Below are 115,343 nucleotides of genomic sequence, written 5' to 3' on the forward strand. Positions count from 1 at the left end.
TACCGTGGTCAACGTGGCCGATGGTGCCGACGTTAACGTGCGGTTTTGTACGCGCGAATTTTTCCTTGGCCATTGCCCTCAGATCCTAATCCGAACCAAAAAAACACGTAAGAACCCACCGCACAAGCCGACGGGTAACTAAAATACTGGAGCGGGTGAAGGGAATCGAACCCTCGTCGTAAGCTTGGAAGGCTTCTGCTCTACCATTGAGCTACACCCGCATATTTTTAATAGCGAGCTCTCGCGAGGGCGAGAGAATGGTGGAGGGGGCAGGATTCGAACCTGCGTAGACTAAGTCGGCGGATTTACAGTCCGCTGCATTTGACCGCTCTGCCACCCCTCCATCCGGGTCGAAACGTTGCCGGGTGTGACCCCGTCTTCGCTGCGGCGAGGGAGGGAATACGTTGCAGGTGCCCTTCTTGTCAACAGCAAAAAAAGCACGAATTCGTATTTCCTTTCCTATATGTTGGTTTGGCCCCATAAACCGGGCGAAACAAAGTGCATTCAAGTTGTTATGAGTTGGAGGTTTCCGCCACAATGCCGCGCCGCAGCAAAAACCGTTCATTTTCCCGCCCAGCCAATGCTGGCGCCGGGGACAATTCCACGCCGGACGCGGAAAACGACGACAACAATTCCCGTCGCAGCCGCGGTCGGGGCCGGGATTCTGGCAGTGGGCGCGACGCGTCGCGTCTGATTCTTTTTGGTCGCCACCCCGTGATCATGGCGATTCACAACCCGCAGCGAACGATTCATCGCATCTGGTCCACCGAAAATGCCCGCGAAGAAGTCAACTATGCGCTGCAAGAAGCTGGCCGGACCGATGTTTTGGTCGACAATGCCGGGCGGATCGATATTGATCAGATGTTACCGCCCGGTGCGGTTCATCAGGGCATTGCCATGCATTGCGCGCCCCTGCCCCAGCCCGGGGTCGAGGATCTGGTCGCGGAATATCGCGATCAGGAATCGGCAACCGTTCTGATTCTCGATCAGGTTACCGATCCGCATAATGTCGGCGCGATTTTACGGAGCGCCGCTGCGTTTGGCGCCTGTGCCGTGATTGTACCAGACCGCCACGCCCCGCAAGAATCGGGTGTGCTGGCCAAATCGGCCAGTGGGGCGCTTGAAGTGGTGCCCTATATCCATGCAGGCAACCTTGCCCGCGCGCTTGAAACCCTGAAAGGGGCCAATTTCTGGCTGGCAGGGATGGATGGCAGTGCAGATCAGACCCTGGCCGAAGCCAAGCTGAAGGGAAAAGTCGGCATTGTGATGGGGTCCGAAGGAGATGGCTTGCGCCGCTTGACCCGTGACAATTGCGATTTTCTGGTCAAACTGCCAATGACCGACCGCATCGAAAGCCTGAATGTTTCAAACGCGGCTGCCGTTGCCCTGTACGAACTGTTCCGCTAACAGGGCAAACCGGATTAAAACTTCGGCGAATCGTTTGAAAATACTGAAAAACCACCCCTGCGGACGGCGATACAAAATGGGCAAATCAGGGGCTTGCAATCCTGCCCGTCCCGGACTATGTTCTCGCCGCTCGCGCCGGCATAGCTTTAATTGGTAGAGCAGCGGATTTGTAATCCGAAGGTTGGGAGTTCGAGTCTCTCTGCCGGCACCACAAAAACCCCGCAGACATTATGGTTCTGCGGGGTTTTGTTGTTTTGGTATTACTGTTTATTCCGGCGCGATTCAAATCGCCCGCACGACCAGCAAACGACCAGCACGGCAAAATGCTACAGGCACTTGAAACTGCTGCCGACACCTCTAATCCTGCCCCGGATGCCCAACCATCTCAATCGGGTAGCCATCGCGCACCCATGACATAAAACCACCCTTGAGCGTCATCACCTTGCAATCAAGATGTTGAAGGGCCGCATTGGCCACAGCAAAAGATCGCTGCCCGACAGCACAGATAAACACGACATCAAGCCCGGTATCGTCAGTGCGGTCGATCAGGTCGGCCATATCGAGCATGCCCAACGGCGTATTGATCGCACCGGCCACGGTGCCACTGGTAAATTCATCGGCTTCGCGCACATCTATCATCAGGACACTTTTTTGGCGCAACAACAGATCAAGCGCGGCGCTGTCAATAAAATATACAGAATTATCTGACATTGTTTCCTTTCATGACCTGCCTGCATCAGGCACACTATTGTTTGTCAGCATATTGCAGGTGCGACCAAAGCAGAGTGACGATGTTACGTCACTAATTTGTGAACGGTAAACCCGTTTAAACCGATAAAAACACACTAAACTTTTTGAAGTCTAACATTGCGGTGTCGCAATGCAGTAACCACGTTCAAGAGTAGTGAAGTTACGTTTCATCCCGTCGCCCTGGCCTTGCCGGGGGCATGATTTAAACGGAAAATTTCCTTTCCGTTGCCCCGCAAGCATATCGCGGACATTGCGGATGAACAATTTGGCAAACTGGCGCGCATTGCGGTTTGCCCATCGGGTCTGATTGACGCCAATTTTCGTTTCGAAACCTGTTTTGACACCCAGGCTGTCTGTTTTTTCTCGTTTCTGTATCGGGGACATGTGCGCCCGCAGCCCCCGCAAGAACCGTAACAATAAAACAATAAAGGGTGCGCGCGCCAAAAAGCCGTGCCCGAAACACCAACCGGGAGGATCGCGACCAAAACCGGCCCCTTGTCTGTAAAGACCAACGACGTGCGATAATTTTGGAAAGGAGACCGCGCCATGGCTGAAGACCAGGATATCTTCGAGCTATATGCGGAAGGCTATGACGGAAAACGTGAAACCGAACTGACCATTCGCGACTATCTTAATTTGTGCCGCGATGATCCATCTGCCTATTCGTCGGCGGCCGAACGCATGATCAAGGCCATTGGCGAGCCTGAATTGATCGATACATCGACCGATTCCCGCCTGGGCCGCATCTTCCTTAACCGCACAATCAAGCGATATCCGGCCTTTGCCGACTTTTATGGCATGGAAGAAACCATCGAACGAATTGTCGGCTTCTTTAAATATGCGGCACAGGGCCTGGAAGAACGCAAACAGGTTCTTTATCTGCTTGGCCCGGTTGGCGGCGGCAAAAGCTCGCTTGCCGAACGCCTGAAAGAACTGATGGAACATGAACCCATTTATGTTCTTAAAGCTGGCGACGACATAAGCCCCGTATTTGAAAGCCCGCTGGGCCTGTTTAATCCGGCCAAAATGGGCGATGCCATTAACGACAAATACGGCATTCCCAAACGACGGCTAACCGGCCTGATGTCGCCCTGGGCGGTTAAGCGACTGGACGAATTTGAAGGCGATTTGTCGAAATTTTCGGTGGTGAAACTGTTGCCGTCGCGCCTGCGCCAGATCGGCATTGCCAAAACCGAGCCGGGCGACGAAAACAATCAGGATATTTCCTCGCTGGTCGGCAAGGTCGATATTCGCAAGCTGGAATATTACAGCCAGAACGACCCCGACGCCTATTCCTATTCCGGCGGGTTGAACCGCGCCAATCAGGGCATGCTTGAATTTGTTGAAATGTTCAAGGCCCCGATCAAGATGTTGCATCCGTTGCTGACAGCAACACAGGAAAGCAACTATATCGGCACGGAAAACCTGGGGTCGATCCCTTTTCAGGGCATGATTTTGGCCCATTCCAACGAAGCCGAATGGCAGACCTTCAAGGCCAATAAAAACAACGAAGCCTTTATCGACCGGATCAGCGTCATCAAGGTGCCCTATTGCCTGCGCGTTACCGAAGAAACCAGCATTTACGATAAATTGTTGCAGGGATCGGAACTTGAACAAGGGTGCTGTGCACCCGGCACCCTGAAAATGCTGGCACAGTTTTCGATTCTGTCACGCTTGCAGGAACATGAAAATTCCAATCTGTATTCCAAGATGCGGGTTTATGACGGCGAAACATTGAAAGATGTCGACCCCAAAGCCAAGTCGATGCAGGAATATCGCGATTCGGCCAGTGTCGATGAAGGCATGGACGGCATTTCAACCCGGTTTGCCTTTAAGGTTCTGTCTGAAACCTTCAACCACGATACCCACGAAGTGGCCGCCGACCCGGTGCATCTGATGTATGTATTGGAACAAGCGATCCGCCGTGAACAATACCCCGAAGAACGCGAAAAGGAATATATGGAGTTCATCAAGGCTGAGCTGGGTCCACGCTATGCCGAGTTTATCGGCGCAGAAATCCAGAAAGCCTATCTTGAAAGCTATTCCGACTACGGACAAAACCTGTTTGACCGTTATGTGGCCTATGCCGATGCCTGGATTGAAGACCAGGATTTCAAAGACCCTGATACCGGGCAGTTGCTGGATCGCAAGATTATCGACCAGGAGCTTTCCAAGGTCGAAAAACCGGCAGGGATCGCCAACCCCAAGGATTTCCGCAACGAAGTCGTCAAATTTGCCCTGCGCGCACGTGCCAATAACAAGGGCAAAAACCCGTCCTGGACATCGTATGAAAAACTGCGTGAAGTGATTGAAAAGCGCATGTTCAGCCAGGTTGAAGACCTGTTACCGGTCATTTCATTCGGGTCGAAAAAAGACGGCGACAGCGAAAAGAAACATAACGAATTCGTCAAACGCATGATTGATCGTGGCTATACCGAACGTCAGACCCGCCGCCTGGTCGAATGGTATATGCGCGTCAACAAGGCGGGCTGATATGCCCCGCATGGCCCCGCCGGGTGGTGACTTTCCCCTTTCATCACCCGGCGCCGGTTTTTGCCCTGCCCCTGCGTTTTTAGGATATACCGCCCATGTTTCATATCATCGACCGCCGCAAAAACCCCAAAGGCAAAAGTCTGGGCAATCGCCAACGGTTTATGCGCCGGGCCAAGGCGCAAATCAAAAAAGCGGTTGAAGAATCGATCAAAACCCGTGGCATCACCGATATCGATAATGGCGACCAGATCACCATTCCTGGCAAAACCCTGCGCGAACCCGGTTTTCACCATGCCGGGCGCGGCGGTGACCGCAATTATGTTTTACCGGGCAACAAAAAATTTATCCCCGGCGACCGCATTGCCCGCCCCAATGGCGGCGATGGCGGTGCCGGTGGGTCGCAAGCCAGCCCGGATGGCGACGGCGAAGACCAGTTTCAGTTTGTGCTGACCCGTGACGAGTTTCTCGACATTTTTTTCGAGGATCTGGAACTTCCTGACCTTTTGAAAAAAAGCCTGAAACAAACCACCGCCTTTCGCACCGCACGGGCAGGATATTCATCCGACGGATCGCCCGCCAACCTCAACCTTGTGCGGACCATGCGCAATTCGCTGGCCCGGCGCATTGGCCTTCGTCGCCCAAAAAACAGCGAGATTCGCGAACTGGAAGAAAAAATTGCCCGCCTGATCCAAGATGCGGAAACAGTGCCCGATGCCGATAAAGCGCAACAGGCCGAAGCCCTGCGGGTTTTGCAAGCCGAACTGGACGAAGCCAAACGCCGCAGCCGGGCCATTGCCTTTATCGACCCGATAGATACCCGATATAACCAGTTTCGCCAGATCCCCGATCCCAACACACAGGCCGTCATGTTTTGCCTGATGGATGTTTCCGGGTCGATGTCCGAGCAGATGAAGGAACTGGCGAAACGCTTTTTCATGCTGTTGCACATGTTTTTGCACCGCCGCTATGAACATGTCGATGTGGTGTTTATTCGCCATACATCGCGCGCCTCCGAGGTGGACGAAGAAACCTTTTTCTATTCGCGTGAAACCGGCGGCACCATTGTTTCGACCGCCCTTGAGGAAATGAAACGGGTGCTAAAGGACCGTTACCCGACCGATCAATGGAACATCTATGCGGCACAGGCATCGGACGGCGATAACTATTCCAATGACGGAGCCAAATGCACCGCCCTTCTGGCCGAAGACCTGCTGCCAAAATGCCAGTATTACGCCTATATCGAAATCACCGACGAGCGCGAAGCCGAGATTTTTTCGACCGCTGAAGGCGAAACCGCGTTGTGGAAGGCCTATGCCCCGCTGGCACAAACCCGAAATGCGCGATTTGCCTTAAAACGGGTAACCAGGGCGGCGGATATTTTCCCGGTTTTTCGCGAACTGTTTGCCAAAAACAAGTCGGAGGCCCGGACATGAGCAAAAGACCGGAAAATCGTCTGCTGTTTGAAGGTGCTGATTGGGATTTCAACAGCCTGAAAGCCACCTATGACGCGATTGAAGACATCGCGATCAATGAAATGCATCTCGATGTTTATACCAACCAGATTGAAGTGATCACATCTGAACAGATGCTGGATGCCTATTCATCGATTGGCATGCCGTTGATGTATCATCACTGGTCGTTTGGGAAACGCTTTGTGCGCGACGATGTGATGTATCGCAAGGGATACCAGGGGCTGGCTTATGAGATCGTCATTAATTCCAACCCGTGCATTTCCTATGTGATGGAGGAAAACACCATTGGCATGCAGGCATTGGTCATGGCCCATGCGGCCTTTGGTCATAACCATTTTTTCAAAAATAATTATCTGTTCAAACAATGGACCGATGCCGACGGCATTCTTGATTATTTGCAATTTGCCAAACGCTATATCGCCAAATGCGAAGACCGGTTTGGCTTTGACGCGGTTGAACGCATTCTTGATGCGGCCCACGCCTTGATGGATCACGGGGTCAATCGCTATTCCCACCCCGAAAAACCCAATTTGGCGGTTGAACTGGAACGCGAACGCGAACGCGCCAAATACGAAGACGAAACCTATAACGATTTATGGCGCACCCTGCCCCAGGCCGAAGAAGACACCGAAACCCGGGACGAACAACACAGCCGCCTGCGTCGCGAACAGCGCCGGGCCCAATTTGGCCTGCCCGAAGAAAATCTGCTGTATTTTTTAGAAAAGAACGCACCGGGCCTGCAATCGTGGGAGCGCGAACTGTTGCGGATTGTGCGCAATATCGGCCAGTATTTTTACCCGCAAAAACAAACCAAGGTCATGAATGAAGGCTGTGCCTGCTATGTGCATTACCACATCATGAACCGGCTTTATGACAAGGGCCTGATTTCCGAAGGTACGATCATGGAATTTATCGATTCGCATTCAAAGGTGGTGTTTCAGCCCGACTATGACGACCCGCGTTATTCCGGCTTTAACCCCTATGCGCTGGGTTTTGCCATGATGCAGGATATTCACCGTATCTGCGTTGACCCCACCGACGAAGACAAAAAATGGTTCCCCGACATTGCCGGTAACAATGCCCCCATCCCCACCTTGTGCGATGCCTGGGCACAATATCGCGACGAAAGTTTTATTCTGCAATTTCTGTCGCCCAAACTGATGCGCGACATGAAAATGTTCATGATCAAGGATCAGGCGTCGAGCCCGCATTTGGAAGTTGGTGCCATTCATAACGACAAGGGCTATCGTAATGTGCGCCGGGCGCTGGCACGGATGCATGACCTCTCGGTGCGCGAACCCGATTTACAAGTGGTTGATGTTGACTTGCGCGGCAACCGCCAGCTCTATATCGCCCATACCCAGCATGACGGCATTCGCCTTGATAAATCAGAAGCCGAACTGACACTGGGCTATATTGGTCAGCTTTGGGGATACGGCGTTACCTTGCAGGCCGTTGATAATGACAGCGGCGAAATCCTGCATGAAGCGCATTACACCCCCGACGATCTGGCTCCGGCGTAAAGCAATCAGGCTTTCGGGATCGATCTGAGGATTGATCCTTTAAAGCATTTTTCCATCAGGAACGCGGCCTTTTTAATTTATGGTTGACCATAACATTTGGCCAGAAGCCCGCACGCCAGGAACATTTTTAAACCGAAACAAATTTTCCAGACGTTTTACAAACAGCCAAAATCCCAGCATATCTGCCGAATCTGACGAACTGCATGTGAAGTTTTTCTATTTCTTATTCGAAACATTCATTTTAGGTAGTTATGAAATTCCCTGTTTCCATCAAATTACAAATCTTAACAGACTCATTCGCCTTTCGCCTGGTGCAAAGCGCCCTTCGGGCAAAACAATCGTGTTCAACCCTGGGAAACCAGCACGTTCAGGCCGCGCACCAGCGTTTTATCGCAATATGAGTCCAAACCGATCTCGCAACGCGCCTGAATTTTCTGCCCCTGCCCTTGCCCCAAAAACGTCGATTAATCCAACCCCAATTGCCGGAAGTTTGGCGATCTGGTTTGCAGCGGTGTTTTTTCTCTTTGACAAAGGAGAAACGTTATAACATAACAAATCAACTTTTCCTCCTCTGCCAAAATGGAAATCCCATGTTGAAATCACGCTTGCTCTTTACCGGTGCCCTGTTTGTTGCCGCCCAGTTTGCCCTGCCCACCGGTGCGCAGGCATCAGATGTGCCACGGGTTGTGGCCTCGCTCAAACCAATCCATTCGATTGCGGCGGCCATCATGCAAGGTGTTGGTGAACCGGAATTGCTGGTGAAAGGGGCGGCATCGCCGCACACCTATTCGCTGCGCCCCAGCGAAGCCAGCGCCCTGCAAAATGCCGATCTGGTTATTTATGTCTCGCCGGAGCTGGAAGCGTTTTTAACCAAACCGCTGGCGTCACTTTCATCGCATGCCAAAATTCTGGAACTGGCCGAAGCCGATGGCATTTCGATCCTTGCCATGCGTGAGGGCGGTGCATGGGAAGCCCACGATCATGACGACGAAGCCGACCACGATGCCGATGAAGAGCATGATCACGCGGCACATGCAGAGGAAGCGCATGATCATGACGGGCATGACCATGATCACGACGTGCACGAAAATGATCATGACCACGACCATCATCCTGACGAAGGCGACCCCCATATCTGGATGAGCCCGGAAAACGGCAAGGCCATTGCACGCGACATTACGGTCGAACTTGCCGAAATTGATCCGACCCATGCCGATTTTTATCGTGCCAATTTAAAAAGCCTGCTTGGCAAAATTGACGCAACAAAGGATGATCTGACCCAACGCATCAGCGCGGTTCAGGACAAGCCCTTTATTGTTTTTCATGATGCCTATCAATATCTGGAACACAGTTTTAAGTTAAAGGCCGTTGGCTCGATCACGATTTCACCGGACCGTAAACCGGGTGCCAAACGCCTGCATGACATTGAAAACAAGATCACATCCAGCGGTGCTGCCTGTGTCTTTGCCGAACCGCAATTCAAACCTGCTTTGGTTCAGTCCATCGTTGCCGATACCGGGGCGCGAATCGGAACACTGGACCCGCTAGGAGCCGATATTGACGCCGGACCGAATGCCTATACCGACATTTTGTCGCAAAATATTGACGCGTTGGCGAGCTGCCTTAAAGGTTAAACCCCTAACCTTTGTGGCTGAGGCGTCGCGCCCCGATTTTCGGGGCGCGCGCTTTTTTTGGTGCGCACGCCCCGCAATTGCCGCCATCTGCCTCAGCCTTGTGGCCCTTACCGCATCCCCTCCCCTGGCACAGGCACATCCCCATGTCTGGCTTGATACCCAGGCAACCATGATTTTCACCGGCAAAAAAATCTCGGCCATTCGCATGGTTTGGGTGTTTGACGATATGTTCAGCCTGACAGTGATGGACCAGTTTGATCACAACCATGATCGCCGTTTTTTCGACGCCGAAAACGACGAAGTCCGCGACAATGCCTTTGTTGCACTGGCCGATATCGGTTTTCTGACCTATCTGCGCCGCAATGAAAAGGTCGTCAAAGTTGCAGGATTCCAGAATTTCATTGCCGACATTACCGATGAAGGCCGGGTAAAATACAGCTTTACCCTTAACCTTGCCAAGCCGGTTGATCCGATTGCTGATCAAATCGGACTGTCGGTTTATGATTCGGAATATTTCATTGATGTCGGCTTTGCCAAAGACAACCCGATTTCGTTTTCAGGCAATGATGGCATAACTTGCAGCTATAAAATGGGCGAAGATGACAAACACCGCATCTATTTCGACATGGTATCACCGCAGCGCGCCGACATCACCTGCCACTAAACCGATGAAAAACTGGCACCGCCGCATTTTAATGCTGGCTGTGCTGATATGCGCGGGTTTTACCCTGCTGGTAACAGCCCCCCATGCCAACGCCCAAACGGCGGAATTGTTAGGCCGGCGCAGTGCCATAGACCCGGCAGCGGATTCGTCGGCAATTGCCCTGCCCGACTGGCTGGCTGGCATTGTCGGCGGGGCGATGAAAATACAAACACAGCTTAACCGCCAAATGACCCAAACCCTGCGCGATGCCAAACAGGGAAACAGCTGGTGGCCCGCACTAAGCATTATTGCCCTGTCATTTGCCTATGGCGTGTTTCACGCCGCCGGGCCGGGCCATGGCAAAATGGTGACCAGCACCTATTTCCTGTCGCGCGATGCCGGGTGGAAACAGGGCGTTGCCATGGGCGGACTGATCGCAGCAACCCAGGCCATCAGCGCAATTGTGTTGGTGGGCACACTTGGCCTGATATTTAATCTTGGCCCGGCGGCCATTACCAAAAACGGCTTGCTGCTGGAACTGGCATCCTATGCGTTGATTGTGGTGATGGGCCTTTATATGTGCCTGCGCATCGCCCAGGGGCGCGATGATTGCTGTGACCATGGCCATGTGCACGAACACGACCATCATGCACATGAACATGTAACCGCCACGCACGATGATCCCACGGCTCCGACTTTCGCACACGCACACGCAGCCAACACCCGCGCAAGATCCCCGGCAATCATCAGCGCCATTATTGTTGGGTTGCGGCCCTGCACCGGGTCCATTCTTATGTTGCTGTTTACCCTGGCAAATGGCCTGTTTTTAATTGGCATTGCCGCGGCCTTCGCCATGGCATTTGGCGTTGCCTTAACAGTCAGTGCCATTGGCCTTGCTGCTATTGGCATTCGCTTTGGCAGCCAAAAGCTGTTTTCGGTGCCGCCAGCCGTTTCGCAATGGGTGCGACGCATTGTCGGCTTTGGCGGTGCGGCCCTGATTACCCTTTTTGGTGTGGTGCTGTTTTTATCTGCCAGTCATCAACTCGGCTGGATTTGATCTAAAGCACACCTTGCCGGGCTGCCACCATCGCCCGTTTCATCCTTTGCGGTGCGTGCGTAATTTGCTAATCGGTGCGCCATATTGCGCCCGAAAGGCCCGGCTTAGGGTGGCTGATGATGCAAAACCGGTTTGCAGGGCAATTTGCGCCACCGAAAGGGCTGTTTGCGTCGCCAGGTCGCGTGCGCGGGCCAAGCGGATCATCTGGTAATATTTCCCCGGCGACAGCGCCAGTTCACGCTGAAACATCCGGTCCAGCGACCGCACCGATAATGATGCGCGCTTTGCGATCAACGCAAGGGAAACCGGATCTTCGATGTGATCCATCATCACATCGATGGCGGCCAACAAACCAGGCGTGTCAGAACGATGTTTTAAAATATTGGCCCCGCGCCCGCTACCATGCTGGCGTTCGGCGTCATAGACAAACAGATTGGCAACGTCAAAGGCCATGGCCGGGCCAAATTTTTCGGCCAGCACATGCAACATCAGATCCAGCACCGTCGAGGCCCCGCCGCAGGTGATGTATTTTCCCGCCACCACAAATCTTTGTTTCCCCGGTATGATATCGGGAAATGTCTCGGCAAAATCGGCGGCTTCCTGCCAATGGATGGTCGCCTGTGCCCCGTTTAACAACCCGGCCGAGGCCAACAGCCACGCACCGGTGTCTAACCCCGCAACATAAGATGCCCGATTTGCCAATTGCCGCAACTGCGCCATACAGCGCGGCGACACATGCCCGCGCACATCATACCCGGCAATGACCACCAGATAATCCACCGCGCCAGCCTGTTTGATCGTGCCATCGGGTTTGATCTGAATACCGCTGGAACTTTGCACGATATTGTTATCCAGCGAGGTGATTTGCCAGCGAATATGATGCGCCTGCGCCATATCACGCGCCGCCCGCAAAGGTTCCAGCGCACTGGCCAGAACCATGTTTGAAAAACCGTCAAACAGCAAAAACTGAAAAGACATATCATTTGGCATAATCAGCAAAATAACCGACGATATTGGCAAATAACACCCCGCAATTTCGCGCTAGGCTGGGGCCAGCATAAAACAGAAATTTCTCAGACACAGGAATGCCCCATGCCCTTAGCCATGAACCGCGATGTTTTTATCACCGCCGCCGTTACCGGGTCGGGCGCGACCCAGGATAAATCCGCACATGTGCCGCGCTCGCCGCAGGAAATTGCCGATTCTGCCATCGATGCCGCTCGTGCCGGTGCCGCAATTGTGCATTGCCATGTTCGCGATCCCGAAACCGGCGCGCCATCACGCGACTTACGCTATTACCGCGACGTCACCGAACGTATCCGGGCCGCCGATGTCGATGTGGTGTTAAACCTGACCGCCGGCATGGGCGGCGACATTGTTTTTGGGTCCAGCGAACGCCCCCTGCCCCTGAACCCGGCCGGGACCGACATGGCAGGTGCGAGCGAACGCATGGCCCATATCGCCGATTGCCTGCCCGAAATTTGCACCCTTGACTGTGGCACCATGAATTTCGCCGAGGCCGATTATGTCATGACCAACACCCCGGGTATGTTGCGTGCCATGGGCCAGATGATGACCGATCTTGACGTGAAACCCGAAATTGAAGCCTTTGATACCGGCCATTTATGGTTTGCCAAACAACTGGTGGCCGAGGGCATTTTAACCAGCCCCGCCCTGGTGCAGCTTTGCATGGGCGTTCCGTGGGGCGCACCCAATGATTTGAACACCTTTATGGCGATGGTCAATAATGTGCCCGATGACTGGAACTGGTCGGCATTTTCGCTGGGCCGCGACCAGATGCCGTTTGTTGCCGCATCGGTGCTGGCGGGTGGCAATGTGCGTGTCGGGCTGGAAGATAACCTGTTTTTAAAAAAGGGTGTTTTGGCGACCAACGCGCAGTTGGTGGAACGTGCCGTTGGCATCATCGACGCGATGGGGGCCAATATTATCGGGCCGGATGCCGTGCGCAAAAAACTGGGACTGACCAAGCGGGAGCCGAAATAATGACAGCAGCACACACCCCCAACAAAGCCGCCATTATCGGCGGCGGCGTTATTGGCGGCGGCTGGGTCGCCCGGTTTTTGTTAAATGGCTGGGATGTTGCCGTTTACGACCCCGACCCGCAAGCCGAACGTAAAATAGCGGCTGTTTTGGAAAATGCCCGACGCAGCCTGCCCGCCCTTTACGATATCGCCCTTCCCGCCGAAGGAAAGCTGCACTTTTGTGGCTCTGTCGCCGATGCGCTAGACGGGGCAAGCTGGGTGCAGGAAAGTGCGCCCGAACAATTGGCGATCAAACATCGCATTCTGGCGGAAATCCAGCAACATGCCGCTGAAAATGCCGTGATCGGATCTTCCACATCGGGGTTCAAACCATCCGAATTGCAAGAAGGTGCTACGCGCCCCGGCCAAATCGTTGTCGCCCACCCGTTTAACCCGGTTTATTTGCTGCCATTGATCGAAATTGTCGCATCAAAACAATCCGACAAAGCCTTTATTGACCGCGCCTGCGCCATTTTGCGCGAGGTGGGCCTGAAACCGCTGGTGATTGGCAAGGAAATTGATGCCCATATTGCCGACCGGTTGTTGGAAGCCGTCTGGCGCGAGGGCTTGTGGCTGGTCAATGACGGCATCGCCACCACCGAAGAAATCGACGATGCCATTCGCTTCGGGTTTGGCTTGCGCTGGGCACAAATGGGGCTTTTTGAAACCTATCGCATTGCCGGGGGCGAAGCAGGCATGGGGCATTTCATTGCCCAGTTTGGCCCGGCCCTGAAATGGCCCTGGACCAAATTAATGAATGTGCCCGACCTGACCCCCGAACTGATTGCCAAAATTGCCGCCCAGTCTGATGCGCAATCAGGCGCGTTATCAATCCGCGAACTGGAACGCCTGCGCGATGATAATCTGGTTGGGATGATGCGTGCCCTTAAAAAATCGAACAGTGGGGCTGGCGGCACCATCAATGACCATGAAAAATCCCTAAGCCAACAAAAACCTGCCCGAAAAAGCCCGGCATTACCGCAAACCGTTTGCCGCCAGGTGCCGCAAAGCTGGACCGATTATAACGGCCATATGAACGAAGCCCATTATCTGGAGGCATTTGCCCAGGCCAGCGACGCGTTTATGGTCCTGATTGGCGCGGATGATGCCTATATCGCCAGTGGCAAAAGTTTCTTTACCGCCGAAACCCATTTGCGACATCTGGCCGAAGCCAAAGCAGGCGATACAATAACCATCACCACCCGCGTGCTGTTGGCACAGGGCAAAAAGATGCATTTGTTTCACACGATGTATGGTGATGGCGGCATTGAAATTGCCACCTGCGAAACCCTGTTGATCCATGTTGATCTGGGTACACGACGGGCCTGCAACCCGGCGAATGATGTTACCCGCCGCCTGGATGAATTTGGCACAGCCCATGCCAACCTGCCAAAGCCCGACGGCGCAGGTCGCCATGTCGGACAAAAAATCGGCTGATCCGTTACGTCGGACACATCAAAAAACACGGCCCGAAACTGCTGTTTCGGGCCGTGTGGTATCTAACGCGCGTATTAAAAGCTGGCCTGGTTTAGCCAAAACGCCCGGTAATATAATCACGGGTGCGGGCTTCGCGCGGGTTGGTAAAAAATTCGCGCGTCGGGCTGATTTCAACCAGATCCCCCAAATACATAAACGCCGTGTAATCCGACGTGCGGGCGGCCTGCTGCATATTATGGGTAACAATGATGATGGTGTAATCGGCGCGCAATTCCGAAATCAGTTCCTCGATCTTCATGGTGGAAATCGGATCAAGGGCCGATGCCGGTTCATCAAGCAGCAAGACTTCGGGGTTCAGCACCACAGAACGCGCAATGCACAAACGTTGTTGCTGCCCGCCGGAAAGACCATTGCCGCTGGCATGAAGTTTGTCTTTGACCTCGTCCCACAGGGCAACCTTGCGCAGGCCCCATTCCACCCGTTCATCCATTTCGGATTTGGACAGTTTTTCATACATGCGCACAGCAAAGGCGATGTTTTCATAAATCGACATCGGAAACGGTGTTGGTTTTTGAAACACCATACCAACACGGGCGCGCAGATTGTTCAAATCCTTGCCCGATGCCAGAATATTTTCACCATCCAGCAAAATTTCGCCCGTCGCCGTCTGATTGGGATACAGCGAATAGATGCGGTTAAGCGTGCGCAGCAAGGTCGACTTACCACAGCCCGACGGACCAATGAGTGCCGTCACACTGCGATCATGAAAATCAAGCGAGATGGAATTCAGGGTTTTGTTTTTACCATAGTAAAAATCAAGCCCCCTTACGCTTACCTTGATCGGGGTTGGTTCCCCAAGAGGAGCGTGCGCAACGATATCATCGGGAAGAGCCTGAAACATGCTCATGATTAACCTTTCATCCTGCTTTTCGCAGCCAGCAACGTCCGTGCAGCAATGGTCAGCCCCAGCACGGCAAGAGTAATAAGCAATGCCCCGGCCCACGCCAGCGACCGCCAGTCGTCATAGGGGCTCATGGCGAAGTTGAAAATCACCACTGGCAGGTTTGCCATTGGCTGATTCATGTTGGTGCTCCAGAACTGGTTATTCAGCGATGTGAACAACAAAGGTGCTGTCTCACCGCTGATCCGGGCCACCGCAAGCAAGGCCCCGGTCATAAGCCCCGGCCCCGCCGAGCGATAAGACACCTGCAAAATCACCCGCCACCGCGGAATACCAAGGGCAGCTGCGGCTTCGCGCAAGGTATCGGGCACCAGCAACAACATGTCTTCCGAGGTTCGTACGACAACGGGCAAGGCAATAATGGCCAGGGCAATCGCCCCGGCATAGCCAGAGAAATGGCCCATCGGCACGACAACCAGTTCGTAAACAAACAAACCGATCAGGATCGAGGGGGCCGACAGCAAAATATCGTTGATAAAGCGCACTACCGCCGAAATTTTGGTATAACGCCCGTATTCCGCCAGATATGTCCCGACCAGCAAGCCCACGGGAATGCCGACAATGGTGGCGATACCCACCATCATCAGCGAGCCGAAAATGGCATTTAACAAGCCGCCATCCGAACCCGGCGGCGGTGTCATTTCGGTAAACAGTTTCAGCGACAGGGCCGAAAAACCCTGCCCGAACAGCGACCATAAAATCCACGCCAAGACAGCAATGCCCAGCACGGTAACCGCATGGGACATTGTCATATGAAACATCGAAATCAAACGACGGCGCATATACATGCGACGCTGATAAGGCGACGAAACCTGACGTTCGGTCGTTGGTTTGACCGGTGTTTGAACTGACATAATATCGTGTCCTTTCCCGGCCTAACGGCCTGATTGCTTTTTCAGGCGCAACAAAAACAGCCGCGCCACCGCCAGCACAATGAACGTAATGACAAACAGGGTCAGACCCAGTGTCACCAATGCCGATGTGTGCAGTTTGGAATCAGCTTCGACAAATTCATTGGCAATTGAGGATGAAATGGTCGCCCCCGGCCCCATAATGGAGGCCGACAAGCGATGCGAATTACCAATCACAAAGGTAACCGCCATGGTTTCGCCCAATGCCCGGCCCAGCCCCAGCATTACAGCCCCAACCGTCCCTGCCCGGCAATAAGGCAAAACAACCCGGTAAACCACTTCCCAGCGCGTACATCCCAGCCCATAGGCCGATTCTTTAAGCACAGCGGGAACAGTGGTAAACACATCGCGCATCATGGCCGTGATAAACGGAACAATCATGATCGCCAGAATGATACCGGCGGTAAAAATGCCAATGCCCATGGGTGGGCTGGCAAATAACGGGCCAATAACCGGGATCGGTGCCAGGTTTGCCATCGTCCAGCGTTGCAGGGCGGCCCCGAATGTAGGGGCAAACACAAACAGGCCCCACATGCCGTAAATAATACTGGGAATAGCCGCAAGCAGCTCAATCGCCATGCCCACCGGGCGCGCGATCCATGCCGGAGACAGTTCGGTTAAAAAAACCGCAATGCCAAAACTGACCGGAACCCCGATAACAAGGGCAATAACCGCTGTAATCAATGTCTGGATAATGGCCGGAAGGGCCCCATAAACATCGGTAACCGGGTTCCAGTCGGAACTGATGAAAAACGACAATCCCTGATTTTTCAAAACCGGGATACTGCCCAAAACCAGAAATGCCAGAATGGCCACCAGCAAGAGCAGAACGAACATTGACAGCCCGAATGTCAGGTTATGAAAACCGCGATCGAATGCCGGTCGGAACTGTTTTACGGACACCGCAATAAACCTGCTTTTTGGGAAAAGTGAGAACAACCTTAAAACACCAAAGCCCGCCGCCGAGATCGTTCGGCGGCGGGTTGGTCAGGTAAGTTATGCAGCAAACTTACCAGATCTTTTTGCCATCGCTGGCTTTGACGTCGGCGGTCCAGGTTTTTTCAACCATCCCGACAACGTTTTTCGGCATCGAGACGTAATCAAGTTTGTCAGCGATATCGCTGCCGTTTTTGAAGGACCAGTCAAAGAAGTTCAGGACTTCCTTGGCAGTTTTGGCATTGTCCTGGGATTTGTGAACCAGGATGAAAGAAGCCGCGGTGATCGGCCAGCTTTTGGCGCCCGGCTGGTTGCCGAGGATCAGGTAATAACCCGGTGCATTGGCCCAATCTGCATTTGCAGCCGCAGCAGCAAACGAAGCGGCGGTCGGTGCAACAAATTCACCGTCCTTGTTTTTCATCTGGGTGTAAGCAAGGTTGTTCTGCAGGGCGTAAGCATATTCAACATAGCCGATCGAACCGTCGATCTGCTTGGTGTAGGATGCAACACCTTCATTGCCCTTGCCGCCAACACCAACCGGCCACTGAACCGATTTGTTAACGCCAATGCTGTCTTTCCAGGCCGGGCTGACAGCGGCAAGATAGTTGGTGAAGTTAAAGGTGGTGCCTGAACCATCCGAACGTTCAACAACAGAAATGGCTTCTGACGGCAGTTTCAAACCCGGGTTCAGGTCGGTAATCTGCTTGTCGTCCCATTTGGTGATTTTGCCAAGATAGATGTCGGCAAGAACCGGACCGCTGAGCTTGACCTCGCCCCCCTTGATGCCTTTGATGTTCACAACCGGAACAACACCACCCATGATCATCGGCCACTGAACCAGACCAGCTTCATCAAGCTCTTTCTTGGTCAGCGGGGCGTCAGATGCGCCAAAATCAACGGTGCTGGCTTTAATCTGCTTGATGCCGCCGCCCGAGCCGATCGACTGGTAGTTCATTTTTACACCGGTTTTTGCTTCATAGGCTTCGGCCCATTTCGCATATACCGGATAAGGGAAGGTGGCACCGGCGCCCGAAATTTCGGTCGCCTGAGCCGAGGCAAATACACCGGCAGCCATCAAAAGAGCAGCACCACCAAGGATGCCTTTCTTAAAAGTCGTCAGCATGAAGTTCTCCCAATCACCGTATCGGCAAAATCAAAAAATCAGGAAGATTTGACTGTCGGCGTTGTGCCGCCACACCAAACTTCTGGAATGAATTGTCGCCTCGACAGCATGTTGCCGTTGCGATGCCGCAGAACCTACACCCGGATTTTTCGATTTTTTCCTACAGTTTTGTGAATTCGTTCACACTGTCATATTTCTGTCCGTGAAACATTGAAACCTGTGGTTCAATTTTAATTAAGCAACAAAAACAAAGCCTAGGCTAAAATTTTGGCAAAAACTCATAAAAACAGCCACTTGTTACAGGACGTTTCCTGGCGCGATCAAAACCAAAAGAAAGGCCCGTCACTGTGAAACAGATCACATTGACGGGCCGGGTTGCAATTTTCGGGAATGAAATTTGCGTGGTTAAAACGCCATCGCTGCCATCTTTTGACGGTGCCTGTCGTTATTCAGGCTGAAACTGCGATGGAATCCGGTACAGATCGGCACCGGGAACAGCATGCAAAAAACCGTTGGCGATAGAAATATCACCTGCCACATCCAGGATACGCTGCCGGGCCTGTTGCGGTGCAATTTGCCCGGTCAGTAACTGGCGGTAAATGTCAGCAATCGCCACCATGTCGCAACGATGCGGCGATAACCGAAACAGCCCCACGCCCATATCCTGCAAACCGGCAATTTCGTCCGATAACTCCAGATATGTGCCCGAAAGGGTTTGCAAGCCATTCACCGCCAAAAACGGTGCCCCGTCCAGGGTATCCACATCCATGCCATCGGCGGCTTCGCCACAAACAAAGCGGCAGCCATCCTTGTGCAAGCCATGGGCGCGCGCGGAATAACAGCGTGCGGAAATTGCCAGGGGGACGCGGCCAAACACCTGCATTTCGATTTCAGCCTGCCCGCGCGCCTGACAAAGAACAGCGATAGAGGATTGCGGCAATTCCCAAGGCATGGCCACACGCACCGCACCACGCTCCACCATGTATTGCAACGTGCCTTCGTTATAGATGTTTACATAAGGCCCCACCATGTGCGGCCTGCCCCCCAATATCCCCACAGCAGACAAATCATTGGCTTCGATCAGCAAATCGGGCATTTGTGCCAGATCGCGGATCAAGGCAACTTCGCGGTCCCCCATCACCAGCGCCAAAGTGGACATAACCACCTGCTTGCCCGCACGTTGCAGCCGTTCAATCACGTCGGGCCAGTCATGATCAAAAAACGGCATGCGTTTGGCGCACACAACTTCGCCAACATGAACCACATCCACGTCGGCCTCGTCAGCGATGCGGGCATAAAAATCACGCAGGATTTCCGGGGTCCAATGAAACAGAACCGGGCCCATCACCAGCCGGGCCGGGTTTGCGGTCGCTGGCGGTACCATGTCGATGGAAACGCTCATTGCCAGTTCCTTCTATATGCGCCGGTGGTGTCGCTTTGGCCCTCGGTCATGTTCGACAATTTGCTGTCGGTCATCACCTGCCCGGCGGAAATACGGTCAAGGGCGCGCCGAAAACTGCCCACCACCTGGGTGATATAGGCCTTGCCGCGCTGGCGGCCTTCTATTTTCAAGGCCGTAACACCGGCGGCTGCCAGTTCGGGCAACATGCTGGTAACATCCAGGCTGGTGGGTTCTTCGAACAAATACCCCACCTTGCCCATGGCGCGAAACCGCCCTTTGCACAGGGTCGGATAGCCGACTTTTTCCGAGGCACCATAAACATTGATGGTAAAATCCCCCAGGCGCGACACAGTGGCATCATCGCGTTCTTCGTAATGCACATGATGGGCCGGCGAACACACCCCGTTCATGTTGGGGCTTTCACCGGTTGCATAGGATGATAATGAACAGCGCCCTTCGGCCATCACACACATGCCGCCAAAGGCGAAAACCTCGGTTTCAACACCGATCTGGCGGTTCAGGCTGGCGATTTCATCTAGCGATAACACACGCGGTAAAACCACACGTCGCACGGCAAATTCGCGGTGATAAAACCGGATCGCTTCGACATTCGATGCCGATGCCTGCACCGATAAATGCAACCGCGTCTGCGGGTGACGGTCCCGGGCATAACGAAGCAACCCGATATCGGCCAGAATAATCGCATCAACACCGATCATAACGGCATCGTCAATCGCCCGGTGCCACAGGGTTTCGTTTTCTGCCGCCGGGTACGTATTGCACGCCAGATACACATGGGTACCACGGGAATGAGCAAAGGCCGTTTCGGCTTCCAGTTCGGCACGTGAAAAATTCAACCCGGGAAAATTCCGCGCATTTGTTTCATCCCGAAACCCGCAATAAACCACATCAGCCCCGGCTTCGACAGCGGCGCGTAAACTGGCCGGTGTTCCGGCCGGACATACAAGTTCCATTATACTGTTCCGTCCTGTTTGGGGGTGTTGGCATCACGCGCGGGGGTGGCAAAATCATCGACGGTTGAATTGGCATAACCGCCACTATTGACCCCCTTCAAAATGGCGTCTGCCTTTGCCAGCGTTGACGACGGCGCCTTTGCCCGGCTGGGTTGACGGCGCCGTATTTGCCCTTCGGCGGCGGCAAGGCGGTGCGAAAGATCATCAATCTGGCGCACCAGCCCAGCCTCGCGTTTATCGGATGGCCCGGCAAAAGCATGGGCAAAACGTGCCATATCGCGGTCCAGCCGGTGATATCCGCGTTCGGCAATGGCCAGTGCACGTCGTGCTAACGGCCCCATCATCCCGAAACTTTCGACAATCGCGGCACGTACATCAATCGTTTCGCCATCAAGCGCATTGCGCAACGCGACCACCACATCGGTGCGGCCTTCGATTTTCAAGGTCCGGGAAAAAAACAGGGCATCGCCATCCGACGTGCCTTCAAGCAATTGCAACAAAGCCGGAAGCGGCCCCACAATGGTTGCCTGTGCCGATGCCCGATCACACCCCGTGGCACGGCGCAAAACCGGTTTTACCGGATCAAGCTGCATGTAAAGATCCATGCCAAGATCAACCGGGGAAACGATAATGCCCGCAGCACCCTGTTGTGAATCGTCCTTGCCGATATATGACTCCAATCGGTCAAATACGGCCCCATGCCGCGCCTGCATGGTGGCGATGGCATGGGCCAAAACCCGATCAATCAACCAGCCTGGCAAACCTGCCGTGATGGGCCCTAACAACAAAAATGGCGTAAAAGCCGGACGCGCAACGGGCAACGGATTCTCTCCGGTTACTGTGAAATCCGGTCCATCCTAAAACCGGGGGGCTCCGTTACGTTGACTTCTGTCAAATAGTTGAAAAATATGATTTTTTGTTACTTTAATTCCAACCATACCATGTTGAAATTGCATCAAAGCTGAAATTCCTGGGCAATTTCGCGCGATGCTTCGATCAAGGCATTCATCACCAGCCGCACCCGGGGCGACCGGCGCATGTCGGGATGTACCACAATCCAGATCGGTTCACGGCTTTCGCCTTTTTCATCTTCGCGGATCAGGGTCAGACGTTGATCTGTATCGCCCAGATAGCGCGGCAACACAGCAACCCCCAGCCCGGCGGCGACAAAAGCCTGCACCGATGCGGTATCATTGGCGCGCAGGCGGCACAAAATATCGCGCCCCAACAAGCGACGCACCCAATCGGCCTTCGCCAGACCATAGGATGTATCGTCGTATCCGCACAGTTCCCAGTTTTCTTCTGGAATATTCGCAACATAATCATGTGCGCCATACAGGCCAACGCCAAGTTCAGCCAGTTTTTGTGCAATCAGGCCCGGCTCGGTCGGGGTGACCATGCGGACCGCGATATCAGCCTCGCGCCGGGCCAGATTGGCCACATGCGACGAGCCAATCAATTCAAATTCCAGCCCCTTATGCTCTGCCAGCAAAGCTGCCAAACGCGGGGCAAACAAAATGCGCCCTGCCACCGGTGGCACCGAAATACGCACAACACCCCGGGCGATTTCGCTGCTATTGGCCATGCGTTCAAAGGCCAGGGCATCAACCTCTACCCGCTCGGCCAAAGGCACCAGTTGCTGCCCGTCAGGGGTTAATCGCCACCCGCCCGGCATCCGGTCAAACAGCTTGGTCCCAACAGATTGTTCAAGTGCCTCGACCCGGCGGGCAACGGTTGTATGTTCCTTGCGCAGTCGCCGGGCCGCCCCCGACAGGGTTCCTTCCTGTGCCAGAACCAGAAAAAACCTTAAATCGTCCCAATTCATGGTGCTGCCTCCTACCGTTATTCTGTGCAATTTTGCACATGATATATGCAAAACATACAAATTTTCGGGTTATTTTGCATATGCCACTATGCGCACGATTCGAATGGTTGTTCCACCCCCTGCTTTTGCCGCAAGAGGCCCCCGATGGCACATTTTAACAGCCCCACACTCGCCCCCGGCTTTATCAAGCCTGTACCGCTGCGCATTTTTGCACATTTGCGCAAATTTGGCATAAGGGCACAACAATTGGCCGCAACCCTGCTGCGCTGGCATCAGGGGCGGGTTTTAAGAGCCGATCTGAACGACCGGTTGCTGCGCGATGGCGGGCTGGAACGTGATCATAGTGGCGCCAGCCGCGATATTCATCGCCGCCTGCCCGAAACCGGGCATTTTCTGATGCGCACGCCGCGTTCATAAATCCCGGTAACGACAAACTGTTACACAGTCAGACTACCGCCTTCTGGTGATCACAACGGATCACCAGAAGGTTGTGACAACGATGGATCAAACACACATATCGTCTTGTCTTTTGCCAATCAAATCAATACCGCACGACATTAAAACCCTCATCGGGTTGCGGCGGCACAAAATGCGCTGTGATCTGATCAAACTGGGCATCAGATGCGGAAAATTCGTGCATTTCTGCACGATTGCGCGCACGTAGCCGTTCTTTGCAGCGATCATTTGCCACATCAAGAAAATGCAATTCGTGTGCGGCACCAGCACGGGTAAATATATCCCGCATCCATTGGCGTGTTTCCGGTGTATTGGCGGGAAAATCCAGAACAACCGAAAGTCCCTGCTCCAATATACGCACCACATGGGGCGCCATCACGTTGCGCAAGCGACCCGAATAGCGCACATAATCGGCAACAGACGCCATTTCCGCCCCAAACAAGCCCGCCAGCCAAAAATCTTCGCTGATCAAAACCGTTGCGGGGGACTGCGACAATGTGCCAGCCAATGTCGATTTACCCGAAGCAATCTTGCCACACACCATATGCAGGCTCGGCACAGCTGGCGTTTGAGGATGATGCAAATCTTCAGATGAATTCATAAGGTGTCTCCTTATCGGGTGTGGATCACACCGGGAGACAGCCCTGTAAAACCCGCCTCACCGGCGGGTTTCTGGCACTGGAAATATCTTTCCTACCCCGCCACAATAAAAATGGCGGGAATAATGGTTACGACAAAATGGTGCGGCTTTTTTTCCATTTCGACAAGATAGCACTGTGCCAAAACATTGTCGATATGGGACGCCTGTGCGAAAATAAACATAAAACATGCAAAAACGGGTAATTTTCGGGTTATTTTGCATATGGCATTGTAGGGGCATCGCAAGCAACCAACGACAGGAGGATGCAATGTCCACGCTACCAACCACCCATCTTGACCGTCTGGTCATGAACACAACGCCAGCATCACATGCGGTTACGTTTCAAAAGCTGCGCCAGCTTTTTGTAAAACAGCTGGTAAATGCCCGACTGGCCCGCAGCCAGCGTCAACTGGCCGATCAGTTAAGCGACAACCAGCTGCGTGATGTTGGCCTTGAACGTGTTTTTGATGGTCAAAACTGGAAACTTCAACTGATCCATACTGAAAACACAGCGCCACAGCGGACGACATTTGCCAGAACGACACAGGATTGCCGTTAATGGCAACATCATACAACCGACGCTAAAACGGCCCCGAACATTTCTGTTTCGGGGCCGTTTTTATAAATCAGAGAATTGCATCAAAGCCCTCAGGCCTGCATCACACCAGAGCGCAAGGCAGCAACCCTATCAGTGGCTTCCTGTGCCAGTTTGGTGATTTTGGCCCAGTCACCGGCCTTAACCGCGTCTTTCGGGGCAACCCATGAACCACCAACGGTAATGATGTTGGGCAAAGCAATATAATCGGCCAGATTGGCCAGCGACACACCGCCGGTCGGGCAGAATTTAACCTGTGGCAACGGCCCGCCCAGGGCTTTCAGCATCGAAACACCGCCCTGCTGTTCAGCGGGGAAGAATTTCAAAACATCATAGCCATGATCGATCAGGTTCATAATTTCAGACGGTGTTCCGGCACCGGGCAAAAATGGCAGACCGGTTTCCTTGGCCGCCGCCAGCAACCCGGCACTGTGGCCCGGCGACACGGCAAAGGCACAATTGATTTCGGCCATGCGCTCCATCTGCCTGGCATTAATCACGGTGCCTGCACCGGTAATGGCATCGGGAACGTCGGCAATAATGCGCTGAATGCTTTCTTCGGCCGCGGCAGAGCGCAGGGTAATTTCAAGGACGCGCAAACCACCGGCCACCAGTGCCTTTGCCAGCGGCACGGCATCGTTGACATCTTCGATCACCAGCACCGGTACAACCGGGGCCTGCAACAGAATTTCGCGTGAAGACAAAGCCATTTTATTCCTCCTGTTTGCGGGTTATGCCGTTAAAATTTTGGCACAGCCCAACAAGGCCGGGTATTGCGCCGTCATCAGGCGCACCGGCACATCATTCATCAAATCACGAAAACGCCCTTTGGCGATCATGCGTTCTTTCAGGCCACTTTGTTTCATAAAACCGGCAATGCGCGGACCAATGCCGCCGCCAATAAAAACCCCGTCAAACGCGCCCAGCGTTAATACCAGGTCACCGGCAACGCCGCCCATAAACAGGCAAAAACGATCCAGCACTTTTTGGCATAACGGGTCTTTGGCAGTCATCGCACCGTCAACCACCTCGGCCGCTGTCTTCGGGGCAACATCAAGCCCGTCAATCGCGGCCAGGGCGCGATACAGGTTTTCAATGCCCATACCCGATAAAATCCGCTCGGCCGAGACACGGCCCAGTTCGGTGCTCAGGAACTTGATAATTTCATAATCAAGATCATCGACCGCAGGCAAAGACACATGGCCGCCTTCGCCCTGCACCGGAATCCAGTGCCCGTTATGGGGTAACAAGCCCGAAACACCCAGCCCAGTGCCCGCCCCGATAATTGCCACGGGCTGGCCCGGTCGCCCCGGCCCGTCAAACAACGTAATCAGGTCGTCATCGCCCAGATAAGGCACGGACATGGCCAGGCCGGTAAAATCGTTTACGACAACCAGCCGTTCCAGACCAAATTCAGCGCTGAGGGCTGTTTTGGAAAACACCCACGGATTGTTGGTAAAGCTGATCTGATCGGCCATCGCCGGGCACGCCACCGCAACGGCAAATTGCCTTGGGGCATAACCGCCTGTTCGCGATACAAAATCACTAATGGCGCCGCCAATATCAGGATAATCGCGCACGGCCAATGTTAATGGCGCGTGCGGATTACCCATATCATCGAGCCAGGCAAAACGGGCGTTTGTGCCGCCAATATCCCCGACCAGCTGCATTATTTTGCTCCTCCGGGAAGGATGGCGCTGGCCCCCATTTCGGCCAGGCCAACATTGTCGCGAAATACGCCAAACAATTCGCGGCCAAAACCGGTCTGATGTTCTGCCTTGTCGGTAAACAGGGCGAAATCACGTTTTGCCAGTTCGTCATCAGACACAAACAGCTTAAGATCGCCGGTTTCCGCATCGAGACGCACCACATCGCCATCCTGAATTTTGGCGATAATGCCGTTCATCATGCCTTCCGGTGTCACATGAATGGCGGCAGGCACCTTGCCCGATGCGCCCGACATGCGGCCATCGGTTACCAGCGCCACCTTATAGCCCAGATCCTGTAACACGCCCAAAGGCGGGGTCAGTTTGTGCAATTCTGGCATGCCATTGGCGCGCGCGCCCTGAAAACGCACCACACACACAACATCGCGGTGCAGTTTGCCATCCTTAAAGGCCTGCATCATGTCATCTTGCGATGTAAAGACCGCCGCCGGGGCCTCGATAATACGGTTGGCAGGCTTTACCGCCGATACCTTGATCACGGCCCGGCCGATATTGCCGGTCAGCATCCGCAAACCACCATCGGCACTAAATGCTTTTTCCGCCGGGCGCAGAATATCTTCGTCATGGCTGTCCGTGGGGGCGTCGCGCCATGCCAGTTTGCCATCGTCAAGGTGCGGTTCGGTGCCAAATGCCGCCATACCGCCCGACACAATCGTATCGACCTCATGATGTAAAAGGCCGTTGCCTAGCAGGTTACGAATGACAAACCCCATTCCCCCCGCCGCGTGAAAATGGTTCACATCGGCCTGGCCATTGGGATAAACGCGGCACAAAAGCGGAATAATACGCGACAGATCGTCAAAATCTTCCCAGCGAAGCTCGATCCCGGCGGCACGGGCCATGGCGGGCAAATGCAGAGTATGGTTGGTGGACCCCCCGGTTGCCAGCAGGCCAATAATGCCGTTCACAAAGGCTTTTTCGTCAAGAATTTTGCCAATCGGGCGGTAATCATTGCCAAGACGGGTGATTTGCAAGGCGCGGCGGGCCGATTCCTCGGTCAGGGCATCGCGCAATTCCGTCCCCGGATTAACAAATGCCGCACCGGGCAAATGCAACCCCATGATTTCCATCAGCATCTGGTTGGAATTGGCCGTGCCGTAAAATGTACAGGTTCCCGGGCTGTGATAGGATGCCACCTCGGCTTCGAGCAGTTCCTTGCGGCCTACTTTGCCTTGGGCATAAAGCTGGCGGACACGGGCCTTTTCATCATTGGGCAAGCCCGACGGCATGGGACCGGCAGGCACAAACACCGCCGGAATATGCCCATAGGCCAACGCCCCCATCACCAGACCGGGGACAATTTTGTCGCACACGCCCAGATACAATGCCGCATCGAACGTATCGTGCGACAGCGAAACCGCCGTCGACATGGCAATCACATCGCGCGAAAACAGGCTCAGTTCCATGCCGGGGCGGCCCTGGGTTACGCCATCACACATGGCAGGCACACCGCCGGCAACCTGGGCGGTTGCCCCGGCTTCAAACGCGGCCTTTTTAATACGGTCAGGATAAGTGCCCAACGGCTGATGGGCTGACAGCATATCGTTATAGGCGGTCACGATACCCAGATTGGCGGCATCTTCGTGATTGATGCGGTCTTTTTCGGTGCCAAGGCACCCGGCCGATGCATGGGCCAGATTGCCACAGGACAGTTTGGAACGATGCGTGCTGTCGCTCGCTGCGGCATCGATGCGCGCCAGATAGGCTTCGCGCGTCGGTTTTGACCGTTCAACAATCCGTTGGGTAACGATTTCAATTTCACGTTTCATGGGGTTCAGCCTTTCGGGTTCTCGGCGCTCCACCACAGATCGACAGGAACGTCGTTCTGCTGCAATAACCCGCGCACCGGCATGTCTTCGATCACGCTGCCGTTTTTCGCGGTTTCATAGGTCGACCATTTTGCAGAACCGGTAATGTGAATGCCGATATAGCGGGCATTTAACAGTGCCGGTAATGTCATGCTGATACGCGGAACTGGCGAAACGGTGGGCCGCGCGGCCGCAACCAGTTCGCCATTTTCGGGATAAAGCCCGCGTTTCAGATCTTTGGGGCTTGAGGATGGAAAAAGCGACGCCGTGTGCCCGTCATCGCCCATACCCAGATAAACAATATCCATCGGCCAGGACAGGTGGGTTTTCAAACGGTCCGTCACGGTTGATATGGCGTCTTCCGGGTTTTGATCAGCGGTTTTTAGCGATACAAAAGTCGCGGTTGCCGCTTCATTAATGAGCAAATTGTCCTTGACCAGTTTTTCGTTTGACTGGTCATCATCAAGCCCGACCCAGCGATCATCGCCAAGAGTAATGGTGACTTTGGACCAGTCGAGTTTGGCCTGTGACAAAGCCTGAAAGAAAGGTTTCGGAAAACGGCCACCAGCCACCGACATGGTTGCCCGCCCGCGTTCGGCAATGGCAAATTCCAGCCGTTCAACGGTTTGTGCGACCATGCTGGCAAGCATGTCGTCGCCGCTTTTGAAAATGCGTTCGTTTATCATTTTATCGTCCATTGAAATGGGAAACAGAGATCACGTCCGCAAGGGGCACGGCGGCAAACACCACCCTGCCCCCGCATTCATTAAAACACCGCTTCTTCATTCCAGGTGCGGCCATCGCGTTCGATAAGGGCAATGGCCGCCGACGGGCCCCAGGTGCCCGACGTATAGCCCTTGGGGGCAACATGGTTATTTTCCCAGGCTTCCTGAATGGCATCAACCCACTGCCAGGCAATATCCTGTTCGTCACGGCGCACAAACAAGGTGTTGTTGCCATCAATCGCATCAAGCAGCAAACGTTCATAGGCATCGGGGCTGCGTGCGCCAAAGGCCTCGGCAAAGGAAAGGTTCAGCGCCGTTGGCCGCAAGCGAACCAGGCCCGGCCCCGGGCTTTTATTGTTCAAAACCAGATGAATGCCGTCATCGGGCTGCAACCGCAAAACCAGCCGGTTGGCCTGATAATTGGTCATGGATTTGGCCAGCGGGAACATCTGGTGCGGCACATCGCGGAACTGAATAACAATTTCCGAATGCCGCTTGGGCAGGCGTTTGCCCGTGCGCAAATAAAACGGCACCCCGGCCCAACGCCAGTTGCTGATTTCACAGCGCAGCGCGACAAAAGTTTCGGTGACACTGTCGATATTGGCACCGTCTTCTTCCAGATAACCCGGCACTTCCTTGCCACCCACGGCCCCGGCGCGATACTGACCGCGCACGGTATTCTGGGTGATATTGGTATCATTGATCGGTTTTAAGGCCTTAAGGACTTTTACCTTTTCATCGCGCACCGCATCCTGATCAAGGATATAGGGCGGTTCCATCGCCACCAGGCACAAAAGCTGCAACATATGGTTTTGCACCATATCGCGCATCGCACCGGCATCGTCGTAATAGGACCAACGCCCTTCCACACCAACTTCCTCGCCCACGGTAATCTGGACGTGGTCGATATGGGCGCTGTTCCATAACGGTTCAAACATGGCATTGGCAAAGCGCAGGATCAAAAGGTTCTGCACCGTTTCCTTACCCAGATAATGGTCGATACGGAATATCTGGTGTTCTTTGAACACTTCCCCGATCTGACCATTAATTTCGCGGCAGCTTTCCAGGTCATGGCCCAGCGGCTTTTCCAGAACAACGCGCGAATTGGGCGTTACCAGACCGGCCTTTTGCAGGTTAAAGGCCATATCGGCAAACAAGGCGGGGCTGGTAGAAAAATAAAAAACCCGGTCCCGGTCCGGTGCGTCGCTCAGACGGTCATGCAATGTGACGAACCCTTCCGGGGCGCCTGCCGAGACCTGAATATAAGTCACACGGGCCGCAAATTTATCCCAGATTTCCTGGTCAAATTCGCCATCGGGAATGTGTGTTTTACCGGCTTCGAGCAATTTGGCCCGGAAATCTTCGTCGCTATGCGCGCTGCGCGATGCGCCGAAAACACGGGTGGCATCGTCAAAACGTCCGGTCCGCTCCATTTCATATAAAGCGGGAAATAATTTGCGTAGCGCCAAATCTCCGGTCCCACCGAAAATCACAATGTCGGCTATGCGATGTTTAAGCCTTTGTTTCTTCATATTGACTTGCGCCTTCCAAGCGAACTGTTCTCACTCGTTATCCTCCCCGCTGCCAAGGTGGGACCCGAAACCGTTTTGCGGTCTCGGCTGGCAAACGGTGCACGAAAGTTTCGTGCACAGGGCATGTCACTCCCTGCTAGTTCAGTGCCATTTGGGCTTTCAATGGTGCATTGTCCACTGCCAGCCGCCTTTTGGTCTTACCCGCGGTATCGAACACATAACAATCCTGTTTTGCGGCCTGTATGCCAACCGTTTCCCCGGTCTTGATTGCGGTATCCCCCGCAACCCTGGCAACAAACAATTCATCCGACCCGGTGCGAACATAAACCAAACCTGCTTCGCCCAAATGTTCGACCACTTCAACCGTCCCGGTAAACAGCGCCGTGTCCTGATCGGCAATGCTGCAATGTTCCGGTCGAATGCCAAGTGTTACACGATCTGCGGTGGCAAGACCACTGCCATCAACCGGTAACGACACTTCTTTACCCGATTCCAGTTTAAGCGTAACAGAATGTTGCGAAACCTGTGTCATTTCAGCCGGAATAAAGTTCATTTTGGGCGATCCGATAAAACCGGCCACAAAAATATTTGCCGGGTAGTGATAGAGTTCCAGCGGTGTTCCCACCTGTTCCACCGTACCGGCGCGCAACACCACAATCTTGTCGGCCATGGTCATGGCTTCAACTTGATCATGCGTCACATAGATCATTGTTGTGTTCAATTTTTCATGAAGTTTTGCCAGTTCGATCCGCATTTGTACCCGCAAGGCGGCATCCAGGTTCGATAATGGTTCATCAAACAAAAACACACGCGGTTTGCGCACAATCGCACGCCCGATGGCGACGCGCTGGCGCTGCCCGCCCGACAATTCCTTGGGTTTACGGTCCAGAAATTCTTCCAGTTGCAGGGTTTTGGCCGCAGCCATCACCCGCGCATTTTGTTCGTCCTTGCTGTGTTTCGCCAGATCCAGCCCGAAGGCCATATTTTCAAACACCGACATATGCGGATAAAGCGCATAGGATTGAAAAACCATGGCAACGCCGCGATCCTTGGGCACGGTATCATTCACAACCTCGCCACCGATGCGCAGTTCACCGCTGCTAATATCTTCCAGCCCGGCAATCAGGCGCAGCAATGTTGATTTGCCACAGCCCGACGGCCCGACAAAAACGCAAAATTCGCCATCACGAATATTCAAATCGACCCCGTGAATGGTTTCGATTGGTCCAAAGCGTTTACGTACCTGTTTTAAAACCACATCTGCCATCGGGTATCCTCCCAGTTTTTGGTTATCAGGATCGTCAGATCGTACCGAAATAAAAACCCCAGCCCGGCAGCGACAGCTGATCACCCGATACCGAACCGCTATTAAGCGAGCAATTACCAGCTGATGGAGCAGGTAAAGCGAGGGTGACGGCATCGGGTGTTACGTTAAACACGCAAATGGTGCGGACAATGCCGGTTATGCGGACAAAGCCGATGATGGCATCGTTGCTATGTTCCAACATTTCGATATCGCCCTGAATGATTTCCGGATGATTCTTGCGCCATGCCAGCAGGCTTTTGTAAAAATTGCGCAAGGAATCAGGGTCGCCTGTCTGGCTGGCAACCGACAGCGCACTATGGTCCTGTGGCACGGGCAACCACGGTTGGTCCGATGTGGTAAAACCGCCATGGGCGACATTGGCATTGTGCCACGGCATCGGTGTACGGCAGCCATCACGGCCTTTAAATTCGGGCCACATTTCAATGCCATAAGGGTCCTGTAGCATCTCAAAGGGCACAATGGCTTCTTCAAGTCCCAGTTCTTCGCCCTGATAAATACACGGGGTGCCGCGAAGCGATGTGTAAAGGGCGGGGATCATACGCAGGCGGGCATCGTTATCGCCGCCTTTATCCTTGCCCCAGCGCGATGCCACACGCATAAAATCATGATTACTCACCGCCCAACACGGCCAGCCATCACCCAGTTTACGAAAGACATCCACCAGCATACCGCGCACCAGTCCGGCTTCCAGCGGGCTTTCCAACAGGTTGATGGTATAGGCCATGTGCAGTTTATCGCCCCCGGCAGTATATTCGGCCATCGTTGCCAACGAATCATCCGACCCGATTTCACCCACCGTGGTGCTGCCAGGATATTTATCAAGAACGGCGCGTAATTTTTTCAAAAATGCCAGATTTTCGGGCTGGGTTTTGTCATGCACATGCATTTGCCGCGTATAGGGGTTTTCCTTTGGCGCGCCTTCGGGGCGATGGGTGCCCGGAATCCAGGGCGGATTATCGCGCAATTGTTTGTCATGAACATAAAAATTGGCAGTATCAAGCCGAAAACCATCCACCCCGCGCCGCAACCAGAATTCAACATCATCTAACAATTGTTGCTGCACATCGGGATTGTGAAAATTTAAATCCGGCTGGCTGGCAAGGAAATTGTGCATGTAATATTGCTGGCGGGTGGTATCAAATTTCCACGCTGATCCGCCAAAAATCGACAACCAGTTATTGGGCGGTGTGCCATCGGGTTTGGGGTCGGCCCAGACATACCAGTCCGCTTTTGGATTATCGATTGAAGACCGGCTTTCGCGAAACCACGGATGTGCATCCGAACTATGCGACAAAACCTGGTCAATCGTCACCCGCAAGCCCAGCGCATGGGCCTTTTCCAGCAAATGATCAAAATCTTCCAACGTGCCGAACATCGGATCAACGTCACGGTAATTGGCCACATCATAGCCAAAATCTTTCATTGGCGAGGTGAAAAACGGCGACAGCCAAATACCATCCACGCCCAGATCGGCGATATAGTCCAGCTTTTGGGTAATGCCGGGCAAATCGCCAATACCATCACCGTTGGAATCAAAAAAACTGCGCGGGTAAACCTGATAAAGAACACCGCCACGCCACCAGTTAACATCACCGTTCAAAGCCATTCTCAAACATCCTGGAATTTGTTGCTTGTCAGATCTTGCCGGTCAGACCGGGTTCGGTCCCCCGCCCGACCGGGCCTTATCATTTTTATAAAAGGCAATTTTTGCCTGTGACATGCTTGTGTCAGATCATCCCTTAACCGCCCCGGCTGTCAGGCCTGAAACAATCCGTCGCTGAAAAATCAGCACCAGCACAATCAGCGGCAAGGTTACAATCACCGATGCCGCCATGATATTGCCCCACGGCATTTCATGCTGGCTGGCCCCCGATATCAGGGCGATGGCAACGGGAACGGTGCGTTTGTCGTCGGTCAGGGTGAAGGTCAGGGCGAATAAAAATTCGTTCCATGCCGCAATGAAGGCCAATAGCCCGGTGGTCACCATCGCAGGCCACATCACAGGTAAAAACACACGGCGAATGACAATCCACGGCGTTGCCCCGTCCATCACAGCGGCTTCTTCCAGTTCGCGGGGTAAATCACGCATGAAGGCGGTTAACACCCACACCGTAAAGGGCAAGGTTAACATCATGTAGGAAATTGCCAGCCCGAACATGCTGTTATACAGGCCAAGACCACGGATCAGTTCAAACATGCCCGACAAAACCGCCACCTGCGGAAACATCGACACCGATAAAATAGTGACCAATAACAATCCCCGCCCGGCAAATTTCACCCGCGCCAGCGCATAGGAGGCCGTTACCCCCAACAACAGTGACAGGGCAACAACCAGAAAGCTGACAAAGACGGAATTGAAAATGTTGTGTCCAAACGGTTGCCCTTTAAATACCGACACATAATTGATCAGGCTGAAACTTTCGGGCAGATAGTTCACCTTGAACAAAGCCGATCCGGTTTCAAACGAGGTTAAAATCGCATAGTAAAACGGGAACACGGCGAACAGCACAATCACCGCGACCAGCAGCCAGAAGGCCGCTTTACGAATATATTTCCGGGCTTTCGCATTCATATCAATGCCCCCCTTCATCAAGGCGAACACGTCCGAGCATAATATAAGCCATGATACAAAACGCGATGACGACAAACAGCAATGTTGATGCCGCCGAGCCATAACCGACTTCCTGAAAATCGACCAGTTGCTGGCGGGCATAAACCGACATGGTGGTGGTTTGCGGGTTGTTGGGGGTTAAAACGTAAATCACGTCAAACACCCGCAAGGCATCAAGCGCGCGAAAGATCACGGCCACCATCACGGCAGGTTTGATCAACGGCAACGTCACCTTGAAAAACACCCGCACCGGATGAATGCCATCAACCTTGGCCGCCTCGTAACAATCGCCGGGCAGCATTTGCAAGGCGGCCAAAATCAGCAAAGCCATAAAAGGTGTGGTTTTCCAGACATCAACCAGAATAACCGCACTCATGGCCCAGTCGGGGCTGGCCGTCCAGGCGATGGGCGCTGAAAGAATGCCCAGTTTCATCAGCATGTCGTTAATGATGCCAAACTGGTCATGCAGCATCCAGTTCCACATCCGGGCCGAAACAATGGTGGGAATGGCCCAGGGAATAAGGACGGCGGCCCGCACCAGCCCGCGCCCGCGAAAATTCTGGTTTAAAACCAGCGCAACAACCATGCCCAGTGCTGTTTCCAAAGATACGGAAATCACACTAAAAAACAGCGTATTCCAAACCGCTTGCCACCATTCAGGATCGGTCAGCAGGCCATATGTCTCGCCATCATAAACGGCGTAAAAATTTTCGATGCCGACGAACTTGTAATGCGACAGATCCGACAGATTGGCATCGGTAAACCCGAAATAAAACGTCCGCAGAAGAGGCCATCCGGCCACCGCAGCCAGAATAGCCAGCATGGGAACAAGAAATATCCATGCCGACCGCCGTCTGGAACGCGTCAGGGAAGAAGCATGCGTCATAACAGATGCTCTTGCTTTGCAAGGAAGGATGCCCGGGTGCCCCGGCGATCCGTACCACGCCATTGTCAAATGGCCCGAAGATCATTGAAAAAGCTGGCTGGCGGCCATACAGATCGACATGTTGCGCCCGAAACGACCACCAGAACACAATTGTTACCAGCCCGAACGTTTCGTTCGTTTCAACTTGCTTTCAAGGGCAGGCAAAGCCTGATCTGCGGTTTGGGTGCCTGAAAGAGTGGCATGAGCAGCCTGCCAGAAATCGGCAGAAACCTTGTTGTAATTGGTCCCGGTTGCTGTGGACGGGCGTGGTACGGCATGGGTAAAGGTTTCATAAAGATCACCAAAGAACGGATTGGCTGCCAGCACATCCTTGTCCTTGTAAAGTGCGGCCACTGTCGGGTTATAGGCGCCCTTGATCGCCCGGCGTTTCTGTTCGTCGTAAGACGTCAGATATTTAACCAGATCTGCCGCCAGCGCCGGGTTTTTGGAATATTTGGAAACCGATAACTGCCACCCCCCCAAAGCAGCGGCAGATTGCCCGCCCTCGCCGCCTTTGGGCAAAGGAGCAACCCCGACCTTGCCCTTGACCGGGCTATCCTCGGAATTTGCCAGCGCCCAGGCATAGGGCCAGTTACGCATAAACACCGAATTGCCCGACTGGAATACACCACGTGCCCCTTCTTCGTCATAGCCCAGCACACCATCGGGCGAAATGGTCCCAATCCAGCCCGCTGCGGTGGCAAGGGCCTGTTTGGCCTTATCGTTATTAATCGATATGTCGCCATTGGCTTCCACAATGGTGCCACCACCATAGGACGCGACCCACTCCAGGGCATTACAGGTCAAACCTTCATAAGCGCGTCCCTGAAAAACATACCCCCACATTTTGCTGTTGCCGCCCTGACGTTCGGCTTCCTCAATTTTCTGAGCCGTTTGGGTCATTTCCGCCCAGGTTTGTGGGACTTTTTCGCCATATTTATCCAGCAAATCCTTGCGGTAATACAAAACACCAGCATCGGTAAACCATGGCATCGCCACCAGACGGCCCTCGACCGTGTTGTTTTGGATAATCGGCTTGAAATGCTCGCTGGCCTCGTCTGCCATATAGTCATTCAGATCTATAAAATGATTACCCAAAATCCCGGGCCAGATCACATCAATCTGAAAAATATCAACATCTGACGACCCCGACGCCAGCATTTGCTGATAGACAGCCAGCCGTTCGGTCGAGGAATTGGGCGTGGAAATCACATCCACTTCGTTGCCGGTTTTTTGCGACCAGGCCGTGACACCTTCCTTGCAAAGGGTCAATTCCTGACCAACGGCACCGCAGGAAATCGCCAGTTTGGCGGCCTGTGCCGGGCCAGCCAAGGCAAATACCATGCCCGCAACGCCAACGCCTGCAAGCAACTTCTGGATCAAGGTCATTTTCGACCTCCCTATGATGTTTCTGGTTTTCCCGTGCATCCTCCCGATATATCGGGGGCTGCCGATTTTTATGGAGCCCGATATTTCTATGTTATCCGGCATGTATTCTGTCCCCGTTTTCGGGGATTTTTGGCGCGCATTCAAACAACGCGCAATGGAAAAAGGATACGCCCCTTCACGCCTTTTCAAAGTGTCATATCCTTTAAAGGATGATACTATTCTGCAAAAGTCGGCAAAAATGAATGGCAGGAGGGTAAGGTGCGGATCGTTCAGGAACGTATTACCAACCCCGCAGGATATTCCTGGGGGTACTTCCATTATGTATGGGACGATTTTCGCTGCAACTGGCACCAGCACCCGGAATATGAACTGACGCTGACGTTAAATGCACGGGGCAGTCGCCTGATTGGCGACCACCGGCAAGAATTTGACGGCATTGATTTTGCCATGGTTGGCCCCAACCTGCCGCATTTGTGGGAATGCCAACGCTTAGGCACGACCAGGCAAATTGAAGTTTACGTCTTGTGGCTATCCCGGGAATGGGTCGAAAACCTGACCCGCGATTTTGTCGAATTTGCCGATTTATACAGCCTGTTTGAGCAGGCCCGGCGCGGATTATCGTTCACCCCAAAAACCATTGCCAAAATCGAGGCCATCGCCCCCAAACTGGACGATGCCAGCCCGCGCCAGCGCTTTATGTTGATCATTGAAATTCTTGAAACCCTGCTGGGCGGCATTGACGGCCCTTTGGCATCGGCATCATTTGGCAATGACACAGATGGCAGCAGTGATTCAATACGTATTGATCGCGCCATTGCCTTTATTCATGCCCACCACGCCGAAGCGTTGCGCGTTGCCACCCTTGCCAATGTCGCCGGGGTCAGTGAAAGCAGCTTTTACCGCCTGTTTAAACGCTATACCGGGCGCAGTGTGGTCGAATATTTAAACGAATACCGCATTTCACGCGCCTGTGTGCAGCTATCGCGCACCGACTGGCCGATTTACCGCATTGCAGAGCATAACGGGTTTAGCAACCTGTCGAACTTTAACCGGCGTTTTCGCCAGTATCGCGGCAAATCGGCCCGCGATTACCGCGATAATATCCGCATTCACGGCCAGTTCCCCGACCATCCACCCATGCCCGACGCCAAAATCGGGGCGGTTCCCGCACGCCCTTTGCCCAGTGAAACCGATGGTGTTTCGTCGGGGAAATGTCTCGCGGTTAAGGGAATACCGGCAGAAACCATTTAAAGCACTTGCAAACATTCGCCCCGATTCGCCCGATTAAACGGCAGACAATATGAATGGGGGCCTTTGGGAAATAGTTAAACGCTGGCAAAGGACAATTCGTCTGGCATTTCGTCAGACGTAGGGCGTGCCTGCCATTGCGGCTGTCACACCACGGGCACCTTTATCGATAATGGCCAAAAAAATGGCTGTCGATTGCCCGGCATCGCGGGTTTCGTGGAAGGTTCGATGTGCCTGAATGAAGGCCACGGTCCAGCTTGCCATAAGCAAGCCCGCCGCCAGGTGCGCATCCGGGTCGTTCTGATCGCGTCCGACACATTCAGACAACACCCCCGCGACCAGTTGTTCAAGCTCGCCGCGTATTGCGCGCGCACGCGCCTTAAGGGTTTCACTGCCCTTGACCGTCTCGATGAAACTCTCACTTCTGACCGAAAATTCGACGTAAGGCTTCTGCTCGCGCACCAGCTGATGCGCAAGCAGGCGTAGGGCCTCTAGCGGTGCAACAGACGGATCACGCTGGCGCAAGGCGTCGCGCAGGGTTTCGCGCCCTTCTTCATCGCGATCAAAGAACATGTCCTCCTTTCGCGGGAAATGATTAAACACAGTCATCCGGCCGACATCGGCAGCGGCGGCAATCTCGTCAATTGTCACATTATCAAACCCGCGCTCGAAAAACAGGCGGTCGGCAACGGCCGAAATGGCGCGTCGCGTGGCGAAACGTTTGCGAGAACGGCGATCTGGTTGCGCGGAGGCGGATGGCACTGTCATGTCGGTCTTGATAAATCAATTTATGTACTGAGTACATATTTAATATTGACACATAGCGACATAACGGACTACCTCCATAAATGTACTCAGTACATATTGGAATTCAGTATGGATTTTCGACAAGGATCGCCTGAGGTAATTTACCGCCCCCACCATCCCCGGCCATCCCCGGTCATCCGCTCGAAGGCCTCTTTCTCAACGGAACGTTAGCAAGTGTAGCCCGATTATGAACAAACCCCTTGCCGTTATCTTTGCCACAATCAGTCTTGATGCCGTGGGCATCGGCCTTATTTTCCCTATTCTTCCCCGCCTTCTTGAGGATGTAACCCATCGTTCGAATATTGCGGCCTATATCGGGATCCTGACCGCACTTTATGGGCTTATGCAGTTTATTTTCGCACCTGTGCTGGGGGCTTTAAGCGACAATCTTGGCAGACGCCCGGTACTTTTGATGTCGCTGGCGGGCACGGTGATCAATTATGTCATCATGGCGTTTGCACCGCAGCTTTGGATGCTGTTCCTTGGCCGTGCCATTGCAGGTTTAACCAGCGCCAATGCCGCTGTCGCCGCGGCCTATATCACCGACATATCGTCCGAGGATAAACGCGCCCGTCGCTTTGGTTTGCTCAACGCGGTGTTTGGCAGTGGCTTTATCATCGGGCCTGTTCTTGGCGGCCTGCTGGGTGATTACGGCCTGCGGCTTCCCTTTATCGCCGCGGCCATCCTGAATGCCTGCAACCTGCTGCTGGCTTTATTCATCCTGCCAGAATCTCGCACCCCAACCCGCGACAAAATCAATCTGGCGGTACTTAACCCGCTGCGACCGCTACGCTGGCTCTTTTCGATGAAGGGGCTGTTGCCTGTCTTTCTGGTGTTCTTCATCTTTAGCGCCAGTGGCGAGGTTTACGGAACCTGCTGGGCATTGTGGGGCTTTGATGCCTTTCAGTGGAACGGACTTTGGATCGGCCTTTCCCTTGGCATGTACGGTGTCTGTCAAATGCTGGTGCAAATATTTTTGCCCGGCCCGGCAACCCGATTGCTTGGCGAACGCGGGGCTGTTTTTGCCGGAATTTCGTGCGCCTGCAGCGCCCTTGTCGTGATGGCCTTTGCCACCCACGGCTGGATCGTGTTTGCCATCATGCCCGTTTTTGCCCTTGGCAGCATCGGCACACCCGCCCTTCAGGCCCTGGGCACCCGGCAGGTTGACGCCGCCAGCCAAGGCCGGTTTCAAGGTGTGCTGACGTCAGCGGTCAGTCTGGCATCCGTCATTGGCCCGCTGGCATTCTCGACGATTTATTTTATCGTTCAAAAGGACTGGCCCGGCGCCATATGGCTCTCGGTGGTTGCCATTTATGCAATTGCAATCCCGCTGGTTTTTCTCGGCACCCGACCGACCCCTCAGGGCCCGGCACAGGTTTAAGGCCGGGCATTTGTGATCCAGGTCTGTTTTGCAACGATTTTTCATCCGGTTTGAATCCGGTTTCAGCCGAGTCTTTCGCAAATTTCGTTGTTTTCTACCCATTCGCGACGAGAACAAACAAAAAACATCCGGGCATAAATCGTTTAAAATCAACAAGATCACAAAAAACACCTTGTTTGTTCCGATTTTGTTCTTGCGAGAACAAAATCGGAACAATACAGTGACTTCAGACAGATCAAGGAGGTCACAGCCATGATGAAACTACTTCAGAATCCCCGTCGCCTTAACGATGTATGCAGCACCGTTGCCGTTGTTGGCAGCACCGGGTTTTTCCTGTTCGTTATCGCGCTGGGCATGGCGCAGACACTCCGGGGTCTGATCTAACCAAGCGTCTTCAAAGTTTTGAACGGGACGGCTTCCCATACCCGACGGCGGGCACCCCGCACCCATACCCCGTCCGCTGTCGTTCCGCCCGTCCCGTTCAAATCCGTTACAACCGCGCAACTGGCACCGCTGTTCGTTCCCCACGGCAGCGGTGTTTTTTTATCTCGCGGTTATGAACAACGGCTTATGTGCCGCAGCACCTGCCATGACCAAAACCAGGTCGGGCAAAATTGCCCAATTGCTTTATCCCCCCAGAACCGAACCGCCATAAACCCTCTGCTCTTCTGACCGAGTCAGATTTTTTGTCGCCCCGTCGCCGCATATCCGTAAATCGCCCAAAAACCGGATCGGAACTATTATTGCATTGCAACAACTTACGCTGCACTGCAAAATTTCACTCGACATCCTGGCTATTCTCCGTTTGAATCAGTGACAACAGTCACAAATTCATCATACGTTAGGGCGATAGCGCCTAGAATTGACGCAATCCAAAACAAACCAATTGAATTGTGGCACCGACAGCCACACCTAACATGCAGGGATTAAACGGCCAGAGCCTCCCGTAATTTTCAATAACAGCCTGGCCGGGGAGTGAGATTGAATGCTCTATCACATCTACGAATTGCAACATGCAACCATAAGCCCTTTGCGCGTTGCCGCTGACATGGGCAAAAAATGGATGCGCAATCCGGTCAATCCCTGGTCCTATACCCAGCCTGGCCGCACATCTGCCGCCGTTCTCGATGTGTTCACCCACATCACCAACCGCTATGGCAAACCCGAATTTGGCCTTGATACCACCGTCATTGACGGCGAAAGCGTGCCGATCACGGAAGAAGTGGTGTATGCCGAGCCTTTCTGTCGCCTGTTGCATTTCAAACGCGAAACCGCCCATTTGAAACAACAGCCAGATGACCCGCGCGTGCTGATTGTGGCACCGTTATCGGGCCATTTTTCAACCCTTTTGCGCGGCACGGTCGAAACCATGCTGCCCGATCACGATGTGTATATCACCGACTGGATCGACGCCCGCCAAGTCCCGGTGCATCTGGGCCATTTTGACCTCGACAGCTATGTCGATTACATCATGCGGTTTTTACGCCATCTGGGGCCGAACACCCACTTGATTGCCGTTTGCCAACCATCGGTTCCGGTTCTGGCGGCTGTATCGCTAATGGCAACGGGCGACGAACCCTGCCAGCCCGCATCGATGACATTGATGGGCGGCCCGGTCGATACCCGCGAAAACCCGACCGAGGTCAACAAATTTGCCCTGCAACATGATCTGGAATGGTTTGAACGCAACGTTATTTCGCATGTTCCGTTGCCCCATGCCGGGGTCATGCGCCGGGTTTATCCGGGTTTTATGCAGTTGGCAGGCTTCATGAGCATGAACTGGGATCGCCATGTAGCCGCCCACCATGACATGTTCACACATCTGGTCGAAGGCGACGGCGAAAGTGCCGATGCCAAACGCAACTTCTATCAGGAATATCTGGCTGTTATGGATATGAGTGCGGAATTTTACCTTCAGACCTTGAAGGTGGTTTTCCTTGAACATGAATTGCCCGCAGGTACCATGCGCTGGCAGGGCATTCCGGTTGATCCCTCGGCGATCACCAAAACCGCGCTGTTAACGGTTGAAGGTGAACGCGACGACATTACCGGCATGGGCCAAACCCGCGCAGCCCACAAACTGTGCAGCAATTTGCCCGACAATATGCGTATGCACCACCTGCAATCGGGTGTTGGCCATTATGGCGTGTTTAACGGTCGCCGCTGGCGCGAACAGATCAGCCCGCGCGTCAAGGATTTCATCCGCCGCCAGGATCATGAAGGCAAAGGTGTGAACAGCGCCCCGGCCAAACCAAAAACCGAAACCGAAGCCGCAGAATAAACCACGCAATAGCCGCCACCTGAAAAACAAAAAGCCGCCCCATGATCCGGGCGGCTTTTTTCGGGCGGTAAAATCACGGAGCGGTTAAAATTCTAACGTTGCCGTTCTCGTTTGCCCCCCCATAGGTGCCATCATCGCGGGCGTATTGGGCAACAGGGTGCAACGTATCAAGCAAATGCTGGTAAACACCGGGCACCGTATCTTCCCACATTTCGATTTGCCCGATAACGACCGGATTTGCCGCCCCGTCAAGCAAAGTGACCGCCTCATCGATATTGGCATTGGTGACCCATTCATCTTCAGTGCCCATCAAGGTCAAATGAACACCAATAACCTTGCCATCCTTGATCCCCATAATTCCGATGCATGAAGTAAACGCCGTAAACATGACGGGATCGGCCTTGCCCCACTGGCGTTCGGCAATCTTCATGGGATTTTGCGCCTCGGTAAATACATATGCCATAATCATGGCCTTTCACTGTTTTGGTTAAATCGTTTGGTGTCGACGCCACCGTCGCAAATCAGCAACAGCAAACCGGCAAGACATTTGCACCGTATCTGGAAGGACAAACCGTGCGCATTTGCAAAGCAGGAACCCAATGATTGAACAAACACCGTCCATCACCTCCGCGCTATCATCTGTTCAAATGAACAGTTTTGAACAAGGGGGCATTGCCGTCGTGATTGGTGCCAGTGGCGGCATCGGCCAGGCTTTTGCCCAACATCTGGCCGACACAAAGCAGTTCTCGCAGATTATTGGCCTGTCGCGCAGCAGCACCCCGCCCCTTGACCTGCTAGACGAAGCCAGCATTGAACACTGTGCGGGCCATATTGCCCAACAACAGGGCGATGTCCGGCTGGTTATTGATGCCACCGGCTTTTTACATAACGATGATTTTCAACCCGAAAAAACCTGGCGGCAGATCGACCCGGCCAGTATGGCCCATAACTTTGCCATCAACGCCATTGGCCCGGCCCTGCTGATGAAACATTTTTTGCCGTTACTACCAGCACAGGGCAAATCGGCATTTGTCACCCTGTCGGCGCGGGTCGGCAGCATTGGCGACAACCATATTGGCGGCTGGTACGGGTACCGGGCGGCCAAGGCCGCCTTAAACCAGCTGGTTAAAACCATGGCGGTAGAACTGGCCCGCAAAAAGCGCGACGCCATTTGCATTGCCCTGCATCCGGGCACCGTCGATACACGCCTGTCCGCGCCGTTTGCCAAAAGTGGCCTGCCGGTGCAAACACCAATGCAGGCCACCGCCAATATGCTGGGCGTAATCAACCAGCTTTCCATCGATCAAAATGGTGGTTTTTTCGCCTATGACGGCAGCACCATTCAATGGTGACAGCGCAGAACAGTCTGCCCCTAATCAAAGAGCCCGTTTAGCTGCGCATATTGAACCAGCATAATTGTTTTGGCATCGCGGATACGGCCGTCGGCGATCATGGCAATGACATCGGCAAACGGGGTTTCCAAAACGCTAATATCTTCGCCTTCGTCGTATTTTCCGCCGCCTTCACCCTGCAAATGATCGGTACTAATTTCGGCAACAAACAGATGCAAACGTTCAGTCACCGAACCCGGGCTCATGAACACGTCAAAAACCTGGCGGGGTTTGCCAATTTTATAGCCGGTTTCTTCTTCAACCTCGGCAATGACGGCGGCGTTCGGGGCGCGGTCATCTAACAAACCGGCGGGAACCTCGATCAACATGCCGGTTTCGTTGCCATTGACAAAGGTGGGCATGCGAAATTGCCGGGTCAGAATGATCGTGCGGTTTGCCCGGTTAAACAGCAAAATGCCTGCGCCATTACCCCGATCATAGGCTTCGCGGTTTTGGTCCTGCCATTCGCCATCCCGGCGTTTTAGCGCAAACCGCACGCGGTACAAATGATACCAGTTATCCGACAGACAATCGACGCCATCCAGACGGATATTGTCACTGTCAAACCGGGTCCAGGCGGTGGGGAAATCCGTCATGTCAAAGCCTTTGCAGAAATTGGTATTTAGCGATTTAAAAACGCCGATAATGTCAGCAAAACGGCCTCGGGTTTTTCGGCATGGACCCAGTGCCCGGCATTTTTGATGCTGGTAAAACTGGCACGCGGAAACAGCGATTTGATATAATCGCGTTTTTCCATATCAACATAATGCGAATTGGCACCGGCGATAAACAAAGTATCGCGGTCAAAATGGGCACCATCGGCATTTTTCCAGCCGGTAATATCGTCAAGGTGATTTGCCATCGCGTCGATATTGACCTGCCAGGCCATTTTGCCGGTTTCCTTGTCGGTCGCAACGTTTTGCGCCAGAAACTGGCGGACACCCTTTTCCGAGACCCCGCTGGCCAGGGCTTCTTCCACTTCGGTCCGGCGCGAAATCGCATCAAAATCCACCGCCCGCATGGCGGTTATATAACCAGTATAATCATGGTCATAGGCAAGCGGGGCAATATCCACCACCACCAGATCCGCAACCAGAGCAGATTGGTCTGACAAGGCCAGTGTCATTGCCGCCTTGCCGCCCATGGAATGCCCGATCAGATGCACCGGCCCATTATCAATATCGCCGATCAATTCAGCAATATCGGCCGCCATCGCATCATAGGTCATGACATCATCCCAACCAGAGCGGCCATGATTGCGCAAATCGGCGGTAACAACATGATATTTTTCGGCCAGGCGTCGGGCAATTGCCGTCCAGTTTCGGGCCTGACCAAACAGGCCATGCAAAATCACCAGCGTGCCGTTATTACGGTTTTCATCGCCAAAGGCGTAATGCGCCAGTTTCATCGGGCCTCCTTGCCGGAATAGAATGCGAAAAATTTTGCGCAGAATGGCCCGCCATTACCGCAAAGGCAAGCACAGGACAGCCGAAATACAAAACACCCCTGCATCGTGAAATGCAGGGGTGTTTAAAATCGGTCCTCAGGGTCGTTCGTTTCTCTGGTGTGCTGCGTCATATTATACGCCAGCGTGGTGACCACCATGAGGAACGCCCTTGCTGCCAAACAAGCCAGCAATCATGCGGACCAGTGCCAGGAAGCCCTTGCGCATGGTCTGTGCGCGGAGTTTTTCGGCTTCACGGTGCAACGCTACGAGATCAAAACCTTCGTTACGACGCATGGCTTTATCCTTTCCAAGACTGGGGCGAAAAGCGCCCCGATTGCGATATCGTTATGTTCTGATCCCCATGTAGTTGAGATATTGCCAAACGACGAGATTTCTTTTTTCAGGCCACCCATGTACTGGATGCATAGGTTGACTTACATCAAACACAATTGGCCCATGCAGTTTGGTCAATTTTGTCTCATGACAAATAAGATATTCATCTTGTTCAATATTTTTGGCCCTCGGATGCCTCAATAGACACGGCCCTGCCATAACATTATGACAGGTGCGCTGTACCCCTTGAAACAAAAGGGACACAGTAGGTTTTCATCCCGGAAATTTGCGGTGATTTCGCGCCTGAAACACGATTTTTTTGTCAATTTACCAACAAAACGATCACGAATCGCAAGACCAGAGTCGCAAAGGCAACCCTGGTCAATTTTGCATGACTAAATAACCTCAGGTAAGGGCAATGTTAAGGTATTTCACCTCAAGGTATTCATCAAGCCCCCAATGCCCGCCTTCGCGGCCATGCCCGCTTTCCTTGACCCCGCCAAAGGGCGCACCTTCGTGGGATGTTGTGCCATCATTAATGCCGACCACACCTGTTTGCAGGGCATCGGCAATACGATGAATGCGACCAATATCGCGACTGTATAAATAAGAAGACAACCCGCCTTTTACCCTGTTGGCCAAGGTGATGGCCTCGGCCTCGGTGTCGAAACGGTATATCGGGGCAATCGGCGCAAACAGTTCTTCTTCAAAACAGTCGGCATCAATGGGCAAATCCGTAATCACCGTTGGGCGAACGAAATAGCCCGCACCGGGTTTTTCGGCCCCTTCGTGGAAAACACCTCCACGACGTTTGGCATCCGCCATTAACCGTTCAACCTTGGCAACCGCGCGGCTGTTAATCAGCGGGCCGATTTCGCTGTGCGCATCAAACCCGTCGCCCATGCGCAAGGCACGGGTTGCGGCAATGAATTTTTCAACAAATGCGTCATAAACCCCGGACTGCACCAGAATGCGGTTGGCACAAACGCAGGTCTGGCCGCTATTGCGGTATTTGGAAATCATCGCCCCCGTAACGGCATCGTCGATCCGGGCATCATCCATCACAATAAACGGGGCATTGCCGCCCAGTTCCATGGCTGTCTTTTTAACCGTGTCGGCACATTGCACGATCAGGCGTTTACCAACCGGGGTCGACCCGGTGAACGATAACATGCGGACCCGAAAATCGTCGGTCAATGCCTGGGCAATCGGCACGGGGGTGCCTGTTACAACGTTAAACACCCCCTTGGGGAAACCGGCCATTTCCGCAAGTTTTGCCACTGCCAGCGCGCAAAGAGGCGTATCTTCGGCGGGTTTAACCACCACACTGCACCCGGCGGCCAAGGCAGGCGCACATTTACGTACCACCATGGTCAATGGAAAGTTCCACGGTGTTATGGCCGCAACCACACCAACGGCCTGTTTTTGCACCCACACCCGACGATCCGCCTGCGTGCCGGGCATGGTTTGCCCATAGGCGCGACGGGCTTCCTCGCCATACCATTCGGCATAGGCAATAGCGCCAACGACTTCGCGCCGGGCCTGATCAATGGGTTTGCCTTGCTCGGCAGTGATCAGGCAGGCCAGGTCTTCAAGGTAAAGTTCCATCAGGTCGCGCCAGCGCCGCAAAACCGCCGCACGGTCCTTTGCCAATGCGCCCGACCATGCAAGAAAGGCATCGGCAGCAGCATCAATCGCGCGCCGGGCTTCGCTGGTCCGCATAAAGGCAACATCCGCCAGCAATTTACCGGTCGACGGGTTTAAAACCTCGATGGTTTCGCCAGAATCGGCACGTTGCCATTCCCCGTTAATATAAGCCTTATGCAGACTCCAGTCGTGAATTAAGGCACACGCGCGATCAAGACCGGAAAGATGTGGGGCATTTCCCCGGAGTGGCGCAGAATTATGGTCGGCGGACGACATACAGGGCGTTTCCTTATCGCCAGATTTAGAACAATGCGGATGACCTCACGGTGTTGTGATTCCATTATTTGTTCCGCTGCTGGGACACTAAGCCCTCAGAGGACGTTCAGGCAACAACACATACATAACGATTACCATTTCCCGGTTCTTCGAGAGAGATTGAGAGTAATGAAACACTTTATTAAAACCGCCCTTCTGACAGCATCCCTTGGCATGACCATCGCCGCCATGCCCGCACAGGCCGACGAAACCAGCGACAATGCAGCCGTTCAAACCCGCGAACATATGATGGCGGGCATTGGCGGTGCCATGGGCACGCTGGGTTGCTATATGAAAGGCCAGTGCGATCTGCCCAAGGAAGTCCTTGGTCTTCTAGCCGAAGGGATTGCATATTCGGCATCAACCGGCCCGGATGTTTTCAAGGCTGAAACACCCGACGCAACCGAAAAAACAACTGCCAGTGCTGATATCTGGACCAATTGGGACGATTTTTCCGGTCACTTCCCGAAATTGCAAGAAAACGCCCTGAAATTGGCCGAAGTTGCCGGTGACAAGGCCGCAATGGGCCCGATCATGGGGGAAATGGGCAAGTCCTGCAAAAGCTGCCACGACGATTACCGCACGAAATAATCCGGCATTGCGGCAAACATTTGCCGCTTGCGCACCATAAAAAAAGGCGGGCTGCCCCCATGCAACCCGCCTTTCTTTTATTTACCCTGTACCGGACCCTGTATAGCGGGCGCAAACACAGCTTTAACCCGCACGGGCCAGCGTTATGAGCGCCGCAACAACCCCGCCACAAATAACCAGAAGCACCACCCCGAACCATGCCGGTTTAAACGAAATGGCATTAAAACGTGCCGCGATGCTGACAGGCACCTTGCGTGTGCCAGTGATCATGGCACCGATAAGGTTTTCGTTTTTCAAGAACAGATAGCCGATGGCCGCCACAACATGCAGCCCCACGGCGATGTAAATCAGATTGATATTGGCATGGTGAACGAAATTCATGGCCTCAGCAAAGCTGGACGGCACATATTTCACCAAGGGTCCGTCAAAAAACAGGAAGGTATTTTCGCTGGCAAACAGCCCGGTAAAAGCCTGCACCGCCACCAGAACCAGCAACACCACAGTCATCAACCCGCCCGCAGGGTTATGCCCGGCATAGGCCAGTTCTTCTTCGCTGCCCTTTGGCAATTTGCGTAAATAGGACAAAGCCGCAAACGGGCTTTTGACAAACGATTTGAATCGCGCATTCGAACTGCCGACAAAGCCCCAGACGACACGAAACAATACCAGGGCCAACACCGAATACCCGGCCAGTTCGTGGATATTGATGATGGCTTCCTGGTTGGTCCACCACGCCGTCGCGATGGCAACAACCAGTGCCCAATGAAACAGACGAACGGGAAAATCCCATAACCGGATACGCGTTTTTTGTGTGTTTTCGCTGTGCATTTATGCCTCTAGCCATGCATTTCTTCAAATAGTGACACGACGTTGATCACGCCGTAATTGCATCATTCTGCCGCACCTGCACCATACAACACACAGCCTTATTGCGCTGCACACATTCCGGTGACCAAATAAATTGCATTCGATTGTGAGTTGCAAACGCAATTGATTAGTTGAAAATCATTCTCACAAGCAGTATCAATAATCGGGCGAGACGCTTGATCTACCAACAGGGACGGATAGATAATCCAATGAAATTTGCAAAAATTCTCGGCACAGCTGCCATGATGGGTGTGCTTGGCGCGCCGTTGGCCCATGCGGCCCCCGATGCCACTGCCGTAATGAAAAACTACGCCGATATCGCGCAGGCCGGTTACAGCGATGCTGTATCAACCGCCAGGACGCTTGAAGCAGCCGTAGACAGCCTGATTGACAATCCGTCGGAAGATGCTTTGAAAAAAGCCCGTTCTGCCTGGATTGCCGCCCGTCCGTCCTATCAGCAAACCGAAGTGTTTCGCTTTGGCAACCCGATTGTTGATGACTGGGAAGGCAAGGTAAACGCATGGCCGCTTGACGAAGGCCTGATCGACTATGTCGATGGCGACCTTTACGGCAGCGAAAACGAAGAAAACCCGGCTTATACCGCCAATGTCATTGCCAATCCTGAACTGAAAATTGGCAGCGAAACCATTGATGCCTCAACCATCAATGCCGATCTGCTTGAAAAGCTTCATGAAATTGACGGCGTTGAAGCCAATGTTGCCACCGGTTACCATGCCATCGAATTTCTGCTGTGGGGGCAGGATTTGAACGGAACGGGCCCCGGTGCTGGCAACCGCTCCTGGACCGATTACGCCAAAGGCGATGCGTGCACCAATGGCAATTGTGACCGCCGTGGCGATTATTTAAAAGCCGCAACCGGCCTTTTGATTTCGGATCTGAGCTGGATGGCAGACCAGTGGGCCGATGATGGCGACGCGCGCAAAAACGTGATGCAGGAAAATGGTGCGGTTGGCCTGACCGCCGAAATCACCGGCATGGGATCGCTTTCCTATGGTGAACTGGGCGGCGAACGCACCAAACTCGGCCTCTTGCTGCACGACCCGGAAGAAAGCCATGATTGCTTTTCCGATAACACCCACAATTCGCATTTCTACGATGCGCTGGGCATTCAGAACGTTTATCTCGGCAAATACACCCGCACCGATGGCAGTGTTGTTGAAGGCCCGTCGCTGTCGGATTTGGTCGCGGCAAACAATGCCGACCTTGATGGCGAAATCAAAACCAAACTGGCGGCATCGGTTGCGGCGGGCCAGGCATTGGTTGACCGCGCCAACAATGGCGAGCATTTCGACCAGATGATTGCCGCTGGCAATGATGAAGGCAATGCCGCTGTTCAGAAGTTTGTTGATACCCTGGTCGACCAGACCAAATCAATCGAACAGATCGTTGGTGCCATCGGCCTTGAGGGCATCAGCTTTGAAGGTTCAGACAGCCTTGACAATCCGAGTGCCGTCAACTGATCCTGATCGATCAGCATCGTGCCTGATCTGATAAAATCGTGGCGCGGCAAAGGATTATTCCTTTGCCGCGTTCGCTGTTCCTGCCCTGCCTGCATTTATCGTTGGCCTGTTCCTTACATCAAGATTGTCCTGCCATGTCCCTTCCCGGTTTTCTCATCCGTTTGACGTCGCGCCTTTGGCTTTTGCCTGGATGTATCACAACCGGTGCGGTTGCGATTTCCCCGACATTGCTTCATGCGCAGCAAATATCCGACACGGTGCAAAACAACCTGCCCGCCGATGCTTTTCCCGGGGGGGCGACCACCTGGGTTAAAAAAACCGGACGCTCGGCTTTTACGCATTATTCCGCCAATATGGCGTTTGAAAAGCGCATGGATTTCAAACTGGGCGAAGCCCTGTTTCAGCGCATGTGGGTTGCCGCCCCCACGCGCACCAAAACAACCGATGGCCTGGGGCCGCTTTATAATTCGCGGTCCTGCATTGGCTGCCATGTGCGCAATGGCCGCGGCCATGCCCTGGACCCAAAGAACGACCCGGACCGCACCGCTGTTGCCATGTTGCTGCGCCTTTCGATCGCGCCGCAAAACGATGTCGACCGGGAATTGCTGGCAAGCGGCAAGGCAAATTCCATTGCCGATCCGGTCTATGGTAACCAGTTTCAGGAATTATCAGTTCCGGGCATCCCCGCCGAAGGGCGGGCAATGGTGACCTATCACGATCAGATTGTGACGATGGCAGATGGCGAAAACATAACCCTGCACCAGCCCGATTACCAGTTACAAGACCTGGCCTATGGCCCGTTGCATGACGGTTTGATGATCTCGCCGCGCATTGCGCCGCAAATGATCGGCCTGGGGTTGCTCGAAGCGATTCCCGAACACATGATTACCGATCAGGCTGACCCGGATGATGCAAATGGCGATGGTATTTCCGGCCGTGCCAACCGTGTCTGGAGCATCGCCGATCAGAATGTTACGCTGGGCCGGTTTGGCTGGAAAGCCGGGATGCCGACACTGGACCAGCAAAACAAAAACGCCATGCAGTTTGATGTTGGCCTGTCCAATTCGTTTTACCCCGATGGTGCGGGCGATTGTACCGATGCCCAAACCCTGTGCCGCGAAGCCCCCAATGGCAACAGCCCCGAATTTGAAGACCTGGAAGCGCACAGCGTTATTACCGATCTGATCCTGTATTACACCCGCAATCTGGCACCGCCCATGCGCCCGAATGCCAATGACGCCGATGTGCTGGCGGGCAAAAAGATTTTCACCGATCTTGGCTGTGTCGCCTGCCACCGCCCCAGCTATCAATTGCCAGTCAATAATCAGCACCCGGAACAGTCCGGCCAGCTGATCTGGCCCTATAGCGACCTTTTGTTGCATGACATGGGCGACGGCCTTGCCGATCATCGGCCCGAGGCACAGGCAAGCGGCACCGAATGGCGCACACCGCCCCTTTGGGGCCTGGGTCGCACAAAGGAAATTGATTCTCGCGCCGGTTTCCTGCATGACGGGCGGGCCAATACCATTCTTGAAGCCGTATTGTGGCATGGCGGCGAAGCGCAGCAGGCGCGTGAGGCTGTCATAAACTTGCCACGATCGGATCGCAGCAAACTGATCGCGTTTTTGAAATCGCTTTAGGGGGAGACATGCCGTTGTTTGATACCGGCTGCCGCCGGGCCATGGCCGGGCTGATTATCACCGTCGCTGCCGGGCTGTCTGCGCCGCCAGCCGCCCATGCCGACCTTCCCGATGGGCAATATCACGACGTGATTGTTCATTTACTGTCAAAGGTTTTGCCACCGCAACTTGATGCCCTGCACACCGGCACGGCCGATCTTGCGACGGGGATGAACAATTTTTGCAAAAATCCCGACAAAGCCGGGCTGGCAAAAATGCGCGACGGCTTTAACACCGCCATGGACCGCTGGCAGGAAGTGCAACCCTGGCGCATGGGCCCGATGATGGCCGAAGGCCGCGACCAGTTGATTGAATACTGGCCCGACAAACACGGTACCGCCACCCGGCAGTTCCGCATGTTATTGCGCAACAAACCGCCGCTTTACACCGACCCCGCCAAAATTGCCGATGCCAGTGCCGCCCTTCAGGGCTTCCCCGCCCTTGAGGAAGTTCTGTTTAACCCCAAGCTGGCCGGGCAGATTATCGCCAAGGACAAGGACAAGGACGGTGTGTATTTGTGCCAGTATGGCGTCACAATTGCCGGCAACCTTGAAAAACTGACCGGCGATCTGGTGGCAGAATGGCCCGCCTTTGCCGATGGCATGATGAATGCCGGCCCCGATAGTCTGGATTACCCGACATCGAAATTCGCCGCCACCGACCTTTACCGCGCCCTGCATGAAGGCATGCTGATCATTATCAGCCAGAAACTGGCCCGCCCGTTAGGCGAAGGACCAGATGATGCCAACGCCAAACGGGCAGAAAGCTGGCGATCAGAACGGTCCCTTCGCAATATTTCGCACAATCTGAAATCGCTGTTTGCGATTTACGATGGCGAACTGAACGGTGCGGGTGAAAGCGGCAAAGGCATGGTGGCCCTTTTGGGGGCCGATAGCCTACTGGATCGGTCCTTTCGCCTGAACTGGCAAAAAATTCGCGATGCCAGCGATGCCCTGCCCGCCTCAATGGTCGCCGTTTTGGCCCAACCGGGCGGATTTGACAAAGTTCAGGACCTGCAAACCCAGGTCGCCTATGGCGTGACGCTGGTGGAAAATGACGTCGGTGGTCACACCGAACTTGGAGGTGGTTTCAATGCCCTTGATGGAGACTGATTTTAAGTTAAACCGCCGGGGCGTTTTACGCCTGATCGGTTTGGGCGGGGCCATGACCTTTTTGCCCGCCGGTTTTGCCAAGGCAGCCGCCACGGTAACCGCGCCAGAAGACCGCGCGGTTTATATTAGCGCCAGCGCAGGCAACAATGACACCTTTTATGTCAGCGCCTTTAACGCACAGGGCAAAATCCTTTATGAACAGCCCCTGCCGGGCCGGGGCCATGATGTGGGGTTACGCCCCAACCATGTGGATGTTGCCGCCGTTGAACGCCGCCCGGGTATCTATGCCCTGATTTTGAACCGTCATACCGGTGATGTGCGTGCCACCCTTAAAAGCCCGGAAGACCGACGCTTTTATGGTCATTCGGTTTATTCCAATGACGGACGTTTTTTGTATATCACCGAAAATGACTTTGAAAATGCACGCGGTGTTATTTCGGTTTGGGATGCACAAAACGGTTATAAGCGGGTTGCCGAATTTGACAGCTATGGCATGGGCCCGCACGAATTGCATTTGCTGCCCGATGGCGAAGGCATGGCCATTGCCAATGGCGGCCTTAAAACCCATCCCGATTTTGACGGCAGAACGCCCCTTAACATCGAAACGATGGAACCAAACCTGACGGTGATTAGCCGTAAAACCGGCGAAAAGCTCTATCAAACCCGGTTAAAGGATGATTGGCACAAACTGTCGATCCGCCATATTGACATTACTGGCGATGGCACGATTGCCACGGGCTTTCAGTATCATGGGGGCTTGAATGACGACGTGCCCCTGGTGGGCCTGTGGAAACCGGGTGGCCCCGACCTGCACGCCATGGAGGCCCCTGACAACGTTCAATACCGGATGCGCCAATATTGCGGTAGTGTGCGATTTGATGCTTCTGGTTCCGTATTTGCCGTTTCCTGCCCGCGTGGCGGGGTTGTAACCTTTTGGGATGCACAGAATGGCAAATTCCTGACCAACATCGCCGCCCCTGATGGCTGTGGCCTGGCGGCAACCGCACGCAAAGGCGAATTTGTCGGCACCAGCGGCCTTGGCGCTGGCTGGCGGATGGATGCCCTCAACCGTAAACGCGTGGAACTTCCCGACGATTCGCTTAAATCGCTAAAATGGGATAACCATTTACAACGCATCGCGGTCTAACATCGCGGCGAACAGAAAAAACATCATAGGCCGCACATCACGTTGCGGCCTTTTTATCTGATGTGAATCTAATAATATCAGTTACTTACTCAACAACTATCTCTTAGCGACAACACCGCACACGCCCCTTGATCATCGCGAGTGAATTTTTTCTGCAATTGATAACGATTTTCACTTGCGTCCAATCCGGTGCTTGCGTATAACAACTCCAGACACAGCCCGCGAATGAAACCCATTCGCATTTGTCCCCAAAAAGGCTTGTCCTGTCCTGCGGGTCCTCTCTCCTCGCAGGCCTCTCAAGGTGGAATAGTGGCGGTAACCGATGCGGGAAACGGTTACCGTCACTTCCCTCTGATCCCTTCTTCTCACCGGCCAAATTCCAAAAACAATGCAGGCACCGGTCATGACCGATGCCTGCATTGTTTTTGGTATTGCCCCCTGCCTTACGGCAGGCTGGTGGGGATTAAAGCTGCACAAAGTGCCCCTTGCTGACTTCGCGATATTCCCGAACCGGCGGCACAAAATCCAGTCCGCGCACCGGGCTTTTGATCTCGTCAACCGATACGCTGCGTTTAATGTTGCGGCGCGCCGGATCTGGCACAGGCACCGCAGCCATCAGTTTTTTGGTATAGTCATGCTGCGGATTATCAAAAACAGACTCACGCGGGCCAATTTCAACAATTTCGCCGAGATACATCACCGCAACCCGATGGCTAACCCGTTCAACCACCGCCATATCATGCGAGATAAACAGATAAGCCAAATTCATGCTTTGCTGTAAATCCATCAGCAAATTGCACACCTGCGCCTTGATAGACACATCAAGGGCCGAAACCGATTCGTCGGCAACAATCACTTTCGGGTCCAGCATCAGCGCACGGGCAATACAAATACGCTGGCGTTGCCCGCCGGAAAATTCATGCGGCAGGCGCTTCATCATTTCCGCCCCCAAACCAACCCGGTCAAGCAGGTCAGCGGCCTTGTCACGGGCCTGCTTGCGCGTGCCCAAACCATTTTCAACAAAGGGCTCGGCCACAGCAGAACCGATGGTCATGCGCGGATTAAGGCTGGCAAACGGGTCCTGAAATACCATCTGGATGCTGCGCCGCATTTGCCGCAAACCCGGTGCGCGCAAAGTCATAACGTCAAACCCGTCGAGGGTAACCTCGCCGCTGGTCGGCTCTACCAGGCGCGAAATAGAACGACCCGTGGTCGATTTGCCACAGCCCGATTCCCCGACCAGCGATAATGTTTCACCCTGAAACAAATCAAACGACACATTTTCAACCGCATGGACCGCACCGGTTTTGCGGCCAAAAATACCCGATGTAATATCAAACCGCGTGGTCAGGTTTTTAACCGACAAAACCGGCGTCATATGATGATCAACCGTATCGGAAATTTGGGTATCCCCCGATGCAATACCGGTTTTCGTATCGACAATGGCAAAACGACGGGGCAACTGACTGCCCTTCATCGAGCCCAAAGCAGGTACCGCTGCCAAAAGGGCGCGGGTATAGGGATGCTTGCCATGATGGAAAATATCGGCTGTTTTGCCTGTTTCCACAACATCGCCGCGAAACATGACAATGGTCCGGTCCGCAATTTCGGCAACCACACCCATATCGTGGGTAATGAACAGAACCGCCATCCCTTCTTCTTCCTGAAGGGATTTGATCAGATCCAGGATTTGTCCCTGAATGGTAACATCAAGCGCGGTTGTCGGTTCATCGGCGATCAACAGTTTGGGTTTGCTGGCCAATGCCATCGCAATCATGACACGCTGGCGCATCCCGCCTGAAAACTGATGCGGATATTCGTCAAACCGCGCAGCGGCATTGGGAATACGCACTTTTTCAAGCAAACGGATGGTTTCGGCACGGGCATCCTTTTGGGAAATATCGCGATGACACAACATGGCTTCGGCAATTTGTCGGCCAATGGTGAAAATCGGGTTCAGGCTGGTCATCGGCTCCTGAAAGATCATTGATATTTCATTGCCGCGAATATGGCGCATCGGTTCGGGTGCCAGGGACAGTAAATTCTGCCCGCCAAACATGATCTGACCGTCGGTTTTGGCATTATGTTTGTGCAACAAGCCCATGATCGACAGCGACGTTACACTTTTACCCGACCCGGACTCGCCAACAATGGCAACGGTTTCACCAGGTGAAATATCAAAACTGATATTGCGGATCACTTTTTTCCATTCGTGCCCGACACGAAAGGAGGTTGAAAGATTTTCAACACTGAGAACTGGCCCCAACAAACCGCTGGCAACGTGTGGCGCGGCAGTAACTGTCGGCATGGAATACCCCCTGATGTGGTATATTAAATTTAACTGCCCACATTTTTGCGGGTCATTTTAAACGCAAATGCAAAATGGGCCCCGAAGGGCCCACTGCACGGTCAGGCGGCCAGTTTACCTTCTACCAGCGACACCCAATAGCTGATGCCGAACGGCAAAAGATCATCGTTAAAGTCATATTCGGGATGATGCAGGTTGGCACTGTCACCATTGCCTACAAATACAAAGGCGCCCGGACGCGCTTCTAGCATATAGGAAAAATCCTCGGCCCCCATGACCGGGGGCGGGCTGGTATTCACCGCCGCATCGCCCGAAACCGACTGGGCAACCGAGGTTACAAAATCGGTTTGTTCATCATGATTGCGGGTAATCGGATAGCCGCGATGATAGTCAACCCTGGCAGAACCACCCAAAAGTTTGGCAGTGCCCTCGACAATTTCGATAAACCGTTTTTCGGCCATATCGCGAATTTCCGGCAACAGGGTGCGAACCGTCCCCTTCAGGGTGACATCGGCCGGGATCACGTTATGGGCTTCGCCGCCATGAATGGCGGTAATTGAAACCACCAGAGACTCTAGCGGGTCAGTTTCGCGCGCAACAATATTTTGAACTGACATAATGATTTGCGCGGCAATAACCACCGGGTCAACCCCAAGATGCGGCGTCGATGCATGACCGCCCTTGCCCGTTACCGTCACCTCGAAATGATCGGCTGCCGCCATGACCGGCCCTTTGCGGATGGCAAAATGCCCCACCGGCAAGCCCGGCGAATTGTGCATGCCATAAACTTCCTCGATGGCGAACTTTTCCATCAAACCATCCTGGACCATGGCAAGCCCCCCGCCGCCGCCCTCTTCGGCAGGCTGAAAAATCAGCGCAACGGACCCTTTGAAGTTTCGCGTCTGCGACAGATATTTGGCCGCACCCAGCAACATTGCCGTATGGCCATCATGGCCGCAGGCATGCATTTTACCAGGTGTTTTTGATGCCCATTCAACCGGGCCAGCTTCCATGATCGGCAAGGCGTCCATATCTGCGCGCAGACCGATGACGGGGCCATCACCGCCCTTGCCCTTGATAACACCGACAACACCGGTTTTTCCCAATCCGTAGTCTACGCTGTCGCAGCCAAACTCTTTCAGCTTGGCTTCAACAAACTTTGACGTTTCAAAAACGTCAAACAGCAATTCGGGGTGTTCGTGCAAGTAACGTCGCCATGCAGCAACTTCCGCATAGATTTCATTGGACTGATTTAAAACAGGCATAGGTGGTGGCCTCACTGATTTTAAATGTTGTGTGATTTTTTTCCGTGACAAGACAATGTTACGCAGCACAAACTTGGATCAGCAAGAAGAAATGTTTCTTTCTTGAATAAAAAATGTGCATATGATTTCATCAGCTTACCAATACAGCATTTCAATCAAAAAAGGATGACCCCGCAAAATAAACACCAGATTAACCGCTGGTGGTTTTCCTTTTTTGCAGTGCAAACAAGAAGTTCCGCAAACGGAACCGGATTTCGCAGCGATTGGGAAGAGACAAGGCCGAGCCGGATTAACCGGCCAATTCAATCAGGGATTAAAACAATGACCAAACTTCGCCTCCTGCTGACAGCATCAGCAGTCGCTTTGACACTTGGCACCGCTGCCAGCGCCCAGGCCGCCCGAGGATCTGACGGGGAACTCAAGATCCTGTACTGGCAGGCCGTTTCCGTTCTTAACCCGTATCTTTCGGGGGGCACCAAAGACCTGCACGGGTCATCCATGGTGATCGAGCCTTTGGCCCGGTACGACGAAAAAGGCAACATGGTTCCCAAACTTGTCGACGAAATTCCGACCATTGAAAATGGCGGTGTCTCCAAAGACCTTAAATCGATTACCTGGAAACTCAGCAAAGGCATCAAATGGTCTGACGGCACCGATTTTACGGCCGACGACGTTGTTTTTACAGCCGATTACTGCCTCGCACCCGATGGCGGCTGCCAGCAGCGGGCCTATTTTTCCGATGTTACCAAGGTTGAAGCCCTTGATCCGCTGACGGTCAAAATTACCTTTGGCGTCCCCAAACCGTTCCCGTATGGTCCGTTTGTCGGCAGCCAGTCGCCCATTTTGCAAAAGGCGCAATTCAAGGATTGCATGGGTGCCAAGGCGCCAGAATGCACCGATGCCAACTTTCATCCGCATGGCACCGGCCCGTTCCGGGTGACCGAATTCAAACCAAATGACGTTATTTCATTTGAGGCCAATCCGTATTACCGCGTTGCCGACGAACCCCATTTTGCCACGGCGGTTCTTAAAGGGGGCGGCGATGCCGCATCGGCAGCCCGTGCTGTTCTTGAAACCGGCGAATATGACTATGCCTGGAACCTTCAGGTCGAACCCGAAATTCTGGCGCAAATGGCACAGGCTGGCAAAGGTGTGATCGTTTCATCGTTTGGCACCCAGGTTGAACGCCTTGAAGTTAACCCCTACGATGCCAGTGCCGCTGCCGGTGATGCCCGATCCACCAAACAGGCAGGCCCCAACCCGGCCCTGTCAGACCCGGCGGTGCGCAAGGCGCTGTCAATCGCCATTGACCGTGACCTGCTTGTCGAAGCCGGATACGGCGAAGCAGGCCGCCCGACCTGTAATTTCGTGCCCGCCCCTGATATTTATGCGTCCACGGCAAATGACTGGTGCCTGAAGCAGGATGTTGCCGGTGCCAACAAACTGCTCGACGATGCCGGTTGGGTGATGGGATCAGACGGGGTGCGAACCAAGGGCGATGCCCGCCTGTCGCTGATTTTCCAAACCTCGACCAACTCTGTCCGACAAGGCAGCCAGGCCCTGATCAAACAGATGTGGCAGCAGATTGGCGTTGAAACCGAACTGCGCAACACCGATCCGTCGGTCTTTTTTGGCGGCGATCCGGCAAGCCCGGATACCTTCCAGAAATTTTATTCCGACATTGAAATGTACACCAACAACTTTGACGGCACCGACCCGGAAAAATATCTGGCAGGCCGCATGTGCGACAAAATCCCCAGCCCGGAAAATGGCTGGCTGGGTGAAAACGTTTCACGATATTGCGACCCGGCATATGACAAGCTGGCGGCCAAACTAGCTGGCACAGGCAAACTGGCCGACCGTGCCGAGATTGCCAAAGAAATGAATGACATGCTGATCGAAGCTGGCACCATGATCCCGCTGATCCATCGCGGTGACGTTTCTGCACATTCTGCAACTCTTGAAGGCGTTCGCATGAACTCCTGGGATTCGCAGTTGTGGAACGTCGCTTCCTGGTACCGCAAGAAATAATCCCCAGACTGGCCGGGCCTGTAGCACTACAGGCCCGCGCTGCTTTTATTCTCCCCTCCAGTCTGGAGCGCGCCCCAATGTTAAACTATACCCTGCGCAGGTTGATGTTTGCGATCCCGACCCTGCTGGTGATCAGTTTCATCATCTTTGCCCTGCTTGACCTTGCCCCGAACGACCCGACGGGCAACCTTCCCCTGACCATCCCGCCAGAAGTACGCGAACAAATCCGTCAGTCTCTTGGCCTCGGCGATCCTTTTCTGATCCGCTATGCCAAATGGCTGCACCAGTTTTTTATCAATGAACCCCTTAATATTCTGTCGCAGATCACCGGAGCAGAGATTTTTGAATCCGCCGACCGGCTGCGCATTCGATCATGGGCAACCCGCAGCCCGGTCGTTGACCTGATTGTGCAACGCATGCCCCAAACCCTGTGGGTTGTGGGTATGTCCTATCTTGTCGGTATTCTCATCGCCATTCCGATCGGGATTATTTCGGCCTACAAGCAATATTCAATCTTTGATCAGCTTGGCACATTCATTTCGATGGTTGGCTTTTCCGTCCCGACCTTCTTTACCGGCGTTCTGCTGATTGTGGTTTTCAGCGTCAACCTGCACTGGTTCCCCTCGATCTATGATACCAATCACGAGGTCACGGACTGGTCGAGTTTCCTGTTTCAAATCAAGCAGATGTTCCTGCCTGTTATGGTCCTGGCACTATATAACACCTCGCAAATCAGCCGGTTTGTGCGGGCATCGATGCTTGAAAACCTGAACCAGGATTATGTCCGTACCGCGCGCGCCAAAGGGGTAAAGGAACGCACCATCCTTTTGGTCCATGTCTTGCGCAACAGCCTGATCCCGGTGGTCACCGTGATTGCCCTTGGGGTTCCCACTGTGTTTTCCGGTGCCATCATTACCGAACAGATTTTTCGGGTGAACGGGCTGGGGCAGTTGCTGATTACGTCCATTCAGGGCGGCGATATACCGGTTGTACAAACCCTGACCTTTATTTTCGCGGTCCTGATTGTGCTGTTCAACCTGATTGCCGACGTGCTTTACGGCGTACTAGATCCGAGGATTCGCTATGACTGATGTCCCGCAACCCGATATCGGGCCAGACACCCTGCCACAGGAACGGTCGCGCGCCATGCAGTTATGGGGGCGTTTTCGCGATCATAAAGGCGGCATCATTGGTGCGGCGGTGTTTCTCATCATCATCGTCGCCGTTACCATTGGCCCCTATATCCACACCATCGATCCACAATTTCTAGATATCCGGTCTAAAAATCAGGGTCCCAGCCTGATCCATCCCTTTGGCACCGATAATCTTGGTCGCGACATGCTGGCACAGGTGCTGGCAGGCGGGCGGCTGTCATTATCGGTTGGCATGGTGGCGATGGCCTTGTCGCTGTTTCTGGGCACCGTGGTTGGCTTGTTCTCTGGCTATATCAAATGGCTGGATGGCCCGCTTATGCGGCTGACCGACCTTTTCCTGGCACTGCCGCTTTTGCCGCTGCTGCTGGTGATTATCATGCTGTTTCGCGAAACCTTACGGGCGATATTCGGCCCGGAAACCGGGATATTTATCCTGATTGTTTTCGTGATTGGCATTACCAGCTGGATGCACACCGCCCGCATTGTGCGCGGCGATGTTCTGGCCATTAAAAACCAGGAATTCATTCTGGCGGCCAAAAGTGGTGGCACGCGGGAATTCAACATTATCCTGCGTCACCTTCTGCCCAATGTGATGAGTTCGATCATGGTCTCGGCAACCCTTGGGATTGCGACCGCCATTATCACGGAATCAGCGCTCAGTTTTCTTGGGCTTGGTTTTCCGTCAGACTTTCCGACCTGGGGCCGCTTGCTTTATGACGGGGCGAATTTCCTGCAAATCACGCCCTCGCGGGTCTTGTGGCCCGGCCTTGCCATTTCGCTTACCGTGTTAAGTGTGAATTACATGGGCGATGCCTTCCGCGATGCCCTGGACCCGCACAAGGTCAAACATTAAGGCGATTTCCACCGATGCCTGAAACAAAAAGCAGCGATTTTGCCTTAACCGACAAAACCGCTGCTTTTTATTCTAAATGTAAACCACGTTAACCATCTTTGCGGCCCCACAACAAACGCAGGGAATTTAACGTCACCAGCACTGTCGCCCCGGTATCGGCAAGCACGGCGACCCACAGGCCGGTAATGCCGAAAATACTGGTCACCAGGAATATCCCCTTTAGCCCCAGTGCCAGGCCGATATTTTCGCGAATAACCCGACGCGCCCGACGCGAAAGTTTCACCAGCACCGCCACATCGGTCAGCCGTGATTTAACGATCACCGCATCGGCGGCCTCAAGGGCAATATCGGTGCCACCACCAATAGCAATGCCCACATCAGCGGCCTTCAGGGCCGGGGCATCATTAATGCCATCGCCAACCATCGCGACAATATCGCGTGATTTGTGGCTGTTATCGTTGCCCGTCACGCCCTGCAACGCGGCAAGGGCGTTCAGTTTATCCTCGGGCAACAATTCTGCGCGCCAGGATATGCCCAATTCACCTGCCATGCTTTGCGCAACCCGTTTGGCATCGCCGGTCAGCATCACCGGTTCGATCCCCATGGCTTTCAGCATTTTCAGGGCATCATGCGCGTCCTTGCGCAGCCTGTCGCGCAGGGCAAGTGCGCCCACAATTTGGCCGTCGCGCAACACCACAATAGCGGTACAGCCGCTGTCTTCCTGTTGCACCATCCAGTCGGCAACCGTACCGGAACAGGCAACATCCAGCCGTTTGGGCGCCCCCACCCGATAAAGAACATTATCAATGCGCCCTTCCACACCAGCACCGGCAATGGTGCGGCCATCGGTGAGTTCGGGCAGGGAAAGCCCGCGTTGTTCGGCGGCATCGACAATCGCGCGCGCCAGCGGGTGTGATGTGACATTTTCCAAGGCGGCAGCATGAGCCAGCACGGCATTTTCATCCATGTCGCCCGTGGTCATGATGCCAACCAGCCCCGGTTTGCCTTCGGTTAAGGTGCCGGTTTTATCAAAGGCAATTTTGCGCACCGCCCCGATAATCTCCAGCGCCGCCCCGCCCTTGATCAACAAGCCGATCCTTGCGGCCCGGGCCAATGCCGATGTGACCGCCGCCGGTGTTGAAATCACCAGCGCACAGGGGCACCCGATCAGCAACAACGCCAAGCCACGATAAATCCATTCCTGCCATGCCTGACCAAACAAAAGCGGCGGCACCAGCACCGTTAACAGGGCCAGCCCCATAATGATCGGGGTATAGATACGGGCAAATTTGGCCACAAACCGTTCAACCGGTGCCTTGTGCTTTTCGCTGTCTTCGACCAGGGCAATAACCCGGTCCAGCATGGTTTGCCCGGCGGCACGGGTAACTTTCACCTGAACCGGGCGGTCGGTCACAATGGCACCGGCAAAGACATCGCTGCCTTCGACACTGGCAACCGGCACCGATTCCCCGGTTAAGTGGCTGTTGTCAATTTCGGCCTGGCCTTTTACCAGCACCCCGTCGGCCGGGATGCGTTCGCCCGGGCGCACTTCAACAATGTCATCCATCGATAATTGCGATGGATGCACATTCCGGCTGCCATCGGCCGCAACAAGGCGGGCATTTTCGGGCGACAGTTTTAACAGCGATTTCACCCCGCTGCGTGCTTGCCCGGCGGCGACCCCTTCCAGGCTTTCGCCTATGGCAAACAGCAACACAACCATGCCGGCCTCTAACGGGTCGCCAATAGCAACCGCACCAATAACGGCAACCGACATTAAAAACTCAATCGAAAACAAGGCCCCGTTCAGGGCCAACTGCCCCGCCCGTTTCATCACCGGCAGGGCCGCCAATATGGCCCCGGCCGATAAGGCATAAGGTTCGGCCACCGGCACAAACGCGCCAATGCCCCACCCCACCAGCAGGCACATCACCGCCCAGGCAATTTCATCCCCCGCCTTGGGCCACGGGGCGAAACGCCACATCAGCGGCAAACCGTGGCCGTGATCATGGTCGTGTGCATGATTATGATCATGTACACGGTCGTGCCTGGCATCGTCACCATGTTCACCGCCACAGCAGGACGTTTTTTCAACCCGGTCGCCTTTGGCCGTACGTTCCTGCGCACGATAGCCCAGCTTACCAAGCGTTTTTGCAATATCATCGCGGGTTTGGCGGCCATCCTCATGCAGGCCAAGGGTCACTGTTTCGCGCATCATGGATACGTCAACACAGTCCACTTCCGTGCGACGCTGCAGTGCGGTTTCAATTTTGGCAACGCAGGAGCCGCAATCCATGCCGCTTACCGCCCAATGATGATGATGGACGGCCTGATTGCGCTGGTTCAGGGCATCCTCAACCGTTTTTTGTACATGATCGTCTGTTTGCCCGGCAACCGTGACACCCTCTGCGCTGGCATTGATGTCATTTTCAATCAATGTCTTTCGCAGACTTTCCAGAACATACTCACGGCACTGCGCGCAATTTTCCAGCTCGGCGTAATCTCGCCACTTAAGGGTCAGGGACATTTCAGCCTCACAAACATTCAAATTATTATTCATACATAATATACAAATAACAATTCATGTGTTTATGTCAAGTAATATTCAAATCTGCATTTGAATATCATCGTGCGCGCACAAAAGTGCAGCCTGCTCCTGTTGAGTGAGATTGAAGGCGGGACAAACTGGAAGTGAGACGGAAAATAAAAACGACTGAAAGAAGTTCTGCTACGCCAAGCGCCTGTTAATCGTGCGTAACGTGGGCAAAAACATCCTGTACCACACCGGAAATATGAGCATCATCAATGGTGTAATAGATATGCCGCCCGTGCCGTTCGGATGCCAGAATGCGCTGATCGCGCAAATGGCGCAAATGATGGCTGGTCAGCGATTGCGACATGCCCGATGCCTCGGCAAGTTCGCTGACTGTTTGCGGGCGTTCCATACAGCGCAACACCAGTTGCAACCGCCCGCCATCCCCCAGCAAGGCAAAAATGCGCGCGGCGGCTTCGATATCGGGCAGCGAAAGTTCCTGACCAATCGCGCTGGAGGCATCACGCAACACAGCCTCGCCTTGCGACGGACTCAGCCCCAGACGTTTCGCTACATCGGGGTCATCGGCATGTTTATGCCCATGGCCTTGCGGTGTTTGTGTGTCTGTTGCGGTGCGCCCGTCACGCACGGCATTATCGTCCTGTAACTGCCCGGTCATATGCCTGTGTGCATTTTTGCTGTTTGCCATGGGCATTATTTTCCACGTATGACGCCGCAAAACAAGGCATGTTATAAAATTCGTTTTCCAGCCGTCGCAATAACGTGATCATCCCGGATGACGCACCGCCACAGTTTTGGCGTACCAAACATAACAAAACATACACCCCGCCTGTTGCAAAGGATGCCGAAATTGCCCCAACGCATCACAAAATTAACCTGCATAATGCTTGTGATGATAACCGTCATACCCATGCTGGCAGGCTGTAGCGGCATTGACTGGCGCGCCAGCATCAAACAAAGCCTGTCAAATGCCTGTGAAGCATCGCGCCATTGCGGCAGCAATGGTATTCCGCAGGCGGATTAACCCTCGCCAGATGTTTAGTTTAGTCCCGGCATTTGATGGTGTATTTTTATTGCATCAAAGGAGCAAAGCCTGTTGGTTTGGGGATATTGTTTATAATTCAAACACATAAGGCGTGCCTGGCAGGTTACCGTCACGGTGCCTTTGGCATCTCAAGCGGGCGCAGATATTCGCTCAGATAATACAGCAGGCCCAGGGCAGGAAACACCATGCCAATGGCCGTGGCCCACATCCAGCCGCCATGGGCATAAGCCCAGCCCCCAACGGCCGAGCCAACCGCCCCGGCGGCAAAAAACGTTGCCATGTAAACGCCGTTAATGCGGTTGCGATAGGCCGCGCCCAACGAGAAAATCGCCCGCTGGCCCAGCACCATGTTACAGGTCAGGCCAAAATCAAGCATCACCGCCCCGGCCACCAGAACAACCAGCGAAAACAAACTGCCCATGGTGCCGAGATGGGTCAGCATCAGGGCAATGGGCACCGATGCCATCGCAATGGCGGTTGCCGGGCGCATCCAGCCCCGGTCCGCCATACGGCCGCCAATCGGGGCGGCAATGGCCCCGGCCGCCCCGGCCAGCGCAAACAGGGCAATGCCCGCCTGTGACATGTTAAAATCCGGCCCGGCCAACAATAACGGCACTGTGGTCCAGAACAGGCTGAAAGTGGCAAATAATGACGCCTGATATAACGCGCGACGGCGCAATACCCGGCTGGTGATCATCAGGCGCGCCATGCTGCCCAGCAGTTCAAAATAGCGCGGCTTGGTTTTCGGGCGGCTGACCGGCAAAACCAGCCGCACCGCAACCATCAAAACAACCATGATCCCGGTTGAAACAAAGAAAATAACCCGCCAGTTGGTAAGCTCGGTCAGAAAACTTGAAACCGGACGTGACAACATAATGCCAAACATCAGGCCACTCATGACATTGCCAACCACCCGGCCCCGATTTTCGTCGCTTGCCAGATGGGCGGCATAGGGCACCAGAATTTGCACCGAAACCGAGCCAATCCCAATGAACAGGGCTGCGGCAAGAAACAGTCCCGGCGTTGCGGCAAAGCCCGATGCCAGCATTGCCAAAGCACCAAGGGCGATCACGGAAATCACCAGTTTGCGGTTTTCAAACAAATCGCCCAGCGGCACAATCAACAGCAGGCCAATGCCGTATCCAACCTGTGTCATGGTCACAATCACCCCCGCCGCCCGCGGCGACAGGCCCAAATCGGCACTGATCGGCCCGACCAGTGGCTGTGAATAATACAGATTGGCAACAATCAACCCGCAGGCCGTTGCCAGAAACAGAATTAACCAGCCCGAAACCGGTGTCGCTTTTGGATGGGACGCAGGTTGGGGCGACGCATCACGCGCACCGCCATTTGCTGGCATTCTGGGCATATGGAAGGCGCCGCTCGGAACAGGAAACGTGCGACAGGCACCGATGACAGCCGCATTTTGTATCGGCGATGTCGCGATTTTGAAAGCACATTTCAGCTAAAGAAATGAAGGTTCACCCCCTGTGAACCCAACCAAGATAGTCCGCGATCACGGATCATCAACCGCGCCACATAACATTTTTTAAATAATTCGTTTTTTCCCGGGAACCAACTGCAACCAAATGCGTTTGTTTTTCAGAACATAAGCTCAATAACACTGATATCGGACCGCGCATTGATGGAACAGACCGCACGAGAACCCAAAAAATAGCAGCGCTTTAAAGCGACCGCAGAAGTCACGGGACAAAATGATAAATCAATAGCCAGTCCCGGTTGTCCAAAACTGCTTTTTTCCTGCGTCCCCCACGCAGTTTTCGGCACCCTTCCCCTGGGGTGCCGTTTCTTTTTGGGGCCTGCAAAATTGATGTTTTGTCATCGCCCCAACACACGAAACCACACACCACAGCAAGGAGCCAGAAATGACCCGGCACATTCCCGAACATGCCAAAATTCAGCGCACCTTTCAGGATTGGGAATTTGGCCTGACCGGCTATTGCACCGACAACAAAACCGGCATCGAAGCCCTGCCCAGTGCGGTTGTTCAGGCATGGGATGACATGAATGTCGCCTGGAACGATATCAAGGATAGCCAGGGCAACGTTAGCGACGAAAAACGCCAGCGCTTTCGCGCCGCAAATGACCGGCTGCAAAAAGCATGGGATGCCATGACACACCAGAAAACAGGTTGATCTGCCAACGTGTCATCTTCGCCCCTGCCCAACATCAAAACGGCGTGGCTTTTGGGTATGAAGTTTATTTTTCATATGCATGATAAACTCTGATCCTTCTGCAACGTTATGTCATCGGGTAAAAACGTCATCCCGTATAGTAAGCTATCAGACGTCAGGCTGTTGACCCAACACCACCGGCAGGCCTGTCATCCCTTCATCCGAAAGGACATATTGTGACGGTTGAATTATGGATTTTGGTTCTTTGCGCCCTGCTTTGCCTGCTGTTTCCGATTTTCTATAACTGGCATTACGGCCAGCAAGTGGGTGGGAAAAGCCTGATCGGCAACCGCGAAAACCTGCCCGAACGCCGCGGGGCGGCTTTGCGGGGTTTGCGCGCGCATCACAACCTGCTTGAAAATCTGCTGCCTTTTGCAATTGTGATACTGGTCGCCAAATTCACCGGAATTTCCAATTTCGTCACGATTTTTGGTGCCGTTTTATTCCTGATTGCCCGTCTGGTTCATGCCATCACCTATTGCGCAGGCATTACAGCGGGCGGCATCCGCCCCCTTGCCTATTTCGCGGGCCTTATTGCCACCCTGTGCGTGGCGTCGCAATTGCTGCATTTTGTGAATTAGGATCACATCCCGGCAGCGGGGCTTTGGCGGCGATGAAATATCATCTGCACATCATCGCCCGGTGCAAAAACAGCAATCCCGACCTATATTGGGCAAAACCCGTTTTGATTGCCATTTGATTGCCACAGGAGCCCCAATGCCCCGCTATCGCAAAAACCCCGATGCCATTGCCAAGCTGACGCCAGAACAATATCACGTCACCCAGCAAAACGGCACCGAACGCCCCGGCACCGGCGAATATCTCGATCACCGCGAGCCAGGCATTTATGTGGATATCGTTTCGGGCGAACCGCTTTTTGCCTCCAGCGACAAGTTCGATAGCCATTGCGGCTGGCCCAGCTTCACCAAACCGATTGACCCGGTACATGTCAGCGAATTGCGCGATGTATCGCACGGCATGGTCCGCACCGAAATCCGCTCGGCCAATGGCGACAGCCATCTGGGCCACGTCTTCCCCGACGGCCCGCAAGACCGTGGCGGATTACGCTATTGCATCAATTCCGCCTCCCTGCGCTTTGTGCATCGCGACGATATGGCAGCCGAAGGATATGGGGACTATCTCGATCAGGTGGAAGATCCGGCATAGCGCCGCCCCAAACACGGCACATCTCAAGCACATATCTGCGCCCCTCGCAAAAGCCCCGCGTAAAACCGGGGCTTTTGCATTTAAGGCCCACATGCAAACACCGCAAATTGGTCCGCCCTTATCTTTAAAAGTGGTCCTTTGGCAAAAGGCTTCCGTCCTTTATCAGCAACAACATAACGCACCGCTTTGCCGCAAGGGGACACACCATGACAAACACCAAAATCCGCGACATTCGCCCGCAAGACGAAGCCCAGTGGCAAATGCTGTGGCAGGCATATCTGGAATTTTATCAATCAACGGTCCCGGCGGAGGTTTACATCACCACATTTAACCGCCTGTGTGACCCCGCCCGCCCGCACCAGCGCGCACTGGTGGCCGAACAAGCCGACGGCACCCTGATCGGCCTTGTTCATATCATCTTCCATGCCCATAACTGGCGCATTGAAGATGTGTGCTACCTTCAGGATCTTTATGTTGCCCCCGCCGCACGCGGGCTTGGCATCGGTCGCGCCCTGATCGAAGCCACCTATGCCCTGGCCGACGAAACAGGCACGCCGTCCGTTTACTGGATGACGCAGGAATTTAACCATAATGCCCGCCTGCTTTATGATCGCATCGGCACGCTAACGCCATTTATCAAATATCAGCGCTAACACCAAACCAGCCCCATTGATGCAATCACACCAACAGGGGCAAAGGCGGCCAAATAGCCGCCTGAATGCCCCATCCAAAAAAACAGATTACCCCTAAAATCAGGCCGTGCTGAATGTCAAAAAACGCTGTTGTCATAATGCTGTCAGCAACGATCTGCGACAAAGGGGACGCAACAAAGAGGATGCAACACCGCATTCCCCGGCCAGCCCTTACAGACCTTACCCCGGCTGGCCCAGCACGAGAAACCCGACATGAAATTCGCATCAACCCGCCTGATCGCCCGGGATATCAAAACCATGGTGGCCTTTTACGAAAGGGTGATGGGGCAGACGGCCGACTGGCTCGCCCCGCAATTCGCCGAAATCGTCACCCCGGCGGCAACCCTTGCCATTGGCAGCATCGAAACCGTCGCCATCTTCCAGCCCGGCAGCTGCGAACCCGGCGCCAATCGCACCGCCATCATCGAACTGATGGTGGATGATGTGGATGCCCTGTTTGATCAAATCAAAGACAGCGTCACCATCGTCCACGAACCCAAAATGATGCCCTGGGGCAACCGTGCGGCCATGATCCGCGACCCGGAAGGCACCGTTGTTGCCCTGTTTAAACCTGTTACAGAAGCCGCGATTGCGCGGTTTGGCGCACGCTAGGCGCTCTCGCAAACAATCTGGTTTGCACATTCGAGAAAGGCCCTCCACCGCCACACTGGCCCCATCTTCAACAACGGCGCATCAACACACCGTTGTTCGCTTCGCCATACTCAATCACGAAGCAACGGCCACTGGCGCGACGCATGAACCAGCGCCAATATCCACACAGCATCACCGCTAACTTCATAGACCAGACGATAGCTGTCATGCGGTATCAGCTCACGCGTTCCCGGAATTATTCCCGCCTGCCCCAGTTCAGGATGATCGGCAAGCCGCGCCGCAGCATCGCTAAAAAGCGCATCCATGCGAACCGCCGCTTGTGGATTACTATTGGCGATATAATCCCAAATATCAACGCGATCCCGAGACGCTTGCGGCGTCTAAATAACCCTCACCCGTTATGCGCCACACTTGCACGCAGCACAGCAAACTCGGCTTCAATCTCATCGTTAGAACGACCAATACCCGCCCGCATCGACGCACGACCAGCTTCAACCTTGTGGCCCAGATACAGCTCATATTCCCGCGCCTCCTGCTGACGCTGAACATAATCGCGCATCAACTCACGCAGAACCTGCGACGCGGGCCTGTGCGCCGCTTTCGCCTCCGCCATAAACTCGGCGCGCAATTCCGGCTCCAGTTTCATCGTAAAAACGGCTTCCTTGGACATGATCAACGCTCCTCAAAATACATACGAAGTATATACTTTATTAATACCAGCAGCAATGACGCACGTATCAAAACAGGCCGCAACAACGCGCAATGATGATCGAGCAAGCCGACAGCACCCAGATCGGCCTTGTCCATATCATCTTCCATAGCCATATCTGGCGCATCGAGAATGTGTGCGGCCTTCAGGATCATTATGTCGCCCCAAATTACGCGGCCTGATTGAAGCCACCTATGCGCGAGCCCATGAAACCGGCACCCGATCCGTCTATTGGACGACGCAAGAGTATAATCATCATGCGTAAAAGCTATCTAAACGAAATAGGCACATTAACACCGCTCATTAAGTGTACTCGGAGAAAAATCCAAACACGCTTCAATATTTAGAGACAGGCAAGAATCCGTATACTGAGAATTCACAAAACATACAAAATTAAATATATTAAAAAATATAAATGTACAGTTATAAAAAATCATATAAGAAGATCATTTAATTCTTGAGATGTAAAAATTTGGTTACAAAACTCCAAAAGCATAGGCTCCGCAAAATCGATAACAAACTGTTGATCTTGATCCTCAAGTATATATTCGCCAATTCGGCTATGAGCTATTGAGCAACGAACCCTATAAATCCAATATGAAGCCAACTTCGCCACCATAAGGCTGTAATTATCTTTAGCTCCCAAAAACTTTACTGCTCTCCATTCACCCTCGGTAAAATTATCTGCTTTAAGTGCATCAATCAGATTTCTCCATTTTTTTGCATCGCCATCCGGAGGAATCGGATTTCCTTTTTTTGAATGATTCTGAAATATTTTTTCAGCCATAACTTCGTGAGAACTTAGCGCACGAAATGAAGAGGCGAGGCCTTCGCTATTATAGATAAATTTTTTAGAAATTGTAAGGAGTCTACCCATCTCTGTTGTTTCATGATCACTTAATATTTCTGACAACTCACGTATGTCATTTGAGAGTTTTTTTATCCTAAGAACCGTTATTGCGTCGAACAGAAGCTCGATGCAATGATAGAGGCGCAAGTATCGTTCCAGAGGATTTAATGCGTGTATATAGCGAGAGAAAGCTTCGACGTGATAATCTGACGGGGTAACGATGCCTTCAATCGCGGTTACAACACGTACTTTAGCTTCGATAATTTCTGGAGCAGCGTAATGTGTATAACCACCCCAAATAGGAGCCGACTTATAGAAGCATTTAATATATTTATCCGCTAAATTAGGTGACGTAATGAAATAATCTTTTGAAATTGTGTATTCTTCTTTTGCGAATTCGCTAGAGGGAACGTCCACTAAATAAGCAAAAAACTCTTGCAGAGATAATAGCGAAAATTCTCCTACAATTCGGCCTTTGGTAAAAATTAAACTACCAAGATCACACCCATCCGACATGGACACATCAATTAATACATCGCCTCTATCAATTGAGGACTTGACGCCAAAAACGGGAAACACACCACAATCCCCAATGACTATGTAGTTATCAACCTTATCTAATAGACTCGTATCCAAGTCTTCTTGAGTGTTAAATAACTGATGCCGATTAGGGGCCGAAAATAGATCTAGAATTTCATCGTAGGTCATCAGTCGACCGCCAGGTTCCAAGCATTAAGCAATGGAATTTCCCCTTCTTCTCGGTAAAATTCTTTGAAACCGTTAGCAAGAAGACGCCGAGTATAAGTTCCAATATTCACTTTTCTTGCATTTTTACCACGACGAATTGCTTCAAAGGCCTCAAGATCTAAGGGGTCTGCTCCCACTTCTGTTTCACGAAGTTTTTCTACAAGTTTCGAGAGACCTGCAGCAATCCTCTTACGCTTAATCTCAGAGATACTTGTCCCATCATATGGGGCAAATTGTGCAATGGAAGCGAAAAACGAAATACAGGTGTTTTCATTGGTCATCCAATGCTGAGCAACTGTTGTAGACCGTTCCTCTTGCCCCTCTCTTTCTTGATTTAAATCCGGGTACACCCGAAACACTTCCTTATCCAATTCCTTGTAAAACTTCAAATATTCTACAAAGTCATCAAATTGCAAATTAATATATTCTTCATCTTGATCCAAAGATGAGTCTACCTGCAACTGTTGTGATATCAGATTATCTTTATTTAATTCCGTTGATCCGGACACAAATGCTTGATAACCAGAGACAATTACCTCAAACGAGAAGATGCCCGCACGCCTACGCCGCCTAAGATCTTTCTCCTTGACCAGTTCGATTTCGCCAACCTTGTCTTCAATTGGCTTTTGTAAAGACGAGAATAGAAGTTCCACTTGATGGCGAACAGACATAGGCTTCTGCCCCGCATTTAACACAATTATGCGATAAATTAGCTTATCAAGATCACCCTCGAGCCATATTTCGAGAAGGAGTTCTTGCTTTTCTTTGAACTCCACCCCTTCGTCACTAATATCTTTTAAAATATATGTTCTTTGCAAGCCGTCTAATATATTAAAGCGGTTGTTTTGGGAGAGAAATGCAGACAGCCTGTCACTGTCATCAATGATTTTTCTGGCCTCTGCAACAAATTGAGGCTTAAGCGCTAACGTAATCGGCGGCAGCAGAGCCCCATCGGTGATATCCTGCTTTAGTCGACCGTATGCTTTATGATTTTCTCGTTTTCTCTGTATCTCAAATTGTCCAAAATCCTCCCCAACAATATCGAGATATTCTTTAGGTCTGATCTGCGCGTAAAAAACGGATGTGCCAGACTTATGATCCCACGATTTTCCAATTATCCTCATTTATCACGCTCTCTTTCTATATTTTCTTTTTCTAACCAATAGCATTTAGCAGTACACAAAAATTCTCTTCGATATTCCATCTGAAAAATAACCTTATATGAGATAGCGAAGTTTCCAGAAATTACAGCTAGGCCATTTAGCTGCACAAGAACAGTGTTACAAATTCGAAAACGAGGTAATCAAATATCTCCAAGCACTCATAGTGCCACCAAATCATTCAAAATTCATCAAAATTCATCCCAAGCCCAACAAAAAAGCCCGCAAAAATGCGGGCTTTTCAGTATTATCAAAGATATTTAGACCTCACTCCCACTCAATCGTTCCCGGTGGTTTTGAGGTGTAGTCGTAGGTGACGCGGTTAATACCATTAACCTCGTTAATGATCCGGTTGGCGATGCGGCCGAGGATTTCCGGCGGGAAAGCGAAGTAGTCTGCCGTCATGCCGTCGGTGGAGGTAACCGCGCGCAGCGCGCAGGCATAGTCATAGGTGCGGCCATCGCCCATCACGCCGACGGTGCGGACCGGCAGCAGCACGGCGAAGGCCTGCCAGATGGCGTCATACAGCCCGGCATTGCGGATTTCTTCGAGATAGATTGCATCGGCCTTGCGCAGGATGTCGAGTTTTTCATGCGTGATCGGCTGGCCGGGGATGCGAATAGCAAGGCCCGGTCCGGGGAACGGGTGGCGGCCGACAAAGCTGTCGGGCAGGCCCAGTTCGCGGCCCAGATCGCGGACTTCGTCCTTGAACAGTTCGCGCAGCGGTTCAACCAGTTGCATATTCATGCGTTCTGGCAAACCACCGACATTGTGGTGCGATTTGATGGTGACGGACGGGCCGCCGGTGAACGAAACGCTTTCGATCACGTCAGGATAGAGCGTGCCCTGGGCGAGGAAATCGGCCCCGCCAATTTTTTTGGCTTCCTGTTCGAACACTTCGATAAACAGGCGGCCAATGGTTTTGCGTTTTACTTCGGGGTCTATCTCGCCTTCGATGGCGTCGATAAAGGTATTGGCGGCATCCACATGGACCAGCGGAATATTGTAATGATCACGAAACAGGGTGACGACCTGATCGGCCTCGCCCGAGCGCATAAAGCCATGATCGACAAACACGCAGGTTAGCTGGTCGCCAATCGCTTCGTGGATCAGAACGGCGGTAACCGAGCTGTCAACACCGCCAGAAAGACCACAAATCACCTTGCCATCGCCCACCTGTTTGCGGATTTTGGCAATCGCGTCGTCTTTATAGGCATCCATCGTCCAGTCGCCACTGCACCCCGCCACATCATGGGTGAAGTTGCGCAAAAGCTGTGCGCCATGCGGGGTATGCATGACTTCGGGGTGGAACTGAACGGCGTAGAATTTTTTGGCGTCATTGGCAATCGCGGCACAGGGGGCGCCGTCGGATTTGCCAACAATGCGGAAACCTTCGGGCAGGCTGTCAACCCGGTCGCCGTGGCTCATCCAGACCTGTTCGCGCGCGCCAACCGCCCATACACCGCTAAACAGGGCGCAATCTTCGACCACATCGACAAAGGCGCGGCCAAATTCGCGATGTTCCGAGGTTTCAACCTTGCCGCCCAGCTGGTTGACCATGGTTTGCTGGCCATAACAAATGCCCAGCACCGGAATGCCCATGTCAAACACCCGAACCGGGGCGGCAGGAGATTTTTCCCAATGCACGGAAGCCGGGCCACCCGAAAGAATGATTGCCTTGGGGGCGAACTCATCGAGCAGGCTGTCCGAGATATTGTTAAAAGGGTGAATTTCGCAGTAAACGCCGCTTTCACGCACACGACGTGCGATCAACTGGGTTACTTGCGATCCGAAATCAATAATCAGCACGCGATCTGTCATCGGGCCGTTTCTCCATCGCTCAAGGGGGTGCGCCGTACATACGCTAAACCAGCCGTTTCGGCAACCCGGCGCAATGGCTGCCTGGCGGTCAAAATGCTGCGCTTTGAACATTGCGTGATCAAACGGCCTGCCGCAGGCACAAAGGCGCAAACGGCCCGGGCGGCTTGATCACGCAATGCCCCAAGGGGGGCAGCAGCCCCATCAGCGACGCAAACCGGCCAATTTGGCCGTATTTTATCGCCAAATTCGCACATTTGGTCCGTTTTTTGTGCGCAATGCGCGTTTATCTTACCATTTGACGGCGCGCAGAACCAACCGCGCCCGGTGCGTAAACCAAAAAGGGACCACGAGCTATGACAAACAATAAAGGCAGTAAAATCGCGCTTGCCGTTGCTGGCCTTCTGTTGATTGCCGGTGCTGCAGCTGCCATTGCCATGACCCGGGATAAAGCCGATGCCCCCAAGGATGGCATGATGCCATTGACCAACAATTCGGCACCGCAAGGCGAAACCGATAATCCGCCTGCCGCCGAAAGCGGTGAAGCGCCGATGCCAAACGCGCCAGATGACACAGGCAAAGCCCCCGGCGGCATGAGCAATACGCCCATGAGCCCCGATAGCGGCGATGCACGCACCGATGAGGGCAGCGCCCCTGTCCCGCTGACCCCGCCAGCGGAAGGCAAAACCGATGACGACAGCACATTGATGAAAACAGAATAACAATAAAAACAAAACGCTGGTGAAAACACCGGCCGAGCAGACCGCGGGATAAAAAATACCCGCACGGCCCCGTCCAGGGCCGAAAAAACGGCGCCCTGCCCCTTTCCGGGACAGGGCGTTTTTATGTGTTCGCCAAAATGCAGCGCAAACAGACTGGCAGGCAATATCAGCCCCGGCAGATGCCAGAACCAACCGCCCGCCCGCCATTATTTATTGCCCTTGGCAGTGCGTTCAAACACCGCCACAAAGAAACCATCCGTACCATGCATATTGGGCGACAAACGCAACCAGGGTTTATCCTTCCCCCCCGGAACCGGCACCGACGCCGGGGCATCGGCCCAAATTTCCTTGACCGGAACCGGTTTGAAATCTTTGCGATCACGCATGAAGGTTTCGATCAGGCGTTCGTTTTCTTCGCCAAGAATGGAACAGGTCGCATAAATCAGCCGCCCGCCCTTGGTCACACGGGCCGCACCGGCCTTAAGGATTTTGGCCTGCTGCATCGACAAAACGCGAATATCGCGCTGACCAATGCGCCAGCGCAAAGCCGGGTTACGGCGCAGCGTGCCAAGGCCCGAACAGGGTACATCAAGCAACACACGGTCAAAAAAGCCCGATTTGCTGCGCAACCAGCTATCACGTTCATCGGCAATTTTGCGCAACTGAATGCAATCGCCGGCACCGGCACGCTTGGCACGTTTGCGCGCATTATCCAGCCGCACCCCATGGGTATCACAGGCCAGGATACGGCCCCGGCAGCGCATATCGGCCGCCATGCCAAGTGTTTTGCCCCCGCCGCCTGCGCACAGGTCCAACACCGTCATGCCCGGCTGGGCATCGGCCAAACGCACACAAATTTGCGATGCTTCATCCTGAATTTCGATCAGCCCGTCTTTATAGGCTGCCGTCACCAGCATGTTCACACCCAACGGCAACCGCAGACCATTGGGGGCATAAGGCGTTTTTTCAATGTTATGAATGCCGTCCTGTTCAAGCGAGCGAATGGCACTGTCAACACTGCCGCGCAGGGTATTCACACGCAAATCAAGCTTGGCAGGCTGATTATAGGCCGCCATTTCGGCTTGCAGGTTTTCGTGATGCAATTTTAACAGTTCGGCATACAGCCATTTCGGCAATTCGGTTTTAACCGCACCGGGCTGGGCGGCATGATCAATCGTTTGACCCGCAAGTTTGTTGATCAGGTGGCGTTCGGCGGGATGCAAAACATCGGGGCAAAACTCTTCCGCATTAAACATATCGGAAATATCGCTTTCAGAGCGACCATTTTGCAAAACCAGCTGCGCGATCATGCGCGCGCGACCATCCTGATATTCATAACCACATTCGGCCAGCCACCAGCCCAGACGCGCCTGATGACGGATCAGGTTATAAAACCGTTCGCCAATGTCACGGCGATCGCTGCCGCCAATGTAACGACGGTTGCCGAAATAACTGGAAATAACACGATCCGCGTCATCGCGGGTATGTGTCCAGCTATCATAAAGTTCAATAACGGCAGCTATACGTGCACCGGGTTTCAAAACGTAATTCCAGACCTGGTTGAATGGCCTGCGCGCCACCTTAGTGCGTCACTGCCATTGGATATAAAAAGGCGATGACGGCGGGAAAAAACATCCGCCGTCATCTTCAGGCTGCTGATAACATGCCAGCACGGCCACGCCAACCATTTCGGACGCAAGGCAGGCCAGCACTTCTATCAGGCGTCGTTCAGGGCGTTAAGTACCGGGGCGATAATTGGGTGCTTCGCGGGTAATCGTCACATCATGAGCATGGCTTTCGCGCAGGCCCGCATTGGTAATGCGCACAAAGGTTGCACGTTCGCGGAAATCAGCCAGAGTTGCCGAACCGGTATAGCCCATTGCTGCTTTCAAACCACCCACCAGCTGATGCACAATCTGGCTGGCCGGGCCTTTATAGGGCACGCGCCCTTCAATGCCTTCGGGAACCAGTTTAAGGTTGTCTTTGACATCTTCCTGGAAGTAACGGTCGGCAGAACCGCGCGCCATCGCCCCGACAGACCCCATGCCGCGATAGGATTTGTAAGACCGGCCCTGATACAAAATAACTTCGCCCGGGGCTTCATCCGTGCCCGCCAGAAGGGAGCCAACCATGCAGGTGCTGGCACCGGCCGCCATGGCCTTGGCAATATCACCCGAAAACTTGATGCCACCATCGGCAATGATCGGCACATCGTGCCTGACACCTTCGGCCGCACATTCCAGAATGGCGGTTAGCTGCGGCACACCAACACCGGCAACAATACGGGTGGTACAAATTGATCCCGGGCCAATACCCACCTTCACCGCATCGGCACCCGCTTCGATCAGGGCGCGGACGGCTTCGGGGGTGGCAACGTTACCGGCAATAATCTGGGTGCGACCGGCAAGGGCCTTGATCCGTTCCACCGCGGCAATCACACCGGCACTGTGTCCATGCGCGGTATCGATCACCAGCACATCCACTTCGGCCTCGATCAGCGCCATCGAACGACGGAACCCGTCTTCGCCCACACCGGTTGCGGCAGCGGCACGTAACCGGCCACTGGCATCTTTGCAGGCATTGGGGTGAAGTTTGGCTTTTTCGATGTCCTTGACCGTAATCAGGCCGGTACACCGATAGGCATCATCCACCACCAGCAATTTTTCGATGCGGTGTTGATGCAGCAATTTCTTGGCTTCATCGGTATTAACATTTTCCGTCACCGTGATGAGGTTTTCATACGTCATCAGTTCGGAAACCGGCTGGGCACGGTTAGAGGCAAAACGCACATCGCGGTTGGTCAGGATACCGACCAGCTTTTTGGTTTCGCGTTCAACAACCGGAATACCGGAAATACGATTGGAGTCCATAAGGCCAAGGGCATCGGCCAAAGTCTGGTCCGGGTGAATGGTGATCGGGTTAACGACCATACCGGATTCAAACTTTTTTACCCGGCGCACTTCTTCGGCCTGCTGGGCAATGTCCAGGTTCTTGTGGATAACGCCCATACCGCCGTTTTGCGCCATAACGATGGCCATCGGGCTTTCGGTTACGGTATCCATTGCCGAAGACAGCAAGGGCACACGCAATTCGATTTCACGGGTAAGACGGGTGTTGGTCTGGACCTGGGCTGGCAGGACCGAACTGGCCGCGGGCTTGATCAGGACGTCGTCGAAAGTCAGGGCTTCTTCGATACGGGTCATCTACACCACCTCGTTAATCTGAGTTGGCGCGGAACTTATACATGTTATGGCGCTCATGCCAAGGTTTTGCGTCACAATACAGCCCTGAAATTTTATTGCTGCATTGTTTCGCCGTTTCCGATAGATACTGGTCGATGGGGCTGCTATCTGGCAAAGCCCCTTTTTTTATGTCGATTCCGACCCGCATTGCACCCTCACGCCGCCGTCAGCACCTTGCCAATAAACTGACGCACATCGCCATCAAGCAAACGCGATTGGCGTTGCAAATCTTCGGCCGCACCGTTGATTTGCAAAACCTCACCGCCAGCATGCACGGTACCATCGACAATATCGGCAACGATATTGGCGATTTTGCGCATCTGGGCCACCGCCCCCTCGACCCGGCGGCCAATTTCAGCGATCATCTGATATTGCTGGCTGACCGTATCGGAAACATGACGGGCATTTTCGTCAATCTCGGCAATATTGGCGTGAATGCCATGCATCGATCCGACCACAGCACGGGTCGCATTTTGCATATCGGCAATTTCGCGTGCCACATCTTCGGCGGCACGCGACGTTTGCCGGGCCAGATTCTTAACCTCGGTCGCCACCACTGAAAATCCTTTGCCCGCCTCGCCTGCACGGGCGGCCTCGATGGTTGCATTTAGCGCCAAAAGGTTGGTTTGTTCGGCAATGTCGGTAATCAGTTCAATCACATTGGCAATACGGCCTGCCATATTATCAAGATCACTCACATGGCGGTTGGCCTGATCCGCATTATCCACCGCATGGCCCGCCAAACCAACAGCCCCGGTCATTTGCGCACCAATATCGCGAATGGACGAAATAAAGCCGTCCGTCGCCTCGGCAATACCATCAAGCGACGCCGTGCTTTGCGTGGCGGCTTCATCCACGTCGCGGGCCTGGCGGGCAATGTTTTCAACCCGTTGCGAAAGGGCGCCGGAATTTTGCGACAATTGACTGGCCGCAACCGAAACAGACGTGACAACACACTGAATATTATCGCCAATGGCCCCGGCACTATGGGTAAAGGTTCGGGTTTTATCGTCCATCGCCATCAGGGCGGCATTGACCTTGGCTGCATAGTCGATCAAATCACCCTGCAACCCTTTGGGCAGGATTTTGCGATAATAGGCCCCGCTCGCGGCATGGGTCATGGCCCCGGCGGCTTCCTTGGTAAAGGCTTCGGTCAAATCCAGCAGATTGTTAATCGCTGTCATCAGGGGGCGCAAATTCCCGGTCGATGCCCGGTTGTTAATGCGCACATCCATTTTACCGCTGGCCGCCGCATTGATGGTGTCAATGGCGCGTCGCAGCAATTTTTCATGGCGCAACACCATCACATACACAGCCACAAAGATGCCAGCGCCCAAAACCGCAGGTGCCAGCTCTATCCACGCCTGAGCGCCCGAATGTGCCTGCGCAAGCAAAATGGCAACCAGCCCCAGTTGCACCACCGCCCCCATCGCCAACCCGATGCAGATTTTACAAAGTGAAAACGAACTGGTCATAATCCACCCCCCGGGATTTAAGCAACTCGACCAGGGTGGCCGTGCCGCGTGCCATACCGTCGCGGCGATTTTGCAGTTTGGCTTCTTCGGCGCATAATAGTTTGTAAAGGTCTGCAGCCGCATTTACAGCGTCACGGCGGGGCTTGCGACGGTTGGAATGATACCCGCGAATGGACCCATCAGGGTTAAATGTGGGTGTAACATTGGCCAGCACCCAATAATGATCGCCATTTAGCGCCCGGTTAATAACATAGGCGAAAATCTCGCGACCCTGGCCGATAATGTCCCACATCAGGGCGAAAACGCATCGTGGCATTTCAGGATGCCGAATGACACTGTGAGGCTGCCCCAGCAATGTCTTTTCGCTATAGCCCGACAATCGCAAAAAGACATCATTGGCATATGTAATCCGCCCCTTGGGGTCGGTTTTGCTCACGATGATTTCGTCATCATCAAAATGGCGCTCGACGCCGGTCAGGCGCAAATTTTCCTGCTTCATCAGAAACCCCCAATTTCCGACATGCAGGGCTCTTACGGCCCGCTCCCATGTCTGGCTTTACAGGCCACCCCTGCACAATCAGGACCAACCCCCATCGCATCGGGCACATTTCACCCAAACCTCATACGATGGTCTAGTGCCTTGTATAGCTCTGCTTTTCGCTGGCGGGTTTGACCTAGCGCAAAAAAAGATCGCCTGTTTTGAATTTTGCCAACACCAAAACAACCTTACGCAAAAAATGCGCCGGAACTTTTGTTCCAGCGCATTTGTCATCGTGTTCGTCAACAAGGGTCGGCAACGTCATGGCCGTTTGCCACCGGTTGTTCGCATCCCCTTATTGCACAGGCGACCAATCCTGGTCTTCAATCAGTTCTGCCGTGGCAATTTCTTCCTGGGCGTTGTTCTGCCCCCGGAACCCTGTGGCGATCAAATAGGTTTCCGGGCTTTCGGCACGTGATGACGGCGGCTTGGCATGTTTGGAAATACGGAAATGCTGTTTAACCCGGTTCAAAAGGTCGGTTTCCGTGCCGCCTTTAAACACCTTGGCAATGAAAATGCCGTTCGGGGCCAAAACTTCTTCGGCAAACAGCAGCGCATGTTCAACCAGATCGATAATACGAATATGGTCGGTCTGGCGATGACCGGTGGTTTCGGGCGACATGTCTGAAATCACGGCATCAACCGGGCCTTGCAGGGCATGTTTAATCATGGCTGGCGCGGCCGGGTCCAGGAAATCGGCCTGCAAACAGGTGGCCCCTGGCACACCTTCCCATTCCAGAATATCCAGCCCCACAACCTGCCCACGGCCCTGTTTGGACCCTACCATGTCAACAGCCACCTGCGTCCAGCCGCCCGGGGCGGCCCCCAGGTCAACCACGCGCATACCCGACCGCAGCAAATCAAACTGGTTGTTAATTTCAATCAGCTTGAACGCGGCACGCGACCGGAAACCAAGACGCCTGGCTTCCTGCACATAGGGGTCGTTCAATTGCCGGTCGAGCCAGCGGGTTGACGAAATTTTACGGCCCTTGGCACTTTTGACCCGGGTCCGAAGTCCTCGGCGGGCACCGGTATCAATGGCGGCAATGGCCGAACCCTTGCGGCGGCGTCCGCCACCTTTTCCGCTGCGTTGATCGGTCATAAGAAAATCCTGAAATTGAAATACATAAAATTATGGAATAACCAGCCATCACATCAAAGGCCCTTCAGACCGATGCCGGTATTTTCGCCCCTGTATGACGGCGCGCTTCGCACGGGTCAATAGCATGACCATCTGCGCGCATCAAATCGACCAGAATGCCTTCACGCAAGCCCCGGTCCGCAACCTTCAATGTTGCCAGCGGCCAAATATCGCGAATGGCGGCAAAAATGGCGGCCCCGGCATCCATCAGTTCGGCCCGCTGGTTGCCAATGCACGGGTGCCCTTTGCGTTTGTCAGCTTCCATGCGCAACAAAAGTTCGGTAACCCGTTCGGCATCATCAAACCGCAAATCGGACCCGTCAACTTTATGGCGCTCATAACGTTCAAGCCCCAGGGCGATGCCACAAAACGTGGTGACGGTGCCCGACGTGCCAATCATTTGCACCTTGTTATCATCAAGAATATCGGAACAGCAATTGCGTGCGGCAAAATCTTCCAGCCGTTCGCGAATTTCGCTGCGCATGGCTTCAAACCGGTCCCGGCGGTTTTCCACCCCCGCATAACGTTCGGTCAGGCACAAAACGCCGCACGGCATGGATAAGGTTTCAACGCATTTGGTTTCGCCGGTTTGCGCCACCTTGATCCAGCAAATTTCGGTACTGCCACCGCCAATGTCAAAAACAATGGCATAGGGCCGTTCGTCTAACAGGGCCGAACAGGCCTGCAAGGCCAGGCGGCTTTCTTCTTCAGGGTTAATGATATCAAGCGAAATACCGGTTTCGTCGCGCACCTGGCGGACAAATTCATCGCGATTGTCTGCCGAACGGCAGGCTTCGGTCGCAACGGCGCGTAATTTTGCCCCCGGATACTTGCGCAATTTTTTGCCGCAAATCCGCAAGGCTTCAATGGCCCGGTCCATGGCCCCGTGGCACAAATACCCCTTTTCGCGCACCCCTTCACCCAGGCGCACAACGCGGGAAAACGCATCAACAACCTTAAAGCCGTTATGACAGGGGCGCGCCACCAAAAGGCGGCAATTGGAACTGCCCAGATCAACCGCACCATAAAGGGCAGGATGGCTGCTGAGATAGCGCGGGTTCTGCGAAGATGCATCGGCACTCACCGGCGATTTCAACACGACATCCTCGGACACAACATGCCCGGAATCAAGCCGAACAGGCCCGCCGGATGTGTTATGAGGAAAGCTGTGTGTCACCGTTGCATTGTCCTTTGCCAGTTGATATTCGCCTGCACGAACCCCGTCATTTTCTGCGATAACATTCCTTATACCATGAAACAACATGGTCAATTGGAAACAGTCTGAACACAAAAACGACGAATCGGTTACATTAGCTTAACGCGAAAGCAAAATAACGCCAATCCCCCATTCATTTTGTGGTTAAATCACAGCGCAATCTGCATCCGGCTTTATCGCCTTTTGTGACACTTCATATATGGTGCCTTTGTCGCTTTCGCATCCAAAAACGACAAATTTTCAAAAAAAGGCTTGCCAAAGCCAGGCCGGTTTTATAAACACCGCTCCACGCCAGAGCGCGTGACATAAAGTTCTGCTGGGGGATAGTTTAACGGTAGAACTACGGACTCTGACTCCGTCAGTCCTGGTTCGAATCCAGGTCCCCCAGCCACCTTATTTTTCCTGCGCACAATATTTCCAAGATCGCCAATCCGGACCCACTTGCCCCGGATTGCCTCTTTGCTGGCGGACAAATTCCATTTCAAATATTCGCAACAAATGAACCGGCATAAACCATGCGCGGACTTTTTTTTGCCACGACGCGCGCATCCCATAGCAAATAATTGCGCAGCCCGTTCTGTTGATTGTAAATAGTCCCATCAGTTGACCTTAACAGGGAACCCAAGATGACGCATTTCACCGGGGGCTGTTTGTGCGGCAAGGTTCGGCTGGTGGCATCCGGGCTTCCATACCGGGTCGGCCTTTGCCACTGCCTTGACTGCCGCAAATATCATGGTGCCCTTTTTCATGCATCGGCCATTTTCCCACAGGATGCCGTCACGGTCGATGGCGAGACACGGGATTATGCCGGGCGGTTTTTCTGCCCGCATTGCGGATCGTCGGTTTTTTCGCGCAGCGATGATGAAATCGAAGTCAATATCGGATCGCTTGATGACCCGGACCAACTCACCCCCACTTACGAGCTTTGGACCATCCGCCGCGAAACATGGTTGCCACCACTCCCGTTTGCCAAGCAATATGAACAAAACAGAGACGCTAAGGGTCGCCACGAAGAATAGACCTAGACCGTCAAATCCTGGGGCGAGACAACAAAAACTTCGGCACCGTCCAGACCTCTGACCGGGGTGCCAAATTTGCTGTGTCCGCGGTAAGAATGGTGCATATGGCCGTGCACAAACAGCTTCACCCCCATTTCCTGTCCCAGCCGATCAATTTCGACAGTGCCATATTCATGGCAGGATGGCGCTTCATGGCTGACAAGGACGTCGCATTTCTGGGCGGCTAACAGTGTGTGATCTTCGGGGAAGATTGTGTCGCGCTGGCGTAATGGCAACCCTTTGCGCCAACGCACATGCGGCCTGGTCACAGCCAGAAAATCTTCGCGGCAATTAAATACCGGTTTTTTACCCGAAATTGGATACCACACCCGGCCGCGATAAATTCCACCTAATCCGGCAACCAATAGCGTGCCATCCCGGCACGACATCGCGACCGAACGGTTGCACAGATTGCCTTCGGGGTAATCTTCAAACAGGAAATCGTACTGGGCGGCATCGGCGCAATCATGATTACCGGGAATCCACCAGCATTGCACCCCCTGACCGATCACTTTTGCCAGCACCTCGCGAAACGGGCGCTGCAAATCCAGATCCCCGACAATCACCACATGTTCTGGCTGATGCAGGGCAACAGCGTCAAACAGCGGATCAAAATTCTGGTGCGGATCACCATAAAACAGCACAGGCATCAGGTTCTCGTATATTGAGGCAAATTTCAATCAGCAAGCGATATGATGCTTTTATAACAGCACAGTCATACCACTGCGCGACAAAACCCCAAGGCGCAAATTCAACAATACAGATAAAGAGGCCGGTTTTCCCGCTACCGTATTGACAAGACGGGCTGGCTCGGGTACCTCACTGCGCACAGCGTGATATACGCTGCGACAAAAGTTCTGCTGGGGAATAGTTTAACGGTAGAACTACGGACTCTGACTCCGTCAGTCGTGGTTCGAATCCACGTTCCCCAGCCATCTTTTTAAACCGGGCTGAAAACATCCGTTTTAGCCGCGTTCGATAAATCAGCCGCCGACAGCACACCCTTGAACGCCATGGTCATGAATAATGGCATTTGGACCCAAACGGTCGCGTAACCGGGTTTGGCATATCAGCGGATGAAAATGTCGGGAACAACACCCCGACAATATCGTTAGCGACAGGCAATGTGAAGTTGCAACGAATGCAGAGAGTGCGAAAGCAAAGGAGCATACGATGCGAAACGACATGTATCGATCCCGAAAAGACACCACCCCCAAAATCACCGCGCGAAAAGACCCTGTGATCTGGTCAAAACCGGGCAGCAGTGGCGTTCTTAGTCGTGCGCAGGAAGATTTTTATGAGCAAAACGGATTTTTGTTCATCGAAAATGTTTTTAGCGCCGATGAAATTGCCACACTGCGCGAACAGGCAGAAACCCTGCGCAAAGATGGCGAAACTCAGGATGACGTGATCGTGGAAGCATCAAGCAACGCGGTACGCAGCGTGTTTCGCATTCACGAAAAGAACCAGACCTATCTGGATCTCATGGCCGATGACCGGCTTGCCGCCATTGCGGAACATATTCTTGACGACGACGTCTACATTCATCAATCCCGGGTGAATTTCAAACCAGCCTTTAAAGGCAAGGAATTTTACTGGCATTCGGATTTTGAAACCTGGCACACCGAAGACGGCATGCCACGCATGCGTGCCCTTTCCATGTCGATTACCCTGTCGGAAAACACGCCCTATAACGGGCCGCTTATGCTTGTGCCCGGCTCCCACAGGAAATTCATTTCGTGTGTCGGCGAAACACCGGACGACAATTACAAAAACTCGTTAAAAGCACAGGAATATGGCACACCTGACCCGGAAAACCTGACCGCACTCATCCAGACACACGGATTGGTCGCACCTGTCGGCCCGGCGGGATCTGTCCTGATTTTTGATTGCAATACCCTGCATGGGTCGGGCAACAACATTACTCCCTTCCCCCGGTCCAATGCCTTTTTTGTTTATAACAGCATGAAAAACAGGGTTGTCGCCCCATTTGCGGCCAAATCCCCCCGACCGGACTTTTTGGCAAGCCGGGACAATATCCGCCCGATCCGCATCCGCCAGCGCAACACCATGCCGCCCGGCCATTTGCGGGCGGCGGAATAAGGCACCACAGATACCCCGAAAAAGACAGAGCGCAAAAGTGCGACAGCATATACCAAAGGCGCGGCGGCATTCCGGCGCGCCTGTTTTATGCACGTGGTTCAAACATCGTGAAATTTAAAGCACAGCCTTAAAGCACTTTTCCTTTAATATGACCCATTTTGCCAGCACAGTCTGCCGCCTGGCAAGGAGAAGTCCGCCGGGCGTAATGGGTTTACGGACAAGGATTTCGACGCGGCCAGGCGGCAGACTGTGCTGGCCCACAGGGTTTGTTTTTGGCGGTGTTTGGCGGCGTTACACCGCTCGCCCGATGCGCCGCATCGCGCAGCGCGCTGTGCCTTGCCAAACGACACGCCAAAAACAAACAAAATGGGTCATATTAAAGGAAATGTGCTTTAACGAAAGCGATGCACGTCGTTTTCAGTGATCAGAATATCGACCGGCACATCATATTGATGGGGAAAGATGCTATCAAGCCGGGCAGAAGCGAACCCAACCCCGATCACAATCGGACGATGATCAAACGCCGCCAGCGTGCGATCAAAAAATCCGCCGCCATAGCCTAGACGATAGCCATTGGCATCAAACCCAACCAATGGCGCCAAAATAACATCGGGCAAAACCGGGGCCGATGGAGCGGGAACCTCAATACCGGCAAAGCCCGCAGTCATTTCAGTTTGCGGCGTCCAGCGGTGAAAAACCATGGGCTGATGTCGGGCGACCACAACCGGCAAACAGGCCGAACCGCCCTGTGCGATATGATCGGCGATAACGGTGCGCACATCGATTTCACCCTGGACCGGCCAATAAAACCCGACACAGCTTTTTTCCGGCACCATCTCGGGCGCGGCAAGAACATCCGCCAAAAACCGGCAAATATCGTGTTCGGCCTTCACCCGTTCTGCTGCGGACATATTTGTGCGACATTTTAGCAATGCGCCACGCGCCTGCTGACGCCAGGTGGAAAAGGCAGCATCATCCGGACTGTCCACCGGGGCTGGCGGAACGCAATGAACGCCTGGGCCAGACAACACATCGTCAGGGAAACGGTCTTTTTGCGACATAGGACGGGCTCGTGATGTTAAACAGAAACGGTAAAATCACCCAGAAACGAGTAACGCGCCGGTGACCGGCGCGTTAACGGTTTGTCAGCAATGCTGCAATCCAAATCAATATTACAGGAGAGCAAGATCTTCCGCCGACATGCGGCCGTTGCGACCTTCAATCAGCTCGAACTGAATCTTCTGGCCTTCATCAAGACCCTGGAGGCCAGCGCGCTGAACCGCGGTGATGTGCACAAATGCATCTTTTCCACCTTCGTCCGGGGTAATGAAGCCATATCCCTTGGTCGCGTTGAACCACTTAACCGTTCCGGTAGCCATATCAGTAGTCGTCCTTAAGTTTTGATATGCATGCCCTTCGCCCAAGAAGGGCATTATTGCGAAGTCCCTGCAATATGACGATTGGCTGAGACTGACGTTACCTCAACCAGAAGGCAAGCAACCCAACCACTGAAACACTGCATTGTTTAAATAATAACGCAAAAAACGCCCTTTACGCAACGAAATCGTCTGCTAGGGATTCTTTTCCTGCGGTACGTCTTTGGAACAGCCATCAGGTCCTTTCCGCCATCGTCAAAGACCTTTCTATGATTTTCGATACACGCAAGGATCATATTTGCAATACGTAAGTATGTAAAAAATGAGTCTTTACGTCCAAATCCCTTGCCCATGATGATGATGAGGAATTGCAATAGACTCAATAAGGGTGCAATAAGTTGATGTGGACATCATTTTATAAGTCCGGCGGTTGGCTGCTTTTTTGCGCAATGCAATTTTTTGCCCTGAGCCGTAACAGGACAAAATTTGCGCATAAAACAAGCGCAGCGGGATTTAGAGCAAACCTGGATTTGTGGGATATCTGATCGGATAATTGTCAAGTGACCGCAGCGACGAAGATAGCCAACCCGCGTGAGATTGCCCAAAACGTCATGGTCATGATTACGGACCTGAACCTGCAGCCGACGCCGCAAGTGTTCCACGTTTTTTATGCTTATCTTGCCGACGAAATTTCCGAGCTAAGCCAGATCATTCGGGTTCTTGTGCGCAACACACAGGATTTGAACGAAGAAACCGTTTACCGGCTTTATCACAAATATCTCGGTGTCAGCGCTGTCGACAAACAGTTGACAGCGGGGGTGGCAGGTTTACAGGCCGCTGTTGAGCGCGTTGAAGAGGCCGTCGACGACGTCTTGCGTGAAACCGACGATTTCTGCACCCATCTGAGCGACACAGCGGCACGGTTTCAAGAAGAAGACCTTACAATTGATGAAGTGCGCAACATCACCACAGATCTGGCTGACACCACCAACAACACCCGTCGGCGCTGCGCTGATTTTCAGGGATCGCTGGAACAATATCACGGGGAAGTATGCCGGGTTCGCAATGAACTGGAACTGGTCCGCCGGGATGCCCTGACCGACACCCTGACCGGCATTGCCAACCGTAAAATGTTTGATGCATCCTTACGCGAAGCTGTTACCAACAGCATGGAAACCGGCAGCCCGTTAACATTGCTGATGATTGATATTGATCGCTTCAAGCATTTCAACGATAATTATGGCCACCGTGCGGGTGATGGCGTGTTAAAAGAAGTCGCCCGGGTCCTGGTAAATTCGACCAAGGGTGCAGACACCGTTGCCCGCTATGGCGGCGAGGAATTTTCGATCATTCTGCCCGACACAACGCCCGAAAACGCCGAAAAACTGGCCGAAAAACTGCGCCAGAATGTATCTTCCCGGCGTATTCGCAACAAAAAGACCGGCAAGGATTTCGGCCAGCTGACCGTTTCAATTGGCTTAAGCGGCCTTAAACTGGGCGAGAACATTCTGGAATTTATCGACCGCGCCGACGAAGCCCTCTATAGCGCCAAACAGGCGGGCCGCAATACCTGCATCCGACTGGACTGATCTTAACAGGCGCTGTCCAATATCGGTTTCTGCGGCTGTGACCGGCCCAACGGGCAATCAAATTTCGCCGCCCGCCTGTGCACGCATAAAAAATCATCCTGCTGGCTATCAAACATCATATTTGGTCAATGCGAGGTGTTGGGATCTTCTTTATTATGTTCAGCACCCCCATATTTGACGGGGCACCACAGCACACCGATCATTTTAAGCAAGGTCACGAGTTACGAATGGTTAGATTTGCAAATATGAAGATTGCAAAACTTCCTGTGAAGAAGTTATTTTTTAAGCAACGCGGCGTAGTATGCCATTCAGACCTAAAGTTTAAGAACAAGCCCTTACTGGCGGAAACATTAAAAGAAGTGTCTGCAATGACAGGCCTTGAACGGGCGGAACCAGTGAAATGACCAAGCAGATACGCGAACGCAAACTGGACCTCCAGCACAAAATTTTCCGGACATTCGACGAATGTCACTTCCAAAAGTCCGATATTTCGCGCGAATCGCTGTTTGTCCTGAAAATGAGTGAAGGCTCGACCGTGTCTTTGCCGTTAAATGCCGTGTGTAAGGAATTTGGCATTGATGAAGACTCCAATGATGGCGAGTTGATCGGCCTGGTCGACAAGGCGCTGGATTTTATCAATGTTCTTCGCCCCGGCGATGACCTGCCCTTGGAAGTTCTAACCGGCGAAGCATCTTGGGCGGTTGATAACAATCATCGGCAAATCGCCTATAACCGCGTGACCATGCAGCTTGTAACCTGGATGTCGGGCAGCGAAGAACTGATCACGGATCCAGAAAAACTAATGCAAATTGCGGAAGACCCAGCCACCAAACGCAAAATCAACGATGCCTTTGACGAGGTTGCCGAAAAGCTGGGCATGGGCAAGGAAAACCGCGAAGAAGTGATCAACCTTGTTCATCAGGTTGCCGATGAACTGGCCTATATTGAAACCCTGCGCGAAAAATATCGTCTGGTTCAAATGGTCAATAACAAACTGCAGGAATTGCGCCGGATTTATGCCCACGAAAAAGGCGTTCTGGAAACGGTAACCCAGGTTATCCGCCTGATTGACGATGCGATGAAACAGTTTGAAGCATCCTTTGATGAAATTGACGCCAATACCGGTGAAATCATGTCGGTATTGCGCAACTTCACCACACAGCGCCAATATATCCGTACCAAACGCGACGATCTTTTCCGCCGCCTGCGTGCATGGGAACCCCTGTTCGAAAGATGGTCAGCCTTGACGCCAGAACGCGATCCAGAAACGGTAAAACTGGTCCGCGATACCTATCAATTTTTGGCACCGCGTTTTATGAAGGTCAAACAATGGCTGATGATGACCAAGGTGCAGGATGGCATTGCGTCGGGCCAGAATTTCAGAGATGAAAAAGAACGCATGAATGCCCTGAAGGGCAAAATGATGCAGTGGTAAAGCGTAGCATCTAACGCGCCCGTCTAAAGCATATTTCCTTTAATATGACCCATTTTGTTTGTTTTTGGCGTGTCGTTTGGCAAGGCACAGCGCGCTGCGCGATGCGGCGCATCGGGCGAGCGGTGTAACGCTGCCAAACACCGCCAAAATCAAACCCTGTGGGCCAGCGCAGTCTGCCGCCTGGCCGCGTCGAAATCCTTGTCCGTAAACCCATTACGCCCGGCGGACTTCTCCTTACCAGGCGGCAGACTGAGCTGGCAAAATGGGTCATATTAAAGGAAAAATGCTTTAATCCGGTGCCTCATATCTTGCGTTGCTGTTAAACAGAAAATCAACACCGCACGCTCACCCCGCCCATACCGACAACACCCGCCAGAATATCATATTCTGGCGGGTGTTTTGTTTTGCGTAAACGCAACCTGCTGATCGCGCGCGGCACTCTTTGTTGATATGTCAGGGACAAGACAAACACGATTACAGCGCGATCAGAATGTCAGGCTTTGGTAATTTTAAGGGCAACATGCCCCTCAAGCACGGTTAACGCCTTTTGGGCCGAAGCAGGCATTGGCACACGTGTATCAATGCAATAAGCAATCAGGGCCGCCGCAAGTTCAGCCCCGGCGGAAGGAATAAACAAGGAATGCCCATCATCGGGGAGCAGTTCAAGCGTAACCACAATTTCAGGGCTGGTGCTTATTTTAAGTTTGCCAAGCTGGCCCGGCGGCAGAGGCTTGCCCGTCCGACGACGATAGGCGGTAATGGCCTTGATAATCTCGACATTCTCAAAAATAAGACAGCGGAGTTCACGCATGGTTTGCTCTTTCCGGGCTTTTGGGCGAGCGATACCAAACCGGTATGCCGCGCCATTTCAAACGTCATGTATCCGCCTGCCCTGGCCATATCGGGCCAGTGACGCATAGGGCACCACGCGCCACACAGGGCTTGGTTGGAATACGGCAGGCCCCTGACGGAAATTTCAACTATTTGGAAAGTCTAATCTATTTTGCCTCTCCGGAGATAGCCCAAAGACGGCAGCCCCCTGGCAGCAGGCCCGCAACCCCCACCAAGCGGGGTCCTTTCCCGGACTTGATCGCGATAAAACCGTCAGGCAGCTAGCTGCTGGCCAGCCACAGCCCCACGCCAATCATAAGGGTTCCGGCGATGCGGTTTAGAATACGGACATTGCCGCTTTTTTCGAGAAAACGACGCAATGATTTCCCGCCCGAGGCATAAAGCAACAGGCAGCCCAACTCCGTCACCAGCAAAATGACAACCAATGCCGATAGTTGCGGCATGACCGGGTGATCAACATGGATAAAAGGTGGCAATAGCGAAATCATGAAAGCCCAGCCTTTGGGGTTGGCAATCGCCGTAACAAACCCCTGAGTGGCAAGGCCGACCGGTGTCGCGGGCTTGCCTGACGCCGCAGTGGCAGCATTGTCAAATGACACCGCCATACGTCCGCGTGAACGCCACATTTGCAGGCCCAAAAATGCCAGATAGGCCCCGCCCGCATATTTGAAAACGACAAATACTGCCGGATATTGCAACATGATGGCCGCAGCGCCCAACGCAGCTGCAACGGCAACAATGGCAACACCAACCAGTTCCCCCGCCATCATCCACAAAGTCCGGCGAACACCAATGGTCATGCCCATGGTCAAGGCCAGGGTCATACACATTCCCGGGGTGATCGACACAAAAAAGGCAGTCGGCACAAACGCCGCCAACAGCGACAAATTCATCTTTTTACCCATTCCAACATAACAGTAACATCCCCGCATATACCAAACCAGGCCGTTCGCCAATTGCGCGCATAGCACGATAAGATGACTTTTTTCACACCGGCAAACATCAACATGGCCCCCCCGGCGCCAAAACCACCGCAAATAACCACAGAAAATAACGGATATTGTTAACCGACCCCATTGCCTGGCGAAGGATCGATCACACCACCGCAAATCCGGCCCGCGCGGCACCATCTTTCCGGTTTTGGCAAAAACAGTTAAAAAATACATGCGCGAGGTACAAAAATTGCTTGACCTGCACGCCTATGCCGTCAAGATTGGGGTCTCAAACAAACTGTGCTTTCACCTGATCGAAGACCGATGTTCGCAAATCAGACCCCTTACATTAATCGCGCTAAAAGCGCCATGGCCGTTTCGGCACATGGCTGTGCGTTTATGTCTGATGCGCTTCTCCTATCGGGTCTTCTAGGTTGTGCCGCTCGCGGGTCGCTACGACTTACCCGCCCCTGAGCGTTCCACCCGAGGCCCCCGCAACCTGAAACAGGTATGCTCGCCTCGCAGCTCAGGGGAACCAGTCGCGCCGCATTTCAGGCCCGCATTGAATTTCCATAAATAAATACAGCATCCAAGGGCATTCAGGCCCAACCAATACAGGAAACGAAGCCATGGTAAGTTCTCAAGACAACCGCGTCATCATATTTGACACCACTTTGCGCGACGGCGAACAGTCCCCCGGCGCATCGATGTCACTTGATGAAAAACTGCGTGTTGCCCATGCACTGGCCGAATTGAAAGTGGATGTCATTGAGGCCGGTTTTGCCATCGCCTCGAACGGCGACTTCCGATCGGTCAATGAAATTGCCAAACAGATCAAAGGCCCGACCATCTGCTCGCTGGCACGCGCCACCAAAGGCGACATTGAACGGGCTGGCGAAGCCCTGATCCCGGCAGAAAACAAACGCATCCATACCTTCATTTCCACAAGCCCGCTGCACATGAAATACAAATTGCAGATGGAACCGGAACGGGTTTTGGAAAAAGTCAGCGAAAGCGTCGCCTTTGCGCGCCGCTTTACCGATGATGTTGAATGGTCTGCCGAAGATGGTTCGCGCACCGAGCATGACTTTTTGTGTCGCTGCGTTGAAGCCGCCATCGAAGCCGGTGCCACCACCATCAATATCCCCGACACGGTTGGCTATAGCACCCCGCGCGAATATGCCGACATCATGACAATGCTGTTTAACCGGGTGCCCAATATCGACAAGGCGATCCTGTCGGTTCATTGCCATAACGATTTGGGGCTGGCGGTTGCCAATTCACTGGCCGCCGTTCAGGCTGGTGCCCGCCAGATCGAATGCACGATAAATGGTTTGGGCGAACGTGCCGGCAATGCTGCACTCGAGGAAATCCTGATGGCCTTGCAAACCCGCAATGACGTCATGCCATTCTCCACCGGGCTGGATTCCACCAAAATCATGAATGCGTCGCGTCTGGTCTCGGCGGTATCGGGTTTTGTCGTCCAGCCCAACAAGGCCATTGTCGGTGCCAACGCCTTTGCCCATGAAAGTGGCATTCATCAGGACGGCTATCTGAAACACGCCGAAACCTATGAAATCATGAAACCCGAAAGCATCGGTCTGAACAAATCCAGTCTGGTGATGGGCAAGCATTCGGGGCGTCATGCCTTTAAGGAAAAGCTGAAAGAACTGGGCTTTGCCGAAATGGGCGATAACGCCATTCAAGATGCGTTTGACCGCTTCAAGGAACTGGCTGACAAGAAAAAAGAAGTCTATGACGACGATATCGTCGCTCTGGTCGATGATGGCCTGCGCGACAATGAACACATTAAATTTGTGTCTTTGGCTGTTGTTTGCGGGTCCAAGGGACCACAGGTTGCCGAACTGGAACTGACCGTGAACGGCGAAACCAAAACCGCCAAAACCACGGGTGACGGCCCGATTGATGCAACCTTTAACGCCATCCAGGAAATTTATCCGCACAATGAATGGCAGTTAAAACTGTATCAGGTCCATGCGGTGACCGAAGGCACCGATGCCCAGGCACAGGTCACAGTCAAGCTGGAAGGCGATGGCCGTACGGTTATCGGCAATGCGTCAAGCACCGATACTGTCGTTGCATCCTGCATGGCCTACGTCACTGCGGTCAATAAACTGATCCTGAAAAGCCAAAAAACCGCACCCGATGCGATGGCATCCTAACCGGGCGGCAACCACTTGTTTGCCTATTGGTCTTATATGCACAAAAGAGGCGGCCTGCGGGGTCGCCTCTTTTTGTATTGCGCCCCTGTCCTCCCCGGCGAACCATTGCAAACCACACAACATGGCGTGGATGCGAATCGTAAAAGACAGTGCAACATTGACGTAATCCTTACAGCTGTTAACAACCCAAACGCACAATCTGCGCCCGAAAAATTCCGAAACGAATAATTCGGTCATCATTCGCGCCGGGAAAAACATCAAAAAATCACCGTTTTTATCGTTCTGCAGCGATGTTTTTTCGATCGAACCGTGTCGATGTTTTATGTCGCTCGCCCTGAATGCCAACCGGAAAAACCGGCGGCACAATTCAACTGTCAACCGCAAACCCGCGAGATAACAGAAAAAGTTAACACCAGATATCCCGTTTTCAGACAGAAACAAGCAAATTTGACGCTGCCTGTTGCCGCGCCCCAATCAACGACCAGAAGTTGAAATTTAGTCGCTGGCAAAGAAGAATATTCGCGATCAAACGGTGTAAGCCGCCTCCACACCGACTGTCCCATACGCAACATTTCGCGCCGACCTGTGGCCTAAACTTTTCGCAACGGCATTTTCGATAAATGACCTTTGCCCTTTGGTCAATTTGCGATCTGAAAGCACTACAATTCCCGGAATTTCGGTATTTTCCAGACATCCCCGACTTTGCAAGAACGACCAACCCGATGTCATAAAAGATCGGTATCGACACCCGGAGGGAACGATTCGTGTGATTTTCGCGAGTCTGTAACATTTTTGGAACGAGCCATCCAAAAACACATCCGGAAATATCTACCAATGGTTGAATATCATGTTTTTGCCAATCCGTTATCCACCTTTGGGCTGGTCAATCGGGGGAAATTAACGTTAAGCACGTGAAAGGCAGGGGCCGCCTTAACTATTCCGCAATGCGTTGCAGTTTATTCGTGCATAGGCGCTCTCGCTGCGCTATCTAGAGCAATACATTCGCGTTTAAAAGTTTTCTATTACCGGGGCATAGGGCAGGAATGTTTTCCAAACTGCTTGGGCTATTATCCTCCGACATGGCGGTCGATCTTGGTACCGCCAACACGTTGGTTTACGTCAAGGGACGCGGCATTGTCCTGAACGAACCATCGGTCGTTGCAATCACCGACGAGAAAGGTAAAAAACAGGTTCTCGCGGTTGGCGAAGAAGCCAAGTTGATGCTGGGCCGTACCCCTGGATATATTCAGGCTATTCGCCCGTTACGGGACGGCGTTATCGCCGAGTTTCACATTGCCGAAGAAATGATCAAACATTTCATTCGCAAAGTGCATAATCGTCGCAGCTTTGCCAGCCCGGAAGTCATCATCTGCGTTCCTTCAGGGTCCACCGCTGTTGAGCGCCGCGCCATTCAGGAAAGTGCTGAAAGTGCCGGCGCACGTAAAGTATGGCTGATCGACGAACCGATGGCTGCCGCCATTGGCGCGGGCCTTCCGGTTACCGAGCCGACCGGTTCGATGGTTGTTGATATTGGTGGCGGCACCACCGAGGTTGCCGTTCTTTCCCTGGGCGGTATTGTTTATGCACGGTCCGTAAGGGTTGGTGGTGACAAGATGGACGAAGCGATTATCGCTTATATCCGTCGTACCCATAACCTTTTGGTCGGCGAAAGCACTGCTGAACGGGTTAAAAAAGAAATCGGTTCTGCCTGTGCGCCTGACGATGGCGATGGCGCAACCATGGAAATTCGCGGTCGCGACCTGATGAACGGCGTGCCCAAGGAACTTCTGATTTCCGAACGCCAGATCGCCGAAAGTCTTGCTGAGCCTGTTTCAGCCATTATCGAGGCTGTTAAAGTCGCCCTGGAACAGACCCCGCCTGAACTGGCGGCCGACATTGTCGACAAGGGCATTGTTCTGACCGGTGGCGGCGCGATGCTGGGTAACCTTGATTACGTCCTGCGTCATGCAACCGGCCTGCCGGTTTCGATCGCTGACGATCCGCTTTCATGTGTTGCACTGGGTACCGGTCGTGCACTGGAAGAAAAAAAGATGCTGCGGAACGTGTTGCACACCGCCTATTAAGGTTTGTGTGAGAAAATCATCGCCGGGCCGCATCCATACTGGACGCGACTCGGCGTTTTTATTACTCTTATTCGTGACCAAGATTGTTTCGACGACACGCGGGGAATACGGGGAAAAGAGTGGCTCAGCACGGTGGCCCACAACAACGCATTTTTTCGCCGATCCGAACGGCGCTTCATCGTTTTGCGTTCATTTTATTGATTGTGTCCTGTTTTGCCCTGATGTTGCTGGGCAAGGCCGATACAGTCCTGATTGAACGCATTCGCGGAGCAGCCGTCGATCTGGTTTCGCCTTTCATGAATCTGGCATCGCGCCCAGCGGCCAGCATTGACGACGTCACCAGCCGGATCGAAAGTTTTGCCAGCCTTTATGAGGAAAACCTGCGCCTGCGCGAAGAAAACCGCGAATTACTGGCATGGCAGCAGGTTGCGCGTAACCTGACCTATGAAAATAATCGACTGCGCGAACTAAGCCACTATGCCAATCCCCCGTCCCAGCACGAAATCAGTGCACGTGTAATCGCCGATATGGGCGGTGCCTTTGCGCACAGCATGATGATCAGTGCCGGCACCCGCGACGGGGTCATGAAAGGTCAGGCTGTTTTGTCTGACGAAGGATTGATTGGCCGGATCGCCGATGCCGGTTATCAGGCATCGCGGGTCTTGCTGATTACCGATATCAATTCGCGCATCCCCGTCATGATTGAAAACAGCCGTGATCGCGCCTTTTTGTCTGGCGACAATACCGATCGCCCATTGCTGACATTTCTGACTGCCGATGCAACGGTTGCCCCGGGCGACCGTGTTTTAACATCCGGCCATGGCGGGGCGTTTCCCCCGGGCATTCCGGTCGGGATTGTTTCATCTGTTTCTGAAAATGCAGTGCGTGTTGCCCCGCTGTTTCGCCGCCATCAGGTCGAATATCTGCGCGTGGTCAATTACGGTCTGGCGGGTATTCTCAAAGATCCTGATGCGTTGCATTCCATACCACATCTGGACCAGGGCACCTCGTTACCGGCGGATAATTTGCCAACCGGTATTGGCGTTGGCCCGGCAAATGCTGAAACCGACATGCAAGAACTGCCCACCTTCAGTACGCCGCCAGACGGCGCATCAGGCACCAAACCGTGAAACCTGGCGTATGGCAACGTCTTGACGTCATCGCAAGATCGACGGTTCCGGCATTTAGCGTTTTCGTCCTGCTGCTGATCGGTCTGTTGCCTTATAGTATTCCCAAACTGGCCGATGTAACCCCTGCCCTGACCCTGATGGCGGTCTTTTACTGGTCGGTGAACCGGCCCGACCTTATGACAGGGCTGACCGCCTTTACCCTGGGCCTGATACAGGATCTGCTGACCGGGTTGCCGTTAGGGGTTAGTTCGCTGGTGTTTTTGCTGGTGCAATCGGCCAGCGCCAATCAGGGCCGCTTTTTTTATAACAAGGCCTTCACCGTGTTGTGGTGGGGATTTGCCATTGTTTCCGGCCCGGCATTTTTGTTGCAATGGTTATTTAGTTCGGCATTAACGGGTGCGCTGTTGCCTTTCCAGCCCCTGGTGATTAGTTATCTTATAACTGCGGGTATGTTTCCGCTGGTCGCGTGGGTTCTGGTGCGGATACAGAACGGTCTGTTACGCAATTTTTAATCAGCCCCCTGTCACGACACGCCCGGAACAACAATATTGAACCTTGATACCTGACGATAACCAGACTGCGCCAGGCTGCGATGTCACACCGATGATGACAGGCGGTTTCTGGTAGAACGCAACGATACGGTTTTTGGGGGAGCCCCTTGTGTGAACATTGACAAGACGGTTTTCACATCCAGCTGCCGACGATAAAATGCCTTCCTTTCCACGCTGCACATATTTTCGCAGCATCAGCCGAACACGGACATTGACCCATCGATGTGGCACCGAGATTCAGACAGATATCGCATGTTTACCCGCCGCGCCATCATGCTGGGCGCGGGCCAGGGGGTATTGCTGACCGGGTTGGCGGCGCGCATGTATTATTTGCAGGTGATGGAAGGCAACCGCTATGCGACCCTGGCCGATGAAAACCGGATATCGCACCGCTTGCTGCCGCCGCCACGCGGCATCATTACCGACCGTTTCGGGGCGCCGCTGGCTGTCAACCGGCAAAACTACCATATCCTTATTGTGCGCGAACAAAGCCCGGATGTTCGTAAAACCCTGACGGTTCTGTCGCAAATCATTGAAATAGAGCCCGAAACCATCGACCGGGTTGAGAACGATGTTCAACGCCGCCGGTCCTTTGTGCCGGTAACAGTGCGCGACAACCTGACATGGGATGAAGTGGCACGGGTGGGGGTGAATGCCCCCGATTTGCCGGGCATCATCATTGATGCCGGGCGGTCGCGCGATTACCCCGAAGGCCCGCATCTGGCCCATACACTGGGCTATGTTGCTGCCGTTGCCGAAAAAGAACTGACCGGCGACCCGCTACTGGAATTACCCGGCTTTCGCATTGGCAAAAGCGGCATCGAAAAAACCTATGACATGTCGTTGCGCGGTCGTGCGGGCACCAGCCAGGTCGAGGTTAATGCCCTTGGCCGCGTGATCCGCGAACTCGACCGCGAAGAAGGCCAAAGTGGCGAAACCGTTGTTTTGACCCTCGATATCGAACTGCAACGCTTTACCAACCAGCGCCTTTCCGAACATGAAAGTGCGGCTGCCGTGGTGATGGATGTTTACAATGGCGACGTTCTGGCCATGACATCGCACCCCACCTATGACCCCAACAGCTTTACCAACGGCATTTCACATAAATTGTGGGACAGCCTGATTAACAACGAATATTCGCCATTGTCGAACAAAGCCGTCAATGGCACATATTCGCCCGGCTCAACCTTCAAGACCTGTGTGGCGCTGGCCGCCCTTGAAGCCGGGGTGATCACCCCGGAACAGCGTTTTTTCTGCCCGGGTCACCTTGATCTGGGCAATGCGCGCTTTCACTGCTGGAAACGCGGCGGGCATGGCTGGGTCAATATGCATGACTCGATGAAACATTCCTGCGACGTTTATTATTACGAACTGTCGCAAAAGCTGGGCATCGATAAAATAGCCGCCATGGCACGGCGCCTGGGGCTGGGTGAGCCAACCGGTGTTGACCTGCCATCCGAGCGCAGCGGCCTTATTCCGACCCGCGAATGGAAAGAAACCCAGCTTGGCAAACGCTGGCAGGGGGGCGAAACGCTGATCTGTTCAATCGGCCAGGGATATGTGCTGACAACCCCCTTGCAATTGGCAACGATGACGGCCCGACTGGCATCGGGCAAGGCTGTTACCCCCCATCTAACCCGCGACCACGTCTCGCCCGATGATATTGAAGCGCGCAATGATGCCGAATTCCCCGATCTGGATGTTTCGCGCGCCCATCTGGCCATTATTCACGATGGCATGAACGGTGTTACCAACGAACTTCGGGGCACGGCATACCGATCCCGCATTAAAATCAAAGGCCTGGAAATGGCGGGGAAAACCGGCACCAGTCAGGTGCGCCGTATTTCCATGCATGAACGCCAGACGGGCATTATCGGCAATGATGACCTGCCTTGGAAATACCGTGACCACGCCCTGTTTATCGCTTTTGCGCCGGTTGAAAATCCCCGTTATGCCTGTGCTGTGGTGGTGGAGCATGGCGGGTCTGGCTCTGGCGTGGCCGCCCCGATCGCGCGTGACCTGCTCACCAAGGCCCAGGAACTGAAATCCAGTCGTCCGGGTGTGTCCGCCGTCAATATTCAGTCGGCGTCGCAAATCCTGCGGACCACGACAAAAAAACAGGAAAGCTAAATGGCAGCCCGCTATCGCATCGGACAGGACCCGGATTATGTGCCACTGGGGCGCCGTCTGTTATTGCTGAACTGGACGCTGGTGCTGTTGCTGTGCGTGCTGTCAGGCATTGGCTTTGCCATGTTATATTCGGCGGCCAACGGGTCGTTGGAACCATGGGCCGAACGGCAAATGATCCGGTTTGCCGCCGGGCTGATCCTGATGATCCTGATTGCCCTTACCGATATCCGTATTTGGTTGCGGATGTCCTATGCTGCCTATGTGATCTCGCTGATCTTGTTGATTGGCGTGGAAATCAAGGGGGATATCGGCATGGGGGCCCAACGCTGGATCAATCTCGGCTTTTTCCAGCTCCAGCCCTCCGAACTGATGAAGATCTCGCTGGTATTGGCACTGGCACGGTATTTTCACGGTCTGACGATCGAGGAAACCGGGCGCATCCCCTTGCTGATCCCGCCGCTTTTGATGGTGATGGCACCTGCCGCCCTTGTTTTGCGCCAGCCAGACCTTGGTACGGCCCTGCTGCTGGTGGCTGGTGGCGGGGTTATCTTCTGGTTGTCCGGGGTGCGGATGTGGAAATTCGGGCTGGTGCTGGGCGGCTGTCTGGCGGCCATACCGATTGGCTGGCAATTTCTGCGTGACTATCAGAAGAACCGCGTCCTTACCTTCCTGAACCCGGAAAACGACCCTCTGGGGGCGGGTTATCATATTACCCAGTCAAAAATTGCACTTGGCTCTGGCGGACTGTTTGGCAAGGGCTTTATGCTGGGCTCGCAAAGCCACCTTAATTTCCTGCCTGAAAAACAAACCGACTTTATTTTCACCATGCTGGGCGAAGAATTTGGCCTGGTCGGCGGCATTGCATTATTGCTGCTTTATACGCTGGTGATTGTCTATGGCTATGTCATCGCCCTGCGCTGTGCAAACCAGTTTGGCCGCCTTGTTGCCATTGGCGTTACCACCACGTTCTTTTTATATGTATTCATCAACATTGCCATGGTGATGGGGCTTATCCCGGTTGTTGGTGTGCCTTTGCCCCTGGTATCGTATGGTGGCACCGTGATGATGACCATTCTGGTCAGCTTTGGCCTGCTGATGAGCATCAGCATTCACCGCGATGTTCGCATCTCGCGGCAGGGCAATGATGACGGGCGCCATTAACAAAAACGTAAAAAATCACATTTGCACGAAATTAATCTGGACAAGCCCGCCACGACAACGCTATAACCCGCTCCGCACTTGAAGAACACATCTTGCTTTCAAGTGTTCCATCTTACGATGGGCGCATAGCTCAGTTGGTAGAGCAGCTGACTCTTAATCAGCGGGTCCTGGGTTCGAATCCCCGTGCGCCCACCAATCAAACCCCCGAAAACATTCATGTTTTCAGGGGTTTTGTTTTTTCGGTATAAAAGTTTAGCACTGAAATCAGTAGCGGTTTAGCACTACTGGCTGACGATCATTATTAATTTAAGCTCGTGCAGACAAGGTGTTATCGATATATACAATCACGAATTGTGACTTGCTATACAATTTTTTACGTTCTTGCTACACAAGTCGCATTAGCATTTAACATGAAATTCCTTTGAAAAAACGCTTGCGGTAGCCCCTGCTGATGCCATTTCATAGGCAATGAGCAGATGCTCAATGAGAGAGGATGATTTTTAGGTGCGGATCGCTATCTAAAAACACTCAGTTAGGCAAAAAACCCTTTGTAGGTTATAGTCCGCAAATTGTAGTCATCAAAATCCTTACTGTCAGGTGTTGTCATGCCAACCCACTCAGCGGCGCTTGCCAACGAATTCATAGATCGCGCGAATAGTTGCGGGAAGCAGTTAACGCAAATGCAACTTCAAAAGCTTGTGTACATTGCACATGGCTGGAACTTGGCGATTAATGGGTCCCCCCTCACTGAGGACACTCCCCAAGCATGGGATTATGGCCCCGTATACCGAGACCTATGGCTTGCGCTTCGCAGCTTTGGTAAATCTGCCGTAAATGAGAAAATTAAAATTGGCCAAGTTGGAGCTGGTATTTTTAGTCCGAATGCCGATGACGAAATACGCGCCAACCTCCTACCAGCCGAAAAAAGAATCGTTGATAAGGTTTTTGACCTTTACAGCGACTTTCACGCCTATCAATTGTCCGCAATGACTCACAAACAAGGAACTCCGTGGTATCAAATCTATGAAGTTGAGGGTAAGAAAAAGGGCAATATTGATGCAGAACGAATAAAGCAACATTTCGTATCGCTCGCCCAACAACGGCACACAGCTAATGCCTGAAGATTTCCGGCCTAGCGTCGATGACATTCAGGCAGGCTTATCCTCCGTCGAACAGAAAACGTCCCCGGACGTTCTCGACGAGAAAGAAATTAAAGATGTCGAAAATGCGCGTAAACAACAAGAAATTGCAGATTTGGAATCTGATAGAGGACTGCGCGAAAAATACGCGAACAGAATACTTCGGTTTTTAGAATGCTATGCGGCAACAGTTGCAATTTTTCTTGTACTAAATGGTTTTAGATTTAAATGTTTCTCGCTTCCAGATGAAGTACTTATCACATTAGTTAGCAGCACTGCAGTAGCAGCAATTGGATTAGTTGGATTTATTGCAAAAGGATTGTTTGGAAAGAAAAGGTAAAATATTAGTTCATGCATTGTCGTTCAGACATACGAAAAACTTTTATTAGATAGCGTCCAGATCTTACGACCCCAAATAGCATTTCTCTTTTTCTACTTTCATAAAAAACCATAAGGGGCAGGCCCAAGCCTGCCCCATGAACACCAAATCCTTGTTTGGTTTACTCGACCTTATCTGCACGCGCACGAATGTCGGCAAAGGACCAGTCGCGCAATAGTTTGCCGTCGCAAAATACCGGCTCCAGCAAATTGTCATTTCCGGCCTCGTCTTCCGAAACGGTTTGATAGGTGCCATCGCGCCACACAAGGCCCAAACGGCCACGTTTGCTATGCTTTGCATGGTCGGTGATCGGGTCTTTATAGACATCAATCCACTGACCCTTGATTTGTGCGGCGGAACATTTCATGGCGAATTTCAGGGTATCGCGGTTTAACTGCTGAAGCAGGCCACCGCCCATGCCAAAGGCGATATTATCCGCCGCCCAGCCCTTGTCGGCCAGATTGCGCAAGATACGCTCGATGGTATCAATATTAATGCCATCGCCCTGAATAACCCGAACACAGGGGGCTAGCACCTTGTAGCCCTTCGCATTCAGGCTGTAGCCGAATTTTTCCCCCAAATGCACAACACAATCCACCGGCACCACTGCCGGATTGCCTGAATCTGGTCGTACCACAATGGTTGCCCCGCTATCGATCACTTCCTGGCGCAACTCCTCGCCCCAAATTTTATCAACAGCGTTAAAAAGATCGTAGCTGTCAGAAACAACAGCAACCAGCTTTCCCTTGCCGCCAAACTGGCGGATCATATTACGATATGCACGCGCCTCGCCATCTCGCCCCCAGGCCGTCATGGTGGCGTGTTCAGCTGCCGGTATCGAAAAACCGGCCATGTCTTCGCTGTAATATTTACGTGCTGCCAAAACACCGCTGACGGTATCTGTCCCCCTGAAATTGACAAGATGCGCCACACCGCCAAGGGCTGCACTTTCCAGGCTTGAAACACCGCGTGCGCCAAAATCGTGCAATTTAAACGCAACCTGATCACGATCATCCGATGTCAGGTCCAGATAGCGCAAAATAACCTGTTTGCAGTGCCTGGAATTGGTTGCAACAGTTGTCGGATACCAGACAGCCCGCAACAAAGCCGTTTCCAGGGCCGATGTCAGCCAGAAACATTTGGGATCGGTATTTACGACAGTAACCAGAACATTACCGGTGGGAACAATCTCGCCCTCGGGAACGGCTTTGATCTCGACAGGCAGATACCCGTCATGCGCGTCAAGAATATGGTCCCATCCGGCGCGATAAAACGGTTCGCCATGCGCCCGCCAGAAATCCTCTGCTGCGTCAATCATCTCGCGGGTAATTGGCGTGCACAGATATTCCTTTAAAAACATCTGCAAACCGAAAAACACCAGGCGATCCCATTTGCCGCCCCGGCTTTCGATATAGCTATAAACATATTGTGTATCTGGCGGATACTGAAAGGCATGGCTTGCCTTGTAACTATCAACATTCAGCAAAATATTGCGGATCGGGTCTGGTGTGCCCGTAACCGTCGGATTGGACCAGTTCATAGCGAAACCCCTGCGCTGTGCGGCAATACACCAAATCGGGCACGTTTCGCACCATCATGATATGGCATCGCAAAATCCTATAGCAAAAGGGTGTCTGCGTTTGAAGCCCGCGATGACAAACTGCAAACTGCAAACTGCAAACTGCAATTGCCAAATTCTGCGGCCTTGAGCGGGTGTGCTGGCTATTCACCCGTCATCAAAACGGCTTCTGACAGTTCACCCATTTCAAACCGGTTACGCCCTTTTGCCTTTGCCGCATAAAGAGCGCGATCGGCAACGAAATAAAGCACATCAATAATGCTTTCAACTTCACGCGCCTGGCGCAACACGCTGTCGACCCCGTCATTCTCAAGGAACTCGGTTTCATTTTTCACCGGCAAACAGGCGATACCAATACTGACAGTGCAAGTGATGGTTTGATCATTTACGGTGATAACGTCTTCAGCGACGGCTTTTCGCAGCCGTTCAGCAACGATCCTTAAACCGTCCTCGTCTTCATCACTGATCAGGACCGCAAATTCTTCGCCCCCCATACGGGCAGGAAGGTCGGTTTCGCGCAACACCCTGGCAAACACCCCGGCCAGCGATTTCAGCACCACATCCCCCGTCTGATGACCATAGGTATCATTCAACGCTTTAAAATGATCGAGATCGAGAATGATCAGACCAACCCTGGTACCACGACGTTTCCACACGGCAACCGCATTTTTAAGGCGCCCCATCAATGCCCGGCGGTTGGCAAGCCCGGTTAACGGGTCGGTTGCTGCCAAAAACTCCAGCTTTTCAACAACATCGTTAAGTTCGCGGGTTCGTTGTTCCACCCGTATTTCCAATGTCTGATTGGATGCCTGCAACGCATCGGTCACGTTGGCAAGTTTTTCAACCTTGCTGCGAATCAGGGCAAACAACCCGATCAAGGATGACCTCAGCATCTGAATTTCGTCATCATGCCGATAGGGCGGAGGCATAGGCAGATCCTTGTCCGTTTCCACCGGATTGACGTTAACCATATAGTCGATCAGTTGCAAAAGTGGCTTGTTGACAATGAAATAGGACACGCCAACCATGCCAAATGCCATGAACAGCGCCAGAATAAACACGGCAAGAAATGACTGTTTAATCCGGTCACAAAGAATGGCCACATAAACTTTCGGCGAAAAGGTCATCTGCAATTCGCCAACGACAACCTGTTCTACCCGATCCCGATCATGGGCATACAACACCACATCCTGTTCAACAATACCGCCAAACAAATCATCCTGCCACCTGCCTGATGGTGATAAATCAGGGTGATATTGCTGTTGGGCAAGAACGGTTCGATCTGCCATCAACAAGCGGACCGATACAACCGTGCGCGACACCATCGCTCCCCGTATTGCCGCCATCGCAAGTTCAACATCACCGGTCTGAACAGCATTGCCTGCAACGGGCACAGTCGACGTAAGCACACGCTCGTTGGTCTTATCATAAAATGACCATAAGTCGCGGTAATCGGAAAAGCCCTTGGAAAGCATGATCAACACGCCCAGTGCCAAGGCAATCAGAAGGCCCCATCGCAATTGGCGCGCAAAAAGCGAGCTACGGTGCGTGCGTTTGGTCAGATCTTGCTTTTTCGCTGTGCCGGATGGTTCTTGCACCGGTTACTCATCCTTGTCTTCAGAGTCGTTCAGTGTTTAATCGCAGCAAAAAGGTGTTCAAGATCAAAATGATAAGTTGCATTCTGGTCCGACTTTCCCGTCAGACCGAATTTCGAAAAATCTATTTTATTCCAGTCTCGCTGGCCAAATTTCTCTTCAAACCGGTCAACATTATCGCCGGTAATTGCCTGCATTGAAAATGCATAATCAGGGCCTCGTCCCTGAACATCAACGCCATTGCGAAAATCATTCACCATAACCATTATCCACGCTCCGGCCAAAAAATGGCCCCCGTGCGTCATGGTCATTTTTCCTTCTTTTACCAGTTTCAGACCTTCAGCGGACCAGTTCACGCCCCCGACCACCACATCTTTGCCCGCAACCTTGCCTGCATCTTCAATTGCGGCAATCGCACCACGGGCAATGTCGTCGCTGGCGGCCCATACGGCATCCAGGCACCCCTCTGGCAGCAAACTTGCGGTACGCTTATAGGCTTCATCATAGGACCAGTTAGCGATCAGACGGCGCTTTTCCACAAGTTGCGGATATTTTGCCAGGGCAACATCAAGTCCCTCCAACCGGTCGAGTGATGCGGGCGTATTCCAGTCCCCGGCCAAAGATAGCAGGCAAATATCACGACCGGGCTGATCGGCATGAAGTTTTTCATCCGCAAGCACCAGCGAGCGGGCAAGATCAAATCCGGCTTTTTTGTTGTCAGGGGTCAGGGTTGCGATCCAGTAGGGCAAATTTGTGCCGGGTTGGCCGACGCGCTTTTTCTGGTCAACGGTTAAATCATTTAACAGCATGAAAATTGGAATATGCCGGGCATTCGCCTCGATCACGATGCGCGCACCCTGCTGGTGTTCGTTCGAGGCAATAATGTAATCTGGTGGCGGATCCATGGCGAAAACACGATTGGCATTTTGTGCCATCAGGGGCCATTGCCGGTCGCTGTCAAATTCGACGATCTGGAATCCGAATTGCCGGGCAGCAACATGCATTGTGTCGCTAACATCTTTCCAAAAACCGCGATCCCCATATCCTGGATTGATAAAGGCAACACGCGGTGCATCGGCTGGCGCGGCAACAACCTGCCGACTTCCAAACGACAAAACCACGCCCATTCCCAGCGCACAAATTGATCGCAATACCTTCACGTGGTTCGCCCTGCCCCTTGTCATCCCTGATTTAACAGGAAACTGTCCCGCCCCAACAGACGGTATTCAAGGCCTTAATCAATTCCACAGCCCGGGTCAAATGCGCTTCGGCCATTCTTTAGGATAGCCTACCATAGACCTTATACGATGCGCCCTGACCACAAATAGCGATTTCCGGCACAAACCGGCCACAGAAAGGCATCGATATAAACCAAATAAACATGCAATTTAGTGAAAAATTTGATCAATTATAATAATTAAATTTTTTGCCAACGGATGTAATCAGGCTGAGACAAGCGCATAGTCGGGATTTTCTTCGAGCTGATGGCGACAATGAAAAAAACTATGCGAAAAAATTGGCGTCGGCCCGTCAGATTTTACATCACCACAACACCAGCCTACCCTAAAGCACTTTTCCTTTAATATGACCCATTATTCAAAAACCGAATATACAGCAAGGGGGTAGCGGTCTTCAGCCGTGGCTGGATCAAGCGATCAACGCAACGCCGCAATGCAATCTTTCACCGTTTTACAAGCCGACCAAAGAACGGCTGATCGGCAATTTTGTGGACAGCCGTTAAGAAAATTACCGGGCAGGCAATCAAAGCGATATTTCTGTAAATTGCCTGCCCCAACAGGATTGCGGCCCTTCACATCTTGTTCGGGCAAATCGATGTAGCTGTATTAACAACCTGGCAAACGGGCATTCATTAGCCCTGCGTGCGCAGGGCCTGAATCAGCTCTTCATTGCTCATACGGGCACGTTCTTCGATGCCGCGCATTTTTGCCAGGTGATAAAGGTCATCGCGATTCCATTTTTCGTATCGCGGGCTGGTCATTTTTGTGTCATTTGGGGATGTCGTGTGACGTTTACGGTCGCTATAGCTTGCCATTTTGTGCTCCTTTCAAAGGCGATTACATGTTCAAGGCACGAATTGACAGCCGGGTGATCCCCGTATCACAAGACTGAAATCATGATGTGGTAACAAATCTGCAAATTTCCAACCCATCGGGCAAAAATCGCCCTGTTAAAGTGAACCGGCGCACACACAGCAGGTTGTTTGCTGGTTTGACAAGGCGATAGGGAAAACGGCTCAGTGATTGCGCAACGCGTCAATCATCTGGCCTTTCGACATATCTGACCGGCCTTTGATACCCACTTTTTGCGCCTGTTTATAAAGATCGTCGCGGGTCCAGTCTTCATAACGCGGATGTTTTCCGCCTTTCCTGCTGGCCTGCGAGCCCGAATTTGCAATACGGGCGGCCTTTTGCTTGCTGGCACCGTCGTCGCGCAAACGCTGATAGGTTTCATCATCCTTTATCGAAGGCCCGTGGTCCTGAACCATGACATCCTCCTTTAACTTTATGAACAACGCTGTAACGAAACCAACCACAGGTTGTTCCCGGCAACCGGAAAAACCAGCCTGTACGCCGCCTGTTCCCGGCCTGGCAAACCATGATCACGCCAGAGTTCCAAAATGAAAGATGACATAAAATATCCTGTGCCGGATTAGGAAAACTTGATAGCGTGATGCCATCATTTTCAAATGTTTATCAGGAACAGGAACCAGCCAATGGCCTTGCATTTTGAACGGGCGGAACTGGCGCAACGCCGGGCGAAAACGATCACGAAACTCGAAGCCGCAGGGCTGGATGGCTTGTTGATGTTTCGCCAGGAAAGCATGTTTTATCTGACGGGATATGACACATTTGGTTATGTCTTTTTTCAGTGCCTTTATCTGGGTGTTGACGGCACAGTTGCCTTAATTACCCGCGCGCCCGACCTGCGCCAGGCACGCCACACATCCGATATCGCAGACATCCGCATCTGGGTGGACGGCCCCGACGTAAACCCCGCCCTGCAATTGCGCGATATGCTGGCCGAATTTGGCATGACCAACAAAAAACTGGGTGTTGAATATGACGCCTATGGTCTTACGGCTGCCAATGGCAAAAAGCTGGACGCGGCACTGGATGGTTTTTGCACATTAACCGATGCATCGCGACTGGTGTCGGCGTTGCGCGTGGTCAAAAGCCCGGCTGAACTGGCCTTTATTCGCCGCGCGGGCGAACTGGCCGACGACGCATGGGATGCCGCCCTTGAAACCGTGCATGTCGGCGCCTTTGAAGGCGATATTCTTGCCGCCATGCAAGGAGCGGTATTTGCCGGAGGGGGCGATTATCCCGGCAATGAATTTATCATTGGGGCCGGACAGGATGCTCTGTTGTGCCGGTATTTTTCCGGACGCAAACACATCGCCGAAAAAGACCAGATCACACTGGAATGGGCCGGGGCCTATCGCCACTATCACGCTGCCATGATGCGGACCATTCCGGTTGGCGGGGCGACGCCACGCCATATTGAAATGCACAAGGTCGCAACCGAAGCCATGGAAGCCTGCCGCACGGCCCTTAAACCCGGCGAACCGATTGGGGCTGTGTTTGATGCCTATGCACGGGTGTGTGATAAAAACAACATGTTGAACCACCGCCTGAACGCCTGTGGTTATTCCATGGGAACCACCTTTGCCCCGAACTGGATGGACTGGCCGATGTTTTACCATGCCAACCCGGTTATTGCGCGGCCCGGCATGGTGTTTTTCCTGCATATGATCCTGATGGACAGCGAAACCGGCTGTGCGATGTGCCCCGGTCATTCGGTTATTGTTAGCGAAAATGGCAATGATGCCGTTTCACGCCATTCGCTGGACCTGATATCGCGCTGAACCTGATAATCCGGGTGATTGCGATTTTACCTGGCCCAATGCCATCGGCGACGCTTGGTAACCATTGTATTACGTCGAAAATACAGTCGTGCACGCCGCCGATGGTGTAACAGGCCGGGCCTTGCAGGCCGAAGCTATCAACAAGGATCAGTCAAATCCAACAACATTGCACTGATTGCCTTGGGCTATGTGACGCCCGCCGGGCATTTGCGCAACCAGCACTTCAGCACATTTGGCAGACAAGGCCACATTGGCTGGTTTGTTCTTGTCAAAATGTGCAAGCTCGGCTTCGCCCAGCGGATGTTCCAGCCGCATCGCAATCATGATTGGCTTGTTTTCAAGGTCTGTCGTTTCCATGACCACCGCCGTTTCTCTTATGCCGGTTTGCGGGTTCAACAATCGTGCAAGTTGGCCTTTATTGCCGCTAACCTCGAAGTTTTCTTTGGTATCAAGGATTTGAACTTGCTTGGGTGCAGGTTGCGATTCTCCGGACGCAGCACCACCAGAAACGTGGTTTGGTGACGTTGCCGGTGTTTCGGCCACGGCGGCGCTGAACATTATCGCTGTCGCAGGAATGGCAAAAAGGATCGATTTGGCAAGAACTTGTCTCATTAATCATTTCTCCTGTATCGCCCCTCAATCACCTCCCCCTAACACAAGAAAGATTCAACAATCAACCTTACGATAATTGAAACAAAAATTCTGGAAATTCAAATAAATGAAAAATTTAAGGTTAGATCTTTGAACATAAAACAATAAAAGAAATCAATTAATCATTTTTCCCAATAATTCTTCATATGTCCGATTCATGACATCATCCAGATCATCGATATTTTTCAAAGCATCTCTTAAATCACCAGAGAAATACTCAAGCGAACGCGCCCTGTGCGACAGTTCATCAGCCGCAAGATTTGCAGCCATCCCCTTTAATGAATGCGCGGCACGGCGAAATCCACTGATATCGTCTGTTTTGGCGGCTTCTGTCATCCGATCCCGTTCGTCGCGATAGGCATCGGGCAGCATACGGATCAGGGCGGTAAGCTGCGCTGTACCCAAGGCATCTCGCATTTCTTTCAAACGTAAAATACTCACCAGCAGCTCATCACGTCCCGCTTCTGCCTTGTGCGCTGGCGATGCGTCGGTTTGGGCCCCCTGAACAGGTCCCTGATGCGGATCTTCTTTGGCATTGCCAATGGTGTCTTTTGTTTTTTGGTCCGGGCTTGGGCCGTTTGTAAAACGGCGTTTTAAAGCCCCTCGCCCCATAAACCGACGCACGAAAGGCGGGCGATCAGAAGTCGGAATATGTTCAGGGTTTTCTTTTGGTATATTGGTGCCAGTGGAAATACGTTTTTCTCGGCCTGGCAACGGGCTGTCATCGGGAATATTCTGCCGTTTCACCGGGTGACCCGACCGCAAAACATCCATATGTGTGGTAAAATATTGCACAGGGCCAACCGATAAACGGCCTCTTGCGCCCCCCGCAGGGTGCCAACCGGCAGGCTCGTCATTATCCGATATGGAATTATTGACAAGGGCAGGATTGGCAAATGCCGACCAGGATAAATCCTCGGTTGTTGCCCCGGAATCTGAGCCGGAATCTGCAACAAAATTTGGCGTCTCATCGGTAAAATCAGGGCGGCTTTCAACCATTTCAGCTTCGGAAAGCCCCGCCTCCGCCGTAGCCGCCAAATGCACACGCCCGCTTAGATGATGGATCAGGCTGGCGCGAAGTTTACGTTCCTCGACCGGTTTTGTCAGAACTTCGTCCATGCCTGCGGCCAGAAAGTCGCGCTGCCGCTCTGCAAACACATCGGCGGTAACACCAATAATTGGAACACGCCCCCCACGGGTATCGCGTTCAATTTCGCGGATATGGCGGGTCGCCCCTTCGCCATCCAGAACGGGCATATGGGCATCCATTAAAATGGCGTCATAATCATTATTCTGAAAAGACTGCACGGCCAGCCGACCATTCCCAACAATATCAACCTTAAGGCCCAGCCGTTCCAGAAAGGCCAACATCACATTGGCGTTAATTTCGTTATCCTCGACCACAAGCACCCGTTTTCCCGCAAGAACGCCCAGCGTATTTTCTTCGCGATCTATCATGGCACTGTCAGGTTCGCTGACGCTAAAACTGCGCACATCAAACGGCAACCAGCAATCAAACCGGGTACCCTGGCCTGGCACACTATGCAGACCAATGTGCCCCCCCATCATCTTGATCAGATTTTGCGAAATCGACAGTCCCAGCCCGGTACCGCCAAACTGGCGCATCGTCGAATTGTCGCCCTGGGTAAATGCCTGAAAAATCCGCGCTTGCCGTTCAGGGGCAATCCCGATGCCGGTATCACTTACCGAAAACCGGTAAACTTCGCTCAGGCGGCTGCCCGTAACACGCCCGCCAGCGCGGCTGGGGTCATTTTCAACAACCAGTTGCACCGACCCTTTGTGGGTGAATTTCACAGCATTGGATAACAGGTTCCATAACACCTGACGAAACCGAATTTCATCGCCAATAAAGATCTTGTTGCGTAAAACCTTGTCGTCCCAAACCAGTTTCAGGTTTTTTTCCTGTGTCAGGGCAACAATGGCATTGGAAAGATCGCAGGTAATATCATAAGGCCGAAACGGGCGGGTTTCTATTTCGGCATGACCAGCCTCGATCTTGCTCATATCAAGAATATCGTTGAGCAACGACATCAAGGCCCGCCCGGAGGACAAAATGGCATCAACCCGTTCGCGCTGCACGCCGTTCAAACTGGTCTGACGCAACAATTGCGCCATGCCCAAAACACCGTTTAACGGGGTTCTTATTTCGTGGCTCATGGTGGCCAAAAACGCACTTTTGGCGGAACTCGATTGCGACGCATTCCGGTAAAGATCACGAAGCGAGGCGACCATGGCAACCAGAACCAGCCCGTAACTAAACAATCGCGAGGGCATTAAAAATTCGGCGGTAATGGCACGTCCATCACTATCGAAAAAAACGAAAGCCATATGATGATAAACTGAGTTCAGGAAAAATGCCGTCAACATCACCTCGAATGCTGTCGGACGTTGCGCCATGCGTTGCAAATAACCCGATAACGTAATGACGGACAGCGCCGCACTCAGCAGCAACGGAAGTATAATCACATAAGAGAAAACATGAGAAACATCGTAGGTAAACAATGGCGATACCCACGACAAAACCAGCAGCACAACAAAGATACTGGCAATAATCAGGGGAGTGGCCCCCCAGATATGATCATTGCGACAAATATTATCGCATGAATTGGCACGAAGAACGCTGATCAGAAAAAAGCTGTTGGCAACAACCCGGCTTAACAACCCAAACCACGCCACATGAGACAGTAACGCCGACAGCCAGCCCGGTTCCAGATGCCGCAAGATAACCGGTGCCGCCAAGCTGACACCATCGCCAACAAACAGGGCAAACATACCCAAGGCAACATATAAAAGTTGTTGTCTTTTGGTGGTGTCGTAAATAACCAGCCCGATGGCGACCGAAAAAAGCGCCATAAATTCAACGACGAATGCAATCGCAAAAGAAAGCTCGGTCCCGAGCGGCCCCAAAAGCATCGGCAGCACCGAATAGATGCTTGCGATAAAGCCAAACGCAACAAAACAAATGGCCGTCAATCGGAGCATCGACACCCAGTCCTCCACATTGTTGTCGTCATCCATACGACAGAGCCGCAGCAATACCCCCGATTGCGACCGATATATCCCCAAAAAGGATTCCCAAATCGCCACCCCGCACCTGTCTTTGATCAGCTGCTTAAAATCTCTTTGGACCAGACAAGCACATCTTCGTCCATGTCCTGCATATGCCGGTATTTTTCGAACTGCCCGGCAATCAGGGTTAACCTGTCATGAAAACAGGGTGGTCTTTCAAGGTCCAGCAATGGGTCGCCCAAGGGATCAAAAGCTGCATTTTGAAATTCCAGCGACAAACTTATCCGTGGTGAGGTCGCAAACCGCGACGCCCGGCTGCCCCAATGATAAACGTCCTGTCGCCACCCCATGACAGCACCGGGGCGGGCAGGCAACGCCCGGGCATCTTGCAATGCAACATCCTGTGGTTTAGTTACCGGAAAATCATAGCACCGTTCAAAACTGCGCGGCAACACATACATACAGCCGTTTTCCGGTATCGCATCAGATAACGGCACCCACAGCGACAGGCTGATCAACATATCATCGTCAATCGCACTTTGCCCCTGATAATCGCGGTGCGGGGGCCATCCTCGCCCCTGTTGCGCGGGGTCCACATACCAGGCCCAAAAATGGGGCAACAAGGCAATTTTATCCCCCAAAAAATGACTTAAAAGCGGGCGCAAAGCCGCAAATACCTGCCACGCCTCGTCATACAGATAAATCATTGCCACCGGCAACCTTGCGGCCACCAGCCGTTCGATGGCGGCGCGCAATTGCCCAAGAACAGCCACCGGCAACACATCATGAAGCAGAAAATAGCCTTCATCCCAAAACCGGTCTGACAATTGGGAATAATCTACATCTTCACGCATCAGGTTCGGCTTTGTAGCACTTTCAACGCCAAAACCAACACCATCGCCCCCCGTACCGGCAATATCCAGGCCCCGGCTTGCCCCCGTGGCACAAGCACCC

At 53.2% G+C, this 115,343-nt stretch carries 104 protein-coding genes, 6 tRNA genes and 1 pseudogene (1 of these 111 running past the window's edge); 50 read left to right on the forward strand and 61 right to left on the reverse strand.

Annotated features, from left to right (window positions below; genetic code table 11):
- The 3 genes from AAC086_RS17675 to AAC086_RS17685 form a co-directional block, all read right to left on the reverse strand.
- Positions 1 to 73, reverse strand: a 73-nt coding sequence (locus AAC086_RS17675) for a hypothetical protein (RefSeq protein WP_339780875.1), incomplete at its 3' end; no start/stop codon positions are given.
- A 74-nt stretch (positions 74 to 147) separates the two neighbouring features.
- Positions 148 to 221: transfer RNA gene (locus AAC086_RS17680), tRNA-Gly, on the reverse strand.
- 37 nt (positions 222 to 258) lie between these two features.
- Positions 259 to 343: transfer RNA gene (locus tag AAC086_RS17685), tRNA-Tyr, on the reverse strand.
- 194 nt (positions 344 to 537) lie between these two features.
- Between AAC086_RS17685 and rlmB the strand changes: the two genes are divergently transcribed.
- Positions 538 to 1,407: a 23S rRNA (guanosine(2251)-2'-O)-methyltransferase RlmB gene (gene rlmB, locus AAC086_RS17690; protein WP_339780672.1), complete on the forward strand. Its 870-nt coding sequence runs from the start codon at positions 538 to 540 to the stop codon at positions 1,405 to 1,407.
- Between the two features lie 134 nt (positions 1,408 to 1,541).
- Positions 1,542 to 1,618: transfer RNA gene (locus tag AAC086_RS17695), tRNA-Thr, on the forward strand.
- Between the two features lie 146 nt (positions 1,619 to 1,764).
- Here AAC086_RS17695 and AAC086_RS17700 read toward each other — a convergent pair.
- Positions 1,765 to 2,118 carry a rhodanese-like domain-containing protein gene (locus tag AAC086_RS17700; protein ID WP_339780674.1) on the reverse strand — a complete coding sequence of 118 codons (354 nt, stop codon included), beginning with the start codon at positions 2,116 to 2,118 and terminating at the stop codon, positions 1,765 to 1,767.
- 585 nt (positions 2,119 to 2,703) lie between these two features.
- Between AAC086_RS17700 and AAC086_RS17705 the strand changes: the two genes are divergently transcribed.
- The 7 genes from AAC086_RS17705 to AAC086_RS17735 all read left to right on the forward strand — a co-directional run bounded on the left by AAC086_RS17705 (position 2,704) and on the right by AAC086_RS17735 (position 10,979).
- On the forward strand, positions 2,704 to 4,650 hold the full coding sequence (locus AAC086_RS17705) for a PrkA family serine protein kinase (RefSeq protein WP_339780676.1): 1,947 nt from the start codon (positions 2,704 to 2,706) through the stop codon (positions 4,648 to 4,650).
- A 95-nt stretch (positions 4,651 to 4,745) separates the two neighbouring features.
- Complete coding sequence (locus tag AAC086_RS17710) at positions 4,746 to 6,083, forward strand: YeaH/YhbH family protein (RefSeq protein WP_339780678.1); 1,338 nt, start codon at positions 4,746 to 4,748, stop codon at positions 6,081 to 6,083.
- Complete coding sequence (locus tag AAC086_RS17715) at positions 6,080 to 7,645, forward strand: SpoVR family protein (RefSeq protein ID WP_339780680.1); 1,566 nt, start codon at positions 6,080 to 6,082, stop codon at positions 7,643 to 7,645. Before AAC086_RS17710 ends, AAC086_RS17715 begins: the two co-directional genes overlap by 4 nt.
- 79 nt (positions 7,646 to 7,724) lie before the next feature.
- On the forward strand, positions 7,725 to 8,192 hold the full coding sequence (locus AAC086_RS17720) for a hypothetical protein (protein ID WP_339780681.1): 468 nt from the start codon (positions 7,725 to 7,727) through the stop codon (positions 8,190 to 8,192).
- A 43-nt stretch (positions 8,193 to 8,235) separates the two neighbouring features.
- Positions 8,236 to 9,279: a zinc ABC transporter substrate-binding protein ZnuA gene (gene znuA / locus AAC086_RS17725; protein WP_339780683.1), complete on the forward strand. Its 1,044-nt coding sequence runs from the start codon at positions 8,236 to 8,238 to the stop codon at positions 9,277 to 9,279.
- A complete protein-coding gene (locus AAC086_RS17730) occupies positions 9,248 to 9,943 on the forward strand; it encodes a DUF1007 family protein (RefSeq protein ID WP_339780685.1) in 696 nt (231 codons plus the stop codon). Before znuA ends, AAC086_RS17730 begins: the two co-directional genes overlap by 32 nt.
- Positions 9,879 to 10,979, forward strand: coding sequence for a high frequency lysogenization protein HflD (locus tag AAC086_RS17735; protein WP_339780687.1), 1,101 nt, complete (start codon positions 9,879 to 9,881; stop codon positions 10,977 to 10,979). Before AAC086_RS17730 ends, AAC086_RS17735 begins: the two co-directional genes overlap by 65 nt.
- Before the next feature lie 39 nt (positions 10,980 to 11,018).
- Here AAC086_RS17735 and AAC086_RS17740 read toward each other — a convergent pair whose 3' ends face one another.
- Positions 11,019 to 11,957: a GlxA family transcriptional regulator gene (locus AAC086_RS17740; protein WP_339780689.1), complete on the reverse strand. Its 939-nt coding sequence runs from the start codon at positions 11,955 to 11,957 to the stop codon at positions 11,019 to 11,021.
- A 114-nt stretch (positions 11,958 to 12,071) separates the two neighbouring features.
- Here AAC086_RS17740 and AAC086_RS17745 point away from each other — a divergent pair, with 114 nt between their 5' ends.
- Both AAC086_RS17745 and AAC086_RS17750 read left to right on the forward strand, forming a co-directional pair.
- A complete protein-coding gene (locus tag AAC086_RS17745) occupies positions 12,072 to 12,983 on the forward strand; it encodes a 3-keto-5-aminohexanoate cleavage protein (protein WP_339780691.1) in 912 nt (303 codons plus the stop codon).
- A complete protein-coding gene (locus AAC086_RS17750; RefSeq protein WP_339780693.1) occupies positions 12,983 to 14,458 on the forward strand; it encodes a carnitine 3-dehydrogenase in 1,476 nt (491 codons plus the stop codon). The genes AAC086_RS17745 and AAC086_RS17750 overlap by 1 nt, the downstream gene beginning before the upstream one ends.
- A gap of 91 nt (positions 14,459 to 14,549) precedes the next feature.
- On the opposite strand, the gene pstB is transcribed toward AAC086_RS17750, so the two are convergent.
- The 8 genes from pstB to AAC086_RS17790 form a co-directional block, all read right to left on the reverse strand.
- Positions 14,550 to 15,359, reverse strand: coding sequence for a phosphate ABC transporter ATP-binding protein PstB (gene pstB / locus AAC086_RS17755; protein WP_339780877.1), 810 nt, complete (start codon positions 15,357 to 15,359; stop codon positions 14,550 to 14,552).
- Between the two features lie 8 nt (positions 15,360 to 15,367).
- Positions 15,368 to 16,273: a phosphate ABC transporter permease PstA gene (pstA, locus tag AAC086_RS17760; RefSeq protein WP_339780695.1), complete on the reverse strand. Its 906-nt coding sequence runs from the start codon at positions 16,271 to 16,273 to the stop codon at positions 15,368 to 15,370.
- A 21-nt stretch (positions 16,274 to 16,294) separates the two neighbouring features.
- The gene (gene pstC / locus AAC086_RS17765; RefSeq protein ID WP_339780696.1) at positions 16,295 to 17,233 is read right to left on the reverse strand and encodes a phosphate ABC transporter permease subunit PstC; all 939 of its coding nucleotides are present in this window, start codon (positions 17,231 to 17,233) and stop codon (positions 16,295 to 16,297) included.
- Positions 17,234 to 17,339: 106 nt separating this feature from the next.
- Positions 17,340 to 18,389 carry a phosphate ABC transporter substrate-binding protein PstS gene (pstS, locus tag AAC086_RS17770; protein ID WP_339780698.1) on the reverse strand — a complete coding sequence of 350 codons (1,050 nt, stop codon included), beginning with the start codon at positions 18,387 to 18,389 and terminating at the stop codon, positions 17,340 to 17,342.
- A 445-nt stretch (positions 18,390 to 18,834) separates the two neighbouring features.
- Entirely contained in the window at positions 18,835 to 19,791 is a 957-nt protein-coding gene (locus AAC086_RS17775) for a U32 family peptidase (protein ID WP_339780700.1), read from the reverse strand.
- On the reverse strand, positions 19,788 to 20,765 hold the full coding sequence (locus AAC086_RS17780; protein WP_339780702.1) for a peptidase U32 family protein: 978 nt from the start codon (positions 20,763 to 20,765) through the stop codon (positions 19,788 to 19,790). The genes AAC086_RS17775 and AAC086_RS17780 overlap by 4 nt, the downstream gene beginning before the upstream one ends.
- A complete protein-coding gene (locus tag AAC086_RS17785) occupies positions 20,765 to 21,586 on the reverse strand; it encodes an SCP2 sterol-binding domain-containing protein (protein ID WP_339780703.1) in 822 nt (273 codons plus the stop codon). Before AAC086_RS17785 ends, AAC086_RS17780 begins: the two co-directional genes overlap by 1 nt.
- Positions 21,587 to 21,720: 134 nt before the next feature.
- Positions 21,721 to 22,590, reverse strand: a complete 870-nt coding sequence (locus AAC086_RS17790; protein ID WP_339780705.1) for a LysR family transcriptional regulator — start codon at positions 22,588 to 22,590, stop codon at positions 21,721 to 21,723.
- 144 nt (positions 22,591 to 22,734) lie between these two features.
- Between AAC086_RS17790 and AAC086_RS17795 the strand changes: the two genes are divergently transcribed.
- A complete protein-coding gene (locus tag AAC086_RS17795) occupies positions 22,735 to 23,007 on the forward strand; it encodes a hypothetical protein (protein WP_339780707.1) in 273 nt (90 codons plus the stop codon).
- Between the two features lie 124 nt (positions 23,008 to 23,131).
- On the opposite strand, the gene AAC086_RS17800 is transcribed toward AAC086_RS17795, so the two are convergent.
- A complete protein-coding gene (locus AAC086_RS17800; protein ID WP_339780709.1) occupies positions 23,132 to 23,647 on the reverse strand; it encodes an ATP-binding protein in 516 nt (171 codons plus the stop codon).
- A 307-nt stretch (positions 23,648 to 23,954) separates the two neighbouring features.
- Here AAC086_RS17800 and AAC086_RS17805 point away from each other — a divergent pair, with 307 nt between their 5' ends.
- Positions 23,955 to 24,245 (forward strand): hypothetical protein, encoded by a 291-nt coding sequence (locus tag AAC086_RS17805; RefSeq protein WP_339780710.1) that lies wholly within the window; start codon positions 23,955 to 23,957, stop codon positions 24,243 to 24,245.
- Between the two features lie 89 nt (positions 24,246 to 24,334).
- On the opposite strand, the gene eda is transcribed toward AAC086_RS17805, so the two are convergent.
- From eda to AAC086_RS17855, 10 genes are all read right to left on the reverse strand, one after another.
- Positions 24,335 to 24,991 (reverse strand): bifunctional 4-hydroxy-2-oxoglutarate aldolase/2-dehydro-3-deoxy-phosphogluconate aldolase, encoded by a 657-nt coding sequence (gene eda, locus AAC086_RS17810; RefSeq protein WP_339780711.1) that lies wholly within the window; start codon positions 24,989 to 24,991, stop codon positions 24,335 to 24,337.
- Between the two features lie 21 nt (positions 24,992 to 25,012).
- Positions 25,013 to 25,951: a glucokinase gene (gene glk, locus AAC086_RS17815; protein WP_339780712.1), complete on the reverse strand. Its 939-nt coding sequence runs from the start codon at positions 25,949 to 25,951 to the stop codon at positions 25,013 to 25,015.
- Positions 25,951 to 27,777 (reverse strand): phosphogluconate dehydratase, encoded by a 1,827-nt coding sequence (gene edd, locus AAC086_RS17820; RefSeq protein ID WP_339780714.1) that lies wholly within the window; start codon positions 27,775 to 27,777, stop codon positions 25,951 to 25,953. Before edd ends, glk begins: the two co-directional genes overlap by 1 nt.
- 5 nt (positions 27,778 to 27,782) lie before the next feature.
- Positions 27,783 to 28,502 carry a 6-phosphogluconolactonase gene (gene pgl / locus AAC086_RS17825; protein ID WP_339780716.1) on the reverse strand — a complete coding sequence of 240 codons (720 nt, stop codon included), beginning with the start codon at positions 28,500 to 28,502 and terminating at the stop codon, positions 27,783 to 27,785.
- 80 nt (positions 28,503 to 28,582) lie between these two features.
- Positions 28,583 to 30,073: a glucose-6-phosphate dehydrogenase gene (gene zwf, locus AAC086_RS17830; protein WP_339780718.1), complete on the reverse strand. Its 1,491-nt coding sequence runs from the start codon at positions 30,071 to 30,073 to the stop codon at positions 28,583 to 28,585.
- 136 nt (positions 30,074 to 30,209) lie between these two features.
- Complete coding sequence (gene ugpC / locus AAC086_RS17835) at positions 30,210 to 31,340, reverse strand: sn-glycerol-3-phosphate ABC transporter ATP-binding protein UgpC (protein WP_339780720.1); 1,131 nt, start codon at positions 31,338 to 31,340, stop codon at positions 30,210 to 30,212.
- A gap of 34 nt (positions 31,341 to 31,374) precedes the next feature.
- Entirely contained in the window at positions 31,375 to 33,006 is a 1,632-nt protein-coding gene (locus AAC086_RS17840; RefSeq protein ID WP_339780722.1) for an alpha-glucosidase, read from the reverse strand.
- A 126-nt stretch (positions 33,007 to 33,132) separates the two neighbouring features.
- Positions 33,133 to 33,972, reverse strand: coding sequence for a carbohydrate ABC transporter permease (locus AAC086_RS17845; RefSeq protein WP_339780723.1), 840 nt, complete (start codon positions 33,970 to 33,972; stop codon positions 33,133 to 33,135).
- A gap of 1 nt (position 33,973) precedes the next feature.
- Positions 33,974 to 34,897, reverse strand: a complete 924-nt coding sequence (locus AAC086_RS17850) for a sugar ABC transporter permease (RefSeq protein ID WP_339780724.1) — start codon at positions 34,895 to 34,897, stop codon at positions 33,974 to 33,976.
- 153 nt (positions 34,898 to 35,050) lie between these two features.
- Positions 35,051 to 36,325, reverse strand: a complete 1,275-nt coding sequence (locus AAC086_RS17855; RefSeq protein WP_339780726.1) for an ABC transporter substrate-binding protein — start codon at positions 36,323 to 36,325, stop codon at positions 35,051 to 35,053.
- 258 nt (positions 36,326 to 36,583) lie between these two features.
- Between AAC086_RS17855 and AAC086_RS17860 the strand changes: the two genes are divergently transcribed.
- Positions 36,584 to 37,576, forward strand: coding sequence for an AraC family transcriptional regulator (locus AAC086_RS17860; RefSeq protein ID WP_339780728.1), 993 nt, complete (start codon positions 36,584 to 36,586; stop codon positions 37,574 to 37,576).
- A gap of 111 nt (positions 37,577 to 37,687) precedes the next feature.
- Here the strand turns inward: AAC086_RS17860 and AAC086_RS17865 are convergent, their stop codons facing one another.
- Positions 37,688 to 38,341 (reverse strand): TetR/AcrR family transcriptional regulator, encoded by a 654-nt coding sequence (locus AAC086_RS17865; RefSeq protein ID WP_339780730.1) that lies wholly within the window; start codon positions 38,339 to 38,341, stop codon positions 37,688 to 37,690.
- A gap of 226 nt (positions 38,342 to 38,567) precedes the next feature.
- On the opposite strand from AAC086_RS17865, the gene AAC086_RS17870 reads away from it, so the two are divergent.
- From AAC086_RS17870 to phaZ, 3 genes are all read left to right on the forward strand, one after another.
- Positions 38,568 to 39,761 (forward strand): TCR/Tet family MFS transporter, encoded by a 1,194-nt coding sequence (locus tag AAC086_RS17870; protein ID WP_339780731.1) that lies wholly within the window; start codon positions 38,568 to 38,570, stop codon positions 39,759 to 39,761.
- 252 nt (positions 39,762 to 40,013) lie between these two features.
- The gene (locus AAC086_RS17875; protein WP_256359936.1) at positions 40,014 to 40,145 is read left to right on the forward strand and encodes a hypothetical protein; all 132 of its coding nucleotides are present in this window, start codon (positions 40,014 to 40,016) and stop codon (positions 40,143 to 40,145) included.
- Positions 40,146 to 40,746: 601 nt separating this feature from the next.
- Positions 40,747 to 42,042 carry a polyhydroxyalkanoate depolymerase gene (gene phaZ, locus AAC086_RS17880; RefSeq protein WP_339780732.1) on the forward strand — a complete coding sequence of 432 codons (1,296 nt, stop codon included), beginning with the start codon at positions 40,747 to 40,749 and terminating at the stop codon, positions 42,040 to 42,042.
- Between the two features lie 73 nt (positions 42,043 to 42,115).
- Here phaZ and AAC086_RS17885 read toward each other — a convergent pair whose 3' ends face one another.
- A complete protein-coding gene (locus AAC086_RS17885; protein WP_339780734.1) occupies positions 42,116 to 42,505 on the reverse strand; it encodes a hypothetical protein in 390 nt (129 codons plus the stop codon).
- Positions 42,506 to 42,641: 136 nt separating this feature from the next.
- Between AAC086_RS17885 and AAC086_RS17890 the strand changes: the two genes are divergently transcribed.
- Complete coding sequence (locus AAC086_RS17890; protein WP_339780735.1) at positions 42,642 to 43,394, forward strand: SDR family NAD(P)-dependent oxidoreductase; 753 nt, start codon at positions 42,642 to 42,644, stop codon at positions 43,392 to 43,394.
- Between the two features lie 20 nt (positions 43,395 to 43,414).
- Here AAC086_RS17890 and AAC086_RS17895 read toward each other — a convergent pair whose 3' ends face one another.
- The 4 genes from AAC086_RS17895 to AAC086_RS17910 form a co-directional block, all read right to left on the reverse strand.
- Positions 43,415 to 44,029: an NUDIX domain-containing protein gene (locus tag AAC086_RS17895; protein WP_339780736.1), complete on the reverse strand. Its 615-nt coding sequence runs from the start codon at positions 44,027 to 44,029 to the stop codon at positions 43,415 to 43,417.
- 26 nt (positions 44,030 to 44,055) lie between these two features.
- Entirely contained in the window at positions 44,056 to 44,841 is a 786-nt protein-coding gene (locus AAC086_RS17900; RefSeq protein ID WP_339780737.1) for an alpha/beta fold hydrolase, read from the reverse strand.
- Between the two features lie 171 nt (positions 44,842 to 45,012).
- On the reverse strand, positions 45,013 to 45,174 hold the full coding sequence (locus AAC086_RS17905; protein ID WP_339780738.1) for a hypothetical protein: 162 nt from the start codon (positions 45,172 to 45,174) through the stop codon (positions 45,013 to 45,015).
- 444 nt (positions 45,175 to 45,618) lie between these two features.
- Complete coding sequence (locus AAC086_RS17910) at positions 45,619 to 47,136, reverse strand: NAD-dependent succinate-semialdehyde dehydrogenase (RefSeq protein ID WP_339780739.1); 1,518 nt, start codon at positions 47,134 to 47,136, stop codon at positions 45,619 to 45,621.
- A 168-nt stretch (positions 47,137 to 47,304) separates the two neighbouring features.
- Between AAC086_RS17910 and AAC086_RS17915 the strand changes: the two genes are divergently transcribed.
- Entirely contained in the window at positions 47,305 to 47,766 is a 462-nt protein-coding gene (locus AAC086_RS17915) for a cytochrome c (protein WP_339780740.1), read from the forward strand.
- Between the two features lie 123 nt (positions 47,767 to 47,889).
- Here AAC086_RS17915 and AAC086_RS17920 read toward each other — a convergent pair whose 3' ends face one another.
- Complete coding sequence (locus tag AAC086_RS17920; RefSeq protein WP_339780742.1) at positions 47,890 to 48,594, reverse strand: cytochrome b/b6 domain-containing protein; 705 nt, start codon at positions 48,592 to 48,594, stop codon at positions 47,890 to 47,892.
- 248 nt (positions 48,595 to 48,842) lie between these two features.
- On the opposite strand from AAC086_RS17920, the gene AAC086_RS17925 reads away from it, so the two are divergent.
- The 4 genes from AAC086_RS17925 to AAC086_RS17940 all read left to right on the forward strand — a co-directional run bounded on the left by AAC086_RS17925 (position 48,843) and on the right by AAC086_RS17940 (position 54,052).
- The gene (locus tag AAC086_RS17925) at positions 48,843 to 50,114 is read left to right on the forward strand and encodes an imelysin family protein (RefSeq protein ID WP_339780743.1); all 1,272 of its coding nucleotides are present in this window, start codon (positions 48,843 to 48,845) and stop codon (positions 50,112 to 50,114) included.
- A 134-nt stretch (positions 50,115 to 50,248) separates the two neighbouring features.
- Positions 50,249 to 51,754 carry a di-heme oxidoredictase family protein gene (locus tag AAC086_RS17930; protein WP_339780744.1) on the forward strand — a complete coding sequence of 502 codons (1,506 nt, stop codon included), beginning with the start codon at positions 50,249 to 50,251 and terminating at the stop codon, positions 51,752 to 51,754.
- 8 nt (positions 51,755 to 51,762) lie between these two features.
- Entirely contained in the window at positions 51,763 to 52,905 is a 1,143-nt protein-coding gene (locus tag AAC086_RS17935; RefSeq protein ID WP_339780746.1) for an imelysin family protein, read from the forward strand.
- Positions 52,886 to 54,052, forward strand: a complete 1,167-nt coding sequence (locus AAC086_RS17940) for a DUF1513 domain-containing protein (RefSeq protein ID WP_339780747.1) — start codon at positions 52,886 to 52,888, stop codon at positions 54,050 to 54,052. The genes AAC086_RS17935 and AAC086_RS17940 overlap by 20 nt, the downstream gene beginning before the upstream one ends.
- Positions 54,053 to 54,515: 463 nt before the next feature.
- Here AAC086_RS17940 and AAC086_RS17945 read toward each other — a convergent pair whose 3' ends face one another.
- Entirely contained in the window at positions 54,516 to 56,360 is a 1,845-nt protein-coding gene (locus tag AAC086_RS17945) for an ABC transporter ATP-binding protein (RefSeq protein ID WP_339780748.1), read from the reverse strand.
- 101 nt (positions 56,361 to 56,461) lie between these two features.
- Positions 56,462 to 57,625 carry a M20 aminoacylase family protein gene (locus AAC086_RS17950; RefSeq protein ID WP_339780749.1) on the reverse strand — a complete coding sequence of 388 codons (1,164 nt, stop codon included), beginning with the start codon at positions 57,623 to 57,625 and terminating at the stop codon, positions 56,462 to 56,464.
- A 321-nt stretch (positions 57,626 to 57,946) separates the two neighbouring features.
- Here AAC086_RS17950 and AAC086_RS17955 point away from each other — a divergent pair, with 321 nt between their 5' ends.
- From AAC086_RS17955 to AAC086_RS17965, 3 genes are all read left to right on the forward strand, one after another.
- Positions 57,947 to 59,656 carry a peptide ABC transporter substrate-binding protein gene (locus AAC086_RS17955; RefSeq protein WP_339780751.1) on the forward strand — a complete coding sequence of 570 codons (1,710 nt, stop codon included), beginning with the start codon at positions 57,947 to 57,949 and terminating at the stop codon, positions 59,654 to 59,656.
- Between the two features lie 77 nt (positions 59,657 to 59,733).
- The gene (locus AAC086_RS17960) at positions 59,734 to 60,747 is read left to right on the forward strand and encodes an ABC transporter permease (RefSeq protein ID WP_339780753.1); all 1,014 of its coding nucleotides are present in this window, start codon (positions 59,734 to 59,736) and stop codon (positions 60,745 to 60,747) included.
- Positions 60,740 to 61,663 (forward strand): ABC transporter permease, encoded by a 924-nt coding sequence (locus AAC086_RS17965; protein ID WP_339780755.1) that lies wholly within the window; start codon positions 60,740 to 60,742, stop codon positions 61,661 to 61,663. The genes AAC086_RS17960 and AAC086_RS17965 overlap by 8 nt, the downstream gene beginning before the upstream one ends.
- A gap of 88 nt (positions 61,664 to 61,751) precedes the next feature.
- Here AAC086_RS17965 and AAC086_RS17970 read toward each other — a convergent pair whose 3' ends face one another.
- Positions 61,752 to 64,190, reverse strand: coding sequence for a heavy metal translocating P-type ATPase (locus AAC086_RS17970; RefSeq protein WP_339780756.1), 2,439 nt, complete (start codon positions 64,188 to 64,190; stop codon positions 61,752 to 61,754).
- A 217-nt stretch (positions 64,191 to 64,407) separates the two neighbouring features.
- Positions 64,408 to 64,905: a metalloregulator ArsR/SmtB family transcription factor gene (locus tag AAC086_RS17975; RefSeq protein WP_339780758.1), complete on the reverse strand. Its 498-nt coding sequence runs from the start codon at positions 64,903 to 64,905 to the stop codon at positions 64,408 to 64,410.
- Between the two features lie 204 nt (positions 64,906 to 65,109).
- Between AAC086_RS17975 and AAC086_RS17980 the strand changes: the two genes are divergently transcribed.
- Entirely contained in the window at positions 65,110 to 65,241 is a 132-nt protein-coding gene (locus AAC086_RS17980) for a hypothetical protein (RefSeq protein WP_339780759.1), read from the forward strand.
- A gap of 130 nt (positions 65,242 to 65,371) precedes the next feature.
- Here AAC086_RS17980 and AAC086_RS17985 read toward each other — a convergent pair whose 3' ends face one another.
- Complete coding sequence (locus AAC086_RS17985) at positions 65,372 to 66,631, reverse strand: MFS transporter (RefSeq protein ID WP_339780761.1); 1,260 nt, start codon at positions 66,629 to 66,631, stop codon at positions 65,372 to 65,374.
- 517 nt (positions 66,632 to 67,148) lie between these two features.
- Between AAC086_RS17985 and AAC086_RS17990 the strand changes: the two genes are divergently transcribed.
- The 5 genes from AAC086_RS17990 to AAC086_RS18010 all read left to right on the forward strand — a co-directional run bounded on the left by AAC086_RS17990 (position 67,149) and on the right by AAC086_RS18010 (position 69,928).
- Positions 67,149 to 67,418 (forward strand): hypothetical protein, encoded by a 270-nt coding sequence (locus tag AAC086_RS17990; protein WP_339780762.1) that lies wholly within the window; start codon positions 67,149 to 67,151, stop codon positions 67,416 to 67,418.
- Between the two features lie 215 nt (positions 67,419 to 67,633).
- A complete protein-coding gene (locus AAC086_RS17995) occupies positions 67,634 to 68,038 on the forward strand; it encodes an MAPEG family protein (RefSeq protein ID WP_339780763.1) in 405 nt (134 codons plus the stop codon).
- 136 nt (positions 68,039 to 68,174) lie between these two features.
- Positions 68,175 to 68,624: a peptide-methionine (R)-S-oxide reductase MsrB gene (gene msrB, locus AAC086_RS18000; RefSeq protein ID WP_339780765.1), complete on the forward strand. Its 450-nt coding sequence runs from the start codon at positions 68,175 to 68,177 to the stop codon at positions 68,622 to 68,624.
- A 206-nt stretch (positions 68,625 to 68,830) separates the two neighbouring features.
- A complete protein-coding gene (locus tag AAC086_RS18005; protein WP_339780766.1) occupies positions 68,831 to 69,277 on the forward strand; it encodes a GNAT family N-acetyltransferase in 447 nt (148 codons plus the stop codon).
- A gap of 252 nt (positions 69,278 to 69,529) precedes the next feature.
- Complete coding sequence (locus tag AAC086_RS18010; protein WP_339780768.1) at positions 69,530 to 69,928, forward strand: VOC family protein; 399 nt, start codon at positions 69,530 to 69,532, stop codon at positions 69,926 to 69,928.
- Positions 69,929 to 70,038: 110 nt separating this feature from the next.
- Here the strand turns inward: AAC086_RS18010 and AAC086_RS18015 are convergent.
- The 6 genes and pseudogenes from AAC086_RS18015 to guaA all read right to left on the reverse strand — a co-directional run.
- A pseudogene (locus AAC086_RS18015) lies at positions 70,039 to 70,296 on the reverse strand (type II toxin-antitoxin system RelE/ParE family toxin); the annotation flags it as partial.
- A gap of 23 nt (positions 70,297 to 70,319) precedes the next feature.
- Positions 70,320 to 70,598: an antitoxin of toxin-antitoxin stability system gene (locus AAC086_RS18020; protein ID WP_339780769.1), complete on the reverse strand. Its 279-nt coding sequence runs from the start codon at positions 70,596 to 70,598 to the stop codon at positions 70,320 to 70,322.
- 2 nt (positions 70,599 to 70,600) lie between these two features.
- Positions 70,601 to 70,792: a hypothetical protein gene (locus tag AAC086_RS18025; protein WP_339780770.1), complete on the reverse strand. Its 192-nt coding sequence runs from the start codon at positions 70,790 to 70,792 to the stop codon at positions 70,601 to 70,603.
- Between the two features lie 278 nt (positions 70,793 to 71,070).
- Positions 71,071 to 72,195, reverse strand: coding sequence for a hypothetical protein (locus AAC086_RS18030; protein WP_339780771.1), 1,125 nt, complete (start codon positions 72,193 to 72,195; stop codon positions 71,071 to 71,073).
- Positions 72,195 to 73,358, reverse strand: a complete 1,164-nt coding sequence (locus AAC086_RS18035; RefSeq protein WP_339780773.1) for a hypothetical protein — start codon at positions 73,356 to 73,358, stop codon at positions 72,195 to 72,197. The genes AAC086_RS18030 and AAC086_RS18035 overlap by 1 nt, the downstream gene beginning before the upstream one ends.
- A 303-nt stretch (positions 73,359 to 73,661) precedes the next feature.
- A complete protein-coding gene (gene guaA / locus AAC086_RS18040; protein WP_339780774.1) occupies positions 73,662 to 75,215 on the reverse strand; it encodes a glutamine-hydrolyzing GMP synthase in 1,554 nt (517 codons plus the stop codon).
- A 353-nt stretch (positions 75,216 to 75,568) separates the two neighbouring features.
- Here guaA and AAC086_RS18045 point away from each other — a divergent pair, with 353 nt between their 5' ends.
- Positions 75,569 to 75,934 (forward strand): hypothetical protein, encoded by a 366-nt coding sequence (locus tag AAC086_RS18045; protein ID WP_339780776.1) that lies wholly within the window; start codon positions 75,569 to 75,571, stop codon positions 75,932 to 75,934.
- Positions 75,935 to 76,140: 206 nt separating this feature from the next.
- Here the strand turns inward: AAC086_RS18045 and AAC086_RS18050 are convergent, their stop codons facing one another.
- From AAC086_RS18050 to AAC086_RS18075, 6 genes are all read right to left on the reverse strand, one after another.
- Entirely contained in the window at positions 76,141 to 77,475 is a 1,335-nt protein-coding gene (locus tag AAC086_RS18050) for an RsmB/NOP family class I SAM-dependent RNA methyltransferase (protein ID WP_339780777.1), read from the reverse strand.
- Between the two features lie 195 nt (positions 77,476 to 77,670).
- On the reverse strand, positions 77,671 to 79,137 hold the full coding sequence (gene guaB, locus AAC086_RS18055; protein WP_339780778.1) for an IMP dehydrogenase: 1,467 nt from the start codon (positions 79,135 to 79,137) through the stop codon (positions 77,671 to 77,673).
- Positions 79,138 to 79,331: 194 nt separating this feature from the next.
- Complete coding sequence (locus tag AAC086_RS18060) at positions 79,332 to 80,651, reverse strand: methyl-accepting chemotaxis protein (protein WP_339780779.1); 1,320 nt, start codon at positions 80,649 to 80,651, stop codon at positions 79,332 to 79,334.
- Positions 80,626 to 81,150, reverse strand: coding sequence for a PAS domain-containing protein (locus AAC086_RS18065; RefSeq protein WP_339780780.1), 525 nt, complete (start codon positions 81,148 to 81,150; stop codon positions 80,626 to 80,628). The genes AAC086_RS18060 and AAC086_RS18065 overlap by 26 nt, the downstream gene beginning before the upstream one ends.
- Positions 81,151 to 81,484: 334 nt before the next feature.
- A complete protein-coding gene (locus tag AAC086_RS18070; RefSeq protein WP_339780781.1) occupies positions 81,485 to 82,291 on the reverse strand; it encodes an RlmE family RNA methyltransferase in 807 nt (268 codons plus the stop codon).
- A 64-nt stretch (positions 82,292 to 82,355) separates the two neighbouring features.
- Positions 82,356 to 83,507: a Ppx/GppA phosphatase family protein gene (locus tag AAC086_RS18075; RefSeq protein ID WP_339780782.1), complete on the reverse strand. Its 1,152-nt coding sequence runs from the start codon at positions 83,505 to 83,507 to the stop codon at positions 82,356 to 82,358.
- Positions 83,508 to 83,863: 356 nt separating this feature from the next.
- On the opposite strand from AAC086_RS18075, the gene AAC086_RS18080 reads away from it, so the two are divergent.
- Positions 83,864 to 83,937: transfer RNA gene (locus tag AAC086_RS18080), tRNA-Gln, on the forward strand.
- 235 nt (positions 83,938 to 84,172) lie between these two features.
- A complete protein-coding gene (locus AAC086_RS18085; RefSeq protein ID WP_339780784.1) occupies positions 84,173 to 84,565 on the forward strand; it encodes a GFA family protein in 393 nt (130 codons plus the stop codon).
- Between the two features lie 2 nt (positions 84,566 to 84,567).
- Here AAC086_RS18085 and AAC086_RS18090 read toward each other — a convergent pair whose 3' ends face one another.
- Positions 84,568 to 85,254 (reverse strand): metallophosphoesterase, encoded by a 687-nt coding sequence (locus AAC086_RS18090; RefSeq protein WP_339780786.1) that lies wholly within the window; start codon positions 85,252 to 85,254, stop codon positions 84,568 to 84,570.
- Positions 85,255 to 85,465: 211 nt separating this feature from the next.
- On the opposite strand from AAC086_RS18090, the gene AAC086_RS18095 reads away from it, so the two are divergent.
- Both AAC086_RS18095 and thpD read left to right on the forward strand, forming a co-directional pair.
- Positions 85,466 to 85,539 (forward strand) — tRNA-Gln (locus AAC086_RS18095).
- A 238-nt stretch (positions 85,540 to 85,777) separates the two neighbouring features.
- Positions 85,778 to 86,707: an ectoine hydroxylase gene (gene thpD, locus AAC086_RS18100; protein ID WP_339780787.1), complete on the forward strand. Its 930-nt coding sequence runs from the start codon at positions 85,778 to 85,780 to the stop codon at positions 86,705 to 86,707.
- Between the two features lie 392 nt (positions 86,708 to 87,099).
- Here thpD and AAC086_RS18105 read toward each other — a convergent pair whose 3' ends face one another.
- Both AAC086_RS18105 and AAC086_RS18110 read right to left on the reverse strand, forming a co-directional pair.
- Positions 87,100 to 87,768 carry a 5-formyltetrahydrofolate cyclo-ligase gene (locus AAC086_RS18105; RefSeq protein ID WP_339780788.1) on the reverse strand — a complete coding sequence of 223 codons (669 nt, stop codon included), beginning with the start codon at positions 87,766 to 87,768 and terminating at the stop codon, positions 87,100 to 87,102.
- 111 nt (positions 87,769 to 87,879) lie between these two features.
- Complete coding sequence (locus tag AAC086_RS18110; RefSeq protein WP_073953794.1) at positions 87,880 to 88,086, reverse strand: cold-shock protein; 207 nt, start codon at positions 88,084 to 88,086, stop codon at positions 87,880 to 87,882.
- 557 nt (positions 88,087 to 88,643) lie between these two features.
- Between AAC086_RS18110 and AAC086_RS18115 the strand changes: the two genes are divergently transcribed.
- The 3 genes from AAC086_RS18115 to AAC086_RS18125 all read left to right on the forward strand — a co-directional run bounded on the left by AAC086_RS18115 (position 88,644) and on the right by AAC086_RS18125 (position 91,107).
- A complete protein-coding gene (locus tag AAC086_RS18115; RefSeq protein WP_339780792.1) occupies positions 88,644 to 89,672 on the forward strand; it encodes a GGDEF domain-containing protein in 1,029 nt (342 codons plus the stop codon).
- A gap of 155 nt (positions 89,673 to 89,827) precedes the next feature.
- The gene (locus tag AAC086_RS18120) at positions 89,828 to 90,076 is read left to right on the forward strand and encodes a hypothetical protein (protein ID WP_339780794.1); all 249 of its coding nucleotides are present in this window, start codon (positions 89,828 to 89,830) and stop codon (positions 90,074 to 90,076) included.
- Positions 90,073 to 91,107, forward strand: coding sequence for a hypothetical protein (locus AAC086_RS18125; protein ID WP_339780795.1), 1,035 nt, complete (start codon positions 90,073 to 90,075; stop codon positions 91,105 to 91,107). The genes AAC086_RS18120 and AAC086_RS18125 overlap by 4 nt, the downstream gene beginning before the upstream one ends.
- A gap of 493 nt (positions 91,108 to 91,600) precedes the next feature.
- On the opposite strand, the gene AAC086_RS18130 is transcribed toward AAC086_RS18125, so the two are convergent.
- Positions 91,601 to 91,918: a hypothetical protein gene (locus AAC086_RS18130; RefSeq protein WP_339780797.1), complete on the reverse strand. Its 318-nt coding sequence runs from the start codon at positions 91,916 to 91,918 to the stop codon at positions 91,601 to 91,603.
- 301 nt (positions 91,919 to 92,219) lie between these two features.
- Positions 92,220 to 92,852, reverse strand: a complete 633-nt coding sequence (locus tag AAC086_RS18135) for a LysE family translocator (RefSeq protein ID WP_339780799.1) — start codon at positions 92,850 to 92,852, stop codon at positions 92,220 to 92,222.
- 668 nt (positions 92,853 to 93,520) lie between these two features.
- On the opposite strand from AAC086_RS18135, the gene AAC086_RS18140 reads away from it, so the two are divergent.
- From AAC086_RS18140 to AAC086_RS18180, 9 genes are all read left to right on the forward strand, one after another.
- Complete coding sequence (locus AAC086_RS18140; protein ID WP_339780801.1) at positions 93,521 to 95,074, forward strand: 2-isopropylmalate synthase; 1,554 nt, start codon at positions 93,521 to 93,523, stop codon at positions 95,072 to 95,074.
- Positions 95,075 to 96,117: 1,043 nt separating this feature from the next.
- Complete coding sequence (locus tag AAC086_RS18145) at positions 96,118 to 97,158, forward strand: rod shape-determining protein (RefSeq protein WP_085585470.1); 1,041 nt, start codon at positions 96,118 to 96,120, stop codon at positions 97,156 to 97,158.
- 119 nt (positions 97,159 to 97,277) lie between these two features.
- Entirely contained in the window at positions 97,278 to 98,288 is a 1,011-nt protein-coding gene (mreC, locus tag AAC086_RS18150; RefSeq protein ID WP_339780803.1) for a rod shape-determining protein MreC, read from the forward strand.
- Positions 98,285 to 98,800, forward strand: coding sequence for a rod shape-determining protein MreD (gene mreD / locus AAC086_RS18155; protein WP_339780804.1), 516 nt, complete (start codon positions 98,285 to 98,287; stop codon positions 98,798 to 98,800). Before mreC ends, mreD begins: the two co-directional genes overlap by 4 nt.
- Positions 98,801 to 99,091: 291 nt before the next feature.
- The gene (gene mrdA / locus AAC086_RS18160) at positions 99,092 to 100,969 is read left to right on the forward strand and encodes a penicillin-binding protein 2 (protein WP_339780805.1); all 1,878 of its coding nucleotides are present in this window, start codon (positions 99,092 to 99,094) and stop codon (positions 100,967 to 100,969) included.
- On the forward strand, positions 100,970 to 102,130 hold the full coding sequence (gene rodA, locus AAC086_RS18165) for a rod shape-determining protein RodA (protein ID WP_339780807.1): 1,161 nt from the start codon (positions 100,970 to 100,972) through the stop codon (positions 102,128 to 102,130).
- Between the two features lie 119 nt (positions 102,131 to 102,249).
- Positions 102,250 to 102,325, forward strand: a tRNA-Lys gene (locus AAC086_RS18170).
- A gap of 410 nt (positions 102,326 to 102,735) precedes the next feature.
- Positions 102,736 to 103,251 carry a Panacea domain-containing protein gene (locus AAC086_RS18175; protein WP_339780808.1) on the forward strand — a complete coding sequence of 172 codons (516 nt, stop codon included), beginning with the start codon at positions 102,736 to 102,738 and terminating at the stop codon, positions 103,249 to 103,251.
- The gene (locus AAC086_RS18180; protein ID WP_339780810.1) at positions 103,244 to 103,609 is read left to right on the forward strand and encodes a hypothetical protein; all 366 of its coding nucleotides are present in this window, start codon (positions 103,244 to 103,246) and stop codon (positions 103,607 to 103,609) included. The genes AAC086_RS18175 and AAC086_RS18180 overlap by 8 nt, the downstream gene beginning before the upstream one ends.
- A gap of 160 nt (positions 103,610 to 103,769) precedes the next feature.
- On the opposite strand, the gene AAC086_RS18185 is transcribed toward AAC086_RS18180, so the two are convergent.
- The 5 genes from AAC086_RS18185 to AAC086_RS18205 form a co-directional block, all read right to left on the reverse strand.
- Positions 103,770 to 105,188: a nicotinate phosphoribosyltransferase gene (locus tag AAC086_RS18185; RefSeq protein ID WP_339780812.1), complete on the reverse strand. Its 1,419-nt coding sequence runs from the start codon at positions 105,186 to 105,188 to the stop codon at positions 103,770 to 103,772.
- A 182-nt stretch (positions 105,189 to 105,370) separates the two neighbouring features.
- Positions 105,371 to 106,825 (reverse strand): diguanylate cyclase, encoded by a 1,455-nt coding sequence (locus tag AAC086_RS18190; protein WP_339780813.1) that lies wholly within the window; start codon positions 106,823 to 106,825, stop codon positions 105,371 to 105,373.
- Between the two features lie 29 nt (positions 106,826 to 106,854).
- Positions 106,855 to 107,982 (reverse strand): ABC transporter substrate-binding protein, encoded by a 1,128-nt coding sequence (locus AAC086_RS18195; protein ID WP_339780814.1) that lies wholly within the window; start codon positions 107,980 to 107,982, stop codon positions 106,855 to 106,857.
- Positions 107,983 to 108,692: 710 nt separating this feature from the next.
- Positions 108,693 to 108,875: a hypothetical protein gene (locus AAC086_RS18200; RefSeq protein ID WP_339780816.1), complete on the reverse strand. Its 183-nt coding sequence runs from the start codon at positions 108,873 to 108,875 to the stop codon at positions 108,693 to 108,695.
- 201 nt (positions 108,876 to 109,076) lie between these two features.
- On the reverse strand, positions 109,077 to 109,328 hold the full coding sequence (locus AAC086_RS18205) for a Rho termination factor (protein WP_339780817.1): 252 nt from the start codon (positions 109,326 to 109,328) through the stop codon (positions 109,077 to 109,079).
- A gap of 228 nt (positions 109,329 to 109,556) precedes the next feature.
- Between AAC086_RS18205 and AAC086_RS18210 the strand changes: the two genes are divergently transcribed.
- Entirely contained in the window at positions 109,557 to 110,708 is a 1,152-nt protein-coding gene (locus tag AAC086_RS18210; RefSeq protein ID WP_339780818.1) for a Xaa-Pro peptidase family protein, read from the forward strand.
- A gap of 147 nt (positions 110,709 to 110,855) precedes the next feature.
- Here the strand turns inward: AAC086_RS18210 and AAC086_RS18215 are convergent, their stop codons facing one another.
- From AAC086_RS18215 to AAC086_RS18225, 3 genes are all read right to left on the reverse strand, one after another.
- The gene (locus AAC086_RS18215) at positions 110,856 to 111,320 is read right to left on the reverse strand and encodes a hypothetical protein (protein ID WP_339780820.1); all 465 of its coding nucleotides are present in this window, start codon (positions 111,318 to 111,320) and stop codon (positions 110,856 to 110,858) included.
- Positions 111,321 to 111,473: 153 nt separating this feature from the next.
- Positions 111,474 to 114,398, reverse strand: coding sequence for an ATP-binding protein (locus tag AAC086_RS18220; RefSeq protein ID WP_339780821.1), 2,925 nt, complete (start codon positions 114,396 to 114,398; stop codon positions 111,474 to 111,476).
- An 86-nt stretch (positions 114,399 to 114,484) separates the two neighbouring features.
- Positions 114,485 to 115,343: the 3' portion of a phytanoyl-CoA dioxygenase family protein gene (locus tag AAC086_RS18225; protein WP_339780822.1), read on the reverse strand. The gene runs 80 nt beyond the window's last position; 859 of the gene's 939 nt are visible here — the last part of the coding sequence; its start codon lies off the right edge, out of view; the stop codon is at positions 114,485 to 114,487.

The organism is uncultured Thalassospira sp. (assembly GCF_963976115.1).
Classification (GTDB): domain Bacteria; phylum Pseudomonadota; class Alphaproteobacteria; order Rhodospirillales; family Thalassospiraceae; genus Thalassospira.

Bases quoted from the DNA above. Each gene is read 5' to 3' on its own strand.
- edd (WP_339780714.1), bottom strand. From the start codon at position 27,777: ATGAAACGTGAAATTGAAATCGTTACCCAACGGATTGTTGAACGGTCA.
- guaA (WP_339780774.1), bottom strand. From the start codon at position 75,215: ATGACAGATCGCGTGCTGATTATTGATTTCGGATCGCAAGTAACCCAG.
- AAC086_RS18010 (WP_339780768.1), top strand. From the start codon at position 69,530: ATGAAATTCGCATCAACCCGCCTGATCGCCCGGGATATCAAAACCATG.
- AAC086_RS17795 (WP_339780707.1), top strand. From the start codon at position 22,735: ATGGCACATTTTAACAGCCCCACACTCGCCCCCGGCTTTATCAAGCCT.
- AAC086_RS17910 (WP_339780739.1), bottom strand. From the start codon at position 47,136: ATGTCGTCCGCCGACCATAATTCTGCGCCACTCCGGGGAAATGCCCCA.
- AAC086_RS17955 (WP_339780751.1), top strand. From the start codon at position 57,947: ATGACCAAACTTCGCCTCCTGCTGACAGCATCAGCAGTCGCTTTGACA.
- AAC086_RS17780 (WP_339780702.1), bottom strand. From the start codon at position 20,765: ATGGAACTTGTATGTCCGGCCGGAACACCGGCCAGTTTACGCGCCGCT.
- AAC086_RS17980 (WP_339780759.1), top strand. From the start codon at position 65,110: ATGATAACCGTCATACCCATGCTGGCAGGCTGTAGCGGCATTGACTGG.
- pstB (WP_339780877.1), bottom strand. From the start codon at position 15,359: ATGTTTCAGGCTCTTCCCGATGATATCGTTGCGCACGCTCCTCTTGGG.
- thpD (WP_339780787.1), top strand. From the start codon at position 85,778: ATGCGAAACGACATGTATCGATCCCGAAAAGACACCACCCCCAAAATC.
- glk (WP_339780712.1), bottom strand. From the start codon at position 25,951: ATGCAGCTGGTCGGGGATATTGGCGGCACAAACGCCCGTTTTGCCTGG.
- pstA (WP_339780695.1), bottom strand. From the start codon at position 16,273: ATGTCAGTTCAAACACCGGTCAAACCAACGACCGAACGTCAGGTTTCG.
- AAC086_RS18005 (WP_339780766.1), top strand. From the start codon at position 68,831: ATGACAAACACCAAAATCCGCGACATTCGCCCGCAAGACGAAGCCCAG.
- AAC086_RS18200 (WP_339780816.1), bottom strand. From the start codon at position 108,875: ATGGCAAGCTATAGCGACCGTAAACGTCACACGACATCCCCAAATGAC.
- AAC086_RS17790 (WP_339780705.1), bottom strand. From the start codon at position 22,590: ATGAATTGGGACGATTTAAGGTTTTTTCTGGTTCTGGCACAGGAAGGA.
- AAC086_RS17970 (WP_339780756.1), bottom strand. From the start codon at position 64,190: ATGTCCCTGACCCTTAAGTGGCGAGATTACGCCGAGCTGGAAAATTGC.
- AAC086_RS17720 (WP_339780681.1), top strand. From the start codon at position 7,725: ATGGTTGACCATAACATTTGGCCAGAAGCCCGCACGCCAGGAACATTT.
- AAC086_RS17990 (WP_339780762.1), top strand. From the start codon at position 67,149: ATGACCCGGCACATTCCCGAACATGCCAAAATTCAGCGCACCTTTCAG.
- AAC086_RS17935 (WP_339780746.1), top strand. From the start codon at position 51,763: ATGCCGTTGTTTGATACCGGCTGCCGCCGGGCCATGGCCGGGCTGATT.
- AAC086_RS18185 (WP_339780812.1), bottom strand. From the start codon at position 105,188: ATGAACTGGTCCAATCCGACGGTTACGGGCACACCAGACCCGATCCGC.
- AAC086_RS17700 (WP_339780674.1), bottom strand. From the start codon at position 2,118: ATGTCAGATAATTCTGTATATTTTATTGACAGCGCCGCGCTTGATCTG.
- AAC086_RS17875 (WP_256359936.1), top strand. From the start codon at position 40,014: ATGATGAAACTACTTCAGAATCCCCGTCGCCTTAACGATGTATGCAGC.
- guaB (WP_339780778.1), bottom strand. From the start codon at position 79,137: ATGACCCGTATCGAAGAAGCCCTGACTTTCGACGACGTCCTGATCAAG.
- AAC086_RS17750 (WP_339780693.1), top strand. From the start codon at position 12,983: ATGACAGCAGCACACACCCCCAACAAAGCCGCCATTATCGGCGGCGGC.
- AAC086_RS17855 (WP_339780726.1), bottom strand. From the start codon at position 36,325: ATGACCTTGATCCAGAAGTTGCTTGCAGGCGTTGGCGTTGCGGGCATG.
- AAC086_RS17925 (WP_339780743.1), top strand. From the start codon at position 48,843: ATGAAATTTGCAAAAATTCTCGGCACAGCTGCCATGATGGGTGTGCTT.
- pstS (WP_339780698.1), bottom strand. From the start codon at position 18,389: ATGCTGACGACTTTTAAGAAAGGCATCCTTGGTGGTGCTGCTCTTTTG.
- znuA (WP_339780683.1), top strand. From the start codon at position 8,236: ATGTTGAAATCACGCTTGCTCTTTACCGGTGCCCTGTTTGTTGCCGCC.
- AAC086_RS18035 (WP_339780773.1), bottom strand. From the start codon at position 73,358: ATGAGGATAATTGGAAAATCGTGGGATCATAAGTCTGGCACATCCGTT.
- AAC086_RS18175 (WP_339780808.1), top strand. From the start codon at position 102,736: ATGCCAACCCACTCAGCGGCGCTTGCCAACGAATTCATAGATCGCGCG.
- AAC086_RS17975 (WP_339780758.1), bottom strand. From the start codon at position 64,905: ATGGCAAACAGCAAAAATGCACACAGGCATATGACCGGGCAGTTACAG.
- AAC086_RS17705 (WP_339780676.1), top strand. From the start codon at position 2,704: ATGGCTGAAGACCAGGATATCTTCGAGCTATATGCGGAAGGCTATGAC.
- AAC086_RS18130 (WP_339780797.1), bottom strand. From the start codon at position 91,918: ATGCGTGAACTCCGCTGTCTTATTTTTGAGAATGTCGAGATTATCAAG.
- AAC086_RS18025 (WP_339780770.1), bottom strand. From the start codon at position 70,792: ATGATCCTGAAGGCCGCACACATTCTCGATGCGCCAGATATGGCTATG.
- AAC086_RS17915 (WP_339780740.1), top strand. From the start codon at position 47,305: ATGAAACACTTTATTAAAACCGCCCTTCTGACAGCATCCCTTGGCATG.
- AAC086_RS18145 (WP_085585470.1), top strand. From the start codon at position 96,118: ATGTTTTCCAAACTGCTTGGGCTATTATCCTCCGACATGGCGGTCGAT.
- AAC086_RS17745 (WP_339780691.1), top strand. From the start codon at position 12,072: ATGCCCTTAGCCATGAACCGCGATGTTTTTATCACCGCCGCCGTTACC.
- AAC086_RS17885 (WP_339780734.1), bottom strand. From the start codon at position 42,505: ATGGCATATGTATTTACCGAGGCGCAAAATCCCATGAAGATTGCCGAA.
- AAC086_RS18140 (WP_339780801.1), top strand. From the start codon at position 93,521: ATGGTAAGTTCTCAAGACAACCGCGTCATCATATTTGACACCACTTTG.
- mrdA (WP_339780805.1), top strand. From the start codon at position 99,092: ATGTTTACCCGCCGCGCCATCATGCTGGGCGCGGGCCAGGGGGTATTG.
- AAC086_RS17940 (WP_339780747.1), top strand. From the start codon at position 52,886: ATGCCCTTGATGGAGACTGATTTTAAGTTAAACCGCCGGGGCGTTTTA.
- AAC086_RS18030 (WP_339780771.1), bottom strand. From the start codon at position 72,195: ATGACCTACGATGAAATTCTAGATCTATTTTCGGCCCCTAATCGGCAT.
- AAC086_RS17865 (WP_339780730.1), bottom strand. From the start codon at position 38,341: ATGACAGTGCCATCCGCCTCCGCGCAACCAGATCGCCGTTCTCGCAAA.
- AAC086_RS17920 (WP_339780742.1), bottom strand. From the start codon at position 48,594: ATGCACAGCGAAAACACACAAAAAACGCGTATCCGGTTATGGGATTTT.
- AAC086_RS18090 (WP_339780786.1), bottom strand. From the start codon at position 85,254: ATGCCTGTGCTGTTTTATGGTGATCCGCACCAGAATTTTGATCCGCTG.
- AAC086_RS17890 (WP_339780735.1), top strand. From the start codon at position 42,642: ATGATTGAACAAACACCGTCCATCACCTCCGCGCTATCATCTGTTCAA.
- phaZ (WP_339780732.1), top strand. From the start codon at position 40,747: ATGCTCTATCACATCTACGAATTGCAACATGCAACCATAAGCCCTTTG.
- AAC086_RS18070 (WP_339780781.1), bottom strand. From the start codon at position 82,291: ATGACCGATCAACGCAGCGGAAAAGGTGGCGGACGCCGCCGCAAGGGT.
- AAC086_RS17985 (WP_339780761.1), bottom strand. From the start codon at position 66,631: ATGCCCAGAATGCCAGCAAATGGCGGTGCGCGTGATGCGTCGCCCCAA.
- rlmB (WP_339780672.1), top strand. From the start codon at position 538: ATGCCGCGCCGCAGCAAAAACCGTTCATTTTCCCGCCCAGCCAATGCT.
- AAC086_RS18020 (WP_339780769.1), bottom strand. From the start codon at position 70,598: ATGTCCAAGGAAGCCGTTTTTACGATGAAACTGGAGCCGGAATTGCGC.
- eda (WP_339780711.1), bottom strand. From the start codon at position 24,991: ATGGCTTTGTCTTCACGCGAAATTCTGTTGCAGGCCCCGGTTGTACCG.
- AAC086_RS17870 (WP_339780731.1), top strand. From the start codon at position 38,568: ATGAACAAACCCCTTGCCGTTATCTTTGCCACAATCAGTCTTGATGCC.
- AAC086_RS17775 (WP_339780700.1), bottom strand. From the start codon at position 19,791: ATGAGCGTTTCCATCGACATGGTACCGCCAGCGACCGCAAACCCGGCC.
- rodA (WP_339780807.1), top strand. From the start codon at position 100,970: ATGGCAGCCCGCTATCGCATCGGACAGGACCCGGATTATGTGCCACTG.
- ugpC (WP_339780720.1), bottom strand. From the start codon at position 31,340: ATGGCAGATGTGGTTTTAAAACAGGTACGTAAACGCTTTGGACCAATC.
- AAC086_RS17905 (WP_339780738.1), bottom strand. From the start codon at position 45,174: ATGCGTCGTAACGAAGGTTTTGATCTCGTAGCGTTGCACCGTGAAGCC.
- AAC086_RS18205 (WP_339780817.1), bottom strand. From the start codon at position 109,328: ATGGTTCAGGACCACGGGCCTTCGATAAAGGATGATGAAACCTATCAG.
- AAC086_RS17840 (WP_339780722.1), bottom strand. From the start codon at position 33,006: ATGGCTTTGAACGGTGATGTTAACTGGTGGCGTGGCGGTGTTCTTTAT.
- AAC086_RS18120 (WP_339780794.1), top strand. From the start codon at position 89,828: ATGTTCAGCACCCCCATATTTGACGGGGCACCACAGCACACCGATCAT.
- AAC086_RS18135 (WP_339780799.1), bottom strand. From the start codon at position 92,852: ATGAATTTGTCGCTGTTGGCGGCGTTTGTGCCGACTGCCTTTTTTGTG.
- AAC086_RS18105 (WP_339780788.1), bottom strand. From the start codon at position 87,768: ATGTCGCAAAAAGACCGTTTCCCTGACGATGTGTTGTCTGGCCCAGGC.
- AAC086_RS17735 (WP_339780687.1), top strand. From the start codon at position 9,879: ATGACAAACACCGCATCTATTTCGACATGGTATCACCGCAGCGCGCCG.
- pgl (WP_339780716.1), bottom strand. From the start codon at position 28,502: ATGATAAACGAACGCATTTTCAAAAGCGGCGACGACATGCTTGCCAGC.
- zwf (WP_339780718.1), bottom strand. From the start codon at position 30,073: ATGAAGAAACAAAGGCTTAAACATCGCATAGCCGACATTGTGATTTTC.
- AAC086_RS17930 (WP_339780744.1), top strand. From the start codon at position 50,249: ATGTCCCTTCCCGGTTTTCTCATCCGTTTGACGTCGCGCCTTTGGCTT.
- AAC086_RS17800 (WP_339780709.1), bottom strand. From the start codon at position 23,647: ATGAATTCATCTGAAGATTTGCATCATCCTCAAACGCCAGCTGTGCCG.
- AAC086_RS17740 (WP_339780689.1), bottom strand. From the start codon at position 11,957: ATGTCTTTTCAGTTTTTGCTGTTTGACGGTTTTTCAAACATGGTTCTG.
- AAC086_RS18220 (WP_339780821.1), bottom strand. From the start codon at position 114,398: ATGGATGACGACAACAATGTGGAGGACTGGGTGTCGATGCTCCGATTG.
- AAC086_RS18125 (WP_339780795.1), top strand. From the start codon at position 90,073: ATGACCAAGCAGATACGCGAACGCAAACTGGACCTCCAGCACAAAATT.
- AAC086_RS17900 (WP_339780737.1), bottom strand. From the start codon at position 44,841: ATGAAACTGGCGCATTACGCCTTTGGCGATGAAAACCGTAATAACGGC.
- AAC086_RS17850 (WP_339780724.1), bottom strand. From the start codon at position 34,897: ATGACGCATGCTTCTTCCCTGACGCGTTCCAGACGGCGGTCGGCATGG.
- AAC086_RS17715 (WP_339780680.1), top strand. From the start codon at position 6,080: ATGAGCAAAAGACCGGAAAATCGTCTGCTGTTTGAAGGTGCTGATTGG.
- AAC086_RS18180 (WP_339780810.1), top strand. From the start codon at position 103,244: ATGCCTGAAGATTTCCGGCCTAGCGTCGATGACATTCAGGCAGGCTTA.
- AAC086_RS17895 (WP_339780736.1), bottom strand. From the start codon at position 44,029: ATGACGGATTTCCCCACCGCCTGGACCCGGTTTGACAGTGACAATATC.
- AAC086_RS18060 (WP_339780779.1), bottom strand. From the start codon at position 80,651: ATGACCAGTTCGTTTTCACTTTGTAAAATCTGCATCGGGTTGGCGATG.
- AAC086_RS17805 (WP_339780710.1), top strand. From the start codon at position 23,955: ATGTCCACGCTACCAACCACCCATCTTGACCGTCTGGTCATGAACACA.
- AAC086_RS17965 (WP_339780755.1), top strand. From the start codon at position 60,740: ATGACTGATGTCCCGCAACCCGATATCGGGCCAGACACCCTGCCACAG.
- AAC086_RS17710 (WP_339780678.1), top strand. From the start codon at position 4,746: ATGTTTCATATCATCGACCGCCGCAAAAACCCCAAAGGCAAAAGTCTG.
- AAC086_RS18065 (WP_339780780.1), bottom strand. From the start codon at position 81,150: ATGAAGCAGGAAAATTTGCGCCTGACCGGCGTCGAGCGCCATTTTGAT.
- AAC086_RS18085 (WP_339780784.1), top strand. From the start codon at position 84,173: ATGACGCATTTCACCGGGGGCTGTTTGTGCGGCAAGGTTCGGCTGGTG.
- AAC086_RS17845 (WP_339780723.1), bottom strand. From the start codon at position 33,972: ATGAATGCGAAAGCCCGGAAATATATTCGTAAAGCGGCCTTCTGGCTG.
- AAC086_RS18110 (WP_073953794.1), bottom strand. From the start codon at position 88,086: ATGGCTACCGGAACGGTTAAGTGGTTCAACGCGACCAAGGGATATGGC.
- AAC086_RS18215 (WP_339780820.1), bottom strand. From the start codon at position 111,320: ATGAGACAAGTTCTTGCCAAATCGATCCTTTTTGCCATTCCTGCGACA.
- AAC086_RS18045 (WP_339780776.1), top strand. From the start codon at position 75,569: ATGACAAACAATAAAGGCAGTAAAATCGCGCTTGCCGTTGCTGGCCTT.
- AAC086_RS17945 (WP_339780748.1), bottom strand. From the start codon at position 56,360: ATGCCGACAGTTACTGCCGCGCCACACGTTGCCAGCGGTTTGTTGGGG.
- AAC086_RS18210 (WP_339780818.1), top strand. From the start codon at position 109,557: ATGGCCTTGCATTTTGAACGGGCGGAACTGGCGCAACGCCGGGCGAAA.
- msrB (WP_339780765.1), top strand. From the start codon at position 68,175: ATGCCCCGCTATCGCAAAAACCCCGATGCCATTGCCAAGCTGACGCCA.
- AAC086_RS17960 (WP_339780753.1), top strand. From the start codon at position 59,734: ATGTTAAACTATACCCTGCGCAGGTTGATGTTTGCGATCCCGACCCTG.
- AAC086_RS17950 (WP_339780749.1), bottom strand. From the start codon at position 57,625: ATGCCTGTTTTAAATCAGTCCAATGAAATCTATGCGGAAGTTGCTGCA.